At 52.3% G+C, this 115,343-nt stretch carries 100 protein-coding genes and 1 pseudogene (1 of these 101 cut by a window edge); 62 read left to right on the top strand and 39 right to left on the bottom strand.

Going from position 1 to position 115,343, the window contains the following annotated elements; all coding sequences use genetic code 11:
* Positions 1-142 precede the first annotated feature (142 nt).
* The 3 genes from OGY04_RS17375 (at position 143) to OGY04_RS17365 (ending at position 2,453) form a co-directional block, all read left to right on the top strand.
* Complete coding sequence (locus OGY04_RS17375) at positions 143-994, top strand: hypothetical protein (RefSeq protein WP_220395056.1); 852 nt, start codon at positions 143-145, stop codon at positions 992-994.
* Between the two features lie 2 nt (positions 995-996).
* On the top strand, positions 997-1,419 hold the full coding sequence (locus tag OGY04_RS17370; RefSeq protein ID WP_286585724.1) for a hypothetical protein: 423 nt from the start codon (positions 997-999) through the stop codon (positions 1,417-1,419).
* 266 nt (positions 1,420-1,685) lie between these two features.
* On the top strand, positions 1,686-2,453 hold the full coding sequence (locus OGY04_RS17365) for a DedA family protein (protein ID WP_003829584.1): 768 nt from the start codon (positions 1,686-1,688) through the stop codon (positions 2,451-2,453).
* 97 nt (positions 2,454-2,550) lie between these two features.
* Here the strand turns inward: OGY04_RS17365 and thiQ are convergent, their stop codons facing one another.
* From thiQ to sgrR, 4 genes are all read right to left on the bottom strand, one after another.
* Complete coding sequence (gene thiQ / locus OGY04_RS17360; RefSeq protein ID WP_167820430.1) at positions 2,551-3,249, bottom strand: thiamine ABC transporter ATP-binding protein ThiQ; 699 nt, start codon at positions 3,247-3,249, stop codon at positions 2,551-2,553.
* On the bottom strand, positions 3,233-4,843 hold the full coding sequence (thiP, locus tag OGY04_RS17355; RefSeq protein ID WP_286585722.1) for a thiamine/thiamine pyrophosphate ABC transporter permease ThiP: 1,611 nt from the start codon (positions 4,841-4,843) through the stop codon (positions 3,233-3,235). Before thiP ends, thiQ begins: the two co-directional genes overlap by 17 nt.
* Positions 4,819-5,802 (bottom strand): thiamine ABC transporter substrate binding subunit, encoded by a 984-nt coding sequence (thiB, locus tag OGY04_RS17350; protein WP_149281217.1) that lies wholly within the window; start codon positions 5,800-5,802, stop codon positions 4,819-4,821. Before thiB ends, thiP begins: the two co-directional genes overlap by 25 nt.
* Positions 5,803-6,102: 300 nt before the next feature.
* Entirely contained in the window at positions 6,103-7,758 is a 1,656-nt protein-coding gene (gene sgrR, locus OGY04_RS17345) for an HTH-type transcriptional regulator SgrR (protein WP_111466123.1), read from the bottom strand.
* Between the two features lie 99 nt (positions 7,759-7,857).
* On the opposite strand from sgrR, the gene sgrT reads away from it, so the two are divergent.
* From sgrT to idnR, 5 genes are all read left to right on the top strand, one after another.
* A complete protein-coding gene (sgrT, locus tag OGY04_RS17340) occupies positions 7,858-7,986 on the top strand; it encodes a glucose uptake inhibitor SgrT (protein WP_020996233.1) in 129 nt (42 codons plus the stop codon).
* 108 nt (positions 7,987-8,094) lie between these two features.
* Entirely contained in the window at positions 8,095-9,273 is a 1,179-nt protein-coding gene (locus OGY04_RS17335) for a sugar efflux transporter (protein ID WP_003829576.1), read from the top strand.
* Positions 9,274-9,551: 278 nt separating this feature from the next.
* Positions 9,552-10,316, top strand: coding sequence for a gluconate 5-dehydrogenase (gene idnO / locus OGY04_RS17330; protein WP_008786186.1), 765 nt, complete (start codon positions 9,552-9,554; stop codon positions 10,314-10,316).
* Positions 10,317-10,374: 58 nt separating this feature from the next.
* Positions 10,375-11,658 (top strand): MFS transporter, encoded by a 1,284-nt coding sequence (locus OGY04_RS17325; protein ID WP_220395053.1) that lies wholly within the window; start codon positions 10,375-10,377, stop codon positions 11,656-11,658.
* An 82-nt stretch (positions 11,659-11,740) separates the two neighbouring features.
* Positions 11,741-12,733 (top strand): DNA-binding transcriptional regulator IdnR, encoded by a 993-nt coding sequence (gene idnR / locus OGY04_RS17320; RefSeq protein WP_032944294.1) that lies wholly within the window; start codon positions 11,741-11,743, stop codon positions 12,731-12,733.
* A gap of 45 nt (positions 12,734-12,778) precedes the next feature.
* Here the strand turns inward: idnR and leuD are convergent, their stop codons facing one another.
* The 5 genes from leuD to leuL all read right to left on the bottom strand — a co-directional run bounded on the left by leuD (position 12,779) and on the right by leuL (position 17,637).
* A complete protein-coding gene (leuD, locus tag OGY04_RS17315) occupies positions 12,779-13,384 on the bottom strand; it encodes a 3-isopropylmalate dehydratase small subunit (RefSeq protein ID WP_286585717.1) in 606 nt (201 codons plus the stop codon).
* A 10-nt stretch (positions 13,385-13,394) separates the two neighbouring features.
* A complete protein-coding gene (gene leuC, locus OGY04_RS17310; protein WP_032942358.1) occupies positions 13,395-14,795 on the bottom strand; it encodes a 3-isopropylmalate dehydratase large subunit in 1,401 nt (466 codons plus the stop codon).
* Between the two features lie 2 nt (positions 14,796-14,797).
* Positions 14,798-15,889, bottom strand: a complete 1,092-nt coding sequence (leuB, locus tag OGY04_RS17305; RefSeq protein ID WP_003829570.1) for a 3-isopropylmalate dehydrogenase — start codon at positions 15,887-15,889, stop codon at positions 14,798-14,800.
* Positions 15,889-17,460 carry a 2-isopropylmalate synthase gene (gene leuA, locus OGY04_RS17300; RefSeq protein ID WP_008786191.1) on the bottom strand — a complete coding sequence of 524 codons (1,572 nt, stop codon included), beginning with the start codon at positions 17,458-17,460 and terminating at the stop codon, positions 15,889-15,891. The genes leuB and leuA overlap by 1 nt, the downstream gene beginning before the upstream one ends.
* 90 nt (positions 17,461-17,550) lie before the next feature.
* Positions 17,551-17,637 carry a leu operon leader peptide gene (gene leuL / locus OGY04_RS17295; protein ID WP_048998978.1) on the bottom strand — a complete coding sequence of 29 codons (87 nt, stop codon included), beginning with the start codon at positions 17,635-17,637 and terminating at the stop codon, positions 17,551-17,553.
* 654 nt (positions 17,638-18,291) lie between these two features.
* On the opposite strand from leuL, the gene leuO reads away from it, so the two are divergent.
* The 23 genes from leuO to mutT all read left to right on the top strand — a co-directional run bounded on the left by leuO (position 18,292) and on the right by mutT (position 45,493).
* Positions 18,292-19,239, top strand: coding sequence for a transcriptional regulator LeuO (gene leuO / locus OGY04_RS17290; protein WP_020996231.1), 948 nt, complete (start codon positions 18,292-18,294; stop codon positions 19,237-19,239).
* A 308-nt stretch (positions 19,240-19,547) separates the two neighbouring features.
* Positions 19,548-21,272 carry an acetolactate synthase 3 large subunit gene (gene ilvI / locus OGY04_RS17285; RefSeq protein ID WP_020996230.1) on the top strand — a complete coding sequence of 575 codons (1,725 nt, stop codon included), beginning with the start codon at positions 19,548-19,550 and terminating at the stop codon, positions 21,270-21,272.
* Positions 21,273-21,274: 2 nt separating this feature from the next.
* Positions 21,275-21,766, top strand: coding sequence for an acetolactate synthase small subunit (gene ilvN, locus OGY04_RS17280; RefSeq protein WP_003829566.1), 492 nt, complete (start codon positions 21,275-21,277; stop codon positions 21,764-21,766).
* Between the two features lie 263 nt (positions 21,767-22,029).
* A complete protein-coding gene (gene cra, locus OGY04_RS17275) occupies positions 22,030-23,034 on the top strand; it encodes a catabolite repressor/activator (protein ID WP_003018794.1) in 1,005 nt (334 codons plus the stop codon).
* Between the two features lie 613 nt (positions 23,035-23,647).
* Entirely contained in the window at positions 23,648-24,106 is a 459-nt protein-coding gene (gene mraZ / locus OGY04_RS17270) for a division/cell wall cluster transcriptional repressor MraZ (protein ID WP_003018792.1), read from the top strand.
* Position 24,107: 1 nt separating this feature from the next.
* A complete protein-coding gene (gene rsmH, locus OGY04_RS17265) occupies positions 24,108-25,049 on the top strand; it encodes a 16S rRNA (cytosine(1402)-N(4))-methyltransferase RsmH (RefSeq protein ID WP_003018789.1) in 942 nt (313 codons plus the stop codon).
* Positions 25,046-25,411 (top strand): cell division protein FtsL, encoded by a 366-nt coding sequence (gene ftsL / locus OGY04_RS17260; protein WP_000625651.1) that lies wholly within the window; start codon positions 25,046-25,048, stop codon positions 25,409-25,411. The genes rsmH and ftsL overlap by 4 nt, the downstream gene beginning before the upstream one ends.
* Before the next feature lie 15 nt (positions 25,412-25,426).
* Entirely contained in the window at positions 25,427-27,193 is a 1,767-nt protein-coding gene (gene ftsI / locus OGY04_RS17255; protein ID WP_003829538.1) for a peptidoglycan glycosyltransferase FtsI, read from the top strand.
* Complete coding sequence (gene murE, locus OGY04_RS17250; RefSeq protein ID WP_286585716.1) at positions 27,180-28,667, top strand: UDP-N-acetylmuramoyl-L-alanyl-D-glutamate--2,6-diaminopimelate ligase; 1,488 nt, start codon at positions 27,180-27,182, stop codon at positions 28,665-28,667. Before ftsI ends, murE begins: the two co-directional genes overlap by 14 nt.
* Positions 28,664-30,022, top strand: a complete 1,359-nt coding sequence (gene murF, locus OGY04_RS17245) for a UDP-N-acetylmuramoyl-tripeptide--D-alanyl-D-alanine ligase (RefSeq protein WP_286585715.1) — start codon at positions 28,664-28,666, stop codon at positions 30,020-30,022. The genes murE and murF overlap by 4 nt, the downstream gene beginning before the upstream one ends.
* Positions 30,016-31,098: a phospho-N-acetylmuramoyl-pentapeptide-transferase gene (gene mraY / locus OGY04_RS17240; RefSeq protein ID WP_003018774.1), complete on the top strand. Its 1,083-nt coding sequence runs from the start codon at positions 30,016-30,018 to the stop codon at positions 31,096-31,098. The genes murF and mraY overlap by 7 nt, the downstream gene beginning before the upstream one ends.
* Before the next feature lie 2 nt (positions 31,099-31,100).
* Positions 31,101-32,417, top strand: coding sequence for a UDP-N-acetylmuramoyl-L-alanine--D-glutamate ligase (gene murD / locus OGY04_RS17235; protein ID WP_191215163.1), 1,317 nt, complete (start codon positions 31,101-31,103; stop codon positions 32,415-32,417).
* On the top strand, positions 32,417-33,661 hold the full coding sequence (gene ftsW / locus OGY04_RS17230) for a cell division protein FtsW (protein WP_003829529.1): 1,245 nt from the start codon (positions 32,417-32,419) through the stop codon (positions 33,659-33,661). The genes murD and ftsW overlap by 1 nt, the downstream gene beginning before the upstream one ends.
* Positions 33,658-34,725: an undecaprenyldiphospho-muramoylpentapeptide beta-N-acetylglucosaminyltransferase gene (gene murG / locus OGY04_RS17225; protein ID WP_003829528.1), complete on the top strand. Its 1,068-nt coding sequence runs from the start codon at positions 33,658-33,660 to the stop codon at positions 34,723-34,725. The genes ftsW and murG overlap by 4 nt, the downstream gene beginning before the upstream one ends.
* 51 nt (positions 34,726-34,776) lie before the next feature.
* The gene (gene murC / locus OGY04_RS17220; RefSeq protein WP_003018763.1) at positions 34,777-36,252 is read left to right on the top strand and encodes a UDP-N-acetylmuramate--L-alanine ligase; all 1,476 of its coding nucleotides are present in this window, start codon (positions 34,777-34,779) and stop codon (positions 36,250-36,252) included.
* Positions 36,245-37,165 (top strand): D-alanine--D-alanine ligase, encoded by a 921-nt coding sequence (locus tag OGY04_RS17215; RefSeq protein WP_048214939.1) that lies wholly within the window; start codon positions 36,245-36,247, stop codon positions 37,163-37,165. Before murC ends, OGY04_RS17215 begins: the two co-directional genes overlap by 8 nt.
* Before the next feature lies 1 nt (position 37,166).
* Positions 37,167-38,000, top strand: coding sequence for a cell division protein FtsQ (gene ftsQ / locus OGY04_RS17210; protein WP_003018758.1), 834 nt, complete (start codon positions 37,167-37,169; stop codon positions 37,998-38,000).
* On the top strand, positions 37,997-39,259 hold the full coding sequence (gene ftsA, locus OGY04_RS17205; RefSeq protein WP_003018755.1) for a cell division protein FtsA: 1,263 nt from the start codon (positions 37,997-37,999) through the stop codon (positions 39,257-39,259). The genes ftsQ and ftsA overlap by 4 nt, the downstream gene beginning before the upstream one ends.
* Positions 39,260-39,321: 62 nt before the next feature.
* Entirely contained in the window at positions 39,322-40,473 is a 1,152-nt protein-coding gene (gene ftsZ / locus OGY04_RS17200; protein WP_003018753.1) for a cell division protein FtsZ, read from the top strand.
* A 100-nt stretch (positions 40,474-40,573) separates the two neighbouring features.
* Complete coding sequence (gene lpxC, locus OGY04_RS17195; RefSeq protein WP_006686706.1) at positions 40,574-41,491, top strand: UDP-3-O-acyl-N-acetylglucosamine deacetylase; 918 nt, start codon at positions 40,574-40,576, stop codon at positions 41,489-41,491.
* A gap of 283 nt (positions 41,492-41,774) precedes the next feature.
* Positions 41,775-42,281 carry a secA translation cis-regulator SecM gene (gene secM, locus OGY04_RS17190; RefSeq protein ID WP_042312321.1) on the top strand — a complete coding sequence of 169 codons (507 nt, stop codon included), beginning with the start codon at positions 41,775-41,777 and terminating at the stop codon, positions 42,279-42,281.
* Between the two features lie 60 nt (positions 42,282-42,341).
* A complete protein-coding gene (secA, locus tag OGY04_RS17185; RefSeq protein WP_008786199.1) occupies positions 42,342-45,047 on the top strand; it encodes a preprotein translocase subunit SecA in 2,706 nt (901 codons plus the stop codon).
* Positions 45,048-45,103: 56 nt separating this feature from the next.
* Positions 45,104-45,493, top strand: a complete 390-nt coding sequence (gene mutT, locus OGY04_RS17180; protein ID WP_100271506.1) for an 8-oxo-dGTP diphosphatase MutT — start codon at positions 45,104-45,106, stop codon at positions 45,491-45,493.
* 172 nt (positions 45,494-45,665) lie between these two features.
* Here the strand turns inward: mutT and yacG are convergent, their stop codons facing one another.
* The 3 genes from yacG to coaE are packed head-to-tail and all read right to left on the bottom strand — an operon-like array spanning position 45,666 to position 47,233.
* Positions 45,666-45,860 carry a DNA gyrase inhibitor YacG gene (gene yacG / locus OGY04_RS17175; RefSeq protein ID WP_003018740.1) on the bottom strand — a complete coding sequence of 65 codons (195 nt, stop codon included), beginning with the start codon at positions 45,858-45,860 and terminating at the stop codon, positions 45,666-45,668.
* Between the two features lie 9 nt (positions 45,861-45,869).
* Positions 45,870-46,613, bottom strand: a complete 744-nt coding sequence (zapD, locus tag OGY04_RS17170; protein WP_003829513.1) for a cell division protein ZapD — start codon at positions 46,611-46,613, stop codon at positions 45,870-45,872.
* The gene (coaE, locus tag OGY04_RS17165; RefSeq protein WP_003829511.1) at positions 46,613-47,233 is read right to left on the bottom strand and encodes a dephospho-CoA kinase; all 621 of its coding nucleotides are present in this window, start codon (positions 47,231-47,233) and stop codon (positions 46,613-46,615) included. The genes zapD and coaE overlap by 1 nt, the downstream gene beginning before the upstream one ends.
* 225 nt (positions 47,234-47,458) lie before the next feature.
* On the opposite strand from coaE, the gene OGY04_RS17160 reads away from it, so the two are divergent.
* Complete coding sequence (locus OGY04_RS17160) at positions 47,459-48,502, top strand: GMP reductase (protein WP_003829510.1); 1,044 nt, start codon at positions 47,459-47,461, stop codon at positions 48,500-48,502.
* A gap of 57 nt (positions 48,503-48,559) precedes the next feature.
* On the opposite strand, the gene hofC is transcribed toward OGY04_RS17160, so the two are convergent.
* The 4 genes from hofC to nadC form a co-directional block, all read right to left on the bottom strand.
* Positions 48,560-49,762, bottom strand: coding sequence for a protein transport protein HofC (gene hofC / locus OGY04_RS17155; protein ID WP_286585712.1), 1,203 nt, complete (start codon positions 49,760-49,762; stop codon positions 48,560-48,562).
* Positions 49,752-51,137 carry a type II secretion system protein GspE gene (gene gspE / locus OGY04_RS17150; protein ID WP_286585710.1) on the bottom strand — a complete coding sequence of 462 codons (1,386 nt, stop codon included), beginning with the start codon at positions 51,135-51,137 and terminating at the stop codon, positions 49,752-49,754. Before gspE ends, hofC begins: the two co-directional genes overlap by 11 nt.
* Before the next feature lie 9 nt (positions 51,138-51,146).
* Complete coding sequence (gene ppdD / locus OGY04_RS17145; protein ID WP_032942370.1) at positions 51,147-51,584, bottom strand: prepilin peptidase-dependent pilin; 438 nt, start codon at positions 51,582-51,584, stop codon at positions 51,147-51,149.
* A 243-nt stretch (positions 51,585-51,827) separates the two neighbouring features.
* Positions 51,828-52,721 carry a carboxylating nicotinate-nucleotide diphosphorylase gene (gene nadC, locus OGY04_RS17140; protein WP_003837454.1) on the bottom strand — a complete coding sequence of 298 codons (894 nt, stop codon included), beginning with the start codon at positions 52,719-52,721 and terminating at the stop codon, positions 51,828-51,830.
* A gap of 87 nt (positions 52,722-52,808) precedes the next feature.
* On the opposite strand from nadC, the gene ampD reads away from it, so the two are divergent.
* A complete protein-coding gene (ampD, locus tag OGY04_RS17135; protein ID WP_008786207.1) occupies positions 52,809-53,372 on the top strand; it encodes a 1,6-anhydro-N-acetylmuramyl-L-alanine amidase AmpD in 564 nt (187 codons plus the stop codon).
* Positions 53,369-54,223 (top strand): beta-lactamase regulator AmpE, encoded by an 855-nt coding sequence (gene ampE, locus OGY04_RS17130; RefSeq protein ID WP_003829498.1) that lies wholly within the window; start codon positions 53,369-53,371, stop codon positions 54,221-54,223. The genes ampD and ampE overlap by 4 nt, the downstream gene beginning before the upstream one ends.
* Positions 54,224-54,315: 92 nt before the next feature.
* On the opposite strand, the gene OGY04_RS17125 is transcribed toward ampE, so the two are convergent.
* The 3 genes from OGY04_RS17125 to aroP form a co-directional block, all read right to left on the bottom strand.
* Entirely contained in the window at positions 54,316-55,266 is a 951-nt protein-coding gene (locus tag OGY04_RS17125; RefSeq protein ID WP_008786208.1) for a glycoside hydrolase family 43 protein, read from the bottom strand.
* On the bottom strand, positions 55,266-56,672 hold the full coding sequence (locus tag OGY04_RS17120; protein WP_191226414.1) for a glycoside-pentoside-hexuronide (GPH):cation symporter: 1,407 nt from the start codon (positions 56,670-56,672) through the stop codon (positions 55,266-55,268). The genes OGY04_RS17125 and OGY04_RS17120 overlap by 1 nt, the downstream gene beginning before the upstream one ends.
* Before the next feature lie 158 nt (positions 56,673-56,830).
* On the bottom strand, positions 56,831-58,204 hold the full coding sequence (gene aroP, locus OGY04_RS17115; protein WP_008786209.1) for an aromatic amino acid transporter AroP: 1,374 nt from the start codon (positions 58,202-58,204) through the stop codon (positions 56,831-56,833).
* 564 nt (positions 58,205-58,768) lie between these two features.
* On the opposite strand from aroP, the gene pdhR reads away from it, so the two are divergent.
* The 6 genes and pseudogenes from pdhR to traT all read left to right on the top strand — a co-directional run.
* Complete coding sequence (gene pdhR, locus OGY04_RS17110) at positions 58,769-59,533, top strand: pyruvate dehydrogenase complex transcriptional repressor PdhR (protein ID WP_003018699.1); 765 nt, start codon at positions 58,769-58,771, stop codon at positions 59,531-59,533.
* A gap of 163 nt (positions 59,534-59,696) precedes the next feature.
* Positions 59,697-62,360, top strand: coding sequence for a pyruvate dehydrogenase (acetyl-transferring), homodimeric type (aceE, locus tag OGY04_RS17105; RefSeq protein ID WP_136391520.1), 2,664 nt, complete (start codon positions 59,697-59,699; stop codon positions 62,358-62,360).
* A 14-nt stretch (positions 62,361-62,374) separates the two neighbouring features.
* Positions 62,375-64,264, top strand: a complete 1,890-nt coding sequence (gene aceF, locus OGY04_RS17100) for a pyruvate dehydrogenase complex dihydrolipoyllysine-residue acetyltransferase (RefSeq protein ID WP_003829487.1) — start codon at positions 62,375-62,377, stop codon at positions 64,262-64,264.
* A gap of 175 nt (positions 64,265-64,439) precedes the next feature.
* A complete protein-coding gene (lpdA, locus tag OGY04_RS17095; protein WP_003829486.1) occupies positions 64,440-65,864 on the top strand; it encodes a dihydrolipoyl dehydrogenase in 1,425 nt (474 codons plus the stop codon).
* Between the two features lie 268 nt (positions 65,865-66,132).
* Positions 66,133-66,417 carry a hypothetical protein gene (locus OGY04_RS17090; RefSeq protein WP_032942376.1) on the top strand — a complete coding sequence of 95 codons (285 nt, stop codon included), beginning with the start codon at positions 66,133-66,135 and terminating at the stop codon, positions 66,415-66,417.
* A gap of 59 nt (positions 66,418-66,476) precedes the next feature.
* Positions 66,477-66,668 (top strand): annotated as a pseudogene (gene traT, locus OGY04_RS17085) (complement resistance protein TraT); the annotation flags it as partial.
* A 67-nt stretch (positions 66,669-66,735) separates the two neighbouring features.
* Here traT and OGY04_RS17080 read toward each other — a convergent pair.
* Both OGY04_RS17080 and OGY04_RS17075 read right to left on the bottom strand, forming a co-directional pair.
* Complete coding sequence (locus tag OGY04_RS17080) at positions 66,736-67,530, bottom strand: DUF2950 family protein (protein ID WP_008786213.1); 795 nt, start codon at positions 67,528-67,530, stop codon at positions 66,736-66,738.
* A gap of 10 nt (positions 67,531-67,540) precedes the next feature.
* Complete coding sequence (locus OGY04_RS17075; protein ID WP_286585707.1) at positions 67,541-69,127, bottom strand: DUF3300 domain-containing protein; 1,587 nt, start codon at positions 69,125-69,127, stop codon at positions 67,541-67,543.
* Between the two features lie 448 nt (positions 69,128-69,575).
* On the opposite strand from OGY04_RS17075, the gene acnB reads away from it, so the two are divergent.
* The 6 genes from acnB to OGY04_RS17045 all read left to right on the top strand — a co-directional run bounded on the left by acnB (position 69,576) and on the right by OGY04_RS17045 (position 76,862).
* Complete coding sequence (acnB, locus tag OGY04_RS17070) at positions 69,576-72,173, top strand: bifunctional aconitate hydratase 2/2-methylisocitrate dehydratase (protein ID WP_008786215.1); 2,598 nt, start codon at positions 69,576-69,578, stop codon at positions 72,171-72,173.
* A gap of 174 nt (positions 72,174-72,347) precedes the next feature.
* Positions 72,348-72,710: a protein YacL gene (yacL, locus tag OGY04_RS17065; RefSeq protein WP_020996227.1), complete on the top strand. Its 363-nt coding sequence runs from the start codon at positions 72,348-72,350 to the stop codon at positions 72,708-72,710.
* A 180-nt stretch (positions 72,711-72,890) separates the two neighbouring features.
* Positions 72,891-73,844, top strand: coding sequence for a 2-keto-3-deoxygluconate permease 1 (locus OGY04_RS17060; protein ID WP_048214928.1), 954 nt, complete (start codon positions 72,891-72,893; stop codon positions 73,842-73,844).
* On the top strand, positions 73,841-75,112 hold the full coding sequence (dtnK, locus tag OGY04_RS17055; RefSeq protein WP_286585705.1) for a D-threonate kinase: 1,272 nt from the start codon (positions 73,841-73,843) through the stop codon (positions 75,110-75,112). The genes OGY04_RS17060 and dtnK overlap by 4 nt, the downstream gene beginning before the upstream one ends.
* Positions 75,102-76,085, top strand: a complete 984-nt coding sequence (locus tag OGY04_RS17050; protein ID WP_286585704.1) for a D-threonate 4-phosphate dehydrogenase — start codon at positions 75,102-75,104, stop codon at positions 76,083-76,085. The genes dtnK and OGY04_RS17050 overlap by 11 nt, the downstream gene beginning before the upstream one ends.
* 9 nt (positions 76,086-76,094) lie before the next feature.
* Positions 76,095-76,862: a DeoR/GlpR family DNA-binding transcription regulator gene (locus OGY04_RS17045; protein ID WP_286585702.1), complete on the top strand. Its 768-nt coding sequence runs from the start codon at positions 76,095-76,097 to the stop codon at positions 76,860-76,862.
* Between the two features lie 30 nt (positions 76,863-76,892).
* Here OGY04_RS17045 and OGY04_RS17040 read toward each other — a convergent pair whose 3' ends face one another.
* The gene (locus OGY04_RS17040) at positions 76,893-77,240 is read right to left on the bottom strand and encodes a YacC family pilotin-like protein (RefSeq protein ID WP_032941691.1); all 348 of its coding nucleotides are present in this window, start codon (positions 77,238-77,240) and stop codon (positions 76,893-76,895) included.
* A 153-nt stretch (positions 77,241-77,393) separates the two neighbouring features.
* Here OGY04_RS17040 and cueO point away from each other — a divergent pair, with 153 nt between their 5' ends.
* The 3 genes from cueO to hpt all read left to right on the top strand — a co-directional run bounded on the left by cueO (position 77,394) and on the right by hpt (position 81,637).
* Positions 77,394-79,010 (top strand): multicopper oxidase CueO, encoded by a 1,617-nt coding sequence (gene cueO, locus OGY04_RS17035; protein ID WP_286585697.1) that lies wholly within the window; start codon positions 77,394-77,396, stop codon positions 79,008-79,010.
* A 183-nt stretch (positions 79,011-79,193) separates the two neighbouring features.
* Positions 79,194-80,849: a methyl-accepting chemotaxis citrate transducer gene (gene tcp / locus OGY04_RS17030; protein WP_286585694.1), complete on the top strand. Its 1,656-nt coding sequence runs from the start codon at positions 79,194-79,196 to the stop codon at positions 80,847-80,849.
* 251 nt (positions 80,850-81,100) lie between these two features.
* Positions 81,101-81,637 (top strand): hypoxanthine phosphoribosyltransferase, encoded by a 537-nt coding sequence (hpt, locus tag OGY04_RS17025; protein ID WP_003018658.1) that lies wholly within the window; start codon positions 81,101-81,103, stop codon positions 81,635-81,637.
* 70 nt (positions 81,638-81,707) lie between these two features.
* On the opposite strand, the gene can is transcribed toward hpt, so the two are convergent.
* A complete protein-coding gene (can, locus tag OGY04_RS17020; RefSeq protein ID WP_008786227.1) occupies positions 81,708-82,370 on the bottom strand; it encodes a carbonate dehydratase in 663 nt (220 codons plus the stop codon).
* 108 nt (positions 82,371-82,478) lie between these two features.
* Between can and OGY04_RS17015 the strand changes: the two genes are divergently transcribed.
* The 4 genes from OGY04_RS17015 to OGY04_RS17000 all read left to right on the top strand — a co-directional run bounded on the left by OGY04_RS17015 (position 82,479) and on the right by OGY04_RS17000 (position 86,007).
* A complete protein-coding gene (locus OGY04_RS17015; protein WP_003829469.1) occupies positions 82,479-83,405 on the top strand; it encodes an ABC transporter ATP-binding protein in 927 nt (308 codons plus the stop codon).
* Positions 83,402-84,172 (top strand): ABC transporter permease, encoded by a 771-nt coding sequence (locus OGY04_RS17010; protein WP_008786229.1) that lies wholly within the window; start codon positions 83,402-83,404, stop codon positions 84,170-84,172. Before OGY04_RS17015 ends, OGY04_RS17010 begins: the two co-directional genes overlap by 4 nt.
* 103 nt (positions 84,173-84,275) lie before the next feature.
* Positions 84,276-84,716 (top strand): PTS sugar transporter subunit IIA, encoded by a 441-nt coding sequence (locus OGY04_RS17005; protein ID WP_032942385.1) that lies wholly within the window; start codon positions 84,276-84,278, stop codon positions 84,714-84,716.
* 61 nt (positions 84,717-84,777) lie between these two features.
* Entirely contained in the window at positions 84,778-86,007 is a 1,230-nt protein-coding gene (locus tag OGY04_RS17000; protein WP_020996224.1) for a polysaccharide deacetylase family protein, read from the top strand.
* Positions 86,008-86,013: 6 nt separating this feature from the next.
* On the opposite strand, the gene panD is transcribed toward OGY04_RS17000, so the two are convergent.
* From panD to thpR, 16 genes are all read right to left on the bottom strand, one after another.
* Positions 86,014-86,394: an aspartate 1-decarboxylase gene (panD, locus tag OGY04_RS16995; RefSeq protein ID WP_000621526.1), complete on the bottom strand. Its 381-nt coding sequence runs from the start codon at positions 86,392-86,394 to the stop codon at positions 86,014-86,016.
* A gap of 95 nt (positions 86,395-86,489) precedes the next feature.
* Positions 86,490-87,344 (bottom strand): pantoate--beta-alanine ligase, encoded by an 855-nt coding sequence (gene panC / locus OGY04_RS16990; protein WP_008786233.1) that lies wholly within the window; start codon positions 87,342-87,344, stop codon positions 86,490-86,492.
* Between the two features lie 78 nt (positions 87,345-87,422).
* Complete coding sequence (panB, locus tag OGY04_RS16985) at positions 87,423-88,217, bottom strand: 3-methyl-2-oxobutanoate hydroxymethyltransferase (RefSeq protein WP_111466107.1); 795 nt, start codon at positions 88,215-88,217, stop codon at positions 87,423-87,425.
* A gap of 116 nt (positions 88,218-88,333) precedes the next feature.
* Positions 88,334-89,554 (bottom strand): fimbrial protein, encoded by a 1,221-nt coding sequence (locus OGY04_RS16980; protein ID WP_008786235.1) that lies wholly within the window; start codon positions 89,552-89,554, stop codon positions 88,334-88,336.
* Positions 89,555-89,587: 33 nt separating this feature from the next.
* A complete protein-coding gene (locus OGY04_RS16975; RefSeq protein ID WP_111466105.1) occupies positions 89,588-90,172 on the bottom strand; it encodes a fimbrial-like protein in 585 nt (194 codons plus the stop codon).
* Positions 90,173-90,183: 11 nt separating this feature from the next.
* Positions 90,184-90,792 (bottom strand): fimbrial protein, encoded by a 609-nt coding sequence (locus tag OGY04_RS16970; protein ID WP_048236115.1) that lies wholly within the window; start codon positions 90,790-90,792, stop codon positions 90,184-90,186.
* A 14-nt stretch (positions 90,793-90,806) separates the two neighbouring features.
* Positions 90,807-91,373 (bottom strand): fimbrial protein, encoded by a 567-nt coding sequence (locus OGY04_RS16965; RefSeq protein WP_100271492.1) that lies wholly within the window; start codon positions 91,371-91,373, stop codon positions 90,807-90,809.
* Positions 91,360-93,969 carry an outer membrane usher protein gene (locus tag OGY04_RS16960; protein WP_286585832.1) on the bottom strand — a complete coding sequence of 870 codons (2,610 nt, stop codon included), beginning with the start codon at positions 93,967-93,969 and terminating at the stop codon, positions 91,360-91,362. The genes OGY04_RS16965 and OGY04_RS16960 overlap by 14 nt, the downstream gene beginning before the upstream one ends.
* A gap of 59 nt (positions 93,970-94,028) precedes the next feature.
* A complete protein-coding gene (locus OGY04_RS16955; RefSeq protein WP_008786240.1) occupies positions 94,029-94,763 on the bottom strand; it encodes a fimbrial chaperone in 735 nt (244 codons plus the stop codon).
* Between the two features lie 178 nt (positions 94,764-94,941).
* Complete coding sequence (locus OGY04_RS16950; RefSeq protein WP_125362720.1) at positions 94,942-95,538, bottom strand: fimbrial protein; 597 nt, start codon at positions 95,536-95,538, stop codon at positions 94,942-94,944.
* Between the two features lie 359 nt (positions 95,539-95,897).
* Positions 95,898-96,389 (bottom strand): 2-amino-4-hydroxy-6-hydroxymethyldihydropteridine diphosphokinase, encoded by a 492-nt coding sequence (gene folK, locus OGY04_RS16945; protein WP_008786242.1) that lies wholly within the window; start codon positions 96,387-96,389, stop codon positions 95,898-95,900.
* 51 nt (positions 96,390-96,440) lie between these two features.
* Positions 96,441-97,838: a polynucleotide adenylyltransferase PcnB gene (gene pcnB, locus OGY04_RS16940; protein ID WP_204354956.1), complete on the bottom strand. Its 1,398-nt coding sequence runs from the start codon at positions 97,836-97,838 to the stop codon at positions 96,441-96,443.
* Between the two features lie 71 nt (positions 97,839-97,909).
* Positions 97,910-98,806: a tRNA glutamyl-Q(34) synthetase GluQRS gene (gene gluQRS / locus OGY04_RS16935; protein ID WP_286585692.1), complete on the bottom strand. Its 897-nt coding sequence runs from the start codon at positions 98,804-98,806 to the stop codon at positions 97,910-97,912.
* Between the two features lie 70 nt (positions 98,807-98,876).
* Positions 98,877-99,332 (bottom strand): RNA polymerase-binding protein DksA, encoded by a 456-nt coding sequence (gene dksA / locus OGY04_RS16930; protein ID WP_003829221.1) that lies wholly within the window; start codon positions 99,330-99,332, stop codon positions 98,877-98,879.
* Between the two features lie 177 nt (positions 99,333-99,509).
* Positions 99,510-100,214: a DNA/RNA nuclease SfsA gene (gene sfsA, locus OGY04_RS16925; RefSeq protein ID WP_008786246.1), complete on the bottom strand. Its 705-nt coding sequence runs from the start codon at positions 100,212-100,214 to the stop codon at positions 99,510-99,512.
* Between the two features lie 15 nt (positions 100,215-100,229).
* A complete protein-coding gene (gene thpR / locus OGY04_RS16920; protein WP_032942390.1) occupies positions 100,230-100,760 on the bottom strand; it encodes an RNA 2',3'-cyclic phosphodiesterase in 531 nt (176 codons plus the stop codon).
* A 73-nt stretch (positions 100,761-100,833) separates the two neighbouring features.
* On the opposite strand from thpR, the gene hrpB reads away from it, so the two are divergent.
* The 9 genes from hrpB to fhuD form a co-directional block, all read left to right on the top strand.
* Entirely contained in the window at positions 100,834-103,263 is a 2,430-nt protein-coding gene (gene hrpB / locus OGY04_RS16915) for an ATP-dependent helicase HrpB (protein ID WP_286585690.1), read from the top strand.
* Between the two features lie 135 nt (positions 103,264-103,398).
* Positions 103,399-105,939: a bifunctional glycosyl transferase/transpeptidase gene (gene mrcB / locus OGY04_RS16910; RefSeq protein ID WP_032942392.1), complete on the top strand. Its 2,541-nt coding sequence runs from the start codon at positions 103,399-103,401 to the stop codon at positions 105,937-105,939.
* A gap of 421 nt (positions 105,940-106,360) precedes the next feature.
* A complete protein-coding gene (locus OGY04_RS16905) occupies positions 106,361-106,927 on the top strand; it encodes a fimbrial protein (protein ID WP_286585687.1) in 567 nt (188 codons plus the stop codon).
* Positions 106,928-106,974: 47 nt separating this feature from the next.
* Positions 106,975-107,688 carry a fimbrial biogenesis chaperone gene (locus OGY04_RS16900; protein WP_125362715.1) on the top strand — a complete coding sequence of 238 codons (714 nt, stop codon included), beginning with the start codon at positions 106,975-106,977 and terminating at the stop codon, positions 107,686-107,688.
* Positions 107,689-107,731: 43 nt separating this feature from the next.
* On the top strand, positions 107,732-110,218 hold the full coding sequence (locus OGY04_RS16895) for a fimbria/pilus outer membrane usher protein (protein ID WP_286585685.1): 2,487 nt from the start codon (positions 107,732-107,734) through the stop codon (positions 110,216-110,218).
* 34 nt (positions 110,219-110,252) lie between these two features.
* Complete coding sequence (locus OGY04_RS16890) at positions 110,253-111,251, top strand: fimbrial protein (RefSeq protein WP_223849071.1); 999 nt, start codon at positions 110,253-110,255, stop codon at positions 111,249-111,251.
* 210 nt (positions 111,252-111,461) lie between these two features.
* Positions 111,462-113,711, top strand: coding sequence for a ferrichrome porin FhuA (gene fhuA / locus OGY04_RS16885; RefSeq protein WP_286585682.1), 2,250 nt, complete (start codon positions 111,462-111,464; stop codon positions 113,709-113,711).
* A 47-nt stretch (positions 113,712-113,758) separates the two neighbouring features.
* The gene (fhuC, locus tag OGY04_RS16880) at positions 113,759-114,556 is read left to right on the top strand and encodes a Fe3+-hydroxamate ABC transporter ATP-binding protein FhuC (RefSeq protein ID WP_286585679.1); all 798 of its coding nucleotides are present in this window, start codon (positions 113,759-113,761) and stop codon (positions 114,554-114,556) included.
* Positions 114,556-115,343, top strand: the 5' portion of a protein-coding gene (gene fhuD, locus OGY04_RS16875; RefSeq protein WP_286585676.1) for a Fe(3+)-hydroxamate ABC transporter substrate-binding protein FhuD. It continues 103 nt past the right edge of the window; only the first 788 of its 891 coding nucleotides appear in the window; it begins with the start codon at positions 114,556-114,558; the stop codon falls past the right edge of the window. Before fhuC ends, fhuD begins: the two co-directional genes overlap by 1 nt.

Raw genomic sequence — 115,343 nt, 5'->3', positions numbered from 1 at the left:
TAAACTTCTTTCAGCGCATTAAAATTTGGCATCTGAGATGCGCGGTGATTTTATGATGAATATATATCTATAAATAATAAAAAATCAGCATTTGTTTGATGAAAATATTCTTGCTATAAACTTCCTGTCAAGGAGGTTTTAAATGAGTAAGCGTTTTGATATTACTGATGGAATGTTTGCAACAACAAAAAAATATGGGTTAGTTTACACTGAAGAGCTGGGGTGGATCGATTTAGGTCATGCACAGGGAAATGATGCCAGAATCCTGAAGAGAAAACTTGAACAAGAGCAACGAGCAAAATATTACAAGAAACTCAATGATTGGTACTTTCCAGTAGATTACTATCAGGAAATGGGGATAAGGAAGAAGTTATTTGGTTTAGGTTTGACTTTTCATTCTGGTGTACATACACAGGTCATGGTGCGTTCATGCCTTTCACCTGCGGTTAAGGCCCGAATTGCTCTGACTATTATGTATGGGACGGCAAAAAGATTCGAAGCCTGGCAAGACTCTATTCTCTTCAATTGGTATACCGATAGTGGTTTTAGTGTCGAGGATTTAGTTTCTGATTTAGTGGGTTTTTATCGTGTTTTTGGAACCGGGCCAGATCCACTTTATCTGGCGAAGCCTGTATCCTATGAAACAGCCGCACAAATATGGGATGCTCATGATCCAATTGGTACTTTTAAGAATAGAGACTTTTCGCCTTTTCTTTTTTCAACTCATCCACCTTTCAAATATGGAGAACCGATTAAGAAAAATCTGCCAGACTGGATGAATTATATAAAACCATTAAATGAATCTTTCTCCGGTTTAATGTGTAATCAGTTTCATAGTAATCCGATTGATGGTTTTTTTAAAAATAAAAATAGGATAAATCATGAGGTTTATGGCTCTGTCTCAGTATCTGATACTATGAACTATGCTGATTCGCCATTTGACCGTCCACTTTTTTTTCTACTTAATCCACATTCACCACAGAGGCATTGGTGAATATGAAAAAATGGATTTTATTATTTGTAATACTACTTACTATACCATTTCTGTGGTTTTTAATTTGGTTTGCTCTAACATCTGGGGAGCATCATTACGAACGTAGTGATATTTTTTCTTACTGGCTATATACGCCTGATGTTCTGAAAAATGTACCATTAATATCAGAAGATGTTGAGTATAATTATGAATATAATCTGGATAATCAGCAAACGAGAGTCATTGTAAAGTGGAATAATATTAATGATATCGCTGCTAAAAAAACGTACTTAATCGGTTTTTTGCAGAAACTAAATCCTTCAATAAAATATAATTGTATATGGTTTTATCATGACCCGCATAACTATGCTGATAACTATCAACGCTATTGTATATCCCAAAAATGGGACTCTCTTGAGCTGGAGTATTTTGACATGGTGAAATGAACTAATGGGCCTGGCTCTAAGTCTTTCACCATGAATACTTATCGCGCATTAAATCACCCTTTCTTTTCGGCCAGCGATTGATCCAGGATGCGCCGAAACTCGGCAAATTGCGTGTCATTTGCGGTAAACAGACCTTGATGTAAAGAAAAAGTGAATGATGTATCCTGAAAGTTGTCATAACTCGCAATCTATTCAGACAATTGATGGCTTGACGAAGTTGAGAGGGGTTATCAAAATCCCTGCTTCGTAAATTTGACGGACACATTATGCAAGCATTGCTGGAACACTTTATTCTCCAGTCCGCCCTGTACTCTCTGATCGCCGTACTTCTGGTGGCTTTTTTGGAGTCGCTGGCGCTGGTTGGTCTGATTCTGCCCGGGACCGTGATGATGGCGGGGTTGGGCGCGCTGATTGGCAGCGGCGAACTGAACTTCTGGCATGCCTGGCTTGCGGGCATTGTCGGCTGCCTGTTGGGGGACTGGATCTCCTTCTGGTTGGGCTGGCGCTTTAAAAAGCCATTGCACCGTTGGTCGTTCATGAAAAAGAACAAAGCGTTGCTGGATAAAACCGAGCACGCCCTGCATCAGCACAGCATGTTTACTATTCTGGTGGGGCGTTTTGTCGGACCGACGCGCCCGCTGGTGCCGATGGTAGCAGGCATGCTGGATCTGCCTGTCGCTAAATTTATCGTCCCGAATATTATTGGCTGCGTGCTGTGGCCACCGTTCTACTTCCTGCCGGGGATCCTGGCGGGAGCGGCAATTGATATCCCTTCTGATATGCAGAGCGGGGATTTTAAATGGTTGCTGCTGGCGACGGCGGTGTTGCTCTGGGTGGGCGGCTGGTTTTGCTGGCGGCTATGGCGTAGTGGCAAAGCGGCTGTTGATCGCTTAACGGCGTATTTCCCCCGCAGCCGTTTGCTGTATCTGGCGCCGTTAACGCTCGGGATCGGCGTGGTCGCGCTGGTGGCGTTACTGCGCCATCCGCTGATGCCGGTGTATATCGACATTCTGCGTAAGGTTGTAGGTTACTGACGATACCTTTGCCGGATGGCGGCTTCGCCTTATCCGGCCTACAAAATGTGCGACCTACAGGCCGGATAAGGCGTTCACGCCGTCATCCGGCAACGCATTATGCTTTAATGCCCAATAGCGCCGAGGCGCTGGCGTTGCCGCTTAACAGATCGTCCGTTTTGCCCTGCCACGCGATGCGCCCGTCGGCGACCACAATCGAGCGGGACGCAATTCGCGCGGCATCTTCTACGCTGTGAGAAACCATCAGCAACGTCAGCTGCTTCTCGCGACAGACTTCGGCGACCAGCGTTAGCATCTCCTGGCGCAGCGCGGGATCGAGCGCTGAGAACGGTTCATCAAGCAGTAAAATAGGTTGTTCCCGCACCAGACAACGCGCCAGCGCCACGCGCTGCCGCTGCCCGCCGGAAAGCTCACCGGGGAGGCGTTCCAGCAGAGAGTCGAGTCCCATTTGTTGAGCGATGTGGTGCATTTTCTCCCGCTGCGATGTGCTCAGCTTCAATCCCGGATTCAGGCCCAGGCCGATGTTTTGCTGTACGCTCAGATGGCTGAACAGGTTGTTTTCCTGAAACAGCATGGATACGGGTCGGCGTGAGGGCGGCGTGGTGGTGTGATCTTCACCGTCAATCATCATGGTACCGCTGGCAGGCGTGAGAAAGCCGGCAATCAGATTCAGCAGCGTACTTTTCCCGGCGCCGCTGGGCCCGAGTACAGCTATTTGCTCACCGCGCGTGACCGACAGCGTAAAGCGCATAGGCAAATGGTGATAAAGCCATGTGATATCAATCAGTTTTAACATTTTGACCCGGCAATTTCTCAATAACGGTAAACAGCGTAAAGCACAGGATCAGCAGTAATAACGCCGTAACCGCGCCATCCTGACTGCGATAAGAGCCAATCTGCTGATATAAATAAAACGGCAGGGTACGGAAATCCTCATTACCAAATAACGCCACTACGCCAAAATCGCCAATCGACAGGACGCAGGCAAACGCCATCGCCTGCGCCAGCGGGCGCTTCAGGGCGCGCAGTTCAACCACTTTCAGGCGCGACCATCCCTCAATGCCCAACGACTGGCACAACATATTGTAGCGCGCAGTGACGTCACGCATTGGGTTTTCCAGCACTTTCAGCGCGTAAGGGATCGCCATCAGCGCATTGGTAAAAATGACAATACCGTCGGCAGATTCAGGAAGACCAATGGTGTTATTGAGCAGCAGAAAGAAGCCGGTTGCCAGCACGATGCCCGGCATGGCGAGGATCATCATGCCGCTCAACTCCAGCATCTGACCTGCCAGCAGTTGCTGTCGGGCACGAAGTTCACGACTGCTCCATAACAGCATCATAGTGAGCACGACGCATAACGCTCCTGCTGCTAATGCGATGCGCAGCGAGGTTCCCAGCGCCTGCCACAGCACTGGCTGCATCAGTACATCCAGAACATGGCGGTTTAAGCCATCGATAATCACCGCCAGCAACGGCGGCAGTAACAGCAACAGGGCAAGAATAATCAGGATTGCGTCAGCCAGTCGGCTGTGCAGGCGATCGTCGGGATCGCGCCAGCCTTGTACCAGGGTAGCACCGGGAGCAATCGCCCGGCTCAGACGTTGGCTGAGGAGCACCAGCGCCAAACAACAAACCATCTGGATCAACGCCAGCATGGCTGCGCGGGCAGGATCGTAATCAAAATTCAGCGCCTGATAGATAGCCAGCTCGATGGTGGTGGCCTGTGGCCCGCCACCCAGCGACAGAACGGTGGCGAAGCTGGCGAAGCACAACATAAAGATAAGTGCCGCGACGGGCAGGATCTGACGACGCAGCCACGGCCATTCAACAAAACGGAAGAAATGCCAGCCACGCATACCCAACTGAGCGGCTAACTGCCGCTGTTCGCCGGGAATATTCTCCAGCGACTGTAACAGCAGGCGGCTGGCCATCGGCAGATTGAAAAAGACATGCGCCAGCAGAATGCCCTGCAAACCGTATGGCGAAAACGTCCACTCCAGCCCGAATGTATGCCAGAGCGAGGCCAGCCAACCCTGGCGGCCGTAGACGCTAAGAATACCGAATACCGCGACCAGCACTGGCAGGATTAACGTCATCGCGCACAGACGCAACAGCGCCAGACGTCCTGGAAAACGGCGACGATAGAGCGCTCTGGCAAGGAAAATTGCCGGGACAACCGACAGCACAGCGGATAAAAAAGCCTGCCAGAAAGAAAAGCGCACTACGTGCCACAGGTAGTCGTCTTGCCACAGCGAGAGCCACTCTCCCTGCGGGGCGTTAAACCACAGAGCCAGAAATGCGGCCAGGGCAACGGCCACCATCAGCGTAGCGGCGGTAAGCCCTGGAACCAGCCAGCCGGGAATTAACGGCTGACTGCGCGTTGCCATTCGCTAATCCATGTCTGACGTTGAGCCGCAACCTGCTGCGGCGTGAATTCCAGTGCGGTGGCAGGTTTATTCAGTTGCTCGAATCCTGGCGGCAGGGCGACTTGCGTCACGGGATACATCCAGTTGCCGGTGGGAATCGCATTCTGGAATGCCGGGGATACCATAAACTTCAGGAATTTCTCGGCCAGTTCCGGCTGCTTGCTGGCTGCGGTACGGGCGGCGACTTCCACCTGCAAATAATGGCCTTCGCTAAAGTCGGCTGCGGCGTAGTTGTCTTTTTTATCGGCGATGATGTGATAGGCCGGAGAGGTGGTGTAGCTGAGCACCAGATCGCTTTCACCTTTCAGGAACAGGCCGTAGGCTTCGCTCCAGCCCTTGGTGACGGTGACGGTTTTGGCTGCCAGTTTCTGCCACGCCTCTGGCGCTTTATCGCCATAGACTTTCTGCATCCATAGCAGCAGACCCAATCCCGGCGTGCTGGTGCGCGGATCCTGATAAATGACGCGCCATTTTTGGTCGCTCTCTACCAGTTCTTTCAGGCTTTTGGGCGGATTCTTCAGCTTGTTCTTATCATAAACGAAGGCGAAATAGCCGTAATCAAACGGAACGAAGGTATCGTTTTTCCAGCCGCCGGGTACGTTAACGGCGTCGTTTGCAACACCACTTTTGGCAAACAGTTTGGTTTGTGTAGCGGCTTCCAGAAGGTTGTTATCCAGACCCAGTACGACGTCGGCTTTGCTGTTTTTTCCTTCCATGCGCAAGCGGTTAAGCAGCGAAACGCCATCTTCCAGCGCGACCAGTTTTAGCTCGCAGTTGCAGTCAGCTTCAAAGGCTTTTTTGATTGTCGGGCCCGGGCCCCAGTCAGCTGCGAACGAGTCGTAGGTATAGACGGTCAGTACAGGTTTAGCGAAGGCAGGCGCTGCGCACAGCAGTAAAAGCGGAAGACATTTTTTAAACACTTTGCACCTCAAGAGTTGGGTGGCAAAGGACTTGAGATAAGCCTCAAATCCCTTCGCCGGCATTATCCGGATCAGGTTCGACGGGTATCTCTCAGCCCATACACTTCATCATTCACGCTGCCTCTGTGTTGGCAGCGCTCGCTCACCCCAGTCACATAGTTATCTATGCTCCTGGGGACTCACTCGCTTGCCGCCTTGATGCATCATGAATGATCTTGTGTATGTTTTTTATTTAGCACCCCGTTGAGAACGGCGTTAGTGTAGTGATTTTGTTGCCGGGCAGCAATTAAGAGCTGGCTCTTATGGATCCGGCGGCGCAAACCACGCCGATTTAAAATCAAACCAGCCGAGGGTATTCATGCGCAGCCCGCGCATACTGCGCTGTCCCTGAATGATCAGCCAGTGGTGGATTAATGGCACAATGGCCTTTGTGGCGAGCAACTGTTGGCACCATGCTGCCAGGCTCATTTCGCCCGTTCGCCAGCGAGCCGCATCGTTTTCCCAGTCCCGCGAGATACAGTTTTGCAGCAAAGGGACTTCGCACAAATGGGCGAACAGTGAGAAGTCCAGCGGGAGGGTAAAGTTGGCGCTGTTGAGCCAGATATCGCTGACGATTTCACCTGCATGCCATTGATCGTAGTCGATCTCCTGAATTTTCAACTGTACCTGATGCTGCGCCAGCAACGTTTTCATGATCTGCGCGATAATCCGGTGTTCGATATGATCGCGATAGTAGGTGATCGTCAGCGTTTCCAGCCCGGCGGGTTTTTCACCATGGCCAGGTTTGGCGTGATGCCAGCGGGGAAGCAAACCGTAGGCGGGAAACCACAACCGCTGGTACTGTTCATCGGCGTGGCAGATTAAATTCGTTGGCGAGAGAACGCGGCTTGCCCACTCGCGAACCTCCTGGTTCGCGCCACGGTGGCTACGCGCATCAAACAACAGGTAGTAGCAACCTTCTTCGAGGCGGCTTTCGATCGCCTTTTCATCCTCTGTTGGACCTTTTAGCGTCAACCCGCCGCCAGGCTCTTCTCCGATGTCGGGTAATACCCAAACGTTAACTTCGTCAATCAGCGCCCGGTAGCCAAAGTAATCATCAAATGCATGAATTTTCAGTTGGTTATTGGTATTGCGCATTACCGCATACGGACCGGTACCAATCGGGTGGCTGGAAAAGTTGTTTAGCGTTTCCCATTCTCGCGGCAGGATCATGGCGGGGACCTGCCCCAATAGCCAGGGAAGCCAGCGATCTGGCTGGGCCAGATGGATATCCAGCGTCCAGGCCGTGGGAGAGACGATCTGCGTGATGTGTGAGTATAGTGGTAGGGCGTTAATGCGCCTCAGCGAGGCGATAACATCTTCCATTTCCAGCTCGCGGCCATGATGAAAATGGATCCCCGGGCGCAGGAAGAATCGCCAATGCAAAGGTGAAATTTGCTGCCAGTGATGGGCAATGTCCGCTTCCAGTTCCCCATTTTCCTCATTTACCCGAATTAAGGCACTGAAAATTTGGCGGGCGATATGGGTTTCGGAGCGGCGTAATGCCGTACCGGGGAGCAGGTTGTGCATCGGGCGATAATAGAGAACGCGCATGATATGCCGACCCTGGCGAAAGCTGCGGCCCAAGTGGGAGACCAGCATTTGCCGGACGGCCGTTTTGTCACCGACAAGCTGCACTAGTTGATCGATGCGATCCTGTTCCAGTAGATCTTCCGCGCGCTGCTGCTGGAGCGCCAGCCCAGTATAGAGGAATGTCAGTCGCGAGCGTTTGCCTCGTCCAACTTCAGCTTCCCACGTTAACCAGCCACGATCCTGCATGGTATTAAGCAGCGTACGCATATGGCGGCGCGAGCAGCTCAGCAGATCCGCCAGCTCGTTGAGCGTCGTTTCTTGCGTCTTGCCGTCACAGCATTGCCACAGACGGATGAACTGTTGTTGCAAACGACCAGAAGACATAAAAGGGGAACTCCTGCGGAAAACTCAGCAATTTTATAATCCCTATATTAAGCCAATAATAGATTCCGATGAAGCGATGAGACAACGAAGGGGTCATCTATGCGTCAGTTCTGGTTGAAGTACTTTACCGCGACAGAAAAATCGTCCTGGTTGGCTTGCCTGAGTGCCCCGCAGCGCTTAAAGATGCTCGAAGAGCTGATGCAGTGGGAGATGACATCTGACTCCTGAATTGGAAATTGCAGACATCATGTGTGACTGAGTATTGGTGTAAAATCACCCGCCAGCAGATTTTTTCTGCTGGCTTTTTTCGTATCAGCCCAGCCAATAGGGATAACAATGCTCTGGATTATGACCATGGGACGGCGCCTCAACGGCGTTTACGCGGCATTTATGCTGGTCGCTTTTATGATGGGCGTGGCGGGGGCATTGCAGGCACCCACGCTGAGTCTGTTCCTGAGCCGTGAAGTCGGGGCGCAGCCATTTTGGGTCGGGCTGTTTTACACCGTCAATGCGATTGTCGGGATCGTCGTCAGCCTTGGCCTCGCGAAACGATCCGACAGCCAGGGCGATCGACGTAAGTTGATCATGTTCTGCTGCCTGATGGCAATTGGCAATGCGTTGCTGTTTGCCTTTAATCGTCACTATCTTACGCTGATCACCTGCGGTGTGCTGCTGGCCTCGCTGGCGAACACCGCCATGCCGCAGCTGTTTGCGCTGGCGCGGGAATATGCTGATAACTCCGCGCGTGAAGTGGTGATGTTTAGCTCGGTGATGCGTGCGCAGCTTTCATTGGCCTGGGTAATTGGCCCACCGCTGGCTTTTATGCTGGCGCTGAATTACGGCTTTACGGCGATGTTTTCCATTGCCGCAGGGATTTTTGCCATTAGCCTGGTGCTGATTGCGCTGATACTGCCGTCAGTTGCTCGGGTGGAGCAGCCTGTAGACGTGCCGCTGGAACAGACCGGCGGTTGGCAGGACAAAAATGTACGCATGTTGTTTATTGCCTCCACGCTGATGTGGACCTGCAACACCATGTACATCATCGATATGCCGCTGTGGATAAGCCTCGAACTGGGCTTGCCGGACAAGCTGGCCGGGATTTTAATGGGGACGGCGGCTGGACTGGAAATTCCGGCGATGATTCTTGCGGGCTATTACGTGAAGCGCTTTGGCAAACGGCGAATGATGATCGCGGCCGTCGCGGCAGGTGTGCTGTTTTATCTTGGTTTGATCTTCTTTCACAGCCGTACGGCGCTGCTGGTGCTGCAACTGTTTAACGCGGTATTTATCGGTATTATCGCCGGGATAGGCATGCTGTGGTTTCAGGATCTGATGCCCGGACGTGCGGGATCAGCGACCACATTATTTACCAACAGTATTTCAACGGGAGTCATTCTGGCAGGGGTGATTCAGGGGGCTGTTGCGCAAAGCTACGGTCACTATGCCGTCTATTGGGTGATTGCGGTGATTTCGGTGGTGACGCTGTGGATGACCGGGCGGGTGAAGGATGTTTAGTCCGGTGCAGTCCCGGCATCGCTGTGCTCGGCCGGGCGACATTTCGTATTCGCTTTTGTCGTTTTTGTAGGCCGGATAAGGCGTTTACGCCGCCATCCGGCAACCTGTCCTTACGGCCTGATCGCGTTACGCTTATCAGGCCAATCCCTCTTTTTTTCATCTTGCACGTAAATGCAATGTTGATCACATAACGATCATTTTCCTCTTCCTGGATCTTCTTTTTTCTACTGTTACGCGTATACAGTTACGCGTAACAGTTATTAAAAAAGGAGTTTTTTATGAAGAACCTATTCGACCTGACCGGTAAACGCGCGCTGATTACCGGTTCCGCTCAGGGCATTGGTAACCTGCTGGCCAACGGTCTGGCGGCGCACGGTGCTGAGATTGTGATTAACGATATTACCCAGCAGCGCGCTCAGGCGGCGGCGGACAAACTGGTTGCCGAAGGCTATCGCGCCGTTGGCTATGGATTTGATGTCACCAACGGGGAAGAGGTGGCGCGCGCCATCGCGCAAATCGAAAAGGAAGTTGGGGCCATTGATATTTTAATTAACAACGCCGGAATTCAGCGTCGTTTTCCCTTCACAGAATTCCCGGAGGCTGAATGGGACAAAGTGATTGATGTAAACCAGAAATCGGTCTTTCTGGTGTCGCAGCAGGTTTCCCGCTACATGGTGCAACGCCGCCGCGGGAAGATTATTAATATCTGCTCAATGCAAAGCGAATTAGGTCGTAAAACCATTACTCCATACGCGGCGTCAAAAGGCGCGGTCAAAATGTTAACCCGTGGCATGTGCGTGGAACTGGCGGAATACAATATTCAGGTCAATGGCATTGCTCCCGGCTATTTCGCCACCGACATGACCACCGCGCTGGTCAACGATGAAGCATTCTCCGCCTGGCTGTTCCAGCGCACGCCCGCCGCTCGCTGGGGTAACCCGGAGGAGCTGATCGGCGCGGCGGTTTATCTTGCCGCGCCCGCTTCTGACTTTGTGAATGGGCATCTTCTGTTTGTGGACGGCGGCATGCTGGCCGCGGTCTGATCAATAATGGGCCGCAACGCGCGGCCTGAGCGATAAAACAATAATCCAAGGAGTGAGTATGAATATGCTCGCAAAACTGCCAGCGCGTCGCTGGTGGTATTTAATGCCGATTATTTTTATTACCTACAGCTTAGCTTATCTCGACCGCGCCAATTACGGCTTTGCCGCTGCCGCCGGTATTGAACATGACTTAGGGATTACTCAGGGAACAGCATCGTTAATTGGCGCGTTATTCTTCCTGGGCTATTTCTTTTTCCAGGTGCCGGGCGCGATGTACGCCGTAAAGCATAGCGTGCGCAAAATGATTTTTTACAGCCTGATCCTTTGGGGGCTTTGTGCCGCGGCGACCGGCTTTGTCAGCAATATCCCAACGCTGATGGCGATCCGCTTTATTCTCGGCATCGTCGAAGCGGCGGTGATGCCCGCGATGCTGATTTATATCAGCAACTGGTTTACCAAAACTGAACGCTCGCGCGCCAACACCTTTTTAATTCTCGGCAACCCGGTCACAGTGCTGTGGATGTCGATAGTCTCCGGCTACCTGATTGAAGCCTGGGGCTGGCGCGAAATGTTTATTATCGAAGGTATCCCGGCGGTGATCTGGGCGTTCTGCTGGGTGATTCTGGTTCGCGACAAACCAGCGGAAGCGGGCTGGTTGAGCGAGCAGGAGAAACAGGCATTACAGCAGGCAATGGATCGCGAGCAGCGCGACATCAAACCGATGCGTAACTACGGTGAAGCGATGCGTTCACGCAGCGTCATTATGCTTTGCGCGGTGCATGCGCTGTGGAGCATCGGCGTGTATGGCTTCATGATGTGGATGCCGTCAATCCTCAAAAATGCGGCTCAGATGGACATTGTGGCGGTAGGCTGGCTGGCAGCGGTTCCGTATCTGGCGGCGATCTGCCTGATGCTGACCGTCTCCTGGCTGTCCGATAAGTTCCAGAACCGTAAGCTGTTTATCTGGCCGCTGCTGTTGATTGCCGCCATCGCGTTCTTTGCCTCGTGGCTGTTGGGCAACCAGTCCTTCTGGCTCTCCTACGCGCTGCTGGTTGTGGCCGCTGCCTGTATGTATGCGCCTTACGGGCCGTTCTTTGCGCTGATCCCCGAACTGCTGCCGCGCAACGTCTCCGGCGTGTCGATGGGGATGATCAACAGTTTTGGCGCGTTAGGGGCATTCCTCGGCGCGTGGCTGGTGGGTTACCTCAACGGTGTGACCGGCGGGCCGGGCGTCTCCTACACCTTCATGGCGATTGCTCTGCTGGCGTCGGTGGTGCTGATGTACTGCGTTCGTGCGCAAAATGAAACCACGTCGCCGTCGGCTGAGATGGCTACGCGTTAAGGTTGAGCGAGGAGTGCAGTCGCTAACCGGCTGTGATAAGGTTCTCTGCGAGCATAATGGGCTGTTAGTCGTAGAGAACCTCATGAAAAACAATCGGATGACATTACAGGATATCGCTAATCTGGCCGGGCTGAATAAGATGACGGTCAGCCGTTATCTGCGTGACCCGAATCAGGTGTCGCAACGCAGCCGCGAATTGATTTCGAAAGTGATGGAAGAGAACAACTACATCCCCAACCGTGCCCCGGAAATTCTGCTCAACGCACGTAGCAAAACCATTGGTGTGCTGATCCCCTCGTTTCGTAATCAGATCTTTGCCGACGTGCTGGCGGGGATTGAATCCGTCACCTCGGCCTGCCAGTACCAGACGCTGATCGCCAACTACGAATATGATGCCGAGCGTGAAGAACGCGAGGTGCTGAACCTGCTCTCTTACAATATCGACGGCCTGATCCTCACGGGAAAGCTGCATACCGAGCGAATGATCCAGTACGTGCGCGCCAGCGGCGTACCGGTGGCGGAACTGATGGATATTAGCGGCCAGTATCTTGATATACAGGTTGGGTTTGATAACGAAAAAGCCGCGTTTGAAATGACGCAGGCTTTTATCGACAGCGGTAAACGCAGCATTGCTTTCTTTGGCTCGATGGATGACCCCCGAGACCTTAGCCGTTTTCGCGGCACCGAGAAAGCGCTGGCGGCGCAGGGACTGGAAGCGTACCACCTGGCGCCAAAGACTATTTCGTCGGTGGCGCTGGGCCGCAAGATGTTCCAGCAGGCGATGGCGGAAAAGCCGGATATTGACGCTATTTTCTGTACCAACGATGACCTGGCGGTTGGCGCGCTGCTGGAGTGTCAGGCACAGCAGTACGATGTGCCGGGAAAAATGGCGATTGCCGGTTTCCACGGGCTGGAAATTGGCCGTGCGCGGCTGCAAAAAATCGCCAGCGTGATTACGCCACGCTTTGAGATTGGCAAAACGGCGGCGGATATTCTGATTAAGCGTTTGAACGGGAAAGATGCGCCGGGCAGCGTCAATCTTGGCTACCAAATCTATTACGGCGATACGCTGTAGGCGAAGAGAAAGGGCTGGCCACCGTGCGGTGACCAGCGGAAGAGATTACTGCATAAACGCTGGCTGCTTGTCTTCGTACTCGGTGATGGCCGCTTCATGTTGCAGCGTCAGCCCGATGCTGTCCAGACCGTTCAGCATGCAGTGGCGGCGGAAGTCGTCAATTTTAAAGCTGTAGGACTTATCGCCTGCTTTCACCACCTGCGCTTCCAGATCCACTTCAAATTTAATGCCCGGATTGGCTTTCACCCGCGCGAACATTTCATCTACCTGCGCGTCGCTCAGGGTCACCGGCAACAGTTGGTTATTAAAACTGTTGCCGTAGAAGATGTCGGCGAAGCTTGGTGCGATCACCACTTTAAAGCCGTAATCGGTCAGTGCCCACGGCGCATGTTCGCGTGAAGAGCCGCAGCCAAAGTTTTCCCGTGCGAGCAGAATTGATGCCCCTTTATATTCCGGGAAGTTTAAAACGAACTCAGGATTCGGCTGTTGGCCCTTTTCGTCCAGGAAACGCCAGTCGTTAAACAGATGGGCGCCAAAACCGGTGCGCGTAACCTTCTGCAAAAACTGTTTAGGGATAATTGCGTCGGTATCAACGTTGGCGGCATCCAGTGGGACAACCAGGCCGGTATGCTGGGTAAATTTCTCTGCCATGGTAGTTTCCTTATTTGATGCTGCGAATGTCGGCAAAATGACCGGTAACGGCGGCAGCGGCGGCCATGGCCGGGCTGACTAAATGCGTGCGACCACCGCGGCCCTGACGGCCTTCAAAATTACGATTGCTGGTGGATGCGCAGCGTTCGCCTGGGTTCAGGCGGTCATTGTTCATCGCCAGGCACATGGAACAGCCCGGTAAACGCCATTCAAAACCGGCTTCGATAAAGATCTTATCCAGACCTTCTGCTTCCGCCTGCGCTTTCACAGGACCAGAGCCCGGCACCACCAGTGCCTGCACGCCCGGCGCAACTTTGCGCCCTTTGGCGATTTCTGCCGCGGCGCGTAAATCTTCAATACGCGAGTTGGTGCAGGAACCGATGAACACTTTATCGATAGCCACTTCCGTTAACGGAATACCCGGTTTCAGCCCCATATACGCCAGCGCTTTTTCAGCTGATGCACGCTCAACGGGATCGGCAAATGACGCCGGGTCGGGAATATTATCGTTCACCGAGATGACCTGACCCGGGTTTGTTCCCCAGGTGACCTGCGGAGCGATCTCTTCTGCCTGCAGGGTAACGACGGTATCAAACGTCGCGTTGTCGTCGGTTTTCAGGGTTTTCCAGTATGTAACCGCGTGGTCAAAATCCTCGCCCTTCGGTGCGTGTAAACGACCCTGAACATAGTTAAAGGTCGTTTCATCCGGTGCGACCAGACCCGCTTTGGCGCCCATTTCAATGGCCATGTTGCACAGGGTCATCCGGCCTTCCATGCTCAATGCACGGATGGCTTCGCCACAAAACTCAACCACGTGTCCGGTACCGCCTGCGCTACCGGTTTTACCGATAATCGCCAGCACGATATCTTTGGCGGTAATGCCAGCGGCTGCTTTACCGTTGACTTCAATCTTCATGGTTTTGGCGCGCCCCTGTTTCAGGGTCTGCGTCGCCAGAACGTGTTCAACTTCAGAGGTGCCAATGCCAAATGCCAGTGCGCCGAACGCGCCGTGTGTAGCGGTGTGGGAATCGCCGCAGACGATGGTCATACCCGGCAACGTCACGCCTTGTTCTGGCCCCATCACGTGAACGATACCCTGATACGGATGGTTCAGGTCGTACAGCTCGACGCCAAATTCGTTACAGTTCTTAATCAGCTCCTGCATCTGGATGCGCGCCATCTCACCCGACGCGTTGATATCTTTGGTCTGGGTAGAGACGTTGTGATCCATGGTGGCAAAGGTTTTACCTGGCTGGCGCACCTGACGGCCATGCGCGCGCAGACCATCAAACGCCTGCGGAGAGGTCACTTCATGCACCAGATGCCTGTCGATGTACAACAGTGGGGTTTCGTTTTGCGCCTCAAAGACGACGTGCGCATCAAACAATTTTTCGTACAACGTTTTGGCCATGATTACACCCCTTCTGCGACGTAACGGGCAATGATGTCGCCCATTTCATCGGTACTGACTGCGGCAGCGCCACGGGCTAAGTCACCGGTGCGAATGCCTTCTTCTAATGCGCGGTTGATGGCGCTCTCAATTGCGGTTGCCGCATCATTGGCATCCAGGCTGTAGCGCAGCAGCAGCGCCAGCGACAGGATCTGGGCGATAGGGTTGGCAATGTTTTTCCCTGCGATGTCCGGAGCGGAGCCGCCAGCAGGCTCGTACAAACCGAAGCCCTGCTCATTCAGGCTGGCGGACGGTAACATGCCCATTGAACCGGTGATCATGGCGCACTCATCAGACAGAATGTCACCAAACAGGTTAGAGCACAGCAACACGTCGAACTGGGATGGATCTTTAATTAATTGCATAGTCGCGTTGTCGATGTACATATGCGCCAGCTCAACGTCCGGGTATTCATTAGCAATTTCATTGACAATTTCGCGCCACAGAATAGACGTTTGCAGTACGTTAGCTTTATCAATCGACGTAACTTTACGGCGACGTTTGCGAGCGGATTCAAACGCGATACGCGCAATACGTTCGATCTCGAAACGGTGATAAACCTCGGTATCAAAAGCTTTTTCATGTTGTCCGCTGCCTTCGCGGCCTTTTGGTTGACCGAAGTAAATCCCGCCAGTCAGTTCGCGTACGCACAGGATGTCGAAACCGTTCGCGGCAATATCTGCGCGCAGAGGGCAAAACGCTTCCAGCCCCTGGTAGAGCTTAGCCGGGCGCAGGTTGCTGAATAATTTGAAGTGCTTACGCAATGGCAGCAGTGCGCCACGCTCTGGCTGCTGGTTTGGCGGCAGGTTTTCCCATTTCGGGCCGCCAACGGAGCCAAACAGAATGGCGTCAGCTTGTTCACAGCCTTCAACCGTTGCAGGTGGCAGCGGCTGACCGTGGTTATCGATAGCGGCACCACCCACGTCGTAGTGGCTGGTGGTAATGCGCATATTAAAGCGGTTGCGGATTGCGTCCAGTACCTTCAGGGCTTGCGCCATTACTTCCGGGCCAATACCGTCACCCGGCAAAACAGCAATATGATAATTCTTCGACATCACACGGTTTCCTTGTTGTTCTCGTTGTTCTGAGCTTTGCGTTGCAATTCTTTTTCGACTTCTTCGGCGCGCCAGATGTTGTTCAGCACATGCACCATCGCTTTAGCAGAAGATTCGACGATATCTGTCGCCAGACCGACGCCGTGGAAACGACGACCGTTATAGTTGGCAACGATATCCACCTGACCCAGCGCATCTTTACCGTGCCCTTTGGCGGTCAGGCTGTATTTCACCAGTTCGATGTTGTACTCAGTTACACGGTTGATGGCCTGATAAATAGCATCGACCGGACCGTTACCGTTCGCCGCTTCGGCTTTGACTTCGTCACCGCAGGCCAGCTTGACGGAGGCGGTGGCGATGTCGTTTGAGCCGGACTGCACGCTGAAGTAATCCAGACGGAAATGCTCTGGTTCTTCCTGCTGTTTATTAATGAAGGCCAGCGCTTCCAGGTCGTAATCAAATACCTGACCTTTTTTATCCGCCAGTTTCAGGAATGCGTCATACAGGTTGTCCAGGCTGTATTCATTTTCTTTATATCCCATCTCATCCATACGGTGTTTCACCGCGGCGCGTCCGGAACGGGAGGTCAGGTTCAGCTGTACCTGGTTCAGACCAATTGATTCAGGCGTCATGATTTCGTAGTTTTCACGGTTTTTCAGTACGCCGTCCTGATGGATGCCGGAGGAGTGGGCAAAGGCACCGCTGCCGACAATGGCTTTGTTTGCCGGAATGGGCATGTTGCAGATTTGGCTGACTAACTGGCTGGTACGCCAGATCTCCTGGTGATTGATGCGGGTCTGTACATTCAGGATATCTTTACGCACCTTGATCGCCATGATCACTTCTTCCAGTGAGCAGTTACCGGCACGTTCGCCGATACCGTTCATCGCGCCTTCCACCTGACGCGCTCCGGCGTGAACGGCTGCCAGCGCGTTGCCGACGCCCAAACCTAAATCATCATGGGTGTGTACGGAGATGATGGCTTTATCGATATTTGGTACGCGTTCATACAGGCCAGAAATGATTGCCCCAAATTCGAAAGGCATGGTGTAACCGACGGTATCGGGGATGTTAATGGTTTTAGCACCCGCGTTAATGGCAGCTTCAACCACGCGAGCCAGATCGGCGATAGGGGTACGGCCTGCATCTTCGCAGGAGAACTCCACGTCATCGGTATAATTACGCGCACGCTTAACCATGTAGACCGCGCGCTCAATGACCTCATCCAGCGTACTGCGTAATTTCGTCGCGATGTGCATCGGCGAGGTGGCGATAAACGTATGAATACGGAAAGCTTCAGCGACTTTCAGCGATTCTGCTGCGACGTCGATATCTTTTTCTACGCAGCGTGCTAAGGCGCAAACGCGGCTGTTTTTAACCTGACGAGCAATGGTCTGAACTGACTCAAAGTCGCCCGGTGAAGAAACGGGGAAACCTACTTCCATCACGTCAACGCCCATACGCTCAAGGGCCAGCGCAATCTGCAGTTTTTCTTTCACACTCAGGCTTGCCTGTAACGCCTGTTCACCATCGCGTAAGGTGGTATCGAAAATAATGACTTGCTGGCTCATGGTTTAGGTCCTTGGTTTCTTAGGGCGCCTTGCTTCGAGCATAAAAAAACCCGCGCAACGGCGCGGGTTTTTGTCTTAACTGGAGCTGACTTAATGCTGAATGTCGTCCACCAGTCTACCGCGCAATGAAGATGCGTTTAGTAGTAGTAGACCGTTAAAACGAGCAATGTAAGTCATCAATTAAGCTCCAGGCGAATGCGATATGCTTTTAGTGGTACTGGATATGAAGACTGATGTCAACCCTCACCCCTGCAAATGCCTTACTTGAGGGGAGAAGTTTCTGCAAAACTTAAGCGAATTGTGCTGAATTTTTCGGAGTACATAAAATTAATCAGTTGATGGTTGTACATACTTTTCATGGTTTGACATATTTGAGCATAATTATTTGCATTTATTGTAACGGCGAACTGAAGAAAAGGTCGCTCTTGGGATTTCATATCTTTATGATTTGACTGTTTTTATAGTAATCGTGAATGGCTATGTGCGGTATGACTCCACATAATTGATAAATTAATGTTAACTTTTAATGTATTAATAATATAAACATTTAATTAAAACTTAAATACGTATTCACGATACGTATGATTGTATATTCGCCATGCTTATGGTTATATTGTTTTTGAAATTTAAACATATGAATCACCGTGCAGTGACACCTGCCACACTGCGCTCGCATTGGTCTTTTGTTCATTTAGGTTTGTACCTTTATGTTTTCCTAATTTTAATGTTTTTTCTTTTTCTCATCTTATATGTATGGTAAATCATATTAACGGAGATTATTTCTTCACTCCGTCTGGGAAAAGGGAGTTTAGAGTGACAGTGGAGTTAAATATGCCAGAAGTAAAAATAATAGATAAAACAAATATTATAGATATGGGGAAGCCACAGCTTCGCATGGTTGATCTTAATTTATTAACCGTCTTTGATGCGGTGATGCAAGAACAAAATATTACCCGTGCCGCGCATACTTTAGGAATGTCGCAACCTGCTGTCAGTAATGCGGTCGCGCGCCTGAAAGTGATGTTTAATGATGAGCTTTTTGTTCGTTATGGACGCGGTATCCAGCCGACAGCAAGAGCTTTCCAGCTATTTGGTTCTGTTCGCCAGGCATTGCAATTAGTGCAAAATGAACTGCCTGGATCGGGTTTTGAGCCAGCCAGCAGCGAGCGCGTATTCAATCTTTGCGTATGCAGCCCATTGGATAATATTCTGACGTCGTTGATTTATAATCGGGTTGAGCAAGTAGCGCCAAACATTCATGTCGTATTTAAATCTTCACTCAATCAAAATACAGAGCATCAATTACGTTACCAGGAAACAGAATTCGTTATTAGCTATGAAGAATTCCGTCGTCCTGAATTTACCAGTATTCCGTTATTCAATGACGAAATGGTGTTAGTCGCAAGTAAAAAGCATCCGCGCATTAGTGGTCCGTTACTGGAAAGCGATGTCTATAATGAACAGCATGCGGTGGTGTCACTTGATCGCTTCGCATCATTCAGCCAACCGTGGTATGACACACCGGATAAACAATCCTGCGTAGCTTATCAGGGCATGGCATTAATTAGCGTTCTTAATATTGTGTCGCAAACGCATTTGGTCTCTATTGCGCCGCGTTGGTTAGCAGAAGAATTTGCCGATTCTTTAGAACTACAGATCTTACCTTTACCGTTAAAATTGAACAGCCGCACATGCTATCTTTCCTGGCATGAAGCCGCGGGCCGGGATAAAGGACATCAATGGATGGAAGAGCTGTTAGTCTCCGTTTGTAAGCAGTAGCACTTGGCAGAGTAAACCGGACAATACATCCTGTTTATTCTGCTTTTTTCTTTATAACTGAAATTTTATGCTGAACTCTATTTTTTACGTCTGTCAAAAAATAGAGTAATTGCTGTAAGTTCCCATTTTTAAGCGATTATTTATCATACTGATTGCTTATGCTGGTTTAATTCTCCGTTTATTCGCGTCTTTCCTCCTTTTTATTCTTATTTACTCCAGTGACACCCCTTCGGAGTCAATTGCCATGCGTCATCGTCAGCGGTTAATGTGTTGTTAAACCGTAATTCATTATAAGAGTGAGGCAAGCCATGGAGATGTTGTCTGGAGCCGAGATGGTCGTCCGATCGCTCATCGATCAGGGTGTGAAGCAGGTATTCGGTTATCCCGGGGGGGCCGTCCTCGATATTTATGATGCGCTGCATACGGTCGGTGGTATTGATCATGTGCTGGTCCGCCATGAACAAGCGGCGGTACATATGGCTGATGGCCTGGCGCGTGCCACGGGAGAAGTGGGGGTCGTATTAGTTACCTCCGGACCGGGGGCGACCAACGCGATTACCGGAATCGCAACGGCATACATGGATTCCATTCCGCTGGTGATCCTCTCCGGACAGGTCGCAACGTCGCTGATTGGCTACGATGCCTTCCAGGAGTGCGACATGGTAGGTATATCCCGCCCGGTGGTAAAACACAGCTTCCTGGTCAAACAAACGGAAGATATCCCACAGGTGCTGAAAAAAGCCTTCTGGCTGGCAGCAAGCGGTCGTCCTGGGCCGGTGGTGGTGGATTTGCCGAAGGATATTCTGAATCCGGCGAAGAAACTGCCTTATAGCTGGCCGGACTCGGTGAGTATGCGCTCGTATAATCCGACGACGACGGGGCATAAAGGACAGATCAAACGGGCGCTACAGACGCTGGTCGCGGCGAAGAAACCGGTTGTCTATGTGGGCGGTGGCGCGGTCAATGCTGCTTGCCATGAGCAGTTAGCTCAGATTGCTGAAGCGCTGAATCTGCCGGTTGTCTCCTCGCTAATGGGGTTGGGCGCGTTTCCGGCCACGCATCGTCAGGCGCTGGGCATGTTAGGGATGCACGGTACATACGAAGCGAATATGACCATGCATCATTCCGATGTGATCTTTGCTGTCGGCGTTCGCTTTGACGATCGAACGACAAATAACCTGGCAAAATACTGTCCGAATGCGACCGTGCTGCATATCGACATCGATCCGACCTCTATTTCTAAAACCGTTACTGCGGATATTCCGATTGTGGGTGATGCCCGTCTGGTGCTGGATCAAATGCTCGAACTGCTGGAGCAGGAGAAATCACAGCAGCCACTGGATGATAACCGTGACTGGTGGCAACAGATTGAGCACTGGCGCGCCCGTCAGTGTCTGAAATACGACACGCAAAGCGAAAGCATTAAGCCGCAGGCGGTGATTGAAACCATCTGGCGTCTGACGAAAGGGGAAGCGTATGTGACCTCTGACGTTGGCCAGCATCAGATGTTTGCCGCACTTTATTATCCGTTCGATAAACCGCGTCGCTGGATTAACTCAGGCGGCCTCGGCACGATGGGATTCGGTTTACCTGCGGCATTAGGGGTGAAAATGGCATTGCCGGATGAAACGGTAGTGTGCGTCACCGGGGATGGCAGCATTCAGATGAATATCCAGGAGCTGTCGACGGCGCTGCAGTATGAACTGCCGGTGCTGGTGCTCAACCTTAACAACCGTTATCTCGGCATGGTCAAACAATGGCAGGACATGATCTACTCCGGGCGTCACTCCCAGTCTTACATGCAGTCGCTGCCCGATTTTGTGCGCCTTGCTGAGGCTTATGGGCATATCGGTATCCAGATTAATCATCCAGATGAACTGGAGAGCAAGCTGGGTGAAGCGCTGGAGCATGTGCGTAATCATCGCCTGGTGTTTGTCGACGTCACCGTCGACGGCAGTGAGCATGTCTACCCGATGCAGATTCGTGGGGGCGGGATGGATGAAATGTGGCTAAGCAAAACGGAGAGGACCTGATTATGCGCCGGATATTATCAGTATTGCTGGAAAATGAGTCGGGTGCATTATCGCGGGTGATTGGCCTCTTCGCCCAGCGTGGTTACAACATTGAAAGCCTGACCGTCGCGCCGACCGACGACCCGACCTTATCGCGGATGACGATTCAGACGGTAGGGGATGAGAAAGTCCTTGAGCAGATCGAAAAGCAGCTCCACAAACTGGTGGATGTTCTGCGCGTTAGCGAGCTGGGGCAGGGTGCCCACGTTGAACGAGAAATCATGCTGGTGAAAATCCAGGCCAGTGGTTATGGCCGGGAAGAGGTGAAACGCAATACGGAGATTTTCCGCGGGCAAATCATCGACGTGACGCCGTCTATCTACACCGTACAACTGGCGGGCACCAGCGACAAGCTGGATGCGTTTCTGGCAACCTTGCGTGAAGTCGCCAAAATTGTGGAAGTTGCTCGTTCCGGTGTGGTGGGACTCTCCCGTGGCGATAAAATTATGCGCTAATCGTCAACAGTAGGCCTGGTAAGCAAAGCGCTATCAGGCCTCATCGTGGAGGTCATGCCGGATAGCGGCATAAACGCCTTATCCTGCCTGCAGGTAACGAACCCGCTTTCGCTGATGCTACCTGCTGCGCTTTTTTTGCGAAATCAGCAGTAACCAGAGACAAAAGCGGTTGCCGCAGTCATTATTCTGCGCTTAGATGTTAAGAAGTTTAACCCATGCCATCTAAAAGGTTATGGTTTGTACATTTTACGCAAGGGGCAATTGTGAAACTGGATGAAATCGCTCGGTTGGCCGGCGTTTCGCGAACGACTGCAAGCTACGTTATTAATGGCAAAGCAAAGCAATATCGCGTAAGCGACAAAACGGTTGAAAAAGTCATGGCGGTGGTGCGTGAGCATAATTACCACCCGAATGCCGTGGCGGCCGGGCTGCGTGCTGGACGCACACGTTCTATCGGGCTGGTGATCCCGGATCTTGAGAACACAAGCTATACCCGGATCGCAAACTATCTGGAACGCCAGGCGCGTCAGCGTGGGTATCAGCTGTTGATTGCCTGCTCTGAAGATCAGCCGGATAACGAAATGCGCTGTATTGAGCATCTTTTACAGCGCCAGGTCGATGCCATTATTGTGTCGACTTCTTTGCCGCCTGAGCATCCGTTCTACCAACGCTGGGCAAACAGTTCATTCCCGATTGTGGCGCTGGACCGTGCACTGGACCGCGAACATTTTACCAGCGTTGTGGGTGCGGATCAGGATGATGCGGAAATGCTGGCAGAGGAGTTACGCAAATTCCCTGCTGAAACCGTCCTCTATCTGGGCGCGCTTCCTGAATTATCCGTCAGTTTCCTGCGCGAGCAGGGTTTTCGTACCGCGTGGAAGGACGATCCGCGTGAAGTCCATTTCCTGTACGCCAACAGCTATGAGCGGGAAGCGGCTGCGCAGCTGTTTGATAAATGGCTGGAAACGCACCCAATGCCTCAGGCGTTGTTTACCACGTCGTTTGCCCTGTTGCAGGGCGTGATGGATGTGACCCTGCGTCGTGATGGGCAACTGCCGTCTGATTTAGCGATTGCGACTTTTGGCGATCACGAACTGCTCGACTTCCTGCAGTGCCCGGTACTGGCAGTGGCACAGCGCCATCGCGATGTCGCAGAACGCGTGCTGGAGATTGTACTGGCAAGTCTGGACGAACCGCGTAAACCAAAACCAGGTTTAACGCGTATACGGCGTAATCTGTACCGTCGCGGTATTCTCAGCCGTAACTAAGTTTCCTCAATTGATGACGTCGGCGGGATAAGCCTCTGACGTCTTCAATTTTTCTATTCTCAGAAATAACCGCATTATATTTAAGAATATTCTTTAGAATTATCTGAAATTCATTCTTGAAATACCCCGAATTAAAAATGCAACTATCCATTTTTGGGTTATTGATACGTAACGACGCGTTACGCTTGTATTATTTTGTTACATGCATGTATGGATTTGCCGAATTAACAAACACTTTGCTCTCGTATTGCGGCCGTCTGGTGCTTTCCTCGGCTCTGCGCGGCGTACAGACCGATTAACTGGTACTGTTAACTCGCTGCATATTGTCCTAAAATGCCGCTCGCGTCGCAAACTGACACTTTATATTTTCTTTGGATGATATTCAGTTGTTTTAAACAATGATGAGTTGTTGGATTTTTTTCTTACAAATATTCATGACGTTAATTTGCTTCGTTTGCTGTACGGAATTTGTTCAACGCTGATATTAGCCGTAAACAATGGGTTTTTTGCTCCGCTAAGCGCCGCGACTTGCTTGACAAGGTTTTCCTCCGCTCCGTAAACTCCTTTAAGTGGGAATTTGTGGGATAAAGTGGTAATTGGGGGTGAGACTGGCATGTTCCGGGGAGCAACGTTAGTTAATCTCGACAGTAAAGGGCGCTTATCCGTGCCTACCCGTTATCGGGATCAACTGCTTGAGAGCGCTACCGGTCAAATGGTTTGCACCATTGACATCCATCACCCGTGCCTGCTGCTGTACCCCCTGCCTGAATGGGAAATAATCGAGCAGAAGCTATCGCGTCTGTCGAGCATGAATCCAGTTGAGCGTCGCGTACAGCGCTTATTGTTGGGTCATGCCAGCGAATGTCAGATGGATAACGCTGGTCGATTACTGATAGCACCCATTCTGCGGCAACACGCAGGGCTAACGAAAGAAGTGATGCTGGTTGGGCAGTTCAATAAGTTTGAGCTGTGGGATGAAACGACCTGGTATCAACAGGTCAAGGAAGATATCGACGCTGAGCAGTCTGTTACTGGCGCGTTGTCGGAACGATTGCAGGATTTGTCTCTATAAAATGACGGAAAATTATAAACATACAACGGTGTTGCTGGATGAAGCCGTAAACGGCCTGAATATTCGTCCAGACGGCATCTACATTGACGGGACATTTGGTCGCGGTGGTCACTCACGTCTGATCCTCTCCCAGCTTGGCGAAGAGGGACGTTTACTGGCAATCGATCGCGATCCGCAGGCTATTGCCGTTGCAAAAACGATTACCGATCCTCGTTTCTCCATCGTACATGGACCTTTCTCTGCGCTGGCTGACTATGTCGCCGAGCGTGGACTGACCGGTAAGATCGACGGGATTCTTCTCGATCTCGGCGTTTCTTCACCGCAGCTCGATGACGCAGAGCGCGGTTTCTCGTTTATGCGTGACGGTCCGTTAGATATGCGTATGGACCCAACACGCGGTCAGTCAGCGGCCGAATGGCTGCAAACCGCCGATGAAGCAGACATTGCCTGGGTGATTAAAACCTTTGGCGAAGAGCGCTTTGGCAAACGCATTGCGCGCGCCATCGTGGAGCGCAACCGCATCGAACCGATGACCCGCACCAAAGAGCTGGCGGAAGTTATTGCAGCGGCAATGCCGGTGAAGGACAAATTCAAACATCCCGCGACCCGTACCTTCCAGGCGGTGCGCATTTGGGTGAACAGTGAACTGGAGGAGATAGAGCAGGCGCTAAAAAGCTCGCTCAGCGTGCTGGCTCCAGGTGGTCGCCTTTCGATCATCAGTTTCCATTCGCTTGAAGACCGCATTGTGAAACGCTTTATGCGTGAACAAAGCCGTGGTCCTCAGGTACCGGCTGGAATACCGATGACCGAAGCGCAGATCAAAAAGCTGGGCGGCCGTGAGTTAAGAGCACTAGGCAAGATGATGCCGGGTGAAGAAGAGGTAGCTGAGAATCCTCGTGCCCGTAGTTCAGTTCTGCGTATTGCAGAGAGGACGAACGCATGATCAGCAGAGTGACAGAAGCCCTCAGCAAAGTTAAAGGATCGATAGGAAGCAACGAGCGCCATGCCTTGCCTGGCGTGATCGGTGACGATCTTTTGCGGTTTGGGAAGCTGCCACTCTGCCTGTTCATTTGCATTATTTTGACGGCGGTTACCGTCGTGACAACAGCACACCATACGCGGTTACTGACTGCGCAGCGTGAGCAGCTGGTTCTGGAGCGAGATGCGCTGGATATCGAATGGCGCAACTTGATCCTTGAGGAGAACGCGCTCGGCGACCATAGCCGTGTTGAACGGATCGCAACGGAAAAGCTGCAAATGCAGCATGTCGATCCCTCACAAGAAAATATCGTAGTACAAAAATAAGGATAAACGCGACGCATGAAAGCAGCGGCAAAAACGCACAAACCAAAACGCCAGGAAGAACAAGCCAACTTTATCAGTTGGCGTTTTGCGTTACTGTGCGGCTGTATTTTGCTGGCACTGGGTTTTCTGCTGGGGCGCGTTGCCTGGCTGCAAATCATCGCGCCGGACATGCTGGTGCGTCAGGGTGATATGCGCTCTCTACGCGTCCAGGAAGTGTCTACATCACGCGGAATGATTACCGACCGCTCTGGTCGCCCGCTGGCGGTGAGCGTTCCGGTTAAAGCGATATGGGCCGACCCGAAAGAAGTACATGATGCAGGCGGCGTGAGCGTTGGCGAACGCTGGAGAGCGCTGTCAACCGCGCTGAATCTCCCGCTCGATCAACTGGCTTCCCGCATTAACGCCAACCCGAAAGGGCGCTTCATCTATCTGGCGCGTCAGGTAAACCCTGACATGGCCGACTACATCAAGAAACTGAAGCTGCCAGGTATCCACCTGCGCGAAGAATCCCGCCGTTACTATCCTTCCGGAGAAGTGACTGCTCACCTCATCGGCTTTACTAACGTCGACAGCCAGGGGATTGAAGGCGTAGAGAAGAGCTTCGACAAGTGGCTCACCGGACAACCGGGCGAACGTATTGTACGTAAAGACCGTTATGGCCGCGTCATTGAAGATATCTCCTCTACCGACAGCCAGGCGGCGCATAACCTCGCGTTGAGCATTGATGAGCGTTTACAGGCACTGGTCTACCGTGAACTGAATAACGCCGTGGCGTTCAACAAGGCGGAGTCAGGCAGTGCGGTACTGGTGGATGTAAACACCGGTGAAGTGCTGGCCATGGCCAACAGTCCGTCCTACAACCCGAACAATCTCACCGGTACGCCAAAAGACGCGATGCGTAACCGTACCATCACCGACGTGTTTGAACCGGGTTCTACCGTTAAACCGATGGTGGTGATGACCGCGCTGCAGCGTGGCGTGGTTCGCGAAAATACCGTCCTCAATACTATCCCTTACCGAATTAATGGTCACGAAATCAAAGACGTGGCGCGTTATAGCGAATTAACCCTCACCGGGGTTTTGCAGAAGTCGAGTAACGTCGGTGTTTCCAAGCTGGCGTTAGCGATGCCGTCCTCAGCGTTAGTAGATACTTACTCACGTTTTGGGCTGGGAAAAGCGACCAATTTGGGGTTGGTCGGAGAACGCAGTGGCTTATATCCTCAAAAACAACGGTGGTCTGACATAGAGAGGGCCACCTTCTCTTTCGGCTACGGGCTAATGGTAACGCCGTTACAGTTAGCGCGAGTCTATGCAACGATCGGCAGCTACGGCGTTTATCGTCCACTGTCGATTACCAAAGTTGACCCTCCTGTTCCGGGTGAGCGTATCTTCCCGGAAGATACCGTGCGTACCGTGGTGCACATGATGGAAAGCGTGGCGCTGCCGGGCGGCGGCGGCGTGAAGGCGGCCATTAAAGGCTATCGCATCGCTATTAAAACCGGTACAGCGAAAAAAGTAGGGCCGGATGGCCGCTACATCAACAAATACATTGCTTATACCGCAGGCGTTGCGCCTGCGAGTCAGCCGCGCTTCGCGCTGGTTGTTGTTATCAACGATCCGCAGGCGGGTAAATACTACGGTGGCGCCGTTTCCGCGCCGGTCTTTGGTGCCATCATGGGCGGCGTACTGCGCACCATGAACATCGAGCCGGATGCGCTGACAACGGGCGATAAAAATGAATTTGTGAATAATCAAGGCGAGGCAACAGGTGGCAGATCGTAATTTGCGCGACCTTCTTGCTCCATGGGTGCCGGGTGCACCGGAGCGAGCACTGCGGGAGATGACGCTTGACAGCCGTGTGGCTGCATCAGGCGATCTGTTTGTCGCAGTATTGGGTCATCAGGCGGACGGGCGTCGGTATATCCCGCAGGCGATAGCGCAAGGTGTGGCTGCCATTATTGCAGAAGCAAAAGATGAAGCTACTGATGGTGAAATCCGTGAAATGCATGGCGTTCCGGTCATCTATCTCAGTCAGCTTAACGAACGTTTATCTGCACTGGCGGGCCGTTTTTACCACGAGCCTTCTGAGAAAATGCGTCTGGTCGGTGTAACCGGGACTAACGGTAAAACCACCACCACCCAATTGCTGGCCCAGTGGAGCCAACTGCTTGGCGAAACCAGCGCGGTAATGGGAACAGTAGGTAATGGCCTGCTGGGCAAAGTGATCCCGACGGAAAATACCACCGGTTCAGCCGTTGATGTCCAGCATGTGCTGGCGGGGCTGGCTGCGCAGGGCGCAACGGTTGGCGCGATGGAAGTCTCTTCACACGGCCTGGTTCAGCATCGCGTGGCGGCGCTGAAGTTTGCCGCATCAGTATTTACTAACTTAAGCCGTGACCATCTCGACTACCACGGCGACATGGAACATTACGAAGCCGCGAAATGGCTGCTGTATTCCACGCACCATTGCGGTCAGGCCATCGTCAATGCGGATGATGAAGTCGGTCGTCGCTGGCTGGCGAAACTCCCGGATGCGGTTGCCGTTTCGATGGAAGACCACATCAACCCGAACTGTCATGGTCGTTGGTTAAAAGCGGTTGACGTGAAGTATCACGACAGTGGGGCAACGATTCGTTTTACCTCCTCATGGGGCGACGGCGAAATTGAAAGCCGCCTGATGGGGGCGTTTAACGTCAGCAATCTTTTGCTGGCGCTGGCAACGCTGTTGGCACTGGGCTATCCGTTAGCTGATTTACTGAAAACGGCGACACAATTGCAGCCGGTTTGCGGACGTATGGAAGTGTTCAGCTCGCCGGGTAAAACCACCGTGGTGGTTGATTACGCTCATACGCCAGATGCGCTGGAAAAAGCGCTGCAGGCGGCACGTCTGCACTGTACTGGCAAACTGTGGTGCGTCTTTGGCTGCGGCGGCGATCGCGATAAAGGCAAACGTCCGTTGATGGGCGCAATCGCCGAGCAGTTTGCAGATGTTGTCGTGGTGACTGATGACAACCCGCGTACCGAAGAGCCGCGCGCCATTATTAACGACATTCTGGCGGGTATGCTGGATGCCGGACAGGCGAAGGTGATGGAAGGGCGCGCAGAAGCCGTGACAAACGCCATTATGCAGGCGAAAGAAAACGACGTGGTGCTGGTGGCCGGGAAAGGTCACGAAGATTACCAGATCGTCGGCTCGCAGCGTCTCGACTATTCTGACCGCGTGACCGCAGCGCGTCTGCTGGGGGTTATCGCATGATTAGCGTAACGCTCAGCCAACTGGCGGAGATCCTCCGTGGCGAACTGAAAGGGGCCGATCTGACCCTTGATGCCGTAACAACCGATACGCGTAAAGTGACGCCGGGCTGCCTGTTTGTGGCGCTGAAAGGCGAACGTTTTGATGCCCATGATTTTGCAGACAAAGCGCAAGAGAGCGGGGCGGGTGCGCTGCTGGTCAGCCGCCCGTTGGACACCAACCTGCCGCAGCTGATTGTTAAAGATACGCGTCTGGCGTTTGGTGAACTGGCGGCGTGGGTTCGCGCTCAGGTTCCGGCGCGCGTTGTCGCGCTGACCGGCTCATCCGGTAAAACGTCCGTCAAAGAGATGACGGCTGCCATTCTGAGCCAGTGTGGTAACACCCTATATACCGCGGGCAATCTGAATAACGACATCGGCGTACCGATGACGCTGCTGCGCTTAACTAACGATTACGACTATGCCGTGATTGAGCTCGGCGCCAACCATCAGGGCGAAATCGCCTGGACCGTCGGCCTGACGCGTCCGGAAGCGGCGCTGGTGAACAATCTGGCCGCCGCGCACCTGGAAGGTTTTGGCTCTCTGGCGGGCGTTGCGAAGGCAAAAGGTGAGATTTTTACCGGCCTGTCTGCGAATGGTATCGCCATTATGAATGCCGACAACAACGACTGGTTGAACTGGCAAAGCATCATCGGCGATCGCAAAGTCTGGCGCTTCTCCCCTAATGCGGCCAACAGCGACTTTTCTGCTACCAACGTTCATGTGACCTCGCATGGCACAGAATTTTCTCTGCAAACGCCGACCGGAAGCATTGATGTCCTGCTGCCGTTGCCGGGTCGCCACAATATCGCTAACGCCCTTGCGGCGGCGGCGCTTTCTATGGCGGTAGGCGCGACGCACGAGGCGATCAAAGCGGGTTTGAAGGATCTGCAAGCGGTACCGGGACGTCTGTTCCCGATTCAACTCGCAGAAAATCAGCTGCTGCTGGACGACTCCTATAACGCGAACGTCGGTTCGATGACCGCAGCGGTGCAGGTGCTGTCTGAAATGCCGGGCTATCGCGTTCTGGTCGTTGGCGATATGGCAGAGCTTGGCGCAGAAAGTGAAGCATGCCATGTACAGGTAGGTGTTGCTGCGAAAGCAGCAGGTATCGACCGTGTACTGAGTACAGGAAAACTGAGTCAGGCAATTAGCGACGCCAGCGGCGTTGGCGAACATTTTGCGGATAAAAGCGCGCTGGCCGCGCATCTTAAAGCATTGATTGCAGAACATCAGGTCATGACGATTTTAGTGAAGGGTTCACGTAGTGCCGCCATGGAAGAGGTAGTACGCGCATTACAGGAGAATGGGACATGTTAGTTTGGCTGGCCGAACATTTGGTCAAATATTATTCCGGCTTTAACGTCTTTTCCTATCTGACGTTTCGCGCCATCGTCAGCCTGCTGACCGCGCTGTTCATCTCTTTGTGGATGGGCCCGCGCATGATTGCCCGCTTGCAAAAAATGTCCTTTGGACAGGTCGTACGTAACGACGGTCCTGAATCGCACTTTAGTAAACGTGGTACGCCAACCATGGGCGGGATCATGATCCTCACCGCGATTGTTATCTCCGTTCTGTTGTGGGCATATCCGTCGAACCCGTACGTATGGTGCGTGCTGGTGGTATTGATTGGCTACGGCATTATCGGTTTTGTCGATGACTACCGCAAAGTGGTGCGCAAAGATACTAAGGGGTTGATTGCCCGCTGGAAGTACTTCTGGATGTCGGTGATTGCGCTGGGTGTAGCCTTTGCGCTGTACCTCGCCGGTAAAGATACCCCGGCTACCGAGCTGGTGGTGCCGTTCTTTAAAGATGTCATGCCGCAGTTGGGGCTGTTCTACGTGCTGCTGGCGTACTTCGTGATTGTGGGTACTGGCAATGCGGTAAACCTCACCGATGGCCTGGATGGTCTGGCGATTATGCCGACCGTGTTCGTGGCCGCAGGTTTTGCGCTGGTGGCGTGGGCGACCGGTAACATGAACTTTGCCAACTACCTGCACATTCCCTATTTACGCCATGCCGGCGAACTGGTGATCGTCTGTACGGCGATTGTCGGTGCGGGGTTAGGCTTCCTGTGGTTTAACACCTATCCGGCGCAGGTCTTTATGGGCGACGTCGGTTCGCTGGCGCTGGGCGGCGCGCTGGGCATTATTGCCGTGCTGCTGCGTCAGGAATTCCTGCTGGTAATCATGGGCGGCGTATTTGTTGTGGAAACGCTGTCGGTCATTCTGCAGGTTGGCTCCTTTAAGCTGCGCGGACAGCGTATCTTCCGTATGGCGCCGATTCACCATCACTATGAACTGAAAGGCTGGCCGGAACCGCGCGTAATTGTGCGCTTCTGGATTATTTCGCTGATGCTGGTGCTGATTGGCCTGGCAACGCTGAAGGTACGTTAATCATGGCTGATTACCAGGGTAAAAAAGTCGTCATTATCGGTCTGGGATTGACCGGACTGTCCTGCGTGGATTTCTTTCTGGCGCGTGGCGTGACGCCGCGTGTGATGGATACCCGCGCAACGCCACCTGGCCTGGATAAATTGCCGGAAGCGGTTGAGCGTCATGTTGGCAGCCTGAATGATGATTGGCTGCTGGCCGCCGATCTCATCGTCGCCAGCCCTGGTATTGCCCTGGCGCATCCTTCTCTGAGCGCCGCTGCTGATGCAGGGATCGAAATTGTCGGTGACATCGAGCTGTTCTGTCGTGAAGCGCAGGCGCCGATCGTCGCGATCACCGGTTCCAACGGGAAAAGCACCGTCACCACGTTGGTGGGAGAAATGGCGAAAGCGGCTGGTGTGAACGTGGGTGTTGGCGGAAATATCGGCCTGCCCGCGCTGATGCTGCTGGATGACGAACGTGAGCTGTATGTACTGGAGCTGTCGAGCTTCCAGCTGGAGACAACCTCCAGCTTACAGGCCGTAGCCGCCACCATTTTGAACGTCACCGAAGATCATATGGACAGGTATCCGTTTGGCTTGCAGCAGTACCGTGCGGCCAAACTGCGCGTCTATGAGAATGCGAAAGTGTGCGTGGTTAATGCCGATGATGCGCTGACCATGCCGATTCGCGGGGCGGATGAGCGCTGCGTGAGCTTTGGCATCAACATGGGTGACTATCATCTCAATCGTCAGCAGGGTGAAACCTGGCTGCGGGTGAAGGGTGAAAAAGTCCTGAACGTGAAAGAGATGACGCTTACCGGCCAGCATAACTATACCAACGCCCTGGCGGCGCTGGCGCTGGCGGATGCTGCGGGTCTGCCGCGGGCATCCAGCCTGAAAGCGCTGACTACCTTTACCGGTCTGGCGCATCGTTTCCAGTTGGTACTGAATCATAACGGTGTGCGTTGGATCAACGATTCAAAAGCCACCAACGTTGGCAGCACCGAAGCGGCACTGAATGGTCTGCACGTTGACGGTACGTTGCACCTGCTGCTGGGCGGCGATGGGAAATCCGCCGACTTTATGCCGCTGCAACGCTACCTGACTGGCGATAACATTCGTCTGTACTGCTTTGGTCGCGATGGCGCACAGCTTGCCGCTCTGCGTCCTGAGGTTGCGGAACACACTGAAACCATGGAGCAGGCAATGCGTCTGCTCGCACCGCGTGTGAGGCCGGGTGATATGGTGTTGCTGTCGCCAGCCTGCGCCAGCCTTGACCAGTTCAAGAACTTTGAGCAACGCGGTGACGTCTTTACCCGTTTAGCGAAGGAGTTGGGTTGATGCGCTTCTCTCTCCCTCGTCTGAAAATGCCGCGCGTACCGGGACTGGGTGTCCTGGCGTGGATCTTCGCGGCACTTAAAGGCTGGGTGATGGCTTCGCGTGATAAAGACGCGGACAGCTTGATCATGTATGACCGCATGCTGCTGTGGCTGACTTTTGGTCTGGCAGCGATCGGTTTTGTGATGGTGACATCGGCATCGATGCCCGTAGGGCAACGCCTGGCAGGCGATCCTTTCCTGTTTGCTAAGCGTGACGCGCTGTATATCTTCCTCGCGTTCTGTCTGGCGATGGTGACGCTGCGTCTGCCGATGGAGTTCTGGCAAAAGTACAGCACGACGATGCTGATCGCCTCGATCATCATGTTGTTGATCGTGCTGGTGGTGGGGAGCTCCGTTAACGGGGCATCGCGCTGGATCGCGCTGGGTCCACTGCGTATTCAGCCTGCGGAATTCACCAAGCTGTCGCTGTTCTGTTATCTCGCTAACTACCTGGTGCGTAAAGTCGATGAAGTGCGTAATAACCTGCGCGGCTTCTTAAAACCGATGGGTGTGATTCTGGTGCTGGCAGTCTTACTGCTGGCGCAGCCTGACCTTGGTACGGTAGTGGTACTGTTTGTCACGACGCTGGCGATGCTGTTTCTCGCTGGTGCGAAACTGTGGCAGTTCATTGCCATTATCGGCATGGGGATTTCGGCGGTGGTGCTGCTGATCCTTGCCGAACCGTATCGTATTCGCCGCGTAACCTCTTTCTGGAACCCATGGGAAGATCCGTTTGGCAGCGGCTATCAGTTAACGCAATCGCTGATGGCTTTTGGTCGCGGTGAGGTTTGGGGTCAGGGGTTAGGTAATTCAGTGCAAAAACTGGAGTATTTACCGGAAGCGCACACCGACTTCATCTTCGCCATCATTGGGGAAGAGCTGGGTTATATCGGTGTGGTATTGGCGCTTTTAATGGTATTCTTCGTCGCTTTTCGCGCGATGTCGATCGGTCGCAAAGCACTGGAAATTGACCACCGTTTTTCAGGCTTTCTAGCCTGCTCCATCGGGATTTGGTTTAGCTTCCAGGCCCTGGTAAACGTCGGCGCGGCAGCAGGTATGCTGCCAACAAAAGGTCTGACGTTACCGCTGATCAGTTATGGTGGTTCCAGTTTGTTGATTATGTCGACGGCCATCATGTTTTTGTTACGTATTGATTATGAAACGCGTCTGGAAAAAGCCCAGGCGTTTACACGAGGTGCACGATGAGTGGTCAACCGAAGCGGTTAATGGTGATGGCAGGCGGTACCGGCGGGCATGTGTTCCCGGGGCTGGCGGTCGCGCATCATTTAATGGCCCAGGGCTGGCAGGTTCGTTGGCTGGGCACCGCCGATCGTATGGAAGCGGACTTAGTGCCGAAGCATGGCATTGAAATTGACTTTATTCGCATCTCCGGTTTGCGTGGCAAAGGTGTCAACGCGCTGCTTGCCGCCCCCGTGCGTATTTTTAATGCCTGGCGTCAGGCGCGCGCCATCATGAAGCAGTTTAAGCCTGATGTGGTGCTGGGGATGGGCGGTTACGTGTCCGGCCCTGGCGGTCTGGCTGCCTGGTCATTAGGCATTCCGGTTGTACTGCATGAGCAGAACGGCATTGCGGGATTAACTAACAAGTGGCTGGCGAAGATTGCAACGAAGGTGATGCAGGCTTTTCCTGGCGCTTTCCCGAATGCGGAAGTGGTGGGTAACCCAGTACGCACCGACGTTCTGGCGCTGCCGTTGCCCGAAGCGCGTCTGGCGGGGCGTGAAGGCCCGGTTCGCGTGCTGGTCGTCGGGGGATCTCAGGGCGCACGCGTATTGAACCAGACGATGCCGCAGGTTGCCGCAAAGCTTGGTGACGCGGTGACTATCTGGCATCAGAGTGGCAAAGGCGCGCAGCAAACCGTTGAACAGGCGTATGCCGACGCGGGACAACCGCAGCACAAGGTCACTGAGTTTATTGATGATATGGCAGCCGCCTACGCGTGGGCGGATGTCGTAGTTTGTCGCTCCGGCGCGCTGACGGTAAGCGAAATTGCCGCTGCGGGTTTACCTGCGCTGTTTGTGCCTTTTCAGCATAAAGACCGACAGCAGTACTGGAATGCGCTGCCGCTGGAGAAAGCGGGCGCCGCCAAAATTCTTGAGCAGCCGCAGTTTACTGTGGATGCCGTCGCTAACACCCTTTCCGGGTGGTCGCGAGAAACCTTATTAACCATGGCAGAACGTGCGCGCGCCGCTTCCATTCCGGATGCTACAGAGCGCGTTGCTAATGAAGTGAGCCGGGCTGCCCGGGCGTAATTGTGGTGATGCCTTTTGCATCGCATGAACTAAGAAGTTAATGGCTAAAGAATGAATACACAACAACTGGCAAAACTGCGTTCCATCGTGCCCGAAATGCGTCGCGTTCGGCACATTCACTTTGTCGGCATCGGTGGTGCTGGTATGGGCGGTATTGCCGAAGTTTTGGCCAACGAAGGTTATCAGATCAGCGGTTCTGACTTAGCGCCGAACCCGGTGACGCAGCAGTTGACGAATCTGGGCGCCACGATTTTCTTCAACCATCGCCCGGAAAACGTGCGCGATGCGAGCGTGGTGGTGGTATCCAGCGCCATTTCTGCGGATAACCCGGAAATTGTTGCGGCGCATGAAGCGCGCATTCCGGTGATCCGTCGTGCTGAAATGCTGGCGGAGTTAATGCGTTTTCGTCACGGTATCGCCATTGCCGGGACGCACGGTAAAACCACGACCACAGCGATGGTCTCCAGTATCTACGCGGAAGCGGGGCTGGATCCGACGTTTGTCAACGGCGGTCTGGTGAAGGCCGCAGGCGTCCATGCGCGTCTGGGTCATAGCCGTTATTTAATTGCTGAGGCGGATGAGAGCGATGCGTCGTTCCTGCATTTGCAGCCGATGGTAGCGATTGTTACCAATATCGAAGCCGATCATATGGATACCTACCATGGCGACTTCGAAAATTTAAAGCAGACGTTTATTAATTTCCTGCATAACTTGCCGTTTTATGGTCGTGCGGTGATGTGCGTTGACGACCCGGTGATCCGCGAGTTGTTGCCGCGAGTTGGTCGTCAAACCACAACCTATGGTTTCAGCGATGATGCTGATGTGCGCGTCGAAGATTACCAGCAGATTGGTCCACAAGGACACTTCACGCTGCTGCGTCAGGGGATGGCCGATTTACGCGTGACGTTGAACGCACCGGGCCGTCACAATGCGCTGAACGCGGCGGCGGCGGTAGCAGTTGCAACAGAAGAAGGCATTGAAGACGACGCAATTCTGCGCGCGCTGGAAAGTTTCCAGGGCACCGGACGACGTTTTGACTTCCTCGGCGAATTCCCGCTTGAGCCGGTAAACGGTAAAGCCGGGACGGCGATGCTGGTGGATGATTATGGTCATCACCCTACGGAAGTGGATGCCACGATTAAAGCTGCACGCGCGGGCTGGCCGGACAAAAATTTGGTGATGCTGTTCCAGCCGCACCGCTTTACGCGTACTCGCGATCTGTATGACGACTTTGCCAACGTGCTGACTCAGGTCGATGCGCTGTTGATGCTGGATGTGTACGCCGCGGGTGAAGCCGCGATTCCAGGAGCCGACAGTCGCTCGCTGTGCCGTACGATCCGTGGTCGCGGTAAGATCGACCCGATTCTGGTATCCGATCCGGCTCAGGTGGCAGACATGCTGGCGCCGGTATTAACCGGCAACGATCTGATTTTGGTGCAGGGCGCTGGAAATATCGGCAAAATCGCGCGTTCCTTAGCTGAAATCAAACTGAAGCCGCAAAACCCGGAGGAAGAACAACATGGCTGATAAAATCGCGGTCCTGTTAGGGGGAACCTCCGCAGAGCGTGACGTTTCGCTGAATTCCGGCGCGGCCGTACTGGCAGGGTTACGCGAAGGTGGTGTGGATGCTCATCCAATTGACCCAAAAGAGGTTGATGTCACGCTTTTGAAATCGATGGGTTTTCAAAAGGTGTTTATTGCGCTGCACGGTCGTGGTGGTGAAGATGGCACGTTGCAGGGCATGCTGGAGCTGGTTGGTCTGCCGTACACCGGTAGTGGCGTCATGGCTTCTGCGATTTCGATGGACAAACTGCGCAGCAAACTGTTGTGGCAGGGGGCTGGTTTACCGGTCGCGCCTTGGGTCGCATTGACTCGCGCTGAGTTCGAAAAAGGTCTTAGTGATGAGGTGGTTACGGAGATTTCTGCGTTAGGTTTGCCGCTAATTGTGAAGCCAAGCCGTGAAGGCTCAAGCGTAGGGATGTCAAAAGTTGAAGAAGAAAATGCTTTGCATGGTGCATTAGCATTGGCTTTTCAGCATGATGAAGAAGTACTGATCGAAAAATGGCTCAGTGGCCCGGAATTTACAGTTGCGATACTTGGTGAAGAAATTTTACCGTCAATACGTATCCAACCCGCGGGAACCTTCTATGATTATGAGGCGAAGTATCTCTCTGATGAGACACAATATTTCTGCCCTGCCGGTCTGGAAGTCGAACAAGAGGCCCGTTTACAGGAATTAGTCCTGAAAGCGTGGACCACATTGGGCTGTAAAGGTTGGGGTCGCATTGACGTCATGCTGGACAGCGATGGCCAGTTTTATCTGCTGGAAGCGAATACCTCTCCGGGTATGACCAGCCACAGTCTGGTGCCGATGGCGGCGCGTCAGGCGGGCCTGAGCTTCTCGCAGTTGGTGGTAAGAATTCTGGAGTTGGCGGACTGATATGTCGCAGGCTGCGCTGAACACGCGAAACGGTGATGAAGAAGAAGTAAACTCCTCACGCCGCAATAATGGAACGCGTCTTGCAGGAATATTGTTCCTGCTGACAGTGCTGTGCACCGTGTTTGTCAGCGGCTGGGTAGTGTTGGGATGGATGGAAGATGCGCAACGTTTGCCTTTATCGAAACTGGTGTTAACCGGCGAACGGCATTACACGCGCAATGACGATATTCGTCAGTCCATTTTGGCACTGGGCGCTCCGGGAACCTTTATGACTCAGGATGTGAACATCATCCAGAGTCAAATTGAACGCCTCCCCTGGATTAAACAGGCGAGCGTCAGAAAGCAATGGCCCGATGAATTGAAGATTCATCTGGTTGAATATGTGCCCATTGCGCGTTGGAATGACCAACATATGGTGGATGCTGAAGGAAATACGTTCAGTGTTCCAACCGGTCGGGCCAATAAGCAGGTATTACCCATGTTGTATGGACCGGAAGGCAGCGCAAGTGAAGTGTTGCAAGGGTTCCGCGATATGGGGCAGGTGCTGGCTAAGGATAGATTCACCCTGAAGGAAGCGGCGATGACCGCTCGTCGTTCCTGGCAGTTGACGCTGAATAACGATATTAAGCTGAATCTGGGCAGGGGCGATACGATAAAACGTTTGGCTCGCTTTGTGGAACTCTACCCGGTTTTACAGCAGCAGGCGCAAACCGATGGCAAACGGATTAGCTACGTTGATTTGCGTTATGACTCAGGAGCGGCAGTAGGCTGGGTTCCCTTGCCTCCTGAGGAATCTAATCAGCAACAGAATCAGGCACAGGCAGAACAACAATGATCAAGGCGACGGACAGAAAACTGGTAGTTGGACTGGAGATTGGCACCGCGAAGGTAGCCGCTTTAGTAGGGGAAGTTCTGCCCGACGGTATGGTCAATATCATTGGCGTGGGCAGTTGCCCATCGCGAGGTATGGATAAAGGCGGGGTGAATGACCTTGAGTCAGTGGTGAAGTGCGTACAGCGCGCCATTGACCAGGCTGAACTGATGGCAGATTGCCAGATTTCCTCGGTGTATCTGGCACTTTCCGGTAAACATATTAGCTGTCAAAATGAAATTGGTATGGTGCCCATTTCCGAAGAGGAAGTGACGCAGGAAGATGTGGAAAACGTGGTACATACGGCAAAATCCGTACGCGTTCGTGATGAACATCGTGTTCTGCACGTTATTCCTCAGGAATACGCCATCGACTACCAGGAAGGCATTAAAAATCCGGTCGGTCTTTCCGGCGTGCGTATGCAGGCAAAAGTCCATCTTATTACCTGCCACAACGACATGGCAAAGAACATTGTCAAAGCCGTTGAACGTTGTGGTCTGAAAGTTGACCAACTGATTTTTGCCGGGTTGGCAGCCAGTTATTCCGTGTTGACGGAAGATGAACGTGAGCTGGGTGTCTGCGTGGTGGATATTGGTGGTGGTACAATGGACATCGCCGTTTATACTGGCGGGGCGTTGCGCCACACTAAAGTTATCCCTTATGCAGGGAATGTAGTGACCAGCGATATCGCGTATGCCTTTGGTACGCCGCCGAGCGATGCTGAAGCCATCAAAGTGCGTCATGGTTGCGCGCTGGGCTCCATCGTGGGTAAAGACGAAAGCGTTGAAGTGCCAAGCGTAGGTGGTCGTCCACCGCGTAGCCTGCAACGTCAGACCCTGGCAGAGGTCATTGAGCCGCGTTATACCGAGCTGCTCAACCTGGTCAACGAAGAAATTTTGCAATTACAAGAACAGCTTCGCCAGCAAGGTGTGAAACATCATCTGGCGGCGGGGATTGTGTTAACCGGTGGCGCTGCGCAAATTGAAGGTCTTGCGGCCTGCGCACAGCGCGTGTTCCATACGCAAGTACGTATTGGCGCACCGCTGAATATCACTGGTCTGACGGATTATGCCCAGGAGCCTTATTATTCAACGGCAGTGGGGCTGCTTCACTACGGGAAAGAATCCCATTTGAGTGGTGAGGCTGAAGTAGAAAAACGCGTTACGGCATCAGTTGGCTCGTGGATCAAACGACTCAATAGCTGGCTGCGAAAAGAGTTTTAATTTTTAAAGAGACCAACGCACATTAACGGTCTCAGGCGACAGGCACAACGGAGAGAGAAACTATGTTTGAACCTATGGAACTTACCAATGACGCGGTGATTAAAGTCATCGGCGTCGGCGGCGGCGGCGGTAATGCCGTTGAACACATGGTGCGCGAGCGCATCGAAGGTGTTGAATTCTTCGCGGTGAATACCGACGCTCAGGCGTTGCGTAAAACGGCGGTTGGACAGACCATTCAGATTGGTAGTGGCATCACCAAAGGTCTGGGCGCGGGTGCAAACCCGGAAGTAGGCCGTAATGCGGCAGACGAAGATCGTGAAGCTCTGCGTGCAGCGCTTGACGGCGCAGACATGGTGTTTATCGCAGCTGGCATGGGCGGCGGTACCGGTACCGGTGCAGCGCCAGTGGTTGCTGAAGTAGCAAAAGATTTAGGTATTCTGACCGTTGCTGTCGTGACTAAGCCTTTCAACTTTGAAGGTAAGAAGCGTATGGCATTCGCGGAGCAGGGTATCACCGAGCTGTCCAAACATGTGGACTCTCTGATCACTATTCCGAATGACAAGCTGCTGAAAGTGCTGGGTCGCGGTATCTCCCTGCTGGATGCGTTTGGCGCAGCGAACGACGTGCTGAAAGGCGCAGTCCAGGGTATCGCTGAACTGATTACTCGTCCGGGCCTGATGAACGTCGACTTTGCAGACGTGCGCACCGTGATGTCCGAAATGGGCTACGCGATGATGGGTTCAGGCGTGGCAAGCGGTGAAGACCGTGCAGAAGAAGCTGCTGAAATGGCTATCTCTTCTCCGCTGCTGGAAGACATCGATCTGTCTGGTGCGCGCGGCGTGCTGGTCAACATTACTGCAGGCTTCGACCTGCGTCTGGATGAGTTCGAAACCGTCGGTAACACGATTCGTGCCTTTGCATCGGATAATGCGACCGTGGTTATCGGTACCTCTCTGGACCCGGATATGAACGACGAACTGCGCGTCACCGTTGTTGCAACTGGAATTGGTATGGACAAACGTCCTGAAATCACTCTGGTGACCAACAAGCAGGTACAGCAGCCGGTAATGGATCGTTACCAGCAGCACGGCATGGCGCCGTTGACGCAAGAGCAGAAACCGGTAGCGAAAGTGGTTAACGACAATACGCCGCAAACCACCAAAGAGCCGGATTATCTGGATATCCCAGCATTCCTGCGTAAGCAAGCTGATTAAGAATTAGCTGGAATTTGGGAATTGTGGCTCTTTGTGCTAAACTGGCCCACCGAATGTATAGTACACTTCGGTTGGATAGGTAATTTGGCGAGATTATACGATGATCAAACAAAGGACTCTTAAACGTATCGTTCAGGCGACTGGCGTCGGTTTGCATACCGGCAAAAAAGTCACCCTGACATTACGCCCTGCGCCGGCCAACACCGGGGTCATCTATCGTCGCACCGACTTGAATCCTCCGGTAGATTTCCCGGCCGATGCCAAATCTGTGCGTGATACCATGCTCTGTACGTGTCTGGTCAATGAGCATGATGTACGGATTTCAACCGTAGAGCACCTTAATGCTGCTCTGGCGGGTTTAGGTATCGATAACATCGTTATTGAAGTTAACGCACCGGAAATCCCGATCATGGATGGCAGTGCCGCTCCGTTCGTTTATCTGCTGCTTGATGCAGGTATTGAAGAACTGAGCAGCGCCAAAAAATTTGTTCGCATCAAAGAGACCGTTCGTGTCGAAGATGGCGATAAGTGGGCTGAGTTTAAGCCGTATAATGGTTTTACGTTGGATTTCACCATCGACTTTAACCATCCGGCGATCGACTCCAGCACGCAGCGCTACGCGATGAACTTCTCTGCGGATGCGTTCATGCGTCAGATCAGCCGTGCGCGTACTTTCGGCTTCATGCGTGATATCGAATATCTGCAGTCCCGCGGCCTGTGCCTGGGCGGCAGCTTCGATTGTGCCATCGTTGTTGACGATTATCGCGTATTGAACGAAGACGGCCTGCGTTTTGAAGATGAATTCGTTCGTCACAAAATGCTCGACGCGATCGGTGACTTGTTCATGTGTGGTCACAACATTATTGGTGCATTTACCGCGTATAAATCCGGTCATGCATTGAATAACAAACTGTTGCAGGCGGTCCTGGCAAAACAGGAAGCCTGGGAATATGTGACCTTCCAGGACGATGCAGAACTGCCGTTGGCGTTCAAAGCACCATCGACCGTACTGGCATAACGACATACGTTGTCGCATAAATTCGACTGGTCAATCTGGCACTCTCTCCGGCCAGGTGAACCAGTCGTTTTTTTATCTTCCGAGTGCAAACCACCTTATCTGAAGCGACTTTTTCCCCACAGGTAGATTAAAATACCGTTCGATCGCTGCTTTCTTAAGCATATTTACCCGCGACTTGCTGTCATTACTGCTGTGGTGCGAACGCATTAATGGTAAGATTTGTGCGCAAAAAATGGTTTTGCATTTGTAACCCCAAACGCAGGGTATATCAGGTGGCAATAACGTGAGTGGAATACTGACGCGCTGGCGACAGTTAGGCAGACGGTACTTCTGGCCGCATCTCCTGTTGGGGATGGTCGCGGCTAGTTTTGGCCTGCCCGCGCTCGGTAATGCTGCTGAACCTAATACCCCTGCGAAGGCGACCGCCAGCAATCACGATCAAGGCGCTAAAGTTAACTTTAACCAGCTTGCTTTGCTGGAAGCGACCAATCGCCGCCCGAATTTTACCGTCGACTACTGGCATCAGCATGCTATTCGTACGGTTATTCGCCATCTTTCTTTTGCTATGGCCCCTCAGGCGCTACCCGTTGCCGAAGAGCCGTTGCCAATCCAGGCGCACCATCTTGCGTTACTGAATACGCTCAGTGCGATGCTGACGCAAGAAGGCACTCCGCCCGCGACAGTAAGTCGCGTGACATACGCACACTTTACCTCTCAGGCCGCGTTTAGCGTTCCGGTCTGGATCAGCCAGCTGCAGGGTATCCGCGCTGGTCCTCAACGCCTCAGCTAAAAAAGAACCTTCCAACTTATAATTTTTGACTCCGCACCGCGGGGCGTTTGAGATTTTATTATGCTAATCAAATTATTAACGAAAGTATTCGGTAGCCGTAACGAGCGTACGCTGCGTCGTATGCGTAAAGTGGTCAATGTCATCAACGCGATGGAACCGGAGATGGAAAAACTCTCCGATGATGAACTGAAAGCGAAGACCGCTGAATTCCGCGCCCGTCTGGAAAAAGGTGCCAGCGTTGAGAGCCTGATCCCGGAAGCGTTCGCCGTAGTGCGTGAAGCGAGTAAACGCGTGTTCGGTATGCGTCACTTCGACGTTCAGCTGCTGGGCGGTATGGTGCTGAACGATCGCTGCATCGCGGAAATGCGTACTGGTGAAGGTAAAACCCTTACCGCGACGCTGCCAGCCTACCTGAACGCATTAAGCGGGAAGGGCGTACACGTGGTTACCGTGAACGACTATCTGGCTCAGCGTGATGCCGAAAATAACCGCCCGCTGTTTGAATTCCTCGGCATGACCGTTGGTATCAACATGTCTGGCCTGCCTGCGCCAGCCAAGCGTGAAGCCTACAACGCCGATATTACTTACGGTACCAACAACGAATACGGCTTTGACTACCTGCGTGACAACATGGCGTTTAGTCCGGAAGAGCGTGTTCAACGTAAACTGCACTATGCGCTGGTCGATGAAGTCGACTCCATCCTGATCGATGAAGCGCGTACGCCGCTGATCATTTCCGGCCCGGCTGAAGACAGCTCGGAAATGTACAAAAAAGTGAATAAAATCATCCCGCACCTGATCCGTCAGGAGAAGGAAGATTCCGACACGTTCCAGGGCGAAGGGCACTTCTCAGTTGATGAGAAAGCGCGCCAGGTTAACCTGACCGAACGTGGTCTGGTACTGATTGAAGAGCTGCTGGTTAACGAAGGCATTATGGACGAGGGCGAGTCACTGTACTCTCCAGGCAACATTATGCTGATGCACCACGTGACTGCCGCACTGCGTGCGCACGTGCTGTTTACCCGCGACGTAGACTACATCGTGAAAGACGGCGAAGTTATCATCGTCGATGAACACACCGGTCGTACCATGCAGGGGCGTCGCTGGTCCGATGGTCTGCACCAGGCTGTTGAAGCTAAAGAAGGCGTAGAGATCCAGAACGAGAACCAGACGCTGGCATCTATTACCTTCCAGAACTACTTCCGTTTGTACGAAAAACTGGCCGGTATGACCGGTACAGCCGACACTGAAGCGTTTGAATTTAGCTCCATCTACAAACTGGATACCGTGGTTGTGCCGACCAACCGTCCGATGATCCGTAAGGATTTACCGGATCTGGTGTACATGACCGAAGCGGAAAAAATTCAGGCGATCATTGAAGATATTAAAGAACGTACTGCAAATGGCCAGCCGGTGCTGGTAGGTACTATCTCCATTGAAAAATCGGAAGTAGTGTCTAACGAGCTGAGCAAAGCGGGTATCAAACACAATGTTCTGAACGCCAAGTTCCACGCCAACGAAGCTGCAATCGTCGCCCAGGCGGGTTACCCGTCAGCCGTGACTATCGCGACGAACATGGCCGGTCGTGGTACCGATATCGTACTGGGCGGTAGCTGGCAGGCGGAAGTTGCCGAGCTGGAAAACCCAACTCCGGAACAAATCGCGCAGATTAAAGCCGATTGGCAGGTTCGCCATGACGCGGTATTAGCTGCCGGTGGCTTGCATATTATCGGTACCGAGCGTCACGAATCTCGCCGTATCGATAACCAGCTGCGTGGTCGTTCGGGTCGTCAGGGTGATGCGGGCTCTTCCCGTTTCTATCTGTCGATGGAAGATGCGCTGATGCGTATTTTTGCCTCTGACCGCGTGTCAGGCATGATGCGTAAACTGGGTATGAAGCCTGGCGAAGCCATTGAACACCCATGGGTGACCAAAGCAATTGCTAACGCGCAGCGTAAAGTGGAAAGCCGCAACTTCGATATTCGTAAGCAGCTGCTGGAATATGATGACGTTGCCAACGATCAGCGTCGTGCTATCTACACCCAGCGTAACGAACTGCTGGACGTAACTGACGTTAGCGAAACCATCAACAGCATCCGTGAAGATGTCTTCAAAGCAACTATTGATGCCTATATTCCGCCGCAGTCTCTGGAAGAAATGTGGGATATCCCGGGTCTGCAGGAACGTCTGAAAAACGACTTCGATCTTGAGATGCCGATTTCAGAGTGGCTGGATAAAGAGCCTGAGCTGCACGAAGAAACGCTGCGTGAACGTATCCTGGCAAACGCCATCGAAGTTTATCAGCGTAAAGAAGAAGTTGTGGGCGCGGAGATGATGCGTCACTTCGAAAAAGGCGTGATGCTGCAAACTCTCGACTCTCTGTGGAAAGAGCACCTTGCTGCGATGGACTATCTGCGTCAGGGTATCCACCTGCGTGGTTATGCGCAAAAAGATCCGAAGCAGGAATACAAGCGTGAATCCTTCTCTATGTTTGCGTCAATGCTGGAATCACTGAAATACGAAGTGATCAGCACCCTGAGCAAAGTTCAGGTGCGTATGCCTGAAGAAGTCGAAGCCATGGAGCAGCAGCGTCGTGAAGAAGCTGAGCGCTTAGCGCAGATGCAGCAGTTGAGTCATAAAGGCGACGATTCTGCCGCAGCAGAAGAGCTGGCAGCACAAACCGGCGATCGTAAAGTGGGTCGTAACGATCCGTGTCCTTGCGGCTCTGGCAAAAAATACAAACAGTGCCACGGCCGTCTGAGCTAAGAAAATAACTTACTGAAAAGGCGCAGAATTCTGCGCCTTTTTTATGGACGATAAAGATGAAAATACTGCAAATCGCCGTCGGGATTATTCGTAATCAGCAACATGAAATTTTTATCACCCAGCGTGCGGCTGATGCCCACATGGCAAATAAGCTGGAATTCCCCGGCGGGAAAATTGAAGCGGGCGAAACGCCGGAGCAGGCGCTGATTCGCGAGCTACAGGAAGAAGTGGGGATCACGCCGACTCAAAGCTCATTGTTCGAAAAGCTGGAGTATCAGTTTCCGGACAGGCATATAACTCTGTGGTTCTGGCTGGTTGAAAGCTGGGAAGGCGAGCCGTGGGGAAAAGAGGGGCAACCGGCGCAGTGGATTGTGCAAGATGCTCTGAATGCGCAGGATTTCCCGCCCGCGAATGCACCGGTCATTGAAAAGCTGATTGCTGGCTAATGGTGCTGTAGGCCGGATAAGGCAACGCCGCATCCGGCAAATTATGGCGGGGGCGCTACGCTTGCCCGCCCTACGTTTTAGTTCGTAGGCCTGATAAGCGCAGCGCCATCAGGCAAAACAACATAAAATGTCGGATGCGGCGTGCCTTTTCCGACCCACCGTTTTAGCAGAATTACTTCTGCTCTTCACTCCAGTCGTCGCTTTCTGACAGATCACCAGAGCTTGGGATGCGTTTCTCTTCTGCGGCCCACTCTCCCAGATCGATTAACTGGCAGCGCTTGCTGCAGAATGGGCGAAACGGACTGACCTCAGCCCATACTACAGGCTTGCCGCAGGTTGGGCAGTTGACGATGGTTTGTTCAGACATGTTGACTCCTTAACAGCACGCCAGTTCAAAATCGAGGCGCTCAGGCACCTGACCATTCTCGCTATCCAGCGGCATAAAGCGGATGGCAAAACGGCTCTTATGACCAGAAATTTGCGGATAAAGCAGCGAATCAAGCGGCAACTGCAAGCGTAGCAGATCTGCATCTTCGCCGTTGTCCTGATAAAAACCATTCAGGCTGGTTTGCTTACGAAACGGCGCTGAGTTGCGAATTAAATCCAGTACCAGCGACAGCGCCTGATTGAGCGGATTCAGGCTGGCAAGCCAGGTTTCAACCTGCGCGTCACGATGCGACTGTGCCAGGTGTAACCAGATATGCAGAGTCGGCAGATCGAAACTGCAGCACCCGCCAGGAATACTTAAACGCTGACGTACGAGACCAATCAGACGATCTTCGCGCAGCGTCTGTCCAATACGCGGGGCAGAAATCAGAATGCTGCCTGCACTTTTTAGCTGCTGACGCAAAGAGTCTATTCTGCTTTGATCGACGCCGGGAACTTCGACCCAGGCCTGGAGTTTACGCTGCTGTCGCTCCAGTTCTTTGAGGAGTTCGGTACGGACTTCGCCGCGTTCAAATACATCCAGTAAATCTCCGATATTGCGGAAAAAATGCAGAGCGCCGGCATGGTCAGCAATGGGCAAATTAACGGAGAGCTGTTGGATTAAAAACTCAATGCGCAGCCATGTACGCATCTTCTCATTGAGAGGGTGTTCAAAAAGGACCTGGGTGTGCATTACGGTTTTTCCTGTGAGACAAACTGCGACGCGCATTGCAAATAGAGCGCGTGCAGGCGGGCGACATCCGAGGCGATGGCTTCCGGTGCGCCATTATTATCAATAACATCGTCTGCCACGGCCAGCCGCGCTTCACGCGTTGCCTGGGCAGCAAGAATTTGTTCAACATGCTCACGCGTGACGTCATCACGCTGCATGGTGCGTCTGAGCTGGGTTTCGGGGGTGACATCCACCACGAGTACGCGGTCGGCTTTTTTATACAGCGAATTTTCCACCAGCAAAGGGACAACCCATAGCAGATAAGGAGAGGTTGCTTGCTGAAACTGACGCTGGGTTTCCTGCTGAATAAGCGGATGAAGCAGGGCATTCAGCCAGCTTTTCTCCTCAGGATTGGAAAAAATGCGTTCGCGTAAAATGCGTCGCTGCAACGATCCGTCTGCGGCTATAACGTCGGAACCAAAATGTTCTTCGATCGCCTTAAGAGCAGGTGTGCCGGGTTCAACCACCTGGCGCGCAATAATATCTGCATCAATGACGTTTATTCCGAGGTCAGCGAACGCATTTGCAACGGTGCTTTTACCACTGCCAATGCCGCCGGTTAAGGCTACCGTATACCTCATAGATGCCGATCCTGGAGTTTAAGTTTGATTATCAAACAGTTAAAAGTTATGCGTGCGAAGGCGAGGCTGCTGCAGGATTAACCTACTATTCGCCAGGTAAATTTATGGGATTGTAGCGTAAAAAAAGAGAATTTCGCAGTCTTGCGCGGCATTGATTAGTGCGTATGATAGCGTCACTGGAGTTGTGAGTTTCGATTTTTCGCCATTAACCCCAGGAATCCGCACATGCGTATCGAAGAAGATCTGAAGTTAGGTTTCAAAGACGTTCTTATCCGCCCTAAGCGTTCTACTCTCAAAAGCCGTTCCGATGTTGAGCTGGAACGTCAATTTACCTTTAAGCATTCAGGTCAGACCTGGTCCGGCGTACCTATTATTGCCGCGAACATGGACACTGTCGGGACGTTTGCCATGGCAACGGCACTGGCATCCTTCGACATCCTGACCGCTGTGCACAAACACTATTCTGTTGAAGACTGGGCCGCCTTCATCGCAGAGAGCTCTGCCGATGTGCTCAAACACGTAATGGTTTCAACCGGTACGTCTGATGCAGATTTCGAAAAAACTAAACAGATTCTGGCGCTCAACCCCGCGTTGAACTTTATCTGCATTGATGTGGCCAATGGCTACTCAGAGCATTTTGTTCAGTTCGTGTCGAAAGCGCGTGAAGCATGGCCGACAAAAACGATCTGTGCGGGCAATGTGGTCACTGGTGAAATGTGTGAAGAGCTGGTGCTCTCCGGTGCTGATATTGTCAAAGTCGGCATTGGCCCAGGTTCTGTATGTACCACGCGTGTAAAAACCGGCGTTGGCTATCCACAGCTTTCTGCGGTTATTGAATGCGCCGATGCAGCCCACGGTCTGGGTGGCATGATTGTCAGCGACGGCGGCTGCACCATGCCGGGTGACGTGGCAAAAGCGTTCGGTGGCGGCGCAGACTTCGTGATGCTCGGCGGCATGCTGGCTGGTCATGAAGAAAGTGGCGGCAAAATTGTTGAAGAAAACGGTGAGAAATTCATGCTGTTCTACGGTATGAGCTCTGAATCTGCCATGACGCGTCACGTAGGTGGTGTTGCACAGTACCGCGCTGCAGAAGGTAAAACCGTCAAGCTGCCACTGCGCGGCCCGGTTGATAATACCGCTCGCGATATCCTCGGCGGTTTGCGTTCTGCTTGTACCTATGTGGGCGCATCCCGTCTGAAAGAGCTGACCAAACGTACAACGTTTATTCGTGTACAGGAACAAGAAAACCGTGTTTTCAATAGCCTGTAAGAACAGCTAGTTCTGTGAAATGCCTGATGGCGTTACGCCGTCATCAGGCATTTGAATCTATCCCACCCCGCTCATCGCATCTCCCAAATGGAAAATCGGTAAATACATCGCGACGACCAGCGTACCGATGATAAGCCCCGTAATGACCAGCAACGCAGGCTCAAGTAATGCAGCCAAATTCTCAGCCTGAGCCAGGGTTTTCTCGCCATGGTGATGCGCAAGGTTGCGCAGCATTGCATCCAGCGAGCCGGAAGCTTCACCAGTTCTGACCAGCTGTATACACAATGGGCTGAATTCACCACTATTTTTAAGCGCTAACCAGATCGGTTTTCCAGAGCTGATGTCCTGCTGAACCAGTGCTAAACGTTGAGACCAGAAAGGGTTAGCCAGCGTTTCGGTAACGCTCTCAAGACCCTGCAAAAAGGGAATGCCCGCATTTTGCGTTAACGCCAGAACAGTGAATATCTGCGTGAGTTTTTGCCCTCTCACCATCGGCCCTATGACCGGGAGGCTGAGCAGCAATTTCTGGCGCAGAATGAGCCAGTACGGTTTCTGCTTTATCAAATGATGTATGGCAACTGCTACCAGGCCAAGTGCTACCGCCAGCCATCCCCATTGGCTGCTACAGTGTGCGATGGTAATAATCCACTGAGTGAGCGCCGGTAGCGGGGTGTTGAACGTCTGGTAGATAGCGGCAAACTCAGGGAGTACAAACTGCAGCATCGCAAATACGACCATCACCGCCATTGTTATGATGATGATCGGATAGCGCAGGGCTTTTTTAACTTTATCAGCAAGTTGCTGTTGTTTCTTTTGCTGGTAGGCGAGTTCAAAACAGCAGTCGTCCAGCTTACCCGTAAGTTCTCCGGTACGGATCATTGCCTGGTAAAGGGGCGGAAAAACGTGTTGCCATTGTGATAACGAGGCGGAGAGGGTTATGCCCTGTTCCATATCGTAAGCCAGCGTACGCAGTAGCGCCTGCCATTGAGTGCTGGGATGCTGTTCAGCAAGCAGAGCTAGCCCTGTTGAGAGCGTTAACCCTGCCTTTAGCAATGTCGCCAACTGGTGTATGGTTTCGGCACTTTTTGTACGGCTCCAGTGCGAGATTTTGACACGCATACGTTTAATGCGCAGCGGCGTAATCTGTTGTTCCTCAAGAGCCAGCATCAATGACGGTCGGGTATCGGCCCATAGCGTTCCTTCCAGCGATTTACCTTCGTTGTTAATGCCTTGCCAGCGCCAAAGCTGTTTAGCGGACATGAGGTATGCCCAGTACACGAATTAGCTCTTCAAATGTCGTTAACCCTTGCTCGACGGCCTGACAGCCATTCTCGAAAAGCGTTCTCATTCCTGATTTCTGAGCATCAGATTCCACTTCGTCTACGGATGTGCCACTGGCAATACTCTGACGTAATGCCGGAGTAACAGGGAGCACTTCAAACAATGCCGTACGGCCATAAAATCCGTGATAACAATGTTTGCAGCCAGGGGCCTGCCAATTCGGTAGTGGTGTAGGCCAGACAGTTTTCGGGAGCGTGATAGGCGTACTCTGATGTTGTCGGCAATGGGGGCACAACTTTCTGACCAACCGCTGTGCAATAACGAGCGTCAGCGCGGAGGCGATCATCCAGCGTGCGACACCCATTTGTTGCAGGCGCACCAGCGTTTCACTGGTGGAATTGGTATGCAGCGTAGAAAGAACCAGATGACCTGTTTGTGCGGCTTTAAGGGCTATTTCTGCCGTTTCGCCATCGCGGATTTCACCCACCATGATAATGTCGGGATCCTGGCGCAGCAGCGCGCGCAATACGCCCTGAAAAGTCAAACCGGCGCGTGGGTGAATTTGCGTCTGGTTGAGACCTGCGATCGGGATCTCTACCGGATCCTCCACGCTACAAAGATTCACATCCGGGGTGTTTCGGGTTTGCAGCGCACTGTACAGCGTGACCGTTTTGCCGCTTCCGGTAGGCCCGGTAACCAGAATCAGCCCCTGAGGCTGCTGCAAGGCTTGCGAAAATGCGGCCAGCTGCGCGTCTTGCATTCCCAGCGCCGCGATCTCCAGTGACTGATCGACCTGATGAAGTAGCCGTAACACGACTTTTTCGCCGTAGCGACAGGGTAGGGTGGCGATGCGAAACGAGACCGGCTCTCCTGAAATCTCAACGGTAAATTGTCCGTCTTGTGGAAGCCGATGCTCGGCGATATCCAGGCTGCCTAATACTTTTAACCTTGCGGTGATGGCTATGCCCATCTCGGTCGTGACTTCCGGTAACGCGTGAAGCACGCCATCTACGCGCAATCTGATTCGATAGTGATTTTCCTCGGGTTCAAAATGAATATCAGAAGCCCGTTGCATCAGAGCGGAATGAAACGTCTGATTCAGCAAGTCTGCTGCGCTGGCGCTGCTTTTCGTGACCACTGCCGGGAGCATTTTCTGCGGTGTATGCGTGTGGCCTTCCATTTGCTGACGTGTCCAGCAGACAATGTCGATGTGTCGGGTGGTGGCAAAATGCAGCGCATCCAGCAGCTCGTGTGATGGGGCGTCTACGACGGCGATATGCACCACTTCATTGTCTGCATCCAGTAATATTGCCTGATAACGTTGGCATAGTGCCGTAAGTTGGGTGGTGTTCATCTCTGTTCCTTAGTGGGTATCGAAGCGGAAAACGTCTTCACAGGCCTGCTGCAATGCGCTGTCGTTCTGGATGACGCAGTTTCGGTTCCAGCCGGTAATGCCGTTGGCATTGTCCCAACCTGGCGTCATGGTGATGCTTAGCCCGTTCAGGCTTTCCTGCCCACTAAGGCTGACAACTCCCTTTTCAACGCTCATGGCTGAGACGTAACGGGTAGTTGTTGGAGAGGGAATACCATTCGTTCCGGCATCGCAGGTATTTGTTCCGCCATGCTCCAGTGCACAGAGCTCAACCGCCGTGCGATAGGGGACAAATGTTTGCAGCATGTCTGTCAGCGCGGCTTTGCGCAGATAGTTTTGATATGCCGGAATGCCGATGGCGCTAAGGATGGCAATAATGCCAATCACCACCATGAGTTCGATAAGCGTAAAGCCTCGTTGCTTGTTCATCGTTCGCTCCTTGAGTTTGCTGGCGCTACTTTGGCAAACCGACGGGAGGACGGCGAGAGACAAAAAACAAAACGGGAAAGCGGGTTCAGAGGATTTTTACGAAATTACAGAGTCAGACAATGTACTTGCGAAGAGACTCGAAGAAACTGCCGGGTGGTGGTGTAAATGCCGTATTCGGCTTACGGAATAAACCTGTGTAGTAGGCCCGATAAGCGAAGCGTCATCGGGCAATACAATCAGCAATTAGCGAAATCGCATGGAGAGATCGAGTGCGCGAACATGTTTGGTCAGCGCGCCAACGGAGATAAAGTCCACACCGGTTTCGGCAAATTCGCGCAGCGTTTCATGGGTGACGTTGCCCGACACTTCCAGACGCGCCTGGCCGTTGGTGCGTTTTACCGCTTCGCGCATTTGGTCAGTTTCGAAGTTATCGAGCATGATGATATCGGCCCCGGCTTTCAGCGCGTCGTCCAGTTCATCCAGGCTTTCTACTTCGACTTCAACCGGCACATCCGGGTGCAACCAGAAGGCTTTTTCGACGGCCTGACGTACCGAGCCGGAAGCAATAATGTGGTTTTCTTTAATCAGGAAGGCGTCGGACAGCCCCAAACGATGATTCGCGCCGCCGCCGCACAATACGGCGTATTTTAGCGCGGTACGCAGTCCCGGCAGGGTTTTGCGCGTATCCAGCAGTTGGGTCTTGGTTCCCGCTAACAGGTCGACGTATTTACGCACTTCACTCGCTACACCTGAAAGCGTCTGCACAAAATTCAGCGCAGTACGTTCACCGGTCAGTAAAACGCGGGAAGGGCCGTCCAGTTCAAACAGCGGCTGATTGGCCTTTATGCTGTCGCCATCTTCGACATGCCAGGTGATGTTGACATCATCGCCAGCCAGCTGAATAAAGACCTCTTCCACCCAACGTTTTCCACAAAAAACGCCATCTTCGCGGGTGATTACGGTGGCATGGGAGCGCATGTCTTCGGGTAAAAGCTGTGCGGTGATATCGTTATTGGCATCAACTTCTCCGCCTAAATCTTCACGCAGCGCCTGAGCTACAGCGGCAGGGATATCCAGATTTATGCGTTCCAACAGCGCGTCACGTCGGTAGTCAGGGTTATAGCGGCGAGGCGGCATGATAAAACTCCAAATTGCTAACGAATCATAAGGTGGAAACATGCTACCCTGAACCTGATATGAGCACCACCAATAAGGAGATTCTGCATGTTGTTAGACGAGGGCTGGCTGGCAGAGGCGCGACGCGTTCCCTCTCCGCATTACGATTGCCGCCCGGATGACGAAAACCCTTCTCTGCTGGTGGTGCATAATATCAGCCTGCCGCCCGGCGAGTTTGGCGGCCCGTGGATAGACGCTCTGTTTACGGGCACGATTGATCCCAACGCCCATCCTTATTTTGCCGGGATCGCCCATCTGCGTGTTTCGGCCCATTGTTTGATTCGCCGTGACGGTGAAATCGTGCAATATGTGCCTTTTGATAAACGCGCCTGGCATGCGGGTGTGTCGAGCTATCAAGGGCGAGAACGCTGTAATGATTTTTCAATTGGTATTGAGTTGGAAGGGACGGATACGCTGGCCTATACCGATGCGCAGTATCAGCAACTGGCTGCCGTGACGAATACTCTGATTACGCGTTATCCGGCCATTGCTAACAACATGACAGGACATTGCAATATTGCGCCCGAGCGTAAGACCGATCCCGGGCCGTCCTTTGACTGGGCAAGGTTCCGCGCCCTGGTCACCCCCTCGTCGCACAAGGAGATGACATGACGCTGTTTACAACATTATTGGTGTTGATTGTTGAACGCCTGTTTAAGCTGGGTGAGCACTGGCAGCTTGATCACCGGATTGAAGCTTTTTTCCGCCGGATTAAGCATTTTTCGATGATGCGTACGGTAGGCATGACTCTGATTGCGATGGGAGTGACATTTCTGCTACTGCGCGCACTTCATGGGCTGTTGTTTAATGTTCCGTTGCTGGTGGCGTGGATCTTAATTGGCTTGCTGTGCATCGGTGCTGGCAAGGCGCGCCTTCACTACCACGCTTACCTGAACGCGGCTGCTCGCGATGATGCTCACGCCCGTGATGCGATGGCCAGCGAGCTGACGCTTATCCATGGGGTTCCGCCGGACTGCGATGAGCGTGAATTCTTGCGCGAACTGCAGAACGCGTTGTTATGGAACAACTTCCGTTTTTATCTGGCGCCGTTATTTTGGCTGATTGTCGGTGGTCCGTGGGGACCTGTGACGCTGGTTGGTTATGCTTTTTTACGCGCCTGGCAGTCCTGGCTGGCGCGCTATCAGACACCGCACCAGCGTCTGCAATCAGGCATTGATGCGATCCTGCATGTGCTGGATTGGATCCCGGTGCGTCTGGCGGGCGTGGTCTATGCGCTGTTGGGACATGGTGAGAAAGCGCTGCCGGCCTGGTTTGCCTCGCTTGCGGATCTGCACACGTCGCAATATCAGGTGCTTACGCGTCTGGCGCAGTTCTCGCTGGCGCGTGAACCGCACACCGATAAAGTCGAAACGCCAAAAGCCGCCGTTTCGCTGGCGAAGAAAACCTCGTTTGTGGTGGTGGTGGTTATTGCGGTGCTCACCATTTATGGGGCATTAGTATAGCGTTGTGCCGGATGGCGCTAATGCTTATCCGGCCTACAATGAAAAAACGTGTAGGCCCGGTAAGCGCTAGCGCCACCGGGCAGTGCAACGGTTTAGTTCGTATCAGCAGGCGGCACGCCAAAATCTGGCATGCCGTTTTCGTCCCAACGCACGAGCTTCAGACGAGTGTGGCGGTTTGGGTCGTACAGCGGATCGCCCTCGATTTCGGTGTAGTTTCTCGCGTGATACACCAGTACATCTTCACCTTCCGGCGTTTGTGTAAAGCTGTTGTGTCCTGGCCCAAACTGGCGGTTTTCATAACTGGTGGTAAAGACCGGACGCGGTGATTTGTGCCAGTTCTGCGGTTTGAGCGGATCGGCGTTGAGGTCAATCCACAATAATCCCATACAGTAGTTCTCATCGGTGGCGCTGGCGGAATAGCTGATAAACAGCTTATCGCCATGAACCATGACGGCAGGACCTTCATTGACCCAAAAACCCCGGCATTCCCAGTCATACTCAGGATGACTTAGCATGACCGGCTCGCCTTTAATCGTCCATGGATTTTCCAGCTCAGCGAGATAGATATTGGAGTTTCCGGCGATATCGGGCGACTTCTGCGCCCAGAGGTACCACTGTTTTCCCTGATGGTTAAAGGTGGTGGCATCAAGCGCAAAGGTATCAAACTGCGTTTTAATCTGACCTTTCTCCGTCCACTGCCCGGTCAGCGGATCGGCGTCGGCACATTCGAGCGCAAACATGCGATGCTGGAACATCCCCAGCTTGTCGAGCGACTGTGTGTGGGTGGCAGCAAAATAGATGTACCACTTGCCTGCCAGATGATGGATTTCGGGTGCCCAGATGAGTTGGCTCATGGGGCCACTTTCTGGTTTGCGCCAGACGACAACCGGGGCGGCGGTGCGCAACCCTTCCAGCGAGTCGGCCCGGCGTATCTCCAGTCGGTCATATTCGGGTACTGAAGCAATGAAATAATAGTGGCTACCGTCACGTAAGATAAACGGATCGGCACGCTGTTCAATAAAGGGATTTGGCCACTGATTCATTAGGCTTTCCTTACGGTTTCAGTCGTTTTTATATCGTGGTATTCATTCAGTTCACGGTAGTTGGCGCGGCGCTTTTCTAAATCTGTCTGGATTTGCTGCATAAACTCGCGGTCAACTTTCAGCAGACGAACCACGCCTGCGGTAATCAGGTAGCCTACGCCCGGTATGATGGTAAACAGCAGCATAATACCGTTAATGGCAGAGTCGCTTTGCGCTTTCGCCCCAGCGTCGTAGCCGTACCAGGAGAGCAGGAAGCCGACCATCGCTCCGGCAATCGCCAGGCCCAGTTTCAGGAAGAACAGGTTACCGGAGAAGCTGATTCCGGTGATGCGTTTACCGGTTTTCCACTCGCCATAGTCATCGACATCCGCCATCAGCGACCAGTGCAGCGGAGAAGGAATTTGGTGCAGGATGTTGAGCAGGAAGTAGAGCACCATAATCATCATGGTGGCTTTCGGATCGAAGAAGTAAAACGCGGCAGAGAAAATCGCCAGGATAATATTGGTCCAGAAGAAGACTTTCAGTTTGCACCAGCGATCGGTTAATACCTTCGCCAACATACTGCCGATCATCATGCCGATCACACCAAGACTGATAAACAGCGTTGCGAACTGCGTGCTTTGCTGCATAACCCATGTCACGTAGTACATGGTGGCAGCCATGCGAATAAAGCCCGGACAGACGTTGCACAGTGTTAACAGCAGAATTTTTACCCACTGATCGTTCTTCCACACGTCTTTCAGATCGGCTTTTAAATCGTCATTGGTCTGGACAGCAGGGCGCACGCGTTCACGGACCGTAGCGAAGCAAAACAGGAACATACACATGCCGATGAAAGCCAGAACCGCCATCGCCATCTGATACCCTTTGGCTTTGTCTTCCCCGCCGAACCAGTCGGCCATTGGCAGCAAGGTGAGGGACAGCAGCAGGGTTGCAATGCCTACCAACACAAAGCGATATGACTGGCAGGCGACGCGTTCCTTCGGATCGTTGGTGATGACGCTGCCGAGCGAGCAGTAGGGAATGTTGATCGCTGTATAAGTAATAGATAGCAGGAAGTAGGTAACGAACGCATAGATAACTTTGCTGTTATAGGTCCACTCTGGAGTGGTAAACATCAGTACGCTGAATAACGCGTACGGGAAAGCCATCCATAGAAGCCATGGACGAAATCGACCATATTTACTACGGGTGCGGTCGGCCATCGCGCCCATTATAGGGTCGGTAACGGCGTCGATAACGCGTACTGAGAGCAGTAATACGCCGACCAGTGCAGGTGCCAGACCAAAAATGTCTGTGTAAAAATAGTTAACAAACAACATGATGGCGCCAAAGATGATGTTGCATCCGGCGTCGCCCATTCCATAGCCGATCTTTTCTTTCACCGTGAGCTTACTGGTTTCCATCAACTGCACTCCATTAATGAGATATGGAGAGAATTATTGTCCGGCACCGGTGTTTTTGCGTTGCAGGATAACGCCGCTGATATGGACTAAACAGTCGTGAGTGGGAAAGTGTGAGGCAGGTAACAACCCCCACCTGACGCAGGTGGGGGGAGGGGGGATTAATGCGCTTTAACCGCGCCGGCCGTTTTTTGTTTACACAGGTAGCCGATGCCAAGAATGGCAATCCATACAGGGATTAAGTACACCGAGATCGCCATACCCGGCGTCATCAGCATAATCACCAGTACTGCAGCCATGAAAATCAGGCACACCCAGTTACCCAGCGGATAGAGCAGCGCCGGGAAGCGGGTGGTAACACCCTGCTGCTGTTTGGCTTTGCGGAACTTCATGTGTGCCAGGCTAATCATTGCCCAGTTGATCACCAGTGCGGAAACCACCAGCGCCATCAGCAGGCCAAAGGCGGATTCCGGTGCCAGGTAGTTGATCAGCACACACAGAGCCGTCACCAGTGCGGAAACCAGAATGGTGTTCACCGGTACACCGCGTTTGTCGACGTTCATCAGCGCTTTCGGCGCATTGCCCTGCTGTGCCAGACCGAACAGCATACGGCTGTTGCAGTATACGCAGCTGTTATAGACAGAAAGGGCGGCAGTCAGCACTACGATGTTCAGGGCATTAGCAACAAAGGTGTCGCCCAGCTCGTGGAAAATAAGGACAAACGGGCTGGTATCCGCCGTGACACGCGTCCACGGCATCAGGGAAAGCAGAACCGCCAGCGAACCCACATAGAAAATCAGGATACGGTAGATAACCTGGTTGGTCGCTTTGGGAATGCTTTGCTCTGGGTTATCCGCTTCTGCTGCGGTGATCCCGACCAGCTCCAGCCCACCGAAAGAGAACATAATAATAGCCATCATCATCACCAGACCGGTGAAGCCATGCGGCAGGAAGCCTCCCTGGTCCCACAGGTTGCTGACGCTGGCCTGCGGGCCGCCGTTACCGCTAAACAGTAACCAGCCGCCGAACAGGATCATCGCTACGACGGCAATGACTTTAATAATGGCGAACCAGAACTCCATCTCACCAAACACTTTCACGTTGGTCAGGTTGATGGCGTTGATCAGCACAAAGAAGGCAGCCGCAGACACCCATGTTGGGATCTCCGGGTACCAGAACTGGATGTATTTACCCACGGCAGTTAGCTCAGCCATGGCAACCAGCACGTACAGCACCCAATAGTTCCAGCCGGAAGAGAACCCCGCGAAACCGCCCCAGTATTTATAAGCAAAGTGACTAAATGAGCCTGCAACGGGCTCTTCAACCACCATTTCACCTAACTGACGCATAATCAAAAAGGCGATAAAGCCGGCAATAGCGTAACCCAGAATAATACCCGGCCCTGCAGACTGGATAACGGATGCGCTACCGAGGAATAACCCGGTACCAATCGCGCCACCCAGCGCGATTAGCTGTATATGGCGGTTCTTAAGGCCGCGCTTGAGCTGATCGCCATGCTGTTGACTTTCCATCATGAAACCTCGTGTGTGGTTTTACTCTTCATATTTCGAGTGCTTATTTTTTGAACTACGCAGCAATGCGTGTGTAAGTTTGCAATTCCGTTTGTTGTATTAATTTGTTTACAGATGCTTTTGATAAAATGTTGCCTTAATACTTTTGTCTTGATCAGAATAATGATATGCGAGCGCGAATGCACCTGCTTTATGCGGGGAAGATGACGAGTTGAATAAAAAGAAACCATTTGTAAATGCGAGTTTATCTACCACAAAATTTCCATTTTGAATTTCTATTCATTAATAGTGGTTGATATATCGATAAATAAGCAGGTGAATCGGTTCAGATGAGATAATTTTTCGTTTCAATTCCGTTAAAACTACCCCGAGGTGGGTAAATTTAACATTTGTGCATAGTTACATGTTTGAAACGTTATTTCTGTAATGTTGTTAAAATATGCCTCCTTTACTGATTTCAATCAAAACCTGTATGGACAGAAGGTGAATACTTTGTTACTTTAGCGTCAAGAACATGAAATTGGTAAGACCAATTGACTCCGGGCAAATGGCTTAAGACAGGAAATCATGGCCTACAGCAAAATCCGCCAACCAAAACTCTCCGATGTGATTGAGCAGCAGCTGGAGTTTTTAATTCTTGAGGGGACACTTCGCCCCGGAGAAAAACTCCCACCGGAACGCGAGCTGGCAAAACAGTTCGACGTCTCCCGCCCCTCCTTACGCGAGGCGATCCAACGCCTTGAAGCGAAGGGCTTACTGCTTCGTCGTCAGGGCGGTGGCACTTTTGTTCAGAGCAGCCTGTGGCAGAGCTTTAGCGACCCACTGGTAGAGCTGCTCTCCGACCATCCTGAATCCCAGTTTGACCTGCTTGAGACGCGCCATGCGCTGGAAGGTATTGCGGCTTATTACGCTGCACTGCGCAGCACGGATGAAGACAAAACGCGTATCCGTGAACTCCACCATGCGATCGAGCTTGCTCAACAGTCCGGCGATCTTGACGGCGAATCTGATGCGGTACTCCAGTATCAAATTGCTGTCACCGAAGCGGCACACAATGTGGTGCTGCTCCATTTGCTAAGGTGTATGGAGCCGATGCTGGCCCAGAACGTTCGGCAAAACTTCGAATTGCTGTATGCGCGTCGTGAAATGCTGCCACTGGTTAGCAGTCACCGTACCCGTATTTTTGAAGCAATTATTGCCGGGAAGCCGGAAGAGGCGCGTGAAGCGTCCCACCGTCACCTAGCGTTTATCGAAGAGATCCTGCTGGACAGAAGCCGTGAGGAAAGCCGTCGTGAACGCGCCTTACGCCGTCTGGAGCAACGAAAGAATTAGTGATTTTTCTGGTAGAACGTTAACCAGAAGATGTTGTAAATCAAGCGCCATATAAAGTGCGCGGCAACTAAACGCAGAACCTGTCTTATTACGCTCTCTGGCGAGAACGTAATGGGACAGGTTCCAGATAACTCAACGTATTAGATAGATAAGGAATACCCCCATGTCAGAACGTTTCCCAAATGACGTGGATCCGATCGAAACTCGCGACTGGCTACAGGCGATCGAATCGGTCATCCGTGAAGAAGGTGTTGAGCGTGCTCAGTATCTGATCGACCAACTGCTTTCAGAAGCTCGCAAAGGCGGCGTGAAAGTAGCGGCAGGTGCAGGGGCCAGCAATTATGTAAACACTATTGCCGTTGAAGATGAACCGGAATACCCGGGCAATCTGGAGCTGGAACGTCGTATTCGTTCTGCTATCCGCTGGAACGCCATCATGACCGTACTGCGCGCGTCTAAAAAGGACCTCGAGCTGGGTGGCCACATGGCATCCTTCCAGTCCTCCGCAACGGTATATGATGTTTGCTTCAACCACTTCTTCCGTGCACGCAACGAGCAAGATGGCGGCGATCTGGTGTACTTCCAGGGTCACATCTCTCCGGGCATCTACGCACGCGCATTCCTGGAAGGTCGTCTGACTGAAGAGCAGATGAACAACTTCCGTCAGGAAGTACATGGCAAAGGCCTGTCTTCCTACCCGCACCCGAAACTGATGCCAGAATTCTGGCAGTTCCCGACCGTATCTATGGGTCTGGGCCCAATCGGTGCTATCTACCAGGCTAAATTCCTGAAATATCTGGAACACCGTGGCCTGAAAGATACCTCTAAACAGACCGTTTACGCCTTCCTGGGCGACGGCGAGATGGATGAGCCAGAATCTAAAGGTGCGATCACCATCGCGACCCGTGAAAAACTGGACAACCTGGTCTTTGTTATCAACTGTAACCTGCAGCGTCTTGACGGCCCGGTAACCGGTAACGGCAAGATTGTTAACGAACTGGAAGGCATCTTCGCGGGCGCTGGCTGGAACGTTATCAAAGTCATGTGGGGCGGTCGTTGGGATGAGCTGCTGCGTAAAGACACCAGCGGTAAACTGATCCAGCTGATGAACGAAACCGTTGACGGCGACTACCAGACCTTCAAATCCAAAGATGGCGCATACGTACGTGAGCACTTCTTCGGTAAATACCCGGAAACCGCAGCACTGGTTGCTGACTGGACTGACGAGCAGATTTGGGCTCTGAACCGTGGTGGTCACGATCCGAAGAAAGTCTACGCTGCACTGAAAAAAGCGCAGGAAACCAAAGGCAGAGCAACTGTAATCCTGGCCCATACCATCAAAGGTTACGGCATGGGTGACACTGCTGAAGGTAAAAACATCGCTCACCAGGTTAAGAAAATGAACATGGACGGCGTGCGTTATATCCGCGACCGTTTCAACGTTCCTGTGACTGATGAGCAGGTTGAAAACCTGTCTTACATCACCTTCCCGGAAGGTTCTGAAGAGCACACTTATCTGCACGCTCAGCGTCAGAAACTGCATGGCTACCTGCCAGCTCGTCAGCCGAACTTCACCGAGAAGCTGGAACTGCCAGCTCTGGAAGACTTCGGTGCGCTGCTGGAAGAGCAGAACAAAGAAATCTCCACCACTATCGCTTTCGTTCGTGCCCTGAACGTGATGCTGAAGAACAAGTCGATCAAAGATCGTCTGGTTCCGATCATCGCTGACGAAGCGCGTACTTTCGGTATGGAAGGTCTGTTCCGTCAGATTGGTATCTACAGCCCGAACGGTCAGCAGTACACCCCGCAGGACCGTGAGCAGGTTGCTTACTATAAAGAAGACGAGAAAGGTCAGATCCTGCAGGAAGGTATCAACGAACTGGGTGCAGGCGCATCCTGGCTGGCTGCTGCGACTTCTTACAGCACCAACGATCTGCCGATGATCCCGTTCTACATCTACTACTCCATGTTCGGGTTCCAGCGTATTGGTGACCTGTGCTGGCAGGCAGGCGACCAACAGGCTCGCGGCTTCCTGGTAGGGGGTACTTCTGGTCGTACTACGCTGAACGGTGAAGGTCTGCAGCACGAAGATGGTCACAGCCATATTCAGTCTCTGACTATCCCGAACTGTATCTCTTACGATCCGTCTTACGCGTACGAAGTTGCGGTCATCATGCACGATGGTCTGGAGCGTATGTACGGTGAGAAACAAGAGAACGTTTACTACTACATCACCACGCTGAACGAAAACTACCACATGCCGGCAATGCCAGCAGGTGCCGAGGAAGGTATCCGTAAAGGTATCTACAAACTCGAAACCCTCGAAGGTAAGAAAGGTAAAGTTCAGCTGCTGGGCTCCGGTTCTATCCTGCGTCACGTGCGTGAAGCAGCACAGATCCTGGCGAACGACTACGGTGTAGGTTCTGACGTTTACAGCGTAACCTCCTTCACTGAACTGGCGCGTGATGGCCAGGATTGTGAGCGCTGGAACATGCTGCACCCGCTGGAAACTCCGCGCGTTCCGTACATCGCTCAGGTGATGAACGACGCTCCGGCAGTAGCATCTACTGACTATATGAAACTGTTTGCCGAACAGGTTCGTACTTATGTACCAGCTGATGATTATCGCGTACTGGGTACTGACGGTTTCGGTCGCTCTGACAGCCGTGAAAACCTGCGTCACCACTTCGAAGTTGATGCTTCCTACGTGGTTGTAGCGGCCCTGGGCGAACTGGCTAAACGTGGCGAAATCGATAAGAAAGTGGTTGCAGATGCAATCATCAAATTCAACATCGATGCAGATAAAGTTAACCCGCGTCTGGCGTAAGAGGTAAAAGAATAATGGCTATCGAAATCAATGTACCGGACATCGGGGCTGATGAAGTTGAAATCACCGAGATCCTGGTCAAAGTAGGCGACAAAGTTGAAGCTGAACAGTCGCTGATCACCGTAGAAGGCGACAAAGCCTCTATGGAAGTTCCGTCCCCTCAGGCGGGTATCGTTAAAGAGATCAAAGTCTCTGTTGGCGACAAAACTGAGACCGGCAAACTGATCATGATTTTCGATTCCGCCGACGGTGCAGCAGCTGCTGCACCTGCTCAGGCAGAAGAGAAGAAAGAAGCAGCTCCGGCAGCAGCACCTGCTGCCTCTGCGGCGAAAGACGTACACGTACCTGACATCGGCGGCGACGAAGTAGAAGTTACCGAGATCATGGTTAAAGTGGGCGACACCGTTGCGGCTGAACAGTCTCTGATCACCGTTGAAGGTGACAAAGCCTCTATGGAAGTTCCGGCGCCGTTCGCCGGTACCGTTAAAGAGATCAAAATCAACACGGGTGACAAAGTGTCTACCGGTTCCCTGATTATGGTCTTCGAAGTGGCGGGCGCAGCGCCTGCTGCTGCACCGGCTCAGGCGGCAGCTCCAGCAGCAGCGGCGGCTCCTGCTGCTTCCGGCTCGAAAGAAGTTAACGTACCGGATATCGGTGGTGACGAAGTTGAAGTCACTGAAGTGATGGTTAAAGTGGGCGATAAAATTGCCGCTGAGCAGTCACTGATCACCGTTGAAGGCGATAAAGCGTCGATGGAAGTTCCGGCACCGTTCGCGGGTACCGTGAAAGAAATCAAAATCAGCACCGGCGACAAAGTTAAAACCGGTTCTCTGATTATGGTCTTCGAAGTCGAAGGCGCAGCACCTGCAGCAGCTCCTGCACAAGCAGCTGCTCCGGCTCCGGCCGCTGCACCAGCGCCTGCGCAAGCCGCAGCTCCGGCCGCAAAAGCGGAAGGCAAATCTGAGTTTGCTGAAAACGACGCTTACGTTCATGCAACGCCGCTGATTCGTCGCCTGGCGCGCGAATTCGGTGTGAACCTGGCGAAAGTGAAAGGTTCTGGCCGTAAAGGTCGTATCCTGCGTGAAGACGTTCAGGCTTACGTGAAAGACGCTATCAAGCGTGCTGAAGCGGCTCCGGCTGCTGCTGCAGGCGGCGGTATCCCGGGCATGCTGCCCTGGCCGAAAGTGGACTTCAGCAAGTTTGGTGAAATCGAAGAAGTGGAACTGGGCCGTATCCAGAAAATCTCTGGTGCTAACCTGAGCCGTAACTGGGTGATGATCCCACACGTTACGCACTTCGATAAGACCGATATCACCGATCTGGAAGCGTTCCGTAAACAGCAGAACGCCGAAGCTGAAAAACGTAAACTGGACGTGAAATTCACCCCAGTAGTCTTCATCATGAAAGCCGTTGCCGCAGCTCTGGAACAGATGCCGCGCTTCAACAGCTCCCTGTCTGAAGACGGTCAGCGCCTGACCCTGAAGAAATACATCAACATCGGTGTAGCGGTTGATACTCCTAATGGTCTGGTTGTTCCGGTCTTCAAAGACGTGAATAAGAAGAGCATTACCGAGCTGTCTCGTGAACTGACCGTGATCTCCAAGAAAGCGCGTGATGGCAAGCTGACCGCTGGCGAAATGCAGGGCGGTTGCTTCACCATCTCCAGCATCGGTGGCCTGGGTACTACCCACTTCGCGCCGATTGTGAACGCGCCGGAAGTGGCTATCCTCGGTGTCTCCAAGTCCTCTATGGAGCCAGTGTGGAACGGTAAAGAGTTTATGCCGCGTCTGATGATGCCGATTTCGCTCTCCTTCGACCACCGTGTAATTGACGGTGCGGATGGTGCGCGCTTTATCACCATCATCAACAACATGCTGTCTGACATTCGCCGCCTGGTGATGTAAGCGAAAAAGCCGGCCCGACGGCCGGCTTTTTTCTGGTAATCTCATGAAGTCAGTGAGGTTATTGTGCGAAAGACAAATCGGTTGCCGTTTGTTGTTTCAAAATTGTTAACAATTTTGTAAAATACGGGCGGATAGAACGACCCGCTGGACGACGGGTATAAATTAAGAGGTCATGATGAGCACTGAAATCAAAACTCAGGTCGTGGTACTTGGGGCAGGCCCTGCAGGTTACTCTGCTGCCTTCCGTTGCGCAGATTTAGGTCTGGAGACCGTCATCGTAGAACGTTACAGCACCCTTGGTGGTGTTTGTCTGAACGTCGGCTGTATCCCTTCTAAAGCGCTGCTGCACGTAGCAAAAGTTATCGAAGAAGCCAAAGCGCTGGCTGAACACGGTATCGTTTTTGGCGAGCCGAAAACCGATATCGACAAGATTCGTACCTGGAAAGAAAAAGTTATCACTCAGCTGACCGGCGGTCTGGCGGGTATGGCCAAAGGCCGTAAAGTGAAAGTGGTTAACGGTCTGGGTAAATTTACCGGGGCAAACACCCTGGAAGTTGAAGGCGAAAACGGCAAAACCGTGATCAACTTCGACAACGCAATCATCGCGGCGGGTTCCCGTCCGATCGAACTGCCGTTTATTCCGCATGAAGATCCGCGCGTGTGGGATTCCACCGATGCACTGGAACTGAAAACTGTTCCTAAGCGCCTGCTGGTAATGGGCGGCGGTATCATCGGTCTGGAAATGGGTACCGTGTACCATGCGCTGGGTTCAGAGATCGACGTGGTTGAAATGTTCGACCAGGTTATCCCGGCTGCCGACAAAGACGTTGTTAAAGTCTTCACCAAGCGCATCAGCAAGAAGTTCAACCTGATGCTGGAAACCAAAGTGACCGCCGTTGAAGCGAAAGAAGACGGTATCTACGTTTCCATGGAAGGCAAAAAAGCCCCTGCCGAAGCTCAGCGTTACGATGCTGTGCTGGTCGCTATCGGTCGTGTACCGAACGGTAAAAACCTCGACGCGGGCAAAGCTGGCGTGGAAGTTGACGACCGTGGCTTCATCCGCGTTGACAAACAGCTGCGCACCAACGTGCCGCACATCTTTGCTATCGGCGATATCGTCGGTCAGCCGATGCTGGCACACAAAGGTGTGCATGAAGGTCACGTTGCCGCTGAAGTTATCGCCGGTAAGAAACACTACTTCGATCCGAAAGTTATCCCATCCATTGCATACACTGAACCAGAAGTTGCATGGGTTGGTCTGACCGAGAAAGAAGCGAAAGAAAAAGGTATCAGCTACGAAACCGCCACCTTCCCGTGGGCTGCTTCTGGCCGTGCTATCGCTTCCGATTGCGCAGACGGTATGACCAAACTGATTTTCGACAAAGAATCTCACCGTGTTATCGGTGGTGCGATTGTCGGTACCAACGGCGGCGAGCTGCTGGGCGAAATCGGTCTGGCGATCGAAATGGGTTGTGACGCAGAAGATATCGCGCTGACCATCCACGCGCACCCGACTCTGCACGAGTCCGTGGGCCTGGCGGCAGAAATCTTTGAAGGTAGCATTACCGACCTGCCAAACCCGAAAGCGAAGAAAAAGTAATTTTTCCGAAATGATAAAAAGCGGCTGAATGGCCGCTTTTTTTATGTATTTGTTACATAATAGTGTCAAGATCTGGCAAAGATTAAGGTAACTAGCCGAATTGCCAGAAAATTTTTTTTACCGTACTGCATCAAACTCCCGAACCGCATGAAATCAGCATTCCAAATCAACATACTGTTTCACAAGAAATAAATCACCTTATCTTGTCATTAGATGAAATTAATAACCCTATAAACTAATAGCGTGATAATAAATTGGGGGGGGAATGATGAAACGTTTTTTAAAAGCAGCAGTAATAACTACCGTGTTTATTTCCGGCATGGCGTTGGCGCAGGATGCCGTCATTCCATGGGCTACCAACAGCGGTGGTACCGAAAGCACACATATTGCGGCAATGGGACAAAATTTGAATGCGCAGCATCAGCAGATTAACCAGACACAGGAAGGTGTATGGGCAACAAACTCTGGCAGCATTCGAGCTGACGAAATAGCACTTATCAGCACTAAGCCGGCGTTTAAAGGTTATCCTGAATTAATGCCGCATCAGAATTAACTCTCCGAGCTCACGTCAGACAAATCCACGCTGACGTGAGCGTGTGGGCAATGACGCTGGCTGGTTGTGGTGCGATAACCACCGCTTATAACAGCAACACCTCTGGTGCGACGCTGGGTGGTGGTATCGCGGCGGGGCTGATCGGCATGGCTGCGGATGCGATGGTGGAAGAGGTGAACTACACCATGGTTACTGACCTGCAAATCTCTATGTGCAGCAAAGCTAAAGTGACAACGGATAAAGTTGCTGCATTTAATTTGTTGGGGTTGCCGGGGGGCGGCTATGCCTTACCCGGCCTACTAACCTTCCGACTCGGTATCAGGGCGCTACAGGTTGCCAGTTTTTATCCGGATGGAATGTGGTTAACGCTTGTGCTTTCTGCTGTGATTCAACACCGAGATCGGCCTGGTAGACTTTGTCTTCACCGTTAATCATAAAACTCATCACGCCGGTGTGATCGTAGCTAACGGGCCAGGCTACCATGGCAAAACCGCTGGTTTTATCGGGAAGGATCCGGAAGCGATAGCCGTGATAGCCCATGCCCGGCTCCTGTGGACTGAAGGCTGGGCCAAGCGGGCTTGGCGCTTCGCCCGGCGAAACAGGCCAGTACAGACCATCCTTTTTCCCTTCAGAACTGACAATCTTTTGCGCGTATTTCTGGTTCATCGCAAAATAGCTCTGCTGAGCATCCACATAGGCGTGCAACGCCTCGATGGCAGCAAGTTCGTTGCGTCCAATCTCACGGGTCAGGATCTCTTCGGCCGCTTCCTTGATATCAAATTGCCAGCCTGAAGCGTTTTTGACGACCGGGATTGGCAGTTGCCAGTCGCTGTCCCCAACCACAAGATGCGCCGTATTGCCGTCGATGACAGTGCTATGGCGTACCTTCCAGTCACGCAGGAAGCGATCAACCGCATCAGGATCGACGCCTTCTGGCGGCAGAAAATCACGCCAGTTTTCCCCGAGCAGGTTGCTCATTGCACTTTCATTTTGCTCACTGATAGCGTTTGCCAGTGCATCTGTTGCCTGGTCTGGTGTGCTGAAGGATTGTTGTGCCATCGCGGTGGCCGAAACCATGAACAACACCATTCCACTGAGTAGTTTATTTTTCATGTCGGTTCCCTTAACGATGACGGAATTCACGGTGTTCAACACGTCCGCCAGAAGGCTGGCGCGATGGCTGATTACGGGCGACCTGCCGGCTCTGGGCACCTCGCTGTTGCTGTGCCTGCCAGTTGGCGGAGCGACTGTCGTTACCGCTCAGCGCATTGGCGCGTGGCTGGCTGGTTCGCTGTTGAAGATTGCGCTGTTGTACATTGCGTTGCTGCGCCGGTTGCGTGACCCGTTTCTCCTGTCGCTGGGCGACTGCCTGGCGATTCTCCCGCTGCTGAGTGCTCGTCCGCTTCGCGGTTTGCGGTTTGGTATCGTAACCGCGGTAGTTATTACGTTGGGAAATTTGCTTCAGTTGTTGATTCGATGCCTGGCGCTGGGCGTCTCTCGTGCCCGTACGCGCCGTTTGCGGGAATGTTTTCCCCGTCGATTTCTCCATCTGGCTCAGGGCTGCCTGACGCTGGCTATCACGGTTGACCGGTCTTTGCTGGGTCGAACTTAACCCGGTTGCCGTGTTAGTGGAGTGGAAGCGGTTATTGAGCTGGCTATTTGGGTAAGGCACACCCTCACGGTAGGCCGGGTTATGCTGCCAGGTACGGTTGGCATCTGTCAGGCGCTGCCCACTGATTTTATTGAAGTTATCAACGTTAATGTTGATGTTGTTATCACCGTTGCGGTTATAGCCGCCATGGTTATCCCAGTCATCATTATGATGGTGGTCGTCGTCGTCATCCCAGTCGATGTTGCTGAAGATGGCATAGGTTGTGGCGACACCAAGGCTGAAGCCTAAACCATTGACGAAGCTGTTACCAAATTGCTCACCGGGCGTTGGTGGCAGATAGGTTGGCGGATAGGCGGTATTCGGCCAGGTACCGTAAACCGTGTTCGGGTTATAGGTTGGAACGTACACCACCTGCGGATCGGCGGATTCAATCTTGATGACCGTAGGGCTTGTCGTGGTGGTAGTGCTGGTTGTTGACGTGCTGGTGGCGGTTTTCGCCGGTGCCGCTTTGGTCACGGTGGTGACGGTCTGTTGCGGTGTTGATTGCAGCGCGCCAGTTTGTTGCGCCAGTACACGCAGACGTTGAACGGAATCCATGACGTCCTTCGGCTGTGCGAGGAAAGCATCGCCCAGGCTTTGTACCCACGGCGGATTTTCACCCATCAGTGACATCAACTGAGGAAAAGCGACCAGCGATTTCACGCTGGGATCCCAGGGCTGGCTGGCAACGGCCTGAATGGCGGCATCGCCCTGCATTTTGGGATTGTCTTTTGACCACTGTGCGGCCTGGATGACGTTAGCCGGATAGGTTGAGGCCATCAAAATTTGCGACAGCAGCGAGTCTGGATAGAGCGCGATGGGTGCAACCCACTGATCGATCTGTGCTGCCGAGTAGGTTGGTGCAACGGCGGGCGCTGTTTGGTCGGCCGGGGCAGGGGCCGCTACGGGAGCTGGGGCCGGTGTTGACGGTTGCTGCGCAACGGGGGGCGGAGCAGCAGGCTCCGTTGTGCGACTTTTAACAAACATCACGCCAGAGGCGGCAAACAGCCCGGCACTGCACAAAAGGACAAGCAGATGTGGCTTAAGGGGCAACTTCATAAAATGACTCCAACGAGACGAGCGCTGTGCCGTGAGGCGTTCCTGTTGCCGCGAGTATTATTCACCCGTGTTAGACAGTTTTGACTTTTATGGTTGATTCACCAGGTAGGTCCGAAAAAAGAGTGTGAGTATTTATTACACAATTATATGTGATGGCGGAAAAATCGCTGGAATATTCAGCCGATCGCGCTTGAAAATTAACCGTTTATGGGCGGTTTTAAGCTGACTTAATTTCGCCTCACCTTGTCGCTATACCATTCTTAACGATTCAGCCAATTTTTTATGTTGCTTTTTTGTAAACGGATTAACACTTAATGAAAATCCTGTTATTGTGCCTTATGCGGTACCGGGCATTTACCCTACTAACTACTGTCTCACAGGAGCGTGAAGAGAATCGCCCATCTACAAAAGCGCCGCATTATGACAATGAGAGCGAGGAGATATCGTCGTGCTAGAAGAATACCGTAAGCACGTAGCTGAGCGTGCTGCCCAGGGGATTGTGCCAAAACCTTTAGACGCAACCCAAATGGCTGCACTTGTCGAGCTGCTGAAGACCCCGCCTGTGGGCGAAGAAGAATTCCTGTTAGACCTGTTGATCAACCGCGTTCCTCCTGGCGTAGATGAAGCCGCTTATGTTAAAGCTGGTTTTCTCGCCGCCGTCGCAAAAGGCGACACCACCTCCCCGCTGGTTACCCCAGAAAAAGCCATTGAACTGCTGGGCACCATGCAGGGTGGCTACAACATTCATCCGCTGATCGACGCGCTGGACGATGCAAAACTGGCGCCGATTGCCGCCAAAGCGCTCTCTTCAACGCTGCTGATGTTCGATAACTTCTACGATGTAGAAGAAAAAGCCAAAGCGGGCAACGAATATGCGAAGCAGGTAATGCAATCCTGGGCTGATGCCGAATGGTTCCTGAACCGTCCAGCTCTGGCAGAAAAAATCACCGTTACCGTCTTTAAAGTGACGGGTGAAACCAACACCGATGACCTTTCTCCGGCACCGGATGCATGGTCTCGCCCGGATATCCCTCTGCACGCGCTGGCGATGCTGAAAAACGCCCGTGAAGGTATCGAACCGGATCAGCCGGGTGTGGTTGGCCCGATCAAACAGATCGAAGAATTGCAGAAAAAAGGTTACCCGCTGGCTTATGTGGGTGATGTTGTCGGTACCGGTTCTTCGCGTAAATCCGCAACCAACTCCGTGCTGTGGTTCATGGGTGACGACATTCCTCATGTGCCGAACAAGCGCGGCGGCGGCCTGTGCCTCGGCGGCAAAATTGCACCTATCTTCTTCAACACCATGGAAGATGCGGGCGCACTGCCGATTGAAGTGGACGTGTCGAACATGAACATGGGCGACGTGATTGACGTTTACCCGTTCAAAGGCGAAGTACGCAACCACGAAACCGGCGAGCTGCTGGCAAGCTTTGAGCTGAAAACCGAAGTCCTGATCGACGAAGTACGCGCCGGTGGCCGTATCCCGCTGATCATCGGTCGTGGCCTGACCACCAAGGCGCGCGAAGCGCTGGGCCTGCCGCACAGCGACGTATTCCGTCAGGCGAAAGACGTGGCGGAAAGCAGCCGTGGCTTCTCCCTGGCACAGAAAATGGTTGGCCGCGCCTGCGGCGTAAAAGGTATCCGTCCGGGCGCGTACTGCGAACCGAAGATGACCTCCGTCGGTTCTCAGGATACTACTGGCCCTATGACCCGTGACGAACTGAAAGACCTGGCGTGCCTGGGCTTCTCGTCTGACCTGGTGATGCAGTCCTTCTGCCACACTGCGGCGTATCCGAAGCCGGTTGACGTGAACACGCATCACACGCTGCCAGACTTCATCATGAACCGCGGCGGTGTGTCGCTGCGTCCGGGCGACGGCGTTATTCACTCCTGGCTGAACCGCATGCTGCTGCCGGATACCGTAGGTACCGGTGGTGACTCCCATACCCGTTTCCCTATCGGGATTTCCTTCCCGGCAGGTTCTGGTCTGGTGGCGTTTGCTGCTGCGACCGGCGTGATGCCGCTGGATATGCCGGAATCCGTTCTGGTGCGTTTCAAAGGCAAAATGCAGCCTGGTATCACCCTGCGCGATCTGGTACACGCCATCCCGCTGTACGCGATCAAACAGGGTCTGCTGACCGTTGAGAAGAAAGGTAAGAAGAACATCTTCTCTGGCCGCATTCTTGAAATCGAAGGTCTGCCGGATCTCAAAGTAGAGCAGGCGTTCGAATTGACCGACGCCTCCGCTGAACGTTCTGCTGCCGGTTGTACCATCAAGCTGAACAAAGAGCCGATCGTTGAGTATCTGAGCTCTAACATCGTTCTGCTGAAGTGGATGATCGCAGAAGGTTACGGGGATCGCCGTACGCTGGAACGTCGTGTGCAGGGCATGGAAAAATGGCTGGCGGATCCGCAGTTGCTGGAAGCCGACGCTGACGCAGAATACGCGGCAGTGATCGACATCGATCTGGCGGATATCAAAGAGCCAATCCTGTGTGCACCGAACGATCCGGACGACGCGCGTCTGCTGTCTGACGTACAGGGCGAGAAGATCGACGAAGTGTTCATCGGCTCCTGCATGACTAACATCGGCCACTTCCGTGCCGCTGGTAAGCTTCTGGATGCGCACAAAGGCCAACTGCCAACGCGTCTGTGGGTGGCTCCGCCAACCCGTATGGATGCGGCACAGCTGACCGAAGAAGGTTATTACAGCGTGTTCGGTAAGAGCGGTGCGCGTATCGAAATTCCAGGCTGCTCTCTGTGCATGGGTAACCAGGCGCGTGTAGCCGACGGCGCAACGGTGGTGTCGACCTCTACCCGTAACTTCCCGAACCGTTTAGGTACCGGAGCGAACGTCTACCTGGCTTCTGCGGAGCTGGCGGCGGTTGCGGCGCTGATCGGCAAACTGCCGACGGCGGAAGAGTACCAGACCTATGTGGCGCAGGTAGATAAAACGGCCGTAGATACTTACCGTTATCTGAACTTCGACCAGCTGTCTCAGTACACCGAGAAAGCCGATGGTGTGATTTTCCAGACCGCGGTGTAATGCCTTAAAGCATTTTGTGTAAAAACGCATCAATGCCCGGAGAAGTCTGCTTCTCCGGGCATTTTTATTTCTATTCCTTATACCCACTACGCTTTTTTTCTGCCGCGCTGCTGCGATAATTACAGCAAGGCGCAATGCGGTATTGGCGCATTGCCGGGAGTAGAGGAAGACATTATGGATTACGAATTTCTGCGCGATATTACCGGGGTGGTAAAAGTGCGTATGTCCATGGGCCACGAGGTGGTGGGGCACTGGTTTAATGAGGAAGTGAAAGAAAACCTGGCCTTACTTGATGAAGTGGAACAGGCAGCGCGTGCGGTTAAGGGCAGTGAGCGCTCCTGGCAGCGAGCAGGGCATGAATACACGCTCTGGCTGGATGGCGAAGAAGTGATGGTTCGCGCTAATCAGCTGGAGTTCTCTGGCGATGAGATGGAAGAGGGGATGAGCTACTACGACGAAGAAAGTTTTTCGCTCTGTGGTGTAGAGGACTTTCTTCAGGTTGTGGCGGCATACCGCGAATTTGTGCATCAATCCTGAGATATTTCAGATATCAATGAAGCCGGGTGAGACAAACCCGGCTTTTTTTTCATCCGAATGATTATTTGATTTTTATTAATCATTTAAAAACTGTGATCTGCCGCGTTTGTGATCTTATTTTGATTGAATATAATCGCTGTGATTTTATTTAATCACAACATAACAACAGGCGGGAAGACCATGAACATCAAGAAGGCAATAGAACGCGTACCCGGCGGCATGATGGTTGTGCCGTTGGTTATCGGTGCCATTATCAACACTTTTGCCCCGCAGGCGTTGCAGATCGGTGGATTCACCACTGCTTTATTTAAAAATGGCGCGGCTCCCTTGATTGGCGCGTTCCTGCTCTGTATGGGCGCGGGAATTAGCGTAAAGGCGGCGCCGCAAGCTTTGCTACAAGGCGGCACGATTACGCTGACCAAGTTATTGGTCGCGATTGCAATTGGTCTCGGGGTTGAACACCTGTTTGGCGCGGAAGGCATCTTTGGCTTAAGCGGTGTTGCCATTATTGCGGCAATGAGTAACTCCAATGGCGGGCTTTACGCGGCGCTGGTTGGCGAGTTTGGCAATGAACGCGATGTCGGTGCGATCTCCATTTTGTCTCTGAATGACGGACCTTTCTTTACCATGATCGCGCTGGGCGCGGCGGGTATGGCAAATATTCCTATCATGGCGCTGGTGGCGGTTCTTGTTCCGCTGGTGGTTGGCATGATCCTCGGTAACCTCGATGCCAATATGCGTGACTTCCTGACCAAAGGCGGTCCACTGCTTATTCCTTTCTTTGCGTTTGCACTTGGAGCCGGTATTAACCTGGAAATGCTGCTGCAAGGCGGTCTGGCGGGCATTCTGCTGGGCGTGCTGACCACCTTTGTGGGCGGTTTCTTTAACATTCGTGCCGATCGTCTGGTTGGCGGGAGTGGTATTGCTGGTGCTGCGGCATCCAGTACGGCGGGGAACGCCGTCGCGACGCCACTGGCTATAGCACAGGCCGATCCCTCGCTGGCAGAGGTTGCCGCTGCGGCAGCGCCGCTGATCGCTGCGTCAGTCATTACAACCGCCATTCTGACGCCAATTCTTACATCGTGGGTCGCGAAAAGGCAGTCTCGTCAGACTGTGCAGGAGAAGAAAGCATGAAAATGATCGTTATCGCCGATGACTTTACGGGCTCTAACGATACCGGCGTACAGCTGGCGAAAAAAGGGGCGCGTACCGAAGTAATGCTGACCCCAGCGCAGAAACCGTCGCGCCGCGCCGATGTTCTGGTCATCAATACGGAAAGCCGGGCGATGCCGGCAACGCAGGCCGCCGCGGCTGTACAACAAGCGTTAGCGCCATGGTGTGAGGGCGAAGCAATACCACTGGTATACAAAAAAATAGACTCGACATTTCGTGGCAATGTGGGGGCTGAAGTCACTGCAGCCATGCGTACAGCCGGTCGGACGCTGGCCGTGATTGCGGCGGCAATTCCTGCTGCTGGGCGCACTACGCAGGATGGCTTGTGCCTGGTCCATGGTGTGCCGCTGCTGGAAACGGAATTCGCCAGCGATCCAAAAACGCCTATTCACTCTTCGCGTATTGCTGCACTGGTCGCACTGCAAAGCGATGTCCCTGTACATGAGGTGTCGCTGGTGGATGTGCGTCGGGGAAGTTTGAGTGCGCTGCTGAGTGCTTTTGCAAAAGCCGGCGAATGTATGGTGGTGGTGGATGCCATGGAAGAGCGAGATCTCGCGCTTATTGCACAGGCGGTTTGTGAGCAAAAACAGATGCCGCTGCTCGTAGGGGCTGCGGGGCTTGCCAATGCGCTACCGGCCGCAACGTTTATGCAAGAAAAGCAGGAATTACCGGTGTTGGTTGTGGCTGGCTCAATGAGTGAGGCAACGCGACGTCAGGTGGAAAAAGCAGTGTGTCAGGGTCGGGCAAAAGTCGTTGATATCGATGCCGCGCGGTTGGTTGCATCGTCATTTGCACAGGAAATGGACTCTGTTATTGAACAGGCTTGCGCGCAACTGAGCCAGCAGCAGCACACGATCTTACGCACCAGTCGATGTGCAGAAGACCGGGACATGATCGACACGCTGTGTTTCAACGTGGGGAGGAGCCGCCAGCAGTTGGGAGAACTGCTGAGCCAGCGTCTAGGGGAGATAACGCTGCGCATTATTGAACAAGCACGTATCGGCGGATTGTTCCTGACCGGAGGCGATATTGCCACGGCGGTCGCCAGTGCGTTGGGTGCAGAAGGGTATCGCATCCACAGTGAAGTCGCCCCCTGTATTCCGTGCGGAACGTTTGTGAATAGCGAGATTGACGACTTGCCGGTTATTACCAAAGCGGGTGGATTCGGTTCTGATACGACCCTTTGCGATGCGCTGTATTTTATTGAGGAGATGTACCGTGGTAACTAAAACAATTGCGATTACGATGGGAGACCCGGCGGGGATTGGTCCGGAAATTATTGTTAAAGCGCTACGCGAAGATGAACTTAATGGTGCGCCGCTGGTGGTGGTCGGGTGCCTAAAAACGCTGCAGCGGTTACAGGCTCAGGGGCTGGCTGACGGAGTAACATTTCGCGCTATTGAACAGGTCGCCGATGCCAGATTCACGCCAGATACGATTCATGTGATTGATGAACCGCTGGCGCAGCCTGACGAACTGGTCCCTGGTACAGTGCAGGCGCAGGCGGGCGATCTGGCCTATCGCTGTGTGAAGCGGGCGACTGAACTGGCGATGAAGGGGGATTTACATGCCATCGCGACCGCGCCGTTGAACAAAGAAGCGCTGCATCTCGGCGGACACAATTATCCTGGGCATACCGAACTGCTGGCAACGCTGACCGAAAGCCGCGACTATGCGATGGTGCTGTACACCGATAAGCTGAAAGTTATCCATGTTTCGACGCATATCGCTCTGCGCAAATTCCTTGATACGCTCAATGGGCAACGTGTCGAAACGGTGATTGGTATCGCGGATACTTTCCTGAAGCGCGTAGGCTTTGCACACCCGCGTATTGCCGTTGCGGGGGTGAATCCACATGCCGGAGAGAATGGCCTGTTTGGCGATGAGGAAATTCGTATTGTCGGACCCGCGATTGAGAATATGAAAGCGAAGGGGATGGATGTTTACGGTCCGTGCCCGCCGGATACCGTGTTTTTACAGGCTTATGAAGGTCAGTATGACATGGTGGTGGCGATGTACCACGATCAGGGGCATATCCCGCTGAAATTGCTGGGTTTCTATGATGGTGTAAATATCACAGCAGGTTTACCGTTTATTCGTACCTCTGCCGATCACGGTACGGCATTTGATATCGCCTGGACGGGAAAAGCAAAATCTGAGAGCATGGCCGTATCGATCAAACTGGCAATGCAACTGGCGTAATTTACTGTTATGAAAGGGCAACACCGTCTGGATAAGATTGTGGCGTATTTGAAAAATCATACGCTGGTTACCGTGGAACAGTTGGTTGACGCGGTTGACGCCTCTCCAGCAACGATCAGGCGCGATCTCATCAAGCTGGATGAACAGGGTGTGATCAGCCGCAGCCACGGCGGTGTTGCGTTACGACGCTTTGAAGCGGCGCAGCCAACCACAAACGAAAAGCAACTGCGATCGCCTGCTGAGAAACGGGCGATTGCGCGTTTTGCCGCCTCAATAGTGCGTGCGGGCGATGCCGTGGTGCTTGATGCCGGTACCACAATGCTGGAGCTGGCAAAATGTCTGACGCATTTGCCGCTGCGAGTGATTACCGTTGATCTGCATATTGCCCTGTTTTTGTCAGAATTCCGTCAGATAGAGGTGACGATCGTCGGTGGACGCATCGATGACAGCAGCCAGTCCTGTATTGGTGAGTTTGGCCGGAAAATGTTGCGCAGCGTCTATCCTGATATTGCTTTTATGAGCTGTAACACCTGGAGTATGGAAAAGGGTGTAACCACGCCAACGGAAGACAAAGCGGGATTAAAGCAGGAAATTATTGCGAATGCCCAACGGAAGGTATTGCTGGCGGATAGCAGTAAGTACGGCGCACATTCGTTATTTAACGTCGCGCCGCTTAGTTGCTTTACCGATGTTGTTACCGATGTGAATCTACCGCCAAACGCGCAGGCTGAATTAAAAGCGCAATCCGTTGCCCTGACGCTGGTACAGCCAGAGTAACTGCACTCTCAACCCTGATTGCGCCGGAGATTATTTAACGTAGGCCAGCAGGCTCAGAGAGTCACGCGCCAGCGCTTTGCATTTCTTTGCTGTTGGGATACCGATACCGCTGAGATCGCGGTAGCTGTCTTCACCCAACGCTTTCATATTGAAGGTGTCGTAATTACTCAGGTCCCACTGGTTTTGCTGGGCAAAAAAGACCAGTGCGCGACGAATCTGCCCATTAGGCAAATTCTGGTATCCACAGTCATTTTTCAGAAAAACAAAAACTGCCGTTAAATCGGCCATATCTTCGGCTTCGGACTCGCTGAGCGCGTAGCTATTTGCGCATACGGCCATCAGGGTGCCGAACAAAACTGTTCTGAAAAACGTCTTCATTGCTTCTACCACTGCATCACGGAATTTAAACGTTAGCATACTGCGAGCGAAGCGACGACCTTTATTATTAGCCGTTCACTTGACCTTCCCGTAAGGGGAAGGCTTATGCTTAAAAGATAGCCTGCTTAAGCTGCTGAATATAAGGAAGTGATTATGCAACGTCGTGACTTTTTAAAGTACTCCGTGGCGCTGGGCGTCGCGTCAGCATTACCTCTGTGGAGCCGTAGCGTATTCGCCGCAGACCGTCCCGCATTACCCATTCCAGACCTGTTAACCGCCGATGCTTCTAATCGCATTCAGTTGATTGCACAAGCCGGGCAGTCGAGCTTTGCAGGTAAAACTGCTACCACATGGGGATATAACGGCAACTTGCTCGGGCCAGCGGTCAAGCTGAGCAAAGGGCAGGCGGTCACGGTGGATATCCACAACCAGCTTGCCGAAGAGACGACGTTGCACTGGCACGGGCTGGAAATCCCCGGAGAGGTTGACGGTGGGCCGCAGGGCATTATCCCGGCGGGCGGGAAACGTTCAGTGACCTTCACGCCGGATCAGCGCGCAGCAACCTGCTGGTTCCACCCGCATCAGCATGGGAAGACTGGTCGCCAGGTGGCGATGGGCCTGGCCGGACTGGTGCTGATTGAAGATGAAGAGATTCGCAAGCTGATGCTGCCTAAGCAGTGGGGCATTGATGATGTGCCGGTGATTATTCAGGACAAACAGTTCTCTGCTGATGGGCAGGTTGATTATCAACTGGACATCATGACCGCCGCAGTCGGCTGGTTTGGCGATACGCTGCTGACCAACGGGGCGATTTATCCTCAGCATGCCGCACCGCGTGGCTGGTTGCGTCTACGCCTGTTGAATGGTTGTAACGCACGCTCACTGAACATTGCGGCCAGCGACAATCGTCCTTTGTACGTCATTGCCAGCGACGGTGGACTGTTGGCTGAACCGGTAAAAGTGACCGAGCTTCCTATGCTGATGGGCGAGCGCTTTGAAGTGCTGGTGGATGTCAGTGACGGCAAAGCTTTTGATCTGGTCACTCTGCCAGTCAGTCAGATGGGGATGGCGATTGCGCCATTCGATAAGCCGCACCCGGTGATGCGCGTTCAACCATTGCTGATTACCGCTTCCGGCACGCTGCCAGATTCGCTGACATCCATGCCATCGCTGCCGTCACTGGAAGGTCTGACGGTGCGCAAGCTGCAGCTGTCGATGGATCCGATGCTCGATATGATGGGCATGCAAATGCTGATGAAGAAATACGGCGGTCAGGCCATGGCGGGTATGGATCATGGGAAGATGATGGGCCATATGAATAATGACAATATGGGCCACGGCAATATGAATCATGGCAATATGAACCACGGTGAGATGGGGAATATGCAGCATGGCGACATGGGCAACATGAAGCATGGATCATTCGACTTCCATAATGCCAACCGGATTAATGGCCAGGCATTTGATATGAATAAACCGATGTTTGCCGCGGCGAAAGGTCAGCACGAACGCTGGGTGATTTCCGGCCAGGGCGACATGATGCTGCATCCGTTCCACATTCACGGCACGCAGTTCCGCATTCTGTCTGAGAATGGCAAAGCGCCTGCCGCACACCGCGCGGGATGGAAGGACACTGTGCGGGTAGAAGGCGGCGTGAGCGAGGTGTTAGTGAAGTTTGACCACGACGCGCCAAAAGAGCATGCCTATATGGCGCACTGCCATCTGTTAGAGCATGAAGATACCGGGATGATGCTCGGCTTCACCGTCTAAAAAATTACGCTGTGCTTATCCGGCCTGCAGAAATCTCTCGTAGGCCGGATAAGACACAGTCTCTTTACAGCGTTTCACCGCACGACTCCCTCCTCCTGCAAATTCTGCTATTGCACATAAAGTAATCGCCTTTGAAGCCGATAATCATTGGGTACCCAATGTGAGTTCAATGGATGAAATACTATGATTAAAAATGTGCGTGTTATTACCGGCATTCTTCTGGTTCTCGCCATTTTCTGTTTGCTACAGGTCGTGACAGGAAGCTTTTTTTATTCTGCGGTAAACAATGATCGCCATAATTTCCAGAACTCAGGCACCCTGAATGCCCAACAGGAAAATCTGAGTGATAGCGTCAATACGCTGATTAAAACCCGAGTAACGGTAACCCGCGTAGCAATTCGTTTCTTAAAGAATCAACGCGATCCGGCCTCACTGGCGGCCATTGATACTTTGCTAAAAACGGCGAGTGAGTCGATGAAGAAGGCTGAGGGATACTTCGCGCATTATCAGTCATTGCCGCAGGTGTCGGGGCAGAATCCGCAAATTGCATCTGAAATGGAAAAACAGTATCGGCAGATGCACGACGTGATGGCGTTATCGATAGAGTATCTGCGCGCGAATAACTATCAGGCCTATGGCGATCTTGATGCTCAGAAGGTGCAGGATGAAATGGAAGCCAGCTATGACCAGTGGCGTAACGAAAACAACGCGTTGCTGCAGCACGCGGCGGCGGAGAATCAGCACAGCTTTACCCGCATGCAATGGACGTTAGGGGCAATTGTCGTCGCTGTGCTCATCGTTCTGGGCATGATCTGGAGTGGGTTGCAGCATATGCTGCTTAAACCCCTGGCGCAGATCATGGAGCATATCCGTATTATCACCCGTGGTGATCTGACCCATCAACTCGACGTCCAGGGACGTAATGAAATGGGACGTTTGGCGACGGGCTTAGATGAAATGCGACAGTCGCTGATTTCGACAGTCACGTCGGTGCGTAACAGCTCAGAAACGATTCATAGCGGCGCAACGGAAATCTCATCAGGTAACAACGATCTGTCTTCGCGTACTGAGCAGCAGGCTGCTTCACTTGAAGAGACAGCCGCCAGCATGGAACAGCTTACCGCGACCGTGAAGCAAAATACGGACAATGCGAAACAGGCGACTCAACTGGCTAAGAATGCGTCTGATACTGCCGCACGTGGTGGACGGGTTGTTGATACTGTCGTGCACACGATGAGTGAAATTGCCGGCAGTTCACAGCAAATTGCGCAGATCACCAGCGTCATCGACAGTATTGCTTTCCAGACCAATATCCTGGCGCTCAACGCGGCGGTTGAGGCTGCCAGAGCAGGAGAGCAGGGACGCGGATTTGCTGTTGTGGCGGGTGAAGTCCGTACCCTGGCAAGCCGTAGCGCTCAGGCAGCCAAAGAGATCAAAGCGTTGATTGATAACTCAACCCACAGCGTGGGGATGGGATCTCAGCAGGTGTCGGACGCGGGTAAAACGATGAAAGAGATTGTCGCAGCGGTCACCCGCGTGACGGACATCATGGGGGAAATCGCCTCAGCCTCGGAGGAACAGAGTCGGGGGATTGAGCAGGTGAGTCTCGCGGTCTCGCAGATGGACAGTGTCACACAACAAAACGCCGCGCTGGTAGAGGAGTCTGCCGCCGCAGCCGCTTCGTTGGAACAACAAGCTGAACAGTTACGCCTGGCCGTGGCGGCATTTCGCATCACTCGCGATGCCTCCAACGGTGAGCATCGAAAACCACCTAAGGATACTCCACGAGCGACCTCTGCGGGGAGTTCGCCACAAGACCCGCACTGGGAAACGTTTTAGCCACAGACTGCCGTGCACTCCTGGTTTTGATTAATAAGTGTACAAAAAACGACGCAAACGGGTTCTCCTGTGAACTATCAGAGGAACCCGCTCTCTTTACTGGTATACTTCATCAACTGAATTGTTTGTATGCTGTCGCAAGTTTTGTGGTTAGAGCGGGTCGCCGTCTGTCAGTCGGTGTATCAACGTAAGCGCTTTCTTTCGATCTGCATGATGTGTCAACTGATAAAAATCAGTGAGTTATAGGGTTTATGAAACATACTGTTGAAGTGATGATCCCGGAAGCGGAGATCAAAGCGCGTATTGCTGAACTGGGGCGCCAGATTAACGAACGTTACAAGGACAGCGGCAGCGATATGGTGCTGGTTGGTCTGTTACGTGGCTCATTTATGTTTATGGCGGATCTGTGCCGTGAAGTGCATGTCTCTCACGAAGTCGATTTCATGACGGCATCCAGCTACGGTAGCGGAATGTCTACCACGCGTGATGTTAAAATCCTGAAAGACCTGGATGAAGACATTCGTGGCAAGGACGTGCTGATTGTCGAAGACATCATCGATTCCGGCAATACGCTGTCCAAAGTGCGTGAAATTCTGAGCCTGCGCGAGCCGAAATCCCTGGCTATTTGTACGCTGCTGGACAAACCTTCTCGTCGTGAAGTGAATGTTCCGGTCGAGTTTATCGGCTTCTCAATTCCTGATGAGTTTGTGGTCGGTTACGGCATTGACTATGCCCAGCGTTATCGCCATCTGCCGTATGTTGGCAAAGTAGTGCTGCTGGACGAGTAATTGGCTGGAGCGCCTGATGGCGCAGGTTTGTAGGCCGGGTAAGGCGTCGCCGCCTCCCGGCAATGTCACATTATTTATGGTTGCTGTGTTTCTGACTCAGGTTAGACAACCCCTGGCGATAGCGCTGTTCCAGCGTTTCGCGGCTGGTGGCGGTGACGTCGAGATCGCGCAGCAGGCCATCATGAATACCGTAAGCCCAGCCGTGAATGGTCACTTTCTGACCGCGCTTCCAGGCTGAACGCATAATGGTTGAGTGGCCCAGGTTATAGACCTGTTCCATGACATTCAGTTCGCACAGGGTGTCCATACGACGTTCCTGCGGCATTTCGCCCAGCAGTGAGCTGTGTTTGAACCAGATATCGCGGATGTGCAGTAACCAGTTATCAATCAGCCCCTGTTCTTTATTTTCAATCGCCGCCTGGACGCCGCCGCATCCATAGTGGCCGCATATAATAATATGTTCCACTTCCAGCACATCCACCGCATACTGAACCACTGAGAGACAGTTCAGGTCGGTGTGAATAACCAGATTGGCAACATTGCGGTGAACAAATAATTCACCCGGTTCAAGACCGGTCAATCGTTCAGCGGGAACGCGGCTATCGGAACATCCAATCCATAGAAAACGCGGATTCTGGGCATGCGTCAGCGTTTCAAAAAATCCGGGATCTTCTTCTATCAGCATCTTTGACCATAGTGCATTGTTGCTGATGAGTGTATCTATGTCTTTCATGGAGTAGCACGACCCGAAGCCAGATAAATTCGATGGGCTAATATAGGGTAACTCCATCATTATTTAAACTATATATAAAATGTCAGAACGTAAGGTAAGTATAAAAACATGACCATTGCTCTGGAACTTCAACAACTTAAAAAAACTTACCCCGGTGGCGTTCAGGCGTTACGCGGGATAGATTTGCAAGTCGAAGCGGGTGATTTTTATGCGCTTTTGGGACCGAATGGCGCAGGAAAATCCACCACCATTGGAATAATCAGCTCGCTGGTGAATAAAACCTCCGGGCGGGTGAGTGTCTTCGGATACGATCTTGAAAAAGATACGGTTAATGCTAAACGCCAGCTTGGCCTGGTACCGCAGGAGTTTAACTTTAACCCGTTTGAAACCGTGCAGCAGATTGTGGTCAACCAGGCGGGTTACTACGGTGTTGAGCATAAAGAAGCGGTCAAACGCAGCGAACTATATTTGAAGCAGCTCGATTTATGGGAAAAACGTAACGAGCGCGCGCGCATGCTGTCCGGTGGGATGAAACGTCGTCTGATGATTGCCCGTGCGCTGATGCACGAGCCGAAATTACTCATTCTGGATGAACCAACGGCGGGCGTCGACATTGAGCTGCGTCGTTCAATGTGGGGCTTTTTAAAGGATTTAAACGACAAAGGCACCACCATTATTCTGACTACTCACTATCTCGAAGAAGCGGAAATGCTGTGTCGTAATATCGGCATTATTCAGCACGGCGAGCTGGTGGAAAACACCTCGATGAAGAGTCTGCTCTCCAAGCTGAAATCCGAGACCTTTATCCTCGATCTGGCACCAAAAAGTCCGCTGCCGAAACTGGAAGGTTATCAGTACCGACTGGTCGACACTTCCACGCTGGAAGTGGAGGTTCTGCGTGAACAAGGGGTCAACAGCGTCTTCTCTCAGCTGAGCGCACAGGGCATTCAGGTATTGAGTATGCGTAACAAAGCGAACCGACTGGAAGAACTGTTTGTTTCTCTGGTGCATGAAAAACAAGGAGATCGCGCATGATGCAGCTTTACTGGGTTGCGCTGAAAAGCATCTGGGCGAAAGAGATCCACCGCTTTATGCGTATCTGGATCCAGACTTTGGTGCCTCCCGTCATCACCATGACGCTCTATTTTATTATCTTTGGTAACCTGATCGGCTCGCGTATCGGCGAAATGCATGGCTTTAGCTACATGCAGTTTATTGTGCCGGGGCTGATTATGATGGCAGTGATCACCAACTCGTACGCCAACGTGGCCTCGTCGTTCTTTAGCGCCAAGTTTCAGCGCAATATCGAAGAGCTGCTGGTCGCCCCGGTGCCGACGCACGTGATTATCGCCGGTTTTGTCGGCGGCGGCGTGGCGCGTGGCCTGTGCGTAGGCATTCTGGTGACGGCTATTTCACTGTTCTTCGTGCCGTTCCAGGTGCATTCCTGGGTCTTTGTGGCGCTCACGCTGGTGTTAACGGCGGTACTGTTCTCGCTGGCCGGTTTGCTGAACGCAGTCTTTGCAAAAACCTTTGACGATATCAGCCTGATCCCCACCTTCGTGCTGACACCGCTGACCTATCTGGGTGGCGTGTTCTATTCGTTAACGCTGCTGCCGCCGTTCTGGCAGGGACTTTCGCATCTGAACCCAATTGTCTACATGATTAGCGGCTTCCGCTACGGCTTCCTGGGTATTCACGATGTTCCGCTGGTCACCACGTTTGGCGTGCTGGTGGTGTTCATTGCGGCGTTTTACTTGCTGTGCTGGTACCTGATTCAGCGCGGACGCGGCCTGCGTAGCTAATTCTTTCTTCCTCTCCTGACTCGGGAGAGGAAGACTTTTGATGCTTATCACCATTACCGATTTATCACCCTGATAAACTACTTGCCTGCTAAGGAGGTAGGCAATGTTAGGTTGGGTAATTACCTGTCATGACGATAAGGCACAGGATATGCTGCATCGTCTGGAGAAAAAGTACGGTCCGTTGGAGCAATGTCAGGCGGTAAGTTTCTGGCGTGGGCTCAGCTCGAATATGTTAAGCCGCATGATGTGCCATGCCCTGCATGCCACAGACTCTGGTGAAGGGGTAGTATTCCTGACGGATATGGCCGGGGCTGCGCCTTACCGTGTGGCTTCGTTAATGAGTCATAAACACCCCCAGTGCGAAGTGATTTCAGGTATCAGCTATCCATTGCTTGAGCGAATGATTTCGTCACGGGAATCGCTGAGCAGTTCTGCGTTTCGTGATTGCATCGTCGCGCTTGGCGGCCCCGAAGTCTCCAGCCTCTGGCATCAACAACAAAAAAATCCCCCCTTCGTGTTGAAGCATGATTTGTATGAGTATTAATCATTGGTATTGATGATGCTTTTGCTACAATAGCCGAGGTTTCTCGCCTCGGTTATCTCATATGGTTATGCGCGTTCTGTTTGTTTTGTTGCTCCTGTTCTCTGGTGGCGTAGGTGCGGCCTTGCCCGCTCGCTATATGCAAACCACGGAAGATGCGGTGATCTGGGCGCATATTGGCAATAAGACGGAGACTGTCGGTAATTTACGCGCCGGACAGATTATTGCTGTTGAACCGGATGCAAAGGATTACTACACCTTCAACTTCGGTTTTGGCAAAGGCTACATCGACAAAGGGCACCTGGAACCTGTGCAGGGGCGTCAGCGTGTGGAAGACGGCCTGGGTGACTTAAATAAACCGTTGAGTAACCAGAACCTGATCACATGGAAAGATACTCCGGTCTATAACGCGCCGGACGTAGGCAGTGCGCCGTTTGGTACGCTGGCTGAGAATCTACGTTACCCGGTGCTCAGTCGGCTGAAAGACAGACTGAATCAGACCTGGTATCAGATTCGCATCGGCGAGCGGCTGGCCTATATCAGCGCGCTGGATGCTCAGCAGGATAACGGTATCCCGATTCTGACTTACCATCATATTCTGCGCGATGAAGAGAACACGCGTTTTCGTCATACCTCCACCACCACATCAGTGCGCGCGTTCAGTAACCAGATGACCTGGCTGCGAGATATGGGCTATACGACGCTGACGATGTATCAGTTAGAAGACTACCTCAATAATCGCGCAAACCTTCCGGCGCGTTCGGTCGTTATTACGTTTGATGATGGCCTGAAGTCCGTTAGCCGCTATGCGCATCCCGTCCTCAAGCAGTATGGCTTTAAGGCGACGGCGTTTATCATTAGCTCACGTATCAAGCGCCACCCACAGAAGTGGGATCCGAAATCGCTGCAGTTTATGAGTATTTCCGAGCTGGAAGGGATTAAAGATGTTTTCGACTTCCAGTCGCACACCCATTTCTTGCATCGGGTGGATGGCCAGCGACGACCTATTTTACTCAGCCGTAACTATCACAATATTCTGTTTGATTTTGAACACTCCCGTCGGGCGCTCGGGCAGTTTAATCCGCATGTGCTCTATCTTTCCTACCCGTTTGGCGGCTATAACGCGACGGCGGTGAAAGCGGCGCATGACGCTGGTTTTCATTTGGCGGTGACGACGGTGAAAGGGAAGGTGAAGCCTGGCGATAACCCGATGTTGCTAAAGCGGCTGTATATTCTGCGGACGGATTCGCTGGAAACAATGTCGCGGCTGATAGTCAATCAGCCGCAGGGGTAAGGGCTGTCAGGCGACCTGTACCGGAATGGCTTTTGCAGTGCGTTTCATTTCGTTGTCGCCTTCAAAATAGGCCACTTTCGGACGCCATGTACGGGCTTCTTCGTCAGACATGGTGACGAAGCTGGCGATAATCACAATGTCGCCAACTTCAGCACAGTGCGCCGCTGCACCGTTCACCGAGATGATTCTGGAGCCGCGTTCAGCCGCAATGGCATAGGTTGAGAAACGTTTACCATTGGTCACGTTCCAGATATCAATAGCTTCGTTTTCCAGAATACCTGAGGCATCGAGGAAATCCTGGTCGATGGCGCAGGAGCCTTCGTAATGCAGGTCCGCCTGCGTGACTTTTACGCGGTGGAGTTTGCCTTGCAGCATGGTGCGAATCATAACTTCTATACCCTGTCGTTTACCTTGGCTAAGCAGGCGCGACTGGCCTGCTTTGAGAAATCTTCAGGCAGTATTGCCCGATTTTTAACCCCTGTCTACTGGGCTAATGTAACGCTTTGATTATCGATCAGACGAGCCTGACCCAGCCATGCTGCGGCCAGAATCACCGCGCGTTTACTGGTTTCAGTCAACTCCAGCAGCGTGTCGGCATCACGAATTTGAATATCGTCGGCGCGGAAGCCTTTTTCATTCAGTTCTTGTTCGGCAATGGTAATAATTTCTTGCAGCTCACGATTACCCGCAATCAGCTTTTCAGCGATACCGTTCATCACGTTGTGCAGGCCTGGCGCAATTTTACGCTGTTCTGCCGTTAGATAACCGTTACGTGAGCTGAGGGCCAGACCGTCTTTGGCGCGAATAATCGGTACGCCAACGATCTCAATGTCATAACCCATGTCCGCTACCATTTTGCGGATCAGCGCCAGCTGTTGGAAATCTTTTTCACCAAAGCAGGCGATATCGGGTTGGATCAGGTTAAACAACTTGCTGACGATAGTGGAAACACCACGGAAGTGGCCCGGGCGGCTGGCGCCTTCCAGCATGGTAGAGAGGCCGGGAACATCAACGAAAGTCTGGCCTTCCAGACCCTGCGGGTAGATCTCTTCAACGGCCGGAGCAAAGACATAATCGACTTTACGCTTGTTCAGCTTTTCGCAATCTTCCTGCAGGGTGCGTGGATAGCGCACCAGATCGTCTGGTCGGTCAAACTGCATCGGGTTAACGAAAATGCTGACGAACACCACATCAGCCCGCGCTTTTGCTTCATCGACCAGTTTCATATGGCCGTCGTGCAGGTTGCCCATGGTGGGAACCAGTGCGACGCGTTTGCCTTCCTGACGCAGACGACGAATATGCTGGCGCAGCAGCGGCAGGGTTTCAATGATTAACACGACAAGACTCCTTGAGTTGCCTGAGGTACCGTGGGCCGGATAAGACGCGTAGCGTCGTCATCCGGCACGGTCAGAAAATTAGTGGAAGCTGTGCTCTTCACCCGGATAAACGCCGGACTCCACTTCAGCCATATACTGCCGCACTGCGGCGCGCATGTCGCCTGCTTCATTGAGGAAATTCTTCGCAAATTTCGGGATATGGCCACCGGTAATGCCAAAGGCATCATGCATGACGAGGATTTGACCGTCGGTGACGTTACCGGCGCCGATACCAATTACCGGAATCGACAGCGCTTCAGTGACGCGCTTCGCCAGTTCAACCGGCACGCACTCCAGCACCAGCAACTGAGCGCCAGCGGCTTCTAAGGCCAGCGCATCATCCAGCAGTACCTGCCCGGCGTCGCCGCGGCCCTGAATTTTATAGCCGCCGAAGATATTCACCGACTGGGGCGTTAATCCCAGATGACCGCAAACCGGCACCGCGCGTTCGGTGAGCATTTTCACCGTATCTACCAGCCAGGCGCCGCCTTCGATTTTGACCATATTAGCGCCCGCGCGCATGACCACCGCAGCGTTTTCAAACGCCTGCTCCGGAGTGGCATAAGCCATAAACGGTAGGTCGGAGAGTAGCAGACAATTCGGTGCACCGCGACGCACGGCTCGGGTGTGGTAAGCAATGTCTTCAACGGTGACGGGCAGGGTGGAGTCGTGCCCCTGTACCGTCATGCCCAGCGAATCACCGACCAGCATCACGTTGATGCCTTCATCGGCAAACAGCTTAGCGAAGCTGTAGTCGTAGGCGGTGATAGTCGCGAAGCGCTTTTTCTCTTGTTTGCATTTCTGCAACACAGCGATAGTGGTGGGTTTGCTCATAACCTCTCCGGCCATAATATTGATGAATATAATGGCCGCATTGTAGGGGAATGAAGCAGAAAAGCGTTAGCCCTTTGTGTGTATTCCCGGCAGCGAAAGCCGCCGGATTAACGCGCTTAGGGATAGTCGATAGTGAAGCTGCCCGTCGCTTTGAACTCGCCGGGTTTGATGGTGTTGCTACCGTCTTGTTTCAGCGTTGCTCTGAAATTCAGAATCTGATCGGGGTTACCGATATTGCTATAGGTATAGTCTTCCATATTCGTAAACTTATAAACGGAGCTGGAGTTGTTTGGCATGATCGTCATCCAGTCGCTGATGCTTGCTGGGTTCTTCTCGCCGGCAACCGTCACGCCAATACCGCTGGCGGCACCAGATGTTAAAGTATTACCCAATAATGCGTTGTCACTGCTGCCTGTTATTGTTGATCCTAACTTCACTTCGACATTCTTAATGTAGGTACAGTTACTTAATTTTATTGAAAAGTCTTTTGTCACACCGTCGCCTTTCAGTTCTTCTGCGTTGCGACTGCCAAAAGGCACGGTAGATCCTGAAACACCTTCACCTGTAACGGCAGTGGCAGTACATGTTGGGTAGTGAATCGTTATTGAACCTGGACTGATGACGTAATCAAGGTAGTGGTTGCCACCACCGATACTGGTGTCTGAAAGCTTAAATCGGAAGTTGTAACCGGTACTTGTTGGAAAGGTAACGTTAACTGCTGATGTGGTTGGCTTAAATGTATCATCAGCATAAAGATGGAATTTAATCCACAGAACAATTCCCCCCATTTCAAAATAACCTTTCTTCCATGCGATTGAATCACAGAAAGTGGAGAAATCTGCATAAGAGGTACTAATGAAATTCAGATCAAAGGACTTATAATCCGTACCACCGCCGTTCCAGTCAACCCAAAATGAACTCCCTGGATAATAGGCGGTGCCAAAGTTAATCTTGGTAATTTCCATACCAAGATACAAACCGGTAGTATTTGTTTTCCATAATGGATTGCCGCTATTATTTTTAATACCCGCACTCTGAAAACCATGATAAAGATTTACACTATGAACATCGTGGTTATAGTTACAATTAAGTCCATGCTTGGGATCAAATTCTGTCGCACCAGAAACGGCAAGTTCGCGTAAGCCTGATTCTGTATGGGCGGCAACTGAAGGGAGCAGGTTCCATGAGAATGGAGCTGAGTAGTCTTGTACATCTGCATATTCTGCACCTCCTTGATACGAGGTCGCTTGCCCAATATAGACAGACCAGGCATAAGCGTTGCTGGCTCCTAACCATAAAAATAGAGATGATATTAAAAGGACTATGTTTTTCTTCATGGCTAATTTCCCTATTAATGGTCGTTCCGAATTTTATTGGTAGGTGACATTGACAAGTACATGGCTACTTAATTCGCCGAGGGTAACTGTTTCGGTACTCAGGATTTTCTGCATCCGTGAATAAAAGGTCCAGGTTGTATCACTATAATCTGTAGCGGAAAATATCGCCCTTGACGAGCCGTCAGTATTCAACACATTTTGACGTGGTGAATCGGTGGTGAAAATCACTACTCCTACATTTGCCACACCGCCCGAGGTCTGAGTTAGATCATTCGCAAATACCTGCTGATTGCCCTTCGCAAACTGTCCGCTTTGGGGGGTAAAGTTAAAGGTAACATTAGTGATGGCTCCGTCACTGATTGGACAATTCAGAAGTTTAATTGAAAACTCTTGACCGCCTTCATAATCAGTTTCCGCAGTAATGCCGTCGGCAAAATAGGCGGGACCTACGGTTGCGAAATTTACCGTTCCACTACCATTAATTTCTAACTGGCAGGTATCCTTCTGCACGGTGGCGGTGAAATCCACGTTGGTGTCGGCATACAGCGGCGCGACAACCAGGGCTGTTGCCAGCCCCGGAATTAACGCGGAGAGTGTTAATCTACGCAAACGCATCATGGTAATTACCGTTACTGGTAAGTAATGGTGAACGTGGTTGGTGAATAGAAATCACCGGCAGTAATACCAGAAAGGGCAGCACCTTGAACGGCTACCATACGTGCGCTGAGTGGGTAATCTACAGGCGTTGTTGTGGTGGCGCTGCTCAGATCAACGGTCTCTGGGTTTTTATTATAACAGTGGAATTGCACGCTATCTGTACCACCAGGTGTACTGGTTGTCCAGACCTCAACACCGGTTTTGCTCGCTTTTGTGCTCGATGTTGAAGAGTTTGCAAATGCTGCCTGATTTGAGTCACCGCCAGAACAACCGACGTTATTTGGTGATAAAGTAACGGTCGCAGTTTTGTCCTTTAATCCCGCGCATTCACTAAAGCGCAGTTTAAACGGTTTCACTTTTGTTTTTGCAAAAACTTCAGAGATATAGACATTACCAAAGGCAATTGTGTTGGTAGCGGTCTCGCCGTCAACCACCGATGCCGCACAGGTACCGGCGGTGATATTTGCCTCTACGGTTAAGTCCAACTGTGCAGTACCATCAGCCTGCGCCATGGTGGAAACGCCCGCCCCCATCGTTGCCAGTGCGCCAATCATTAACCCGCGCAAAAGTTGTTTTTTCATTATCATCGTCCCTGTTATTGATAAGTGAAGGTGAAGGTCGCTTTAGAGCTGAATGCACCGGTGGTACCTGCGCCATCCGTCAGTTCGCGCAGCGCCACTGTCATTTCGACGGCGTTGTTAGTACGTTCTTCAGGGGTCCAGGTGAAGGAACCAGAACCTGGCTTCATATAGGTTTCATCACTGACGTTTTTACGTTTAAAGCCCATACCGATATTGGTGGCGGCGCCTGAATCAGCGGATTCATTTTTAATGAAGTCACCGCTGGCGGAGGTCGAGGTTGCCAGTGCTGTGGTGATACTGGTCAATGAACCGGCACAATCGCTGGCGACGAACTTAAAGTTCTTCTGCGATTCCGCTGATTTCTTAATGATCTTATCCAGACCAACATCGCCCACCGTTAACTTATAGCCGTTGGTGGCATCGCCAGAAACCGATGAGCCATCCAGGGCCGCAATGGTCATGCTGCAGGTGGTGGCCAACACGGTGGCGGTGAAGTCGACGTTAAGTGTTTCCGCCTGACTGGTCAGCGGAAAGAGTACCGCGAGTACGGAGGCAGCTAAAAAGCGCTTATTCCTTTTCATTGGGGATTCCATTTGTATTGTGGTTAGTGACACGACACGTAATGTTGTCTAACAGTAGGGTCTGGCTGGAGCCGACCGTTTGTTGCGTTGCTGGCAACAGGAAGGTTGCCGTACAGGTTGCGGGTTGGTTATTTTCAAACCAGCGCACCGTAAGTTCGCCGTTATCGCTAATACCGCGGACAAAAGCCTGGCCGCCCTGGCCCATATTGCCGATCTGTACATTGTTCTCATAAACTTCGGCGCCGAATGGAATCGTCTGGTGATCGCTGCGCGTCATGTTGAGAATGGCTGAACGTCCTTCATCGGTTTCGAAACTGGCGAAAACGACCGCGCCATCGCGTGGTACCAGTGTGGTACTGGTGCTCTTCAGCTCGACGTCGTTATCCATCGTATCGATGTCGAGATTGACCTGGTTTTCCCGGTAGGCCGTCAGTGAGTTCGTTGCGCCATAACCCCAACGATCAATTGTGCTGCTTCCACCGTTAATCCGAGCGCCTTTAGCGCCAGGCGCTTTCACCAGCACAATGGCATCGCTGTTGCCAAAGTTGTCGTTGGTAAACGTTAAGCCACCACTGTGCAACACAAAACCGCCGTCAGTGGAGAGCGAATACTGACGATTACTGTCGTTATTCGCCGAGGCGGATGCTGAAAGATCTCCCCATGGGGACTGATAGCTGGTATATCCACCAATATCGGAGATGTTTTTCCCCTCTTTTTGCATGGTGTAGCCTGTATTCACGCTGTAGTTCAGCTTATTGTCTTCGCTGCTGCCGCTACTGTTCATGCTGAGCTGGTGCCCACCGTTAAAATCGGTACGCATCTGGGTGCTCAAGTTGCTGAATCCTGAGCGGCGACGTTCACCACCCAGCAGGTTCTCCAGCGGAATATTGAAGTTGATATAAAGCGAATCATCCTTATCGCCTTCTTCATCCCAGGTGCGCTGCAGGTTGATACTCATGCTGCCCCAGGAAAATCCTTTGCCATAACCCAGGCTGTAATCGCTGCGGCTCTCGTTGCTTGCCCAGTAGTCGGTCCAGGTGGCTGACAGATAAAATGAACCGTAATCAACCTCAGCGGACTGCAAAGGTTGGTTCATGCTGACGGTGACCTGATTCTTCATACGCGAGAAGTTATTCATGGTATTGCGTTCAGCGTCAGTACCTTTGAATTTGGCATCGTCGATTAGCTCTAGCGCGTCATTCAGGCCCAGGTAGTCTCGCGTCGAGTAGCGATAGGCCGCGACGTTGAACGACGTATCGGTCGCCTCAATCAGTTTGTTCCAGGTCAAGCGATAGCTTTGGCCTTGATAGGTATCGTCGTCAGGGATATCTGCGCGTGAATGGGTAACGTCAACCGCCAGTGCTCCAAAGGGTGTATTCAGACCCAGACCGAGGAGTCCAGCGAAATAGTCGTTGTCCGTTGCCTGAATACCGGTGTAGGCCGTCAGAAAGTTGTTCAGACCGTAGTAGTATGAGCCCTGCGCCAGGTTTGGTTTGTCATGAAGTTCGTCGTTATTGACTTCCCCGACGCTCACGTCCCAGCGTCCGACGCCCGGGCGCTGCATCTGCATGACCGAAGAAAACGGCTGGGAGAAAGTACGTTTACTGCCATCAGCTTCTTCGATGGTGACGATCAGGTCGCTACCGTAGCCGGAAGGGCTGATATCGTTGATCTCGAAAGGTCCCGGCGGAACGGTCGCTTCATAAATCTTATAACTGCCCTGAGTCACGGTCACTTTGGCGTTAGTGTTGGCGACGCCGCGGATAATAGGCGCATAGTTAGCCAACTGTGAAGGCAGCATACGCGTGTCGCTATACAGACGTGCCCCGCGGATGTTCACCGAGTCAAAGGTTTCGCCAGTGGTATAGGCTTCGCCGACAATCAGCTGTGAGCGTAGTGCCGGGAGGTCGCGCTGCAGATAACGGTTCTGGTATTCGAAATTGCTGCCGCCGTCCTTCGCCCAGTTGTAGTTACCACTGGCACGAAGACGCCATGCACCGAGATTGATGCCCGTATTAAATGCAGCATACAAGCTATCGCTGTCAGTATCGTGGTTGGTGCTGTGGTAGCCGTTAAGGGTATAGGAAAACAGGGCTGCCGGGATGCCGCTTTCCCACAAGGAGGGTTCGACATAGCCAGAATAACCTTTAATGAGCCACGCCTGAGGAACGGAGATATCCAGGCGCTGCTCACCCATATCAAAGCTTACGTTTGACTGCTCGATAAGTGCAGGTAGGTTTAAGCAGTCATCCCCATCTTCATCGCCTTTTTTCAGAATAGCGTGTTCGTTGCCGATCTCAGGCTGCTTAATGTGCAGCTGTGCCAGATTCTTCGATGTCAGGCAGGCTTGTGCGCTATTTTTACCAACATCAACAAAGGGAAGGGTCAGGCTTGCTACTGATTTCTCGTTGACGAAAACTTTCACACTGTAGGTTCCCGCTGGCGTAGGGTTGCCGTCGGAATATTTACTGATATCGATACTAGCCGCGCTACTTCCCATTAAAAATGAGCTGTCGTACTCGACGCTTTCTGCGGCAAAACCGGGCTGGCTGTAAAGCAGTGCACAGCACATCGCCAGTAGCGTTTTTTTCGGCATCGATTCGGTATAAGGAAAGTTTTGCACCGTCTTTTGCATCCTGCGTTTTGATTAATCGATTACAGTGAAACAGAGCCTTCGATCATGCCGCCATAATCGTTAATGGCGTGGTAGTCCAGTTTGCCTGATACGGTATTTTGTAGACCTTTGACGTTAAAAGAGGCATTGCTCAAAGGCGCAACCATGGTGGCATCAACGGTATAGCGCTTCCCGCCAACCGTAACGACAGCATCATTAAATGAAACGTAGTAAGGTGTTGGGTTATTAACCTTTAGCGTCGTATGGCCTTGTTCATTCCCCATCTGCCACTTCAACTGTTTGGTGGCTTCTGCAGGCGAACCCTGTAAACCGGCAGGGCGGTAAAACAGTTTGATACGAGTGCGGAAAGCTAACTGCAGCAAACTTTTGTTTTCTTCTTTGTTGGCGTCTGCTTTTGGCGGTACTTCCAGCACGTTAAACCAGAACACGCTTTCACGGTCTTTTGGCAATGCTGTGGTTTGGGTAAACATTACTTTCACGGATTGACCGTGCTTGGGTTCTATACGTGAAACGGGAGGAGTGGAGACGAATGGGGCCTTAATACTGCCTGGATCGGCATTATCATTCCCGAGATCAATCCAGTTTTGCACCAGCAGCGGTCGGGTACCTTTATTTTCCAGGCGGATACTGACATCTTTTTTATTTTCATCATAAATGATGCGCGTGCCGGAAATGATAATATCGGCATGACTGGTATTACTCAATAAGCTTCCTGCTAGTACCAATGTGGTAAGCGTTTTCTTAAAATTCAACATGAGCATTCCTTGCCAGTGGATGATTTGGTGTTCTTAATTTAAGAAACGAGGTGCGATAGTAATCGTAATTCTCACCTCGTTATTACAAGCTGTGTTAATGACAAACGGTGTAATAATTCCGGTTAATGCTATTAACGCGCTTTTTTGTATACTTATTTCATCAGTAAAGCGTTAATGCTTACTGATAAGTAAAGGTATACATTGCGTTAGTGGTAACGTGACCTGGGGTTACGTCATCAATGCCGTTTGCTTTAACGTAAGAAGCTACAAAGTTATAGGTAGCGACCTGGCTGGCATCGAAGGTGGCTTCGTGAACGTCTGCACCGTCAACTTTCATCAGCGTTTTGGTGTCTGCATCGTGAATCGCGATGTTTACGTTTTTCGCAGCAGCCATACCGGCGGCAGTCAGGTTGGTGTCGTTATCCAGCGTGCCTTTGGTATTACCAAAAGAAGAGACCATTGACAGTTTTGCAACGGTGGTGCCGCCAGTGACTCCGGATGCATCTTTACAGTTCAGAACGATGGAGAAAGGTTCTGCTTTTGCGCCGTAAGTAGCATCAGCGACTTCAGTGGTGATATCCGCCGGGGTTGCGGTTTCCAGATAGATGTTGCCATCAGTGGATTCATCACCACGGCTGGTGGAAACGACTTTAGAACAGGTTGTAGCACTGACTAAACCGTGAAAATTAAGCTGACCGCCTTCTGCATCCGCTGCCATTGCCGAAGTTGAGCCCATTGCCATAACCATAGCTGCTGCCAAAATTGCTTTTTTCATTACTGTATCCTTACAGGATTTGAAATATTAGATAATTACTACTTTGCTATATTAAATAGCAGGGGCATATTCTAGCGGTTAGTAATGTTTTGTAAAATAACTTTGGCCTATGAGTTTTATAAAATCATTTTATTTTAAAATTATTGTAGGAGGGCTTTCTTTGTTTTTTGAAATATATTTTTATGGGATATAGGTTTGTGTGATAAAGCGCAAGGAACAAACAACTACTGATCTTTAATAATAATTGTTTTGCATGGATGATGTCTGAGTAGTATGTGTTAATTAGATTTACTGAAAGGAAAATGTAGTTTAATTAATTTGAGTGAGGCTTTTCATAATTAATTTATTATATAACGCGGTTACCATTGCGCCGGACGAGGAGTGGTTTGCTGGATGAAAAACGCAAGTGGTTGTTTATCGTCTGGAAAGATAAGATCCGGCGCGATTTCAGCGAGCGGCCACAGCATAAAACCACGGTTTTTCATGTCGTAGTGCGGTACGGTCAGACGTTCGGTGTTAATCACTTCATCGCCAAACAGCATAATGTCGAGGTCCAGCGTTCGTGGTCCCCAGCGTTCGGCTTTGCGCACCCGGCCCTGCTGTAACTCAATGCGTTGGGTGTGATTGAGTAATTCTTCCGGCGCAAGGGTGGTTTCCAGTGCGACGGCGGCGTTCAGGTAATCGGGTTGATCCTGTGGGCCTAATGGTGGCGTACGGTAAAATGAGGAGACAGCCACGATTCGGCTGTCAGGGATTTCCCCGATCGCTTTCACGGCAGCATTAACCTGCTCCAGAGGGGAGGCTAAATTACTGCCGAGGGCGATATATACCCGTCGTTTTTCAAGCTGCATCTGTGTCACCACCTTGATACGACTCGAAATTTGTTGGGTATACGTGATAGGTCATGCGGAGCCTTCACGGCGTGGCGCGCGTTTACGCGGGCGACGATGGCGACGACGTGTGTCTGGCTCTTCATCCAGCTCGTTCAGCATGCCTTTTTGTTCTGGCGGCGCAGAAACCTGGAATTCACCCCACCATTTCGCCAGTCGCTGCAATTCCGCGTTGTGTTCGACTTCAGCACGCAGTGCTAACAGGTCGTAAGCTGCGCGGAACTTTGGATGCTCCATCAGCTTCCAGGCGCGTTTGCCCTGGCGACGGGACATACGTAACTGCAACTGCCAGATATCGCGGGTCAGTGAGGTCAAACGTTTCGGGATCGCCAGCGAGCGGCAGGCTTCGTCCAGCACGTCGTTCATTGCCAGCGCGAAAGCGTCGTAATAGGCCAGACCGCTTTCTTGCGCAATTTTCTGTGCGGCTTCCAGTAACGGATACCAGAACATGGCAGCAAACAAGAACGCCGGGTTAACGCGCATATCATTGTGAATGCGGTTATCGGTATTCTTCAGTACCTGGGCAATGATGCGTTCCATCGGGCTGTCACCGTCTTCGGTGAAGTAGCGCGTAATGGTTGGGAACAGCGGTTGGAACAGGCTGTACTCACGCAGTTTTTTATAGGTTTCGTACCCATAGCCCGCCTGTAACAGCTTGAGCGCTTCTTCAAACAGGCGTGCAGGAGGAATATCGTTAAGCAAGGTAGCCAGACGTGGGATCGGCTCTGCGGTTTCCGGGCTGATACGCATGTCGAGCTTGGCGGCAAAGCGTACGGCGCGCAGCATGCGCACAGGATCTTCGCGATAGCGCGTTTCCGGATTACCGATCAGGCGAATGATGCCCTCTTCGAGATCCTGCATTCCCCCAACGTAATCACGTACGGTGAAATCGGCCACGCTGTAATACAGGCTGTTAATCGTGAAATCGCGACGCTGTGCATCTTCTTCGATGGAGCCGAAGATGTTGTCACGCAGCAGCATACCGTTTTGCCCACGCTGCGATGTTGTGCGATCGGATTCGCTGCCTTCATGATGGCCGCGGAACGTCGCCACTTCGATAATTTCTGGGCCGAACATGACATGGGCCAGACGGAAACGGCGACCGACCAGGCGACAGTTACGAAACAGTTTGCGCACCTGATCCGGCGTTGCGTTAGTGGTGACATCAAAATCTTTCGGCTTTTTGCCCAGCAAAAGATCGCGTACACCACCGCCAACCAGCCATGCCTCGTATCCGGCCTTATTGAGCCTGTACATTACCTTCAGGGCATTTTCACTGATATCTTTGCGGGAGATAGAGTGCTGCTCACGCGGAATTACCGTCATATGTGGACGGGCGACGGCGAGCTCAGCCTCGCGCTCCTCGCGGCTTAGCACCTTGCGGCAAAAATTAGCGACTCGGGTAAAAATAGTGCACCTCGGTAGTGTCAAACTTCAATCAGAACAAGTGTTGCTGTGTAAAAATAGCGGCTAATCATAGCTCAGCATGATGCATTTGAGAATGCCGGATTTAAGATCGCCGATTCAGGCACCGTTGTCAGACGCCAATTCTCAACGGCAAACTCCAGGATCTGATCAACCTGCATATCCTGCCACGGAATATCGGCACGCTGGCCGAGAAAGCGCAGCGCGGCAATAATCACCGGACGCGGATCGCCTTGCGGCAGCGCAGGTGCATGATTTTGTTTTGAAAGTTTAGCGCCTTGTTCGTTGAGCGCCAGCGGAAGATGAATATAGTCAGGCGCTTGCCAGCCAAACTGCTGATACAAAGAGATTTGCCGCACCGTGGGTTCGATAAGATCGGCGCCGCGTACAATCTCCGTTACGCCCTGAAAGTGGTCATCAACCACCACGGCGAGGTTATAGGCAAACAGCCCGTCGCGACGGTGAATGATAAAATCTTCGCCTGCAACCTGTGGATCTGCCTGAATTTCACCGCGCAGTTGGTCAGTAAACTGCATCACCGGGTGACGTTGCTTTATGCGGACTGCCGCCTGCTCTGGTCCGAGGCGTAACTCACGGCAGTGGCCGTCATAAATACCGCCGACGCTTTGAATACGCGCCCGCGTACAGGTGCAGTAATAGCTCAGATCCTGTTGATGTAACCAGGTGAGCGCCTCGCGGTAGGCATCATGACGTTGGGATTGCCATAAAATATCGCCATCCCAGTGCAGTCCGTAATGTTCCAGCTGACGCAGAATCGTATCTGCAGCACCGGGAACTTCACGAGGGGGGTCAATATCTTCAATGCGTACTCGCCAGATTCCACGCCGGGCACGAGCCTGCAGGTAACTCCCGAGGGCGGCAATTAGTGAGCCGAAATGCAGTTCGCCGGAAGGGGAAGGGGCGAAGCGGCCAATATAGTGTGAATCGCTCATTTTGCGGACTAACAAATAATAAGGCGGGAGAAGCTCCCGCCTGTAGTAAACGTGGTAAAAATGACCGGAATTAACCTGCCATTTGTTTTTCGCGGATTTCTGCCAGCGTTTTACAGTCGATGCACAGATCGGCTGTCGGACGCGCTTCCAGACGGCGAATACCAATTTCTACGCCGCATGATTCGCAGTAGCCGAAATCTTCGTCTTCTACTTTCTTCAGCGTCTTCTCGATCTTTTTGATCAGTTTGCGCTCACGGTCACGGTTACGCAGCTCAAGGCTGAATTCTTCTTCCTGTGCGGCGCGGTCCACCGGATCAGGGAAGTTAGCCGCTTCGTCTTGCATATGAGTTACGGTGCGATCGACTTCATCCCTAAGTTGATTGCGCCATGCCTCAAGAATACGCCTGAAGTGCGACAGCTGGGCTTCGTTCATATACTCTTCGCCCGGTTTCTCCTGGTACGGCTCCACCCCAGCGATGGCGAGAATACTCAGGGACGATGTTTTACGGTTTTGCCCTTCTTGCATGTTGCTTCTCCTTAACACGCACTATCGATCCCCATGTTCGGGGGAAAAATCAGGTCGCTATAAATAGCAGATGCTTTTCCGGATAGCAATTATCTAAACGTAACACTTGACAACCCTGTGAGGAAAAGCGTATTTGCCCACGCGCCCAGAATACTAATTGACCAGATATTTACACCATTACAAGGTAATGGGCAACGGCTCTTTAAGAGTCATACCGTGGGCAGAAAGTTCCGCTTTATAAACCAGAATTTCAACCCCCTTAAGCTGTGCTTCAACTAATAATTGCGCATATTTTGCATCGATATGGCGCGCGGGTGAAAACCGTGTAATGGCTGAATGTAGCACGGCGAAAAATATCACTGCCCGCTTGCCTTCAGCCGCTACGCTCATCAATTCCCGAAGATGCTTCTGACCTCGTTCAGTGATGGCATCGGGAAAATAACCCTGCTCTTTTTCCGCCAACGTGACTGATTTCACTTCAATATAGCAGTCAGGTCGGGAATCTGCCTGTAACAAAAAGTCGATGCGGCTCCCTTCGGCGCCGTATTTTACTTCACTTTTCAAAGTGCTGTAGCCTGAAACTTCTGAAATTAGCGCCTGCTGAATCGCCTCTTTCGTTAATCTGTTGGCCCACAGTGTGTTAACACAAATAAATTCACCGGATTGGGTTTGCGTTAATTCCCAGGTATGTGGATATTTGCGTTTAGTATTTTCTGATGTCGAATACCAAACGGTGTCACCTGGCATTGCGCATCCGGTCATCGCACCGGTATTTGGGCAGTGTAGCGTTAACGCTGTGCCATCGGGTGTGATCACATCCGCTAAAAAGCGCTTATAGCGCTGAATGAGCGTTGCAGGTTGTAAAGGTGGAGAAAATTGCATAAGCAGTCCCTTTAATTATTCAGTCAGCGTCCAGCGTTGCAGCGGCGTATAACGCGTGCGTCCTCGTGAGAATGAGGAGGAGTAAAGTGCGAACTCCGTTACCGGAAATGACCAGCCAAAGCCCGGTGGAGGGATTGGAACCGCGTGACCGGCATCGCGCAGCAGCGTGATATGCGGGTGAAACGGCTGCGGGCTTTGATAGCACCCGCTGCGCGCGGCCTGCGCCCGTAGCATATTCGCCAGTTGCAGCAACCCGCGCGGCGGCTGACGCATACCCAGCCACACGACCCTGGAGCGCAGCCATTGCCCGGCATCATCAAATTTGAGCGTGAAACCTGGCTGGCGAATACGCCCCGCGAGCTGCGACAGCGCCTGTTGCTTCTCAGCGCTGACGTCGCCTAAAAAGGCCAGCGTCAGATGCAGATTATCAGCCGCGACGGGGCGACCCGCTTCAGGGGGGAACTGCGCGGCCCGCCAGTGGATTAGCTGCTCCCGAACCCCGGCTGGCAATTCAATCGCAAAGAACAGCCTTTTTGGCTCAGACATGATGGATACTCGGTTATGAATTAACGCGATGCTACAATGCAGCGCGAAGAATGTTAACCCTCTGGAGCCATTTGTGACGTTGTTGCCCGTTGCTGCCGTAGTGCCTGAACTGCTTACCGCCCTTGATGCCTCGCCGCAGGTTCTGCTGACGGCGCCGACCGGTGCAGGGAAATCGACCTGGCTGCCGTTGCGACTTCTTGAGCATCGCGGTATCACGGGGCGGATTATTTTGCTGGAGCCGCGCCGCCTGGCAGCGCGCAATGTGGCGCAACGATTAGCGGAATTGTTGAACGAAAAGCCTGGTGAAACTGTGGGCTATCGCATGCGCGCACAAAGTTGCGTAGGGCCGCAGACCCGGCTGGAAGTGGTAACAGAGGGCGTCCTGACGCTGATGATCCAACGCGATCCTGAACTGACAGGCATCGGGCTGGTGATCCTCGACGAATTTCACGAGCGGAGTTTACAGGCTGATCTGGCGCTGGCGCTATTGCTGGATGTGCAGCAAGGGCTGCGGGACGATCTGAAACTGTTGATTATGTCCGCCACTCTGGATAACGGGCGTTTGCAGCAGATGTTGCCCGATGCGCCGACGATCGTTTCTGAAGGCCGCGCATTTCCCGTTGAGCGGCGGTATCAGCCGTTGGCGGCGCATTTGCGTTTTGATGAAGCGGTGGCGATAGCGACGGCGGAGCTATTGCGCCATGAAAGCGGGTCGCTGCTGCTGTTTTTACCGGGTGTGGGCGAAATCCTGCGTGTACAGGAGCAACTGGCTACGCGTGTAGGCAGCGATGTTGTGCTGTGCCCACTGTACGGCGCGTTAACGCTTGCCGAGCAGCGTCAGGCGATTGTGCCCGCGCCGCAAGGCAAACGCAAAGTGGTGCTGGCCACCAATATTGCTGAAACCAGCTTGACGATCGAAGGCATCCGACTGGTGGTGGACTGCGCCCAGGAACGCGTGGCGCGCTATGACGTGCGTACCGGTCTGACGCGACTGATTACCCAGCGCATCAGCCAGGCTTCGATGACTCAGCGCGCGGGACGTGCGGGTCGTCTGGAGCCCGGTATTTGCCTGCATCTGCTTGCCAAAGAGCAGGCAGAAAGAGCGGCAGCGCAGGGGGAAGCGGAGATATTGCAGAGCGATCTGTCCGGGCTACTGATGGAGTTGCTGCAATGGGGATGTACCGAACCTGAGCAACTGAACTGGCTGGATACGCCGCCCGCCATCAACCTGCAGGCGGCAAAACGGCTGTTGCAGATGCTGGGCGCGCTTGAGGGCGACAGGCTCAGTGCCCGCGGGCAGAAAATGGCGGCATTGGGTAACGATCCTCGTTTAGCGGCGATGCTGGTCGGTGCCAAAAATAATACCGAAGCGGCTACGGCGGCAAAACTGGCTGCGATTCTGGAAGAGCCGCCGCGCGGTGGAAGTACCGATCTGACCGTGGCGTTTGCACGAAATCAGCCCGCCTGGCAGCAGCGCAGTCAACAGTTGCTGAAACGGCTTAACGTTAGCAGCGGGCAGCCCGACAGCACGCTGCTCCCCTCATTGCTGGCGCGGGCGTTTGCCGATCGGATAGCGCGTCGACGCGGGCAGGAAGGGCGCTATCAACTGGCGAATGGCATGGGCGCTATGCTGGATGCCGATGATGCTTCAGGACGCCATGAATGGCTGATAGCGCCACTTTTGTTGCAGGGCAGCGCTTCGCCAGACGCGCGTATTTTGCTGGCTCTGCCGCTGGATATCGAGTCGCTGATGCAGGCATGTCCTGAGCTGCTGCAACAGTCCGACACCATCGAATGGGATGAAACCCAGGGAACGTTAAAGGCATTGCGTCGGTCGCGCATTGGTCAGCTCACGGTAAAAGTACAGCCATTGGCCAAACCCTCGGAAGAGGAGTTGCATCAGGCGATGTTGAATGGCATTCGCGATAAAGGGCTAAGTGTGCTCAACTGGACGCCGGAAGCCGAGCAGTTTCGACTGCGTCTGCAATGTGCGGCAAACTGGTTGCCAGAATACGACTGGCCCGCGGTAGATGAGGATTCTCTGCTGGCGTCGCTGGAGACCTGGCTGCTGCCGCACATGAGCGGTGTGCACTCGTTACGCGCATTAAAAGCACTCAATGTAGGACAGGCGTTGCGCGGTTTACTGGACTGGTCAATGTTGCAACGTCTGGATAGTGAGCTGCCTGCGCATTACACTGTGCCGACGGGAAGCCGGATTGCCATTCGCTATCATGAGGATAATCCTCCAGTATTGGCAGTTCGGATGCAGGAAATGTTTGGTGAAGCAAAAACCCCAACCATTGCCCAGGGGCGCGTGCCGCTGGTGCTGGAGCTGCTGTCTCCGGCCCAAAGACCGCTACAGGTGACGAGCGATCTGAGCGCGTTCTGGCAGGGATCGTACCGCGAGGTGCAAAAAGAGATGAAAGGGCGTTATCCCAAACATGTCTGGCCAGACGATCCGGCGAATACCGCGCCAACGCGGCGCACCAAAAAGTATTCGTAATGTAACTGTAGGCCGGATAAGGCGTTATGCCGCATCCGGCGAAAGAGCGGTAATAATTGAGAGATTTCTTCTTCTGTCGCAGGACGGAAGAACAGAGAATCGGGCCCTTGCGCCTGAATGTTGCGGAGAAAAAGCATGGCGGGGAATGACCGCGAGCCAATTGGACGTAAAGGGAAACCCTCGCGTCCGGTGAAACAAAAGGTGAGCCGTCGTCAACTCAGAGATGAAGAGTATGACGACGATTATGATGATGATGACTATGAGGATGAAGAACCGATGCCGCGTAAGGGTAAAGGCAAAGGGCGTAAGCCTCGTGGTAAGCGCGGCTGGTTCTGGCTGCTGGTAAAACTGTCGATTGTCTTTTTGGTGCTGATTGCCATTTACGGCGTTTATCTGGACCAAAAAATCCGTAGCCGTATTGATGGCAAAGTCTGGCAGCTTCCTGCGGCAGTTTATGGCCGTATGGTTAACCTTGAGCCAGAAATGCCTATCGGCAAAAACGAGATGGTGAAGCTGCTGGAGGCCACGCAGTATCGTCAGGTGACGAAGATGACGCGTCCGGGCGAATTTACCGTGCAGGCGAAGAGCATCGAGATGATTCGCCGTCCGTTTGACTTCCCGGACAGTAAAGAAGGGCAGGTGCGTGCGCGTCTGACCTTTGACGGCGATCATCTGGATACCATCGAGAATATGGATAACAACCGCCAGTTCGGTTTTTTCCGTCTCGATCCGCGTTTGATCACCATGCTCTCTTCACCTAACGGTGAGCAGCGCCTGTTTGTTCCGCGTAGCGGCTTCCCGGATCTGCTGGTGGACACGCTGCTGGCGACCGAAGACCGTCACTTCTATGAGCATGACGGTATCAGTCTCTATTCCATTGGCCGTGCGGTGCTGGCGAACCTGACAGCTGGTCGTACGGTACAGGGGGCCAGTACGCTGACTCAGCAGCTGGTGAAAAACCTGTTCCTGTCCAGCGAACGTTCCTACTGGCGTAAGGCCAACGAAGCCTATATGGCGCTGATCATGGATGCGCGTTACAGCAAAGACCGCATTCTTGAGCTGTACATGAACGAAGTCTATCTCGGCCAAAGCGGTGATAACGAGATTCGCGGCTTCCCGCTGGCGAGCCTCTATTATTTCGGTCGTCCGGTAGAAGAGCTGAGCCTCGACCAGCAGGCGCTGCTGGTGGGGATGGTTAAAGGGGCGTCGATCTACAACCCGTGGCGTAACCCGAAACTGGCGCTGGAGCGTCGTAACCTGGTTCTGCGTCTTCTGCAACAGCAGCAGATTATCGACCAGGATCTGTATGACATGCTGAGCGCGCGTCCGTTAGGCGTACAGCCGCGTGGTGGGGTGATCTCCCCGCAGCCTGCCTTTATGCAGATGGTGCGTCAGGAGCTCCAGGCGAAGCTGGGCGATAAAGTTAAAGATCTCTCCGGCGTGAAGATTTTCACCACCTTTGATTCCGTGGCGCAGGACGCCGCAGAAAAAGCGGCGGTGGAAGGCATTCCTGTACTGAAGAAACAGCGTAAGCTGAGCGATCTGGAAACCGCGATTGTGGTTGTTGACCGCTTTAGCGGCGAAGTTCGCGCCATGGTCGGCGGAGCAGAACCGCAGTTTGCGGGCTATAACCGTGCGATGCAGGCGCGTCGTTCGATTGGTTCTCTGGCCAAGCCTGCGACCTATCTGACCGCGCTCAGCCAGCCGAAGTTGTACCGCCTGAATACCTGGATTGCCGACGCGCCGATTGCACTGCGTCAGCCGAACGGCCAGGTGTGGTCACCGCAGAACGATGACCGTCGCTATAGCGAAAGCGGTAGAGTGATGCTGGTGGATGCGTTAACGCGTTCAATGAACGTGCCAACGGTAAATCTGGGGATGGCGCTGGGCCTGCCTGCTGTAACCGATACCTGGTTGAAGCTGGGGGCGCCGAAAGATCAGCTTAACCCGGTTCCGGCCATGCTGCTGGGGGCGTTGAACCTGACGCCAATTGAAGTGGCGCAGGCATTCCAGACTATCGCCAGCGGCGGGAACCGCGCGCCGCTGTCGGCGCTGCGTTCGGTGATTGCCGAAGATGGAACCGTACTGTACCAGAGTTTCCCACAGGCCGAGCGTGCCGTTCCGGCGCAAGCAGCGTATATGACGCTGTGGACTATGCAGCAGGTGGTTCAGCGTGGTACAGGTCGCCAGCTTGGCGCGAAGTATCCGGGTCTGCATCTGGCAGGGAAAACCGGGACCACCAACAACAACGTGGATACCTGGTTTGCCGGGATCGACGGCAGCCAGGTGACCATTACCTGGGTGGGCCGCGATAATAACCAGCCAACCAAGCTGTACGGTGCCAGCGGCGCGATGTCGATTTATCAGCGTTATCTGGCCAACCAGACGCCAACACCGCTGGTGTTGACGCCGCCGGAGGATGTGGTGGATATGGGCGTAGACTACGACGGTAACTTCGTTTGTAGCGGCGGGATGCGCACGCTTCCTGTATGGACCACCGATCCGGATTCACTGTGTCAGCAAGGTGAGATGCTGCAGCAGTCGGGTAATCCGTTCGATCAATCTTCTCAGCAGCCGCAGCAACAGCAGCCTCAACAGCAGCAACCGCCGCAGCAGGAGAAGAAGGACGGCGATGGAGTAGCCGGTTGGATTAAAGAGATGTTTGGTAGTAATTAATTCAGTAATAAATTAGACCTAAACACCCGCTATTAGCGGGTGTTTTTATTTCTGGGTAAAATGATTTTTATTTTTTCATGATGTAATTGTATTGATTTAATTTTAATTAAGAACAAATTAAGTAAAATAAATGTTTGTAAAAGATATTGGAAATTAAATAGTTAACTTCTTTTATGGTGTGTGAAAAATCGCAGGCTATAGACAGTCTCTCCGGTGGTTTGATTTAATCCGCGAGTGAACACTATACAAGATTCATTATACGCGATTCATTGTATTGATTTGACGAATGGATTTCAGAAGATCATGTTTTTTTGCATATCTTTATTCTTTTCTCTCCGTGCTCACCCTCAATATTTCTCACCAGTAATTTATTATTGGTAATGGGACTTTGTCATTCAATCGTTCTGATTAAGGGATTCTAATGAATAAAAAGCTTCTTACTGTGCTGATGGCCGGAAGCCTGATTGCCGCTGTAAATACTTCTGCATTTGCAGAAGATACGGGTAAGGTAGAGTTTTCTGGCCGTATTGTTGCCGACACTTGCGTTATTGATGTCGATGGTGCAGGAGCAAATACCGTGGTTACTTTTGCTGATGCTTATCCGGATAATTTTGGTTCTGATGGGGCAATTGGCCCGACAAAAGATTTCCAGATTTCTCTGGCTAAATGTGACCCTGCTATAGCAAGTTTAAACCTGAGGTTCAGTGGTGACACTACTGACGGCGAGAATTTACGCCTGAAGAACGACCTTAGTGATGCGAGTGCTGCAAAATATGTGGGTATTACCGTGACCAATAATAATGGTGGTAACACTGACGTTGTGTTTGATGACTCCGTTCCGGTATCAACCACTGATGTGGCGAATACTGGCGATGAAGCAACACCTTCTATTTTCAACTATACCGCGAAAGTGATTCAGATTGGTGATGAAAAACCGACTGCAGGTAAATATCACGCCTCCGCGAATTTTACCGTGTTCTATCGTTAAGTATGACAGGCAGCCCATCAGGGCTGCCTGACCAGGGAGTATTGCGGGTGAAATTATATGCGCGAATTTGTTTTGCCATTATTGGGCTTATTGCCATAAATGCACAGGCCAGCATTGTTCTGGGGGGAACTAGAATCATTTACCCGGAGAATAAAAAAGAAGTACAGATATCTATTAAGAATAAAGAAGATGCCAATAAATATCTGATACAAAGCTGGGTAACAAAGACAGATAACACAAAAGCGCCTTTTATTATCACTCCGCCGATTTATAAAATGGACGCTAATGGCCAGGCTCTGCTGCATATCGTCTTTATTGGCGATAAAGGATCTCTACCACAAGACCGTGAATCGATGTTTGTTGCAAACTTTAAATCTGTTTCGGCTATGCCTGATGAATTAAAAGATAAAAATACGCTGCAGTTTGCGATGAAAACACAGCTGAAACTTTTTTGGCGGCCAGTGAGTCTTAAAGAATCGGCCGCTGCCGGTGCGTGGGAAAAATTACGGTTTAGCCGTCAGGGTTCTCAATTAACCGCAAAGAATCCAACGCCATTTCATATTTCGTTATTAGAACTCTCTGTTGGTGGAAAGCGGGTAAAACCTCTCGCAGACAGTTCTGTACCTGAGTCATTGTCAATGACGATTCCTCCCTTTGGGGAACAAATATTTTCAATACCTGCAGCAGCAGTAGGTGATGTGTCATGGGCTGCAGTGAATGACTATGGTGCTGCAACGGTGAAAAAGCACCAACAACTATAAACGCAATGACGCGTATGGGTAAAAATTAAAGGGACTTTATTATATGCAGCCTTATCCTTTGCGATCTTGCCGACTCTTTTTGCTCAACAGCATTACGCTGGCATTATGCTCATTTTTGCACCCAGCGAGTGCTGAAGATGAATTCAATTTGCATATTCTGGAACTCGGTACACCGTTAGAGAATACGTCAACACTGGAAACCTTTTTGCAAAATAATGGGTTACAACCAGGGACTTATTTGACTGAAGTGATGTGGGATTATGATCGCATTGATAAGCGAAATATTACTTACGTACTATCACAGGATAAGACGCAGTTACTCCCGCAGTTCAGCAAAGGGGATCTCAGAGAGCTGGGGGTGAAGGTTGATAGCCTTCCCGGCTTGAAATCATTGGCTGATACGGCTCCAGTTGGCGACATCGCCCAGTACATATCGGGAGCAAAGTTTGATTTTCAACTCGATAGCCAAACTCTTTTCATGCGGATCCCGCAAATTTATCGCGACCAGCAAGTCGCTGGCGCTATCCCTATTAAAGACTGGGATGATGGCATTCCTGCGGCATGGAGCAGCTATTACATTAGCGGCAACCGCCAGCAAGTAAATGGCGAGAACGATAACTCGAACTGGGCAAGCCTTAATTCCGGTCTAAATCTTGGCGCCTGGCGGCTTCGTAATTCAAGTACTTACAGCAATTCGGATGGCTGGGATGCGATCAGCACCACGCTGGAGCGGGATATTAAATTTCTGCAAAGCCAGCTTGAAATTGGCCAGACATATACCAACGGCGAACTGTTTGACAGCGTACAGATGACAGGGGTGAAGCTGGAAACCGATACCAGCATGTTACCCAATAGCTTACAAGGGTTTGCGCCTGTTGTGCGCGGAATTGCCAATAGCGATGCAAAAGTAACGATTAAGCAAAATGGCTACACGATATATCAGACTTATGTCTCCAGCGGCCCCTTTGAAATCAGAGATCTCAGTCAGGTAACAGCAGGGTCAGATCTACAAGTTACCGTTAAAGAGGCTGATGGAAGCGAGCATTCGTTTATTCAGGCAAGCGCTTCGGTACCCATCTTACAGCGTGAAGGTGCGCTGAAATATAGCCTTGCTGGTGGAAAATACCGCGATAGCGATAACGGCGAGGAACCTGGGTTTGGTCAGGCGACGGTAATCTACGGCATGCCTCATGGCATTACGTTGTATGGCGGAGCGCTCGAAGCATCAATTTATCGTGCCGGTCTGGTCGGGGCGGGGGCCGATCTCGGTGAGCTTGGTTCTGTGTCTGTAGATGTTACTGCGGCCAGAACTCAGTTTGACGACGGGCGTGGTAATGCCAATGGTTTATCCTGGCGCGCACAATATTCCAAAGACTTTTCTGCAACAGATACCACGGTGACGCTGGCCAGTTACCGTTATTCCACTTCAGGTTTTTATACCTTCCAGGAAGCACTCGATCAGCGCGATAGAGGTGAAGATGATGGAATCTACAATTACCGTAAAACAAACAACCGTCGTAGCCGTTTACAGTTGAGTGTGTCGCAATCATTGGGCTCTGTAGGGTCTGTGTATATCAATGGTTATCAACAAGATTACTGGGATATGAGTGGGCATGAGCGCAGTGCCAGTATGGGATTCAGTTCCAGTTGGCAGGACATCACCTGGTCTGTGAACTATAGCCTGACAAAAACACCAAACAGCGATAATGATCAGCAGGTTGCATTTTCCGTCAATATTCCTTTGTCACGTTGGCTGTCAAACAGTTGGGCGACCTACAACCTAAACAGCGCTAAAAATGGCAATACCGTGCATCAGGTTGGGATTGGCGGGACTGCGCTGGAAGATAACAACTTAAGTTATAACCTGCAGCAAAGCTATACCGATCACGATACTGGATATGGTGCGAGCATGACGGGGCGTTATCGTGGCTCATACGGTGAAATTGGGGCGAACTATAGCTATGCCAAAGATAGCAAACAGTGGAACTACAGCGCGCAAGGATCCGTCGTCGCACATCCTTATGGTATTACGCTGGGGCAATCTGTCCAGGATGCTTTTGCTATTGTCCATATTGATGAGGGAGCAGATGTTAAAGTCCAGAATATGCAAGGTATTTACACTGACTACTGGGGAAATGCGGTCGTACCATATCTAACTAATTATCGTCGTAATACCGTCACGGTGAACAGCGGGGAACGCGACGATCTGGATATCGAAAAACCGGCCAAAGATGTCGTACCTACGAAAGGGGCAGTTGTCGCAGCTAATTTCTCTGCCCGCCAGGGTATTCGCGCCTTATTAACACTTCACCATGGATCGAGTTTTGTGCCTTTCGGCGCGGTACTGTCAATTGAGGGGGGCTCCTCAATAGTCGGAGATGGTGGCGAAGTTTATCTGACCGGTTTGAAAGGTAATGTACCGTTTAAAGTACAGTGGGGTAGTGCTCCAGAACAGCGCTGTGAAGGAAATGCGCAGATCCCAGACGATATCGAGTCCTCTATTTACCAGGCTGCGGTTGAGTGTCGATAGTGTAAAGGGAAAACATAAAATGGACTGTGGGAATATGAATAATTATATGATTTTTAGATTGATTCTATGTTGCGGTCTATTGTTCGCACAGCAATCAGTTCAGGCATCCTGCAAAATTGAGAATGATGCGTCGCCGTCAACCTCTACGTTCAATATGCCGTCGTTTACGGTAAATGCGGACGCCGCTCCAGGTACGATCATTGCAACCCAGGAAGTGACTGGCGATCTTATTAAAGTAGTGGACTGTACAGATAATGGCGATATCTATACAGGCTATACCGTATTCACGAGTAGTGATGCCCGCACGGATAATCCCCTTAGCCGCGTTTATCAAACAAATGTTCCGGGAATAGGTTTTCGGGTCGCCTGGGTTAAAGATAACGCTTCCGCCCTAACAGAAGGATCGGTGGTTACCCCAATGCATCTAGGGACGTCAAAAACAACCCACTTAAGTGACTATAGTATTCAATCACGTGCGAGAGCTGAATTTGTCGTGACTGGTGTTGTGCAGTCAGGGGTTATTGACGTCAACATGCTCAATGCGGACTGGATTTATGATTCGCAGGTTATTGCTCAAATTCGCTTTGCGCCAATAGCGATTAACGTTACTGCTAACACCTGCAATTTGGTTGAAAAAAATATCACAGTGCCGCTAAAGAGAATCATGACTAGCGATATTGTGGAGGGCTATTCCGATGTTGTGTCTGATGATAGTTTCAAGATTCAGCTGGAACAGTGTGTCGCGGGCATCAAGCTTGATTATAAATTCACCACTGCCGGTTCAACTGGCGTGAGTGGCAATAGCGACATCCTGGAGATCGCCAGTGGTAATGACGCGGCCGAAGGGGTCGGATTACAAATTCTCGACAGCAACAATAATGTGCTGAAATTTGATCAAGATTACAACGCGGTAGCGCAAACAACCGATAGGCAGTCTGTCACTATCCCTTTGAAAGCGAGATATGTACAAACAGGCACTGTAAAAGCGGGAAAGGTTGACTCTGTTGCGACATTTAGCGTTTTTTACCGCTAGCCAAAAATAGCCTGTGTATTTGCAGGCTTTTCTTTTCAACATTCCAGCCTAATTTATTAACCCTTTCTTTTCATCTGGTTATTTCTTAACCCCTCAGTTTTAGTAGGGGCGTGTACCGCTTGCGATCGCAACAGTGTTTCGAATATCATGCTCTCGTTATAATAATAATTCTCGTTTACGTTATCATTCACTTTCATCAGAGAAATACCAATGGCGCGTCTTAAAACTGCTCAGCCAAGTTCATCGCTGCGTAAAATCGCAGTAGTGGTAGCCACAGCGGTTAGCGGCATGTCTGTCTATGCACAGGCGGCGGTTGACCCGAAAGAAGAAACCATCACCGTAACTGCTGCACCTGCTCCGCAGGAAAGCGCATGGGGGCCTGCGGCAACCATCGCTGCACGACAGTCTGCTACGGCGACCAAAACCGACACTCCGATTCAAAAAGTTCCTCAGTCTATTTCAGTGGTCACCGCCGAAGAGATGGCGTTGCATCAGCCAAAATCGGTCAAAGAAGCGCTCAGCTACACCCCGGGCGTTGCCGTGGGTACGCGTGGCGCGTCCAATACCTATGACTACCTGATTATTCGCGGATTTGCCGCAGACGGCCAAAGTCAGAATAACTATCTGAATGGCCTGAAGATGCAGGGCAACTTCTACAACGATGCGGTCATCGACCCTTATATGCTGGAGCGCGCCGAAGTGATGCGCGGTCCGGTTTCCGTTCTGTACGGAAAGAGCAACCCGGGTGGGTTGTTGAACATGGTCAGCAAGCGCCCGACAACGGAGCCGCTGAAAGAAGTTCAGTTCAAAATGGGCACAGACAGCCTGTTCCAGACCGGTTTTGACTTCAGCGATGCGCTGGATGACGATGGTGTGTACTCATACCGCCTGACCGGCCTGGCGCGTTCCGCGAATGCGCAGCAGCAGGGCGCAGAAGAACAGCGTTATGCTATCGCGCCATCTTTCACATGGCGTCCGGATGATAAGACGAATTTCACCTTCCTCTCCTACTTCCAGAACGAGCCGGAAACCGGTTATTACGGCTGGTTGCCGAAAGAGGGGACCGTGTCTAAGCTGCCAAATGGTTCACGTCTGCCGACTGATTTCAACGAAGGTGCGGACAACAATACCTACTCTCGTAACGAGAAGATGGTGGGCTACAGCTTCGACCACGAATTTAACGACACCTTTACCGTACGTCAGAACCTGCGTTATGCCCAAAACAAAGTGTCGCAGAAAAGCGTGTACGGCTACGGCATGTGCTCCGATCCGCTGTATACCAAGGATCCGGCTAACAGCCCTTGTGCCAGTATCCCTCAGTCAGATTGGGATCACACGCTGACTCGTCAGTACGTTGACGATAATGAAAAATTGCAGAATTTCTCTGTTGATACCCAGTTGCAGAGCACATTCGCCACAGGTTCCCTGGATCATACATTGCTGACCGGCGTTGACTATATGCGTATGCGTAACGATATCAACTCCTGGTTCGGTTGGGCTGGTTCGGTAGCGCCGTCAGATATCTATAATCTTGACCGTAGCGATTTTGACTTTGGCTCGCACCCTGGACCTGGCGCAGCTTATCGCGTTCTGAATAAACAGGAACAAACGGGCCTGTACGCTCAGGATCAGATGCAGTGGGATAAGGTACTGGTCACTCTGGGCGGTCGTTACGACTGGGCTAAGCAGGATTCTCTGAACCGAGTTTCTGGTGTGCTGGACTCCCGTGATGACCGACAGTTCACCTGGCGTGGCGGTGTTAACTATCTGTTCGATAACGGTGTAACCCCGTATTTCAGCTACAGCGAATCGTTTGAACCAAATTCTCAGGTTGGGGAAAGCGGTAATATCTTTGCGCCATCTAAAGGTAAGCAGTACGAAGCGGGCGTGAAGTACGTACCGAGCGATCGTCCGATCGTGTTGACCGGTGCCGTTTACCAGTTGACCAAAACCAACAACCTGATGGCCGACCCGAATGGATCGATCTGGTCAGTTGAAGGCGGCGAAATTCGCTCACGTGGTGTAGAAATTGAAGCGAAAGCGGCGCTGTCAGCCAGCGTTAACGTGGTTGGTTCTTATACCTATACCGATGCGGAATACACCACTGATACCAACTACAAAGGCAATACGCCTGCCCAGGTGCCAAAACATATGGCATCACTGTGGGGGGATTACACCCTCTATGATGGTGTGCTTTCCGGGCTGACGTTGGGTACGGGTGTTCGTTATACTAGTTCCAGTTATGGCGATCCGGCAAACTCCTTCAAAGTGGGAAGCTACACGCTGGTAGATGCGTTAGTGCGTTACGATCTGGCGCGTGTAGGTATGGCTGGCTCCAACGTGGCGCTGCATGTGAACAACCTGTTTGACCGTGAATACGTCGCCAGCTGCTTCAATACTTATGGATGCTTCTGGGGCGCAGAACGTCAGGTCGTTGCAACTGCAACCTTCCGTTTCTAATTTCTCTTTGGGCACGCTTTGCGTGCCCGTTTTACAAGTTGGCTGCTATGCAGGAAAACAGATCCCATCCCGACACCACTTTTGCGTTGCGTAATGTCTCCTTTCGTGTGCCTGGTCGCACGCTTTTGCATCCTCTCTCATTAACTTTTCCTGTAGGGAAAGTGACTGGTCTTATCGGCCACAACGGTTCCGGTAAATCGACATTATTGAAAATGCTGGGACGTCATCAGCCGCCGTCAGAAGGTGAAATCCTGCTCGACGAACAGCCGCTGGAGAGCTGGAGTAGTAAAGCGTTTGCCCGCAAGGTCGCCTATCTGCCGCAACAGCTGCCGCAGGCAGAAGGGATGACCGTACGCGAACTGGTGGCGATTGGTCGTTATCCGTGGCACGGGGCGCTGGGGCGTTTTGGCGTTGCCGACAGAGAGAAAGTAGAAGAAGCAATTTCGCTGGTAGGTTTAAAGCCGCTGGCGCACCGTCTGGTTGATAGCCTGTCCGGTGGGGAACGCCAACGCGCGTGGATTGCCATGCTGGTGGCACAGGACAGCCGCTGTCTGCTGCTTGATGAACCGACTTCCGCGCTGGATATTGCCCATCAGGTTGACGTGCTGGCGCTGGTGCACCACTTAAGCCAGCAGCGCGGGCTGACGGTGGTTGCGGTGCTGCATGATATCAATATGGCGGCCCGTTACTGCGATTACCTCGTTGCGCTGCGCGGCGGTGAGATGATTTCTCAAGGAACGCCTGCTGAACTGATGCGCAGTGAAACTCTGGAACAAATTTACGGTATCCCGATGGGCATTTTGCCGCATCCGGCCGGTGCCGCACCCGTGAGTTTTGTCTATTAATGATCGGATTACATCATATTACCCGTCGGCGGCTGCTTACGGCGATGGCGCTGTCGCCTCTGCTGTGGCGGATGAATACGGCGCACGCCGCGGCGGTTGATCCACAGCGCATTGTAGCGCTGGAATGGCTGCCGGTAGAGCTGCTGCTGGCGCTGGGTATTACGCCGTATGGCATCGCAGACATCCCTAACTACAAGCTGTGGGTCAGTGAGCCTCCTCTACCGGACTCGGTAATTGATGTCGGGCTACGTACGGAACCCAATCTCGAACTGCTGACCGAAATGAAGCCCTCGTTTCTGCTCTGGTCGGCAGGTTACGGTCCTTCTCCTGAAAAGCTGGCGCGGATTGCACCAGGCCGGGGATTTAACTTTAGCGATGGCAAAAAGCCGCTGGCCGTTGCGCGACAGTCGCTGCAGGAAATGGCGCAATTGTTCAATCTGCAAGCTTCTGCTGAACGCCATTTGACTGAGTACGATCATTTTATCGCCAGCCTGAAACCGCGCTTTATGCAACGCGGCGCGCGTCCCGTGCTCCTGACATCCCTGCTTGATTCGCGGCATATGCTGGTGTTTGGTTCAAACAGCCTGTTCCAGGACGTACTGGACGAATATGGGATCCCTAACGCCTGGCAGGGAGAAACAAACTTCTGGGGCAGCACTGCCGTGAGTATTGACCGTCTGGCTGCTTATAAGGATGTCGATATATTGTGCTTTGATCACGGCAACGATAAAGAGATGGCTGCGCTGATGTCTACGCCATTATGGCAGGCGATGCCGTTTGTCCGTGG

The organism is Citrobacter sp. Cpo091 (genome assembly GCF_030332645.1).
Classification (GTDB): Bacteria; Pseudomonadota; Gammaproteobacteria; order Enterobacterales; family Enterobacteriaceae; genus Citrobacter; species Citrobacter portucalensis.
This window is presented reverse-complemented; position numbering and strand designations above follow the sequence as displayed.

What these genes read in the sequence shown, in the direction of transcription:
- ftsL (WP_000625651.1), top strand. Translation starts at nt 25,046, where the DNA reads ATGATCAGCAGAGTGACAGAAGCCCTCAGCAAAGTTAAAGGATCGATA.
- idnR (WP_032944294.1), top strand. Translation starts at nt 11,741, where the DNA reads ATGAAAAACAATCGGATGACATTACAGGATATCGCTAATCTGGCCGGG.
- leuA (WP_008786191.1), bottom strand. Translation starts at nt 17,460, where the DNA reads ATGAGCCAGCAAGTCATTATTTTCGATACCACCTTACGCGATGGTGAA.
- OGY04_RS17160 (WP_003829510.1), top strand. Translation starts at nt 47,459, where the DNA reads ATGCGTATCGAAGAAGATCTGAAGTTAGGTTTCAAAGACGTTCTTATC.
- leuL (WP_048998978.1), bottom strand. Translation starts at nt 17,637, where the DNA reads ATGACTTACATTGCTCGTTTTAACGGTCTACTACTACTAAACGCATCT.
- thiP (WP_286585722.1), bottom strand. Translation starts at nt 4,843, where the DNA reads ATGGCAACGCGCAGTCAGCCGTTAATTCCCGGCTGGCTGGTTCCAGGG.
- murF (WP_286585715.1), top strand. Translation starts at nt 28,664, where the DNA reads ATGATTAGCGTAACGCTCAGCCAACTGGCGGAGATCCTCCGTGGCGAA.
- panB (WP_111466107.1), bottom strand. Translation starts at nt 88,217, where the DNA reads ATGAGCAAACCCACCACTATCGCTGTGTTGCAGAAATGCAAACAAGAG.
- mrcB (WP_032942392.1), top strand. Translation starts at nt 103,399, where the DNA reads ATGGCGGGGAATGACCGCGAGCCAATTGGACGTAAAGGGAAACCCTCG.
- aceF (WP_003829487.1), top strand. Translation starts at nt 62,375, where the DNA reads ATGGCTATCGAAATCAATGTACCGGACATCGGGGCTGATGAAGTTGAA.
- OGY04_RS17375 (WP_220395056.1), top strand. Translation starts at nt 143, where the DNA reads ATGAGTAAGCGTTTTGATATTACTGATGGAATGTTTGCAACAACAAAA.
- mraZ (WP_003018792.1), top strand. Translation starts at nt 23,648, where the DNA reads ATGTTCCGGGGAGCAACGTTAGTTAATCTCGACAGTAAAGGGCGCTTA.
- OGY04_RS17015 (WP_003829469.1), top strand. Translation starts at nt 82,479, where the DNA reads ATGACCATTGCTCTGGAACTTCAACAACTTAAAAAAACTTACCCCGGT.
- aceE (WP_136391520.1), top strand. Translation starts at nt 59,697, where the DNA reads ATGTCAGAACGTTTCCCAAATGACGTGGATCCGATCGAAACTCGCGAC.
- ftsZ (WP_003018753.1), top strand. Translation starts at nt 39,322, where the DNA reads ATGTTTGAACCTATGGAACTTACCAATGACGCGGTGATTAAAGTCATC.
- ampE (WP_003829498.1), top strand. Translation starts at nt 53,369, where the DNA reads ATGACGCTGTTTACAACATTATTGGTGTTGATTGTTGAACGCCTGTTT.
- OGY04_RS16890 (WP_223849071.1), top strand. Translation starts at nt 110,253, where the DNA reads ATGAATAATTATATGATTTTTAGATTGATTCTATGTTGCGGTCTATTG.
- aroP (WP_008786209.1), bottom strand. Translation starts at nt 58,204, where the DNA reads ATGATGGAAAGTCAACAGCATGGCGATCAGCTCAAGCGCGGCCTTAAG.
- dtnK (WP_286585705.1), top strand. Translation starts at nt 73,841, where the DNA reads ATGAAAATGATCGTTATCGCCGATGACTTTACGGGCTCTAACGATACC.
- OGY04_RS16905 (WP_286585687.1), top strand. Translation starts at nt 106,361, where the DNA reads ATGAATAAAAAGCTTCTTACTGTGCTGATGGCCGGAAGCCTGATTGCC.
- ftsW (WP_003829529.1), top strand. Translation starts at nt 32,417, where the DNA reads ATGCGCTTCTCTCTCCCTCGTCTGAAAATGCCGCGCGTACCGGGACTG.
- OGY04_RS17010 (WP_008786229.1), top strand. Translation starts at nt 83,402, where the DNA reads ATGATGCAGCTTTACTGGGTTGCGCTGAAAAGCATCTGGGCGAAAGAG.
- sgrT (WP_020996233.1), top strand. Translation starts at nt 7,858, where the DNA reads ATGCGTCAGTTCTGGTTGAAGTACTTTACCGCGACAGAAAAATCGTCC.
- OGY04_RS16955 (WP_008786240.1), bottom strand. Translation starts at nt 94,763, where the DNA reads ATGTTGAATTTTAAGAAAACGCTTACCACATTGGTACTAGCAGGAAGC.
- OGY04_RS16980 (WP_008786235.1), bottom strand. Translation starts at nt 89,554, where the DNA reads ATGAAGAAAAACATAGTCCTTTTAATATCATCTCTATTTTTATGGTTA.
- OGY04_RS16950 (WP_125362720.1), bottom strand. Translation starts at nt 95,538, where the DNA reads ATGAAAAAAGCAATTTTGGCAGCAGCTATGGTTATGGCAATGGGCTCA.
- murD (WP_191215163.1), top strand. Translation starts at nt 31,101, where the DNA reads ATGGCTGATTACCAGGGTAAAAAAGTCGTCATTATCGGTCTGGGATTG.
- murC (WP_003018763.1), top strand. Translation starts at nt 34,777, where the DNA reads ATGAATACACAACAACTGGCAAAACTGCGTTCCATCGTGCCCGAAATG.
- thiQ (WP_167820430.1), bottom strand. Translation starts at nt 3,249, where the DNA reads ATGTTAAAACTGATTGATATCACATGGCTTTATCACCATTTGCCTATG.
- OGY04_RS17045 (WP_286585702.1), top strand. Translation starts at nt 76,095, where the DNA reads ATGAAAGGGCAACACCGTCTGGATAAGATTGTGGCGTATTTGAAAAAT.
- OGY04_RS17040 (WP_032941691.1), bottom strand. Translation starts at nt 77,240, where the DNA reads ATGAAGACGTTTTTCAGAACAGTTTTGTTCGGCACCCTGATGGCCGTA.
- coaE (WP_003829511.1), bottom strand. Translation starts at nt 47,233, where the DNA reads ATGAGGTATACGGTAGCCTTAACCGGCGGCATTGGCAGTGGTAAAAGC.
- ilvI (WP_020996230.1), top strand. Translation starts at nt 19,548, where the DNA reads ATGGAGATGTTGTCTGGAGCCGAGATGGTCGTCCGATCGCTCATCGAT.
- secA (WP_008786199.1), top strand. Translation starts at nt 42,342, where the DNA reads ATGCTAATCAAATTATTAACGAAAGTATTCGGTAGCCGTAACGAGCGT.
- ampD (WP_008786207.1), top strand. Translation starts at nt 52,809, where the DNA reads ATGTTGTTAGACGAGGGCTGGCTGGCAGAGGCGCGACGCGTTCCCTCT.
- folK (WP_008786242.1), bottom strand. Translation starts at nt 96,389, where the DNA reads ATGCAGCTTGAAAAACGACGGGTATATATCGCCCTCGGCAGTAATTTA.
- OGY04_RS17080 (WP_008786213.1), bottom strand. Translation starts at nt 67,530, where the DNA reads ATGAAAAATAAACTACTCAGTGGAATGGTGTTGTTCATGGTTTCGGCC.
- OGY04_RS17000 (WP_020996224.1), top strand. Translation starts at nt 84,778, where the DNA reads ATGGTTATGCGCGTTCTGTTTGTTTTGTTGCTCCTGTTCTCTGGTGGC.
- sgrR (WP_111466123.1), bottom strand. Translation starts at nt 7,758, where the DNA reads ATGTCTTCTGGTCGTTTGCAACAACAGTTCATCCGTCTGTGGCAATGC.
- rsmH (WP_003018789.1), top strand. Translation starts at nt 24,108, where the DNA reads ATGACGGAAAATTATAAACATACAACGGTGTTGCTGGATGAAGCCGTA.
- OGY04_RS17060 (WP_048214928.1), top strand. Translation starts at nt 72,891, where the DNA reads ATGAACATCAAGAAGGCAATAGAACGCGTACCCGGCGGCATGATGGTT.
- fhuA (WP_286585682.1), top strand. Translation starts at nt 111,462, where the DNA reads ATGGCGCGTCTTAAAACTGCTCAGCCAAGTTCATCGCTGCGTAAAATC.
- sfsA (WP_008786246.1), bottom strand. Translation starts at nt 100,214, where the DNA reads ATGCAATTTTCTCCACCTTTACAACCTGCAACGCTCATTCAGCGCTAT.
- tcp (WP_286585694.1), top strand. Translation starts at nt 79,194, where the DNA reads ATGATTAAAAATGTGCGTGTTATTACCGGCATTCTTCTGGTTCTCGCC.
- OGY04_RS17125 (WP_008786208.1), bottom strand. Translation starts at nt 55,266, where the DNA reads ATGAATCAGTGGCCAAATCCCTTTATTGAACAGCGTGCCGATCCGTTT.
- OGY04_RS16975 (WP_111466105.1), bottom strand. Translation starts at nt 90,172, where the DNA reads ATGATGCGTTTGCGTAGATTAACACTCTCCGCGTTAATTCCGGGGCTG.
- gspE (WP_286585710.1), bottom strand. Translation starts at nt 51,137, where the DNA reads ATGAACACCACCCAACTTACGGCACTATGCCAACGTTATCAGGCAATA.
- fhuC (WP_286585679.1), top strand. Translation starts at nt 113,759, where the DNA reads ATGCAGGAAAACAGATCCCATCCCGACACCACTTTTGCGTTGCGTAAT.
- hpt (WP_003018658.1), top strand. Translation starts at nt 81,101, where the DNA reads ATGAAACATACTGTTGAAGTGATGATCCCGGAAGCGGAGATCAAAGCG.
- panD (WP_000621526.1), bottom strand. Translation starts at nt 86,394, where the DNA reads ATGATTCGCACCATGCTGCAAGGCAAACTCCACCGCGTAAAAGTCACG.
- leuD (WP_286585717.1), bottom strand. Translation starts at nt 13,384, where the DNA reads ATGGCAGAGAAATTTACCCAGCATACCGGCCTGGTTGTCCCACTGGAT.
- lpdA (WP_003829486.1), top strand. Translation starts at nt 64,440, where the DNA reads ATGAGCACTGAAATCAAAACTCAGGTCGTGGTACTTGGGGCAGGCCCT.
- lpxC (WP_006686706.1), top strand. Translation starts at nt 40,574, where the DNA reads ATGATCAAACAAAGGACTCTTAAACGTATCGTTCAGGCGACTGGCGTC.
- OGY04_RS17365 (WP_003829584.1), top strand. Translation starts at nt 1,686, where the DNA reads ATGCAAGCATTGCTGGAACACTTTATTCTCCAGTCCGCCCTGTACTCT.
- OGY04_RS17215 (WP_048214939.1), top strand. Translation starts at nt 36,245, where the DNA reads ATGGCTGATAAAATCGCGGTCCTGTTAGGGGGAACCTCCGCAGAGCGT.
- OGY04_RS17005 (WP_032942385.1), top strand. Translation starts at nt 84,276, where the DNA reads ATGTTAGGTTGGGTAATTACCTGTCATGACGATAAGGCACAGGATATG.
- leuC (WP_032942358.1), bottom strand. Translation starts at nt 14,795, where the DNA reads ATGGCCAAAACGTTGTACGAAAAATTGTTTGATGCGCACGTCGTCTTT.
- leuB (WP_003829570.1), bottom strand. Translation starts at nt 15,889, where the DNA reads ATGTCGAAGAATTATCATATTGCTGTTTTGCCGGGTGACGGTATTGGC.
- OGY04_RS16895 (WP_286585685.1), top strand. Translation starts at nt 107,732, where the DNA reads ATGCAGCCTTATCCTTTGCGATCTTGCCGACTCTTTTTGCTCAACAGC.
- can (WP_008786227.1), bottom strand. Translation starts at nt 82,370, where the DNA reads ATGAAAGACATAGATACACTCATCAGCAACAATGCACTATGGTCAAAG.
- gluQRS (WP_286585692.1), bottom strand. Translation starts at nt 98,806, where the DNA reads ATGAGCGATTCACACTATATTGGCCGCTTCGCCCCTTCCCCTTCCGGC.
- OGY04_RS17090 (WP_032942376.1), top strand. Translation starts at nt 66,133, where the DNA reads ATGAAACGTTTTTTAAAAGCAGCAGTAATAACTACCGTGTTTATTTCC.
- OGY04_RS16970 (WP_048236115.1), bottom strand. Translation starts at nt 90,792, where the DNA reads ATGAAAAAACAACTTTTGCGCGGGTTAATGATTGGCGCACTGGCAACG.
- dksA (WP_003829221.1), bottom strand. Translation starts at nt 99,332, where the DNA reads ATGCAAGAAGGGCAAAACCGTAAAACATCGTCCCTGAGTATTCTCGCC.
- hofC (WP_286585712.1), bottom strand. Translation starts at nt 49,762, where the DNA reads ATGTCCGCTAAACAGCTTTGGCGCTGGCAAGGCATTAACAACGAAGGT.
- OGY04_RS17075 (WP_286585707.1), bottom strand. Translation starts at nt 69,127, where the DNA reads ATGAAGTTGCCCCTTAAGCCACATCTGCTTGTCCTTTTGTGCAGTGCC.
- yacL (WP_020996227.1), top strand. Translation starts at nt 72,348, where the DNA reads ATGGATTACGAATTTCTGCGCGATATTACCGGGGTGGTAAAAGTGCGT.
- OGY04_RS16960 (WP_286585832.1), bottom strand. Translation starts at nt 93,969, where the DNA reads ATGCCGAAAAAAACGCTACTGGCGATGTGCTGTGCACTGCTTTACAGC.
- murG (WP_003829528.1), top strand. Translation starts at nt 33,658, where the DNA reads ATGAGTGGTCAACCGAAGCGGTTAATGGTGATGGCAGGCGGTACCGGC.
- OGY04_RS17120 (WP_191226414.1), bottom strand. Translation starts at nt 56,672, where the DNA reads ATGGAAACCAGTAAGCTCACGGTGAAAGAAAAGATCGGCTATGGAATG.
- thpR (WP_032942390.1), bottom strand. Translation starts at nt 100,760, where the DNA reads ATGTCTGAGCCAAAAAGGCTGTTCTTTGCGATTGAATTGCCAGCCGGG.
- ftsI (WP_003829538.1), top strand. Translation starts at nt 25,427, where the DNA reads ATGAAAGCAGCGGCAAAAACGCACAAACCAAAACGCCAGGAAGAACAA.
- ilvN (WP_003829566.1), top strand. Translation starts at nt 21,275, where the DNA reads ATGCGCCGGATATTATCAGTATTGCTGGAAAATGAGTCGGGTGCATTA.
- ftsA (WP_003018755.1), top strand. Translation starts at nt 37,997, where the DNA reads ATGATCAAGGCGACGGACAGAAAACTGGTAGTTGGACTGGAGATTGGC.
- cueO (WP_286585697.1), top strand. Translation starts at nt 77,394, where the DNA reads ATGCAACGTCGTGACTTTTTAAAGTACTCCGTGGCGCTGGGCGTCGCG.
- OGY04_RS17325 (WP_220395053.1), top strand. Translation starts at nt 10,375, where the DNA reads ATGAATATGCTCGCAAAACTGCCAGCGCGTCGCTGGTGGTATTTAATG.
- mraY (WP_003018774.1), top strand. Translation starts at nt 30,016, where the DNA reads ATGTTAGTTTGGCTGGCCGAACATTTGGTCAAATATTATTCCGGCTTT.
- OGY04_RS17335 (WP_003829576.1), top strand. Translation starts at nt 8,095, where the DNA reads ATGCTCTGGATTATGACCATGGGACGGCGCCTCAACGGCGTTTACGCG.
- ppdD (WP_032942370.1), bottom strand. Translation starts at nt 51,584, where the DNA reads ATGAACAAGCAACGAGGCTTTACGCTTATCGAACTCATGGTGGTGATT.
- pdhR (WP_003018699.1), top strand. Translation starts at nt 58,769, where the DNA reads ATGGCCTACAGCAAAATCCGCCAACCAAAACTCTCCGATGTGATTGAG.
- nadC (WP_003837454.1), bottom strand. Translation starts at nt 52,721, where the DNA reads ATGCCGCCTCGCCGCTATAACCCTGACTACCGACGTGACGCGCTGTTG.
- OGY04_RS16965 (WP_100271492.1), bottom strand. Translation starts at nt 91,373, where the DNA reads ATGAAAAGGAATAAGCGCTTTTTAGCTGCCTCCGTACTCGCGGTACTC.
- OGY04_RS17370 (WP_286585724.1), top strand. Translation starts at nt 997, where the DNA reads ATGAAAAAATGGATTTTATTATTTGTAATACTACTTACTATACCATTT.
- zapD (WP_003829513.1), bottom strand. Translation starts at nt 46,613, where the DNA reads ATGCACACCCAGGTCCTTTTTGAACACCCTCTCAATGAGAAGATGCGT.
- idnO (WP_008786186.1), top strand. Translation starts at nt 9,552, where the DNA reads ATGAAGAACCTATTCGACCTGACCGGTAAACGCGCGCTGATTACCGGT.
- mutT (WP_100271506.1), top strand. Translation starts at nt 45,104, where the DNA reads ATGAAAATACTGCAAATCGCCGTCGGGATTATTCGTAATCAGCAACAT.
- ftsQ (WP_003018758.1), top strand. Translation starts at nt 37,167, where the DNA reads ATGTCGCAGGCTGCGCTGAACACGCGAAACGGTGATGAAGAAGAAGTA.
- leuO (WP_020996231.1), top strand. Translation starts at nt 18,292, where the DNA reads ATGCCAGAAGTAAAAATAATAGATAAAACAAATATTATAGATATGGGG.
- yacG (WP_003018740.1), bottom strand. Translation starts at nt 45,860, where the DNA reads ATGTCTGAACAAACCATCGTCAACTGCCCAACCTGCGGCAAGCCTGTA.